Source organism: Micromonospora sp. C31 (assembly GCF_018070575.1).
Classification (GTDB): domain Bacteria; phylum Actinomycetota; class Actinomycetes; order Mycobacteriales; family Micromonosporaceae; genus Micromonospora.
The window spans coordinates 57,027-161,609 of the sequence record NZ_JAGPXN010000015.1 but is presented as its reverse complement, the minus strand read 5'-3'; the positions used below and the strand labels follow the sequence as shown (position 1 = coordinate 161,609).

General features: G+C 71.7%; 81 protein-coding genes and 1 pseudogene (1 of these 82 cut by a window edge). 47 read left to right on the top strand and 35 right to left on the bottom strand.

Annotated elements, in window-relative coordinates; translation table 11 throughout:
- Both KBX06_RS20230 and KBX06_RS20225 read right to left on the bottom strand, forming a co-directional pair.
- Positions 1 to 355 (bottom strand): endo-1,4-beta-xylanase (locus KBX06_RS20230; RefSeq protein WP_210837429.1); only part of this gene is annotated, 355 nt, incomplete at its 3' end.
- Positions 356 to 802: 447 nt separating this feature from the next.
- Positions 803 to 1,918: a DUF4185 domain-containing protein gene (locus KBX06_RS20225; RefSeq protein ID WP_210837462.1), complete on the bottom strand. Its 1,116-nt coding sequence runs from the start codon at positions 1,916 to 1,918 to the stop codon at positions 803 to 805.
- A 301-nt stretch (positions 1,919 to 2,219) separates the two neighbouring features.
- Between KBX06_RS20225 and KBX06_RS20220 the strand changes: the two genes are divergently transcribed.
- The 3 genes from KBX06_RS20220 to KBX06_RS20210 all read left to right on the top strand — a co-directional run bounded on the left by KBX06_RS20220 (position 2,220) and on the right by KBX06_RS20210 (position 5,997).
- Positions 2,220 to 4,166, top strand: coding sequence for a SpoIIE family protein phosphatase (locus tag KBX06_RS20220; RefSeq protein ID WP_210837427.1), 1,947 nt, complete (start codon positions 2,220 to 2,222; stop codon positions 4,164 to 4,166).
- Between the two features lie 191 nt (positions 4,167 to 4,357).
- Positions 4,358 to 4,699, top strand: a complete 342-nt coding sequence (locus KBX06_RS20215; RefSeq protein ID WP_247686324.1) for a YciI family protein — start codon at positions 4,358 to 4,360, stop codon at positions 4,697 to 4,699.
- Positions 4,700 to 4,704: 5 nt separating this feature from the next.
- Positions 4,705 to 5,997 (top strand): sigma-70 family RNA polymerase sigma factor, encoded by a 1,293-nt coding sequence (locus tag KBX06_RS20210; protein ID WP_307854692.1) that lies wholly within the window; start codon positions 4,705 to 4,707, stop codon positions 5,995 to 5,997.
- 111 nt (positions 5,998 to 6,108) lie between these two features.
- On the opposite strand, the gene KBX06_RS20205 is transcribed toward KBX06_RS20210, so the two are convergent.
- Entirely contained in the window at positions 6,109 to 6,960 is an 852-nt protein-coding gene (locus tag KBX06_RS20205; RefSeq protein ID WP_210837423.1) for a MaoC/PaaZ C-terminal domain-containing protein, read from the bottom strand.
- Positions 6,961 to 7,356: 396 nt separating this feature from the next.
- Between KBX06_RS20205 and KBX06_RS20200 the strand changes: the two genes are divergently transcribed.
- Genes KBX06_RS20200 through KBX06_RS28520 form a run of 8 tightly spaced genes read left to right on the top strand, consistent with a single transcriptional unit; the run spans position 7,357 to position 17,371 of the window.
- On the top strand, positions 7,357 to 8,277 hold the full coding sequence (locus KBX06_RS20200) for an ABC transporter substrate-binding protein (RefSeq protein WP_307854691.1): 921 nt from the start codon (positions 7,357 to 7,359) through the stop codon (positions 8,275 to 8,277).
- Complete coding sequence (locus KBX06_RS20195; RefSeq protein WP_210837419.1) at positions 8,274 to 9,167, top strand: ABC transporter ATP-binding protein; 894 nt, start codon at positions 8,274 to 8,276, stop codon at positions 9,165 to 9,167. Before KBX06_RS20200 ends, KBX06_RS20195 begins: the two co-directional genes overlap by 4 nt.
- The gene (locus KBX06_RS20190; RefSeq protein ID WP_210837417.1) at positions 9,164 to 9,991 is read left to right on the top strand and encodes an ABC transporter permease; all 828 of its coding nucleotides are present in this window, start codon (positions 9,164 to 9,166) and stop codon (positions 9,989 to 9,991) included. Before KBX06_RS20195 ends, KBX06_RS20190 begins: the two co-directional genes overlap by 4 nt.
- Before the next feature lie 54 nt (positions 9,992 to 10,045).
- Positions 10,046 to 12,055, top strand: coding sequence for a hydantoinase/oxoprolinase family protein (locus KBX06_RS20185; RefSeq protein ID WP_210837416.1), 2,010 nt, complete (start codon positions 10,046 to 10,048; stop codon positions 12,053 to 12,055).
- A gap of 3 nt (positions 12,056 to 12,058) precedes the next feature.
- Positions 12,059 to 13,639 carry a class I adenylate-forming enzyme family protein gene (locus KBX06_RS20180; protein ID WP_210837414.1) on the top strand — a complete coding sequence of 527 codons (1,581 nt, stop codon included), beginning with the start codon at positions 12,059 to 12,061 and terminating at the stop codon, positions 13,637 to 13,639.
- Positions 13,639 to 14,997, top strand: a complete 1,359-nt coding sequence (purB, locus tag KBX06_RS20175) for an adenylosuccinate lyase (protein ID WP_210837412.1) — start codon at positions 13,639 to 13,641, stop codon at positions 14,995 to 14,997. The genes KBX06_RS20180 and purB overlap by 1 nt, the downstream gene beginning before the upstream one ends.
- Positions 14,994 to 15,755: an enoyl-CoA hydratase/isomerase family protein gene (locus tag KBX06_RS20170; RefSeq protein ID WP_247686285.1), complete on the top strand. Its 762-nt coding sequence runs from the start codon at positions 14,994 to 14,996 to the stop codon at positions 15,753 to 15,755. The genes purB and KBX06_RS20170 overlap by 4 nt, the downstream gene beginning before the upstream one ends.
- A complete protein-coding gene (locus KBX06_RS28520; protein WP_210837410.1) occupies positions 15,752 to 17,371 on the top strand; it encodes a thiamine pyrophosphate-binding protein in 1,620 nt (539 codons plus the stop codon). The genes KBX06_RS20170 and KBX06_RS28520 overlap by 4 nt, the downstream gene beginning before the upstream one ends.
- A gap of 85 nt (positions 17,372 to 17,456) precedes the next feature.
- Here the strand turns inward: KBX06_RS28520 and KBX06_RS20160 are convergent, their stop codons facing one another.
- Complete coding sequence (locus KBX06_RS20160; RefSeq protein ID WP_210837408.1) at positions 17,457 to 18,281, bottom strand: IclR family transcriptional regulator; 825 nt, start codon at positions 18,279 to 18,281, stop codon at positions 17,457 to 17,459.
- 151 nt (positions 18,282 to 18,432) lie between these two features.
- Here KBX06_RS20160 and KBX06_RS20155 point away from each other — a divergent pair, with 151 nt between their 5' ends.
- The 12 genes and pseudogenes from KBX06_RS20155 to KBX06_RS20100 all read left to right on the top strand — a co-directional run bounded on the left by KBX06_RS20155 (position 18,433) and on the right by KBX06_RS20100 (position 28,820).
- Entirely contained in the window at positions 18,433 to 20,451 is a 2,019-nt protein-coding gene (locus KBX06_RS20155; RefSeq protein ID WP_210837406.1) for a hydantoinase B/oxoprolinase family protein, read from the top strand.
- Positions 20,448 to 21,431, top strand: a complete 984-nt coding sequence (locus tag KBX06_RS20150; RefSeq protein WP_210837404.1) for a tRNA U-34 5-methylaminomethyl-2-thiouridine biosynthesis protein — start codon at positions 20,448 to 20,450, stop codon at positions 21,429 to 21,431. Before KBX06_RS20155 ends, KBX06_RS20150 begins: the two co-directional genes overlap by 4 nt.
- On the top strand, positions 21,424 to 22,263 hold the full coding sequence (locus tag KBX06_RS20145) for a 2-amino-5-chlorophenol 1,6-dioxygenase subunit alpha (RefSeq protein ID WP_210837402.1): 840 nt from the start codon (positions 21,424 to 21,426) through the stop codon (positions 22,261 to 22,263). Before KBX06_RS20150 ends, KBX06_RS20145 begins: the two co-directional genes overlap by 8 nt.
- Before the next feature lie 35 nt (positions 22,264 to 22,298).
- Positions 22,299 to 22,589: a BMC domain-containing protein gene (locus KBX06_RS20140; protein WP_210837400.1), complete on the top strand. Its 291-nt coding sequence runs from the start codon at positions 22,299 to 22,301 to the stop codon at positions 22,587 to 22,589.
- Positions 22,590 to 22,612: 23 nt separating this feature from the next.
- Positions 22,613 to 22,951: a BMC domain-containing protein gene (locus KBX06_RS20135; RefSeq protein WP_210837398.1), complete on the top strand. Its 339-nt coding sequence runs from the start codon at positions 22,613 to 22,615 to the stop codon at positions 22,949 to 22,951.
- Entirely contained in the window at positions 22,938 to 23,201 is a 264-nt protein-coding gene (locus KBX06_RS20130; RefSeq protein ID WP_210837396.1) for a EutN/CcmL family microcompartment protein, read from the top strand. The genes KBX06_RS20135 and KBX06_RS20130 overlap by 14 nt, the downstream gene beginning before the upstream one ends.
- A gap of 20 nt (positions 23,202 to 23,221) precedes the next feature.
- Positions 23,222 to 24,733: a 2-hydroxymuconic semialdehyde dehydrogenase gene (locus KBX06_RS20125; RefSeq protein WP_210837394.1), complete on the top strand. Its 1,512-nt coding sequence runs from the start codon at positions 23,222 to 23,224 to the stop codon at positions 24,731 to 24,733.
- The gene (locus KBX06_RS20120) at positions 24,730 to 25,521 is read left to right on the top strand and encodes a 2-keto-4-pentenoate hydratase (protein ID WP_210837391.1); all 792 of its coding nucleotides are present in this window, start codon (positions 24,730 to 24,732) and stop codon (positions 25,519 to 25,521) included. Before KBX06_RS20125 ends, KBX06_RS20120 begins: the two co-directional genes overlap by 4 nt.
- Positions 25,518 to 26,432: pseudogene (locus tag KBX06_RS20115) on the top strand (acetaldehyde dehydrogenase (acetylating)); the annotation flags it as partial. The gene KBX06_RS20120 and the pseudogene KBX06_RS20115, both read left to right, overlap by 4 nt.
- 80 nt (positions 26,433 to 26,512) lie before the next feature.
- Complete coding sequence (gene dmpG, locus KBX06_RS20110; RefSeq protein WP_210837382.1) at positions 26,513 to 27,568, top strand: 4-hydroxy-2-oxovalerate aldolase; 1,056 nt, start codon at positions 26,513 to 26,515, stop codon at positions 27,566 to 27,568.
- Entirely contained in the window at positions 27,565 to 28,338 is a 774-nt protein-coding gene (locus KBX06_RS20105) for a 2-keto-4-pentenoate hydratase (protein ID WP_210837375.1), read from the top strand. The genes dmpG and KBX06_RS20105 overlap by 4 nt, the downstream gene beginning before the upstream one ends.
- Positions 28,335 to 28,820 carry a RidA family protein gene (locus KBX06_RS20100; protein WP_210837373.1) on the top strand — a complete coding sequence of 162 codons (486 nt, stop codon included), beginning with the start codon at positions 28,335 to 28,337 and terminating at the stop codon, positions 28,818 to 28,820. Before KBX06_RS20105 ends, KBX06_RS20100 begins: the two co-directional genes overlap by 4 nt.
- Before the next feature lie 12 nt (positions 28,821 to 28,832).
- Here KBX06_RS20100 and KBX06_RS20095 read toward each other — a convergent pair whose 3' ends face one another.
- From KBX06_RS20095 to KBX06_RS20085, 3 genes are all read right to left on the bottom strand, one after another.
- Positions 28,833 to 29,237 (bottom strand): hypothetical protein, encoded by a 405-nt coding sequence (locus tag KBX06_RS20095; protein WP_210837372.1) that lies wholly within the window; start codon positions 29,235 to 29,237, stop codon positions 28,833 to 28,835.
- Complete coding sequence (locus KBX06_RS20090) at positions 29,234 to 31,717, bottom strand: AAA family ATPase (protein ID WP_210837371.1); 2,484 nt, start codon at positions 31,715 to 31,717, stop codon at positions 29,234 to 29,236. Before KBX06_RS20090 ends, KBX06_RS20095 begins: the two co-directional genes overlap by 4 nt.
- Positions 31,718 to 31,842: 125 nt before the next feature.
- On the bottom strand, positions 31,843 to 31,989 hold the full coding sequence (locus tag KBX06_RS20085; RefSeq protein WP_210837370.1) for a hypothetical protein: 147 nt from the start codon (positions 31,987 to 31,989) through the stop codon (positions 31,843 to 31,845).
- Between the two features lie 101 nt (positions 31,990 to 32,090).
- Between KBX06_RS20085 and KBX06_RS20080 the strand changes: the two genes are divergently transcribed.
- The 4 genes from KBX06_RS20080 to KBX06_RS20065 all read left to right on the top strand — a co-directional run bounded on the left by KBX06_RS20080 (position 32,091) and on the right by KBX06_RS20065 (position 42,951).
- Positions 32,091 to 34,025 carry an N-6 DNA methylase gene (locus tag KBX06_RS20080; protein WP_210837368.1) on the top strand — a complete coding sequence of 645 codons (1,935 nt, stop codon included), beginning with the start codon at positions 32,091 to 32,093 and terminating at the stop codon, positions 34,023 to 34,025.
- A 119-nt stretch (positions 34,026 to 34,144) separates the two neighbouring features.
- Positions 34,145 to 35,224 (top strand): serine/threonine-protein kinase, encoded by a 1,080-nt coding sequence (locus KBX06_RS20075; protein WP_307854690.1) that lies wholly within the window; start codon positions 34,145 to 34,147, stop codon positions 35,222 to 35,224.
- 15 nt (positions 35,225 to 35,239) lie between these two features.
- A complete protein-coding gene (locus KBX06_RS20070) occupies positions 35,240 to 38,041 on the top strand; it encodes an SNF2-related protein (RefSeq protein ID WP_210837366.1) in 2,802 nt (933 codons plus the stop codon).
- The gene (locus tag KBX06_RS20065; RefSeq protein WP_210837364.1) at positions 38,038 to 42,951 is read left to right on the top strand and encodes a class I SAM-dependent DNA methyltransferase; all 4,914 of its coding nucleotides are present in this window, start codon (positions 38,038 to 38,040) and stop codon (positions 42,949 to 42,951) included. The genes KBX06_RS20070 and KBX06_RS20065 overlap by 4 nt, the downstream gene beginning before the upstream one ends.
- A 488-nt stretch (positions 42,952 to 43,439) precedes the next feature.
- Here KBX06_RS20065 and KBX06_RS20060 read toward each other — a convergent pair whose 3' ends face one another.
- Entirely contained in the window at positions 43,440 to 43,634 is a 195-nt protein-coding gene (locus KBX06_RS20060) for a DUF397 domain-containing protein (RefSeq protein WP_210837362.1), read from the bottom strand.
- On the bottom strand, positions 43,627 to 44,508 hold the full coding sequence (locus KBX06_RS20055) for a helix-turn-helix transcriptional regulator (RefSeq protein WP_210837360.1): 882 nt from the start codon (positions 44,506 to 44,508) through the stop codon (positions 43,627 to 43,629). Before KBX06_RS20055 ends, KBX06_RS20060 begins: the two co-directional genes overlap by 8 nt.
- Before the next feature lie 290 nt (positions 44,509 to 44,798).
- On the opposite strand from KBX06_RS20055, the gene KBX06_RS20050 reads away from it, so the two are divergent.
- Positions 44,799 to 45,128, top strand: a complete 330-nt coding sequence (locus KBX06_RS20050) for a hypothetical protein (protein ID WP_210837358.1) — start codon at positions 44,799 to 44,801, stop codon at positions 45,126 to 45,128.
- 55 nt (positions 45,129 to 45,183) lie between these two features.
- On the opposite strand, the gene KBX06_RS20045 is transcribed toward KBX06_RS20050, so the two are convergent.
- The 5 genes from KBX06_RS20045 to KBX06_RS20025 all read right to left on the bottom strand — a co-directional run bounded on the left by KBX06_RS20045 (position 45,184) and on the right by KBX06_RS20025 (position 50,105).
- Complete coding sequence (locus KBX06_RS20045) at positions 45,184 to 46,596, bottom strand: hypothetical protein (RefSeq protein ID WP_210837356.1); 1,413 nt, start codon at positions 46,594 to 46,596, stop codon at positions 45,184 to 45,186.
- Positions 46,597 to 46,875: 279 nt separating this feature from the next.
- Positions 46,876 to 47,862, bottom strand: a complete 987-nt coding sequence (locus KBX06_RS20040) for a hypothetical protein (RefSeq protein WP_210837354.1) — start codon at positions 47,860 to 47,862, stop codon at positions 46,876 to 46,878.
- Between the two features lie 277 nt (positions 47,863 to 48,139).
- Positions 48,140 to 48,649: a hypothetical protein gene (locus tag KBX06_RS20035; RefSeq protein ID WP_210837352.1), complete on the bottom strand. Its 510-nt coding sequence runs from the start codon at positions 48,647 to 48,649 to the stop codon at positions 48,140 to 48,142.
- Positions 48,650 to 48,703: 54 nt separating this feature from the next.
- The gene (locus KBX06_RS20030; protein WP_210837350.1) at positions 48,704 to 49,297 is read right to left on the bottom strand and encodes a DUF3558 family protein; all 594 of its coding nucleotides are present in this window, start codon (positions 49,295 to 49,297) and stop codon (positions 48,704 to 48,706) included.
- Between the two features lie 85 nt (positions 49,298 to 49,382).
- Positions 49,383 to 50,105: a DUF1986 domain-containing protein gene (locus tag KBX06_RS20025; RefSeq protein ID WP_210837348.1), complete on the bottom strand. Its 723-nt coding sequence runs from the start codon at positions 50,103 to 50,105 to the stop codon at positions 49,383 to 49,385.
- Positions 50,106 to 50,382: 277 nt separating this feature from the next.
- Between KBX06_RS20025 and KBX06_RS20020 the strand changes: the two genes are divergently transcribed.
- Together KBX06_RS20020 and KBX06_RS27945 are read left to right on the top strand one after the other, a co-directional pair.
- Positions 50,383 to 50,529, top strand: a complete 147-nt coding sequence (locus KBX06_RS20020) for a hypothetical protein (RefSeq protein ID WP_210837346.1) — start codon at positions 50,383 to 50,385, stop codon at positions 50,527 to 50,529.
- Between the two features lie 333 nt (positions 50,530 to 50,862).
- A complete protein-coding gene (locus tag KBX06_RS27945; protein WP_247686284.1) occupies positions 50,863 to 51,237 on the top strand; it encodes a hypothetical protein in 375 nt (124 codons plus the stop codon).
- A 188-nt stretch (positions 51,238 to 51,425) separates the two neighbouring features.
- Here KBX06_RS27945 and KBX06_RS20010 read toward each other — a convergent pair whose 3' ends face one another.
- The 3 genes from KBX06_RS20010 to KBX06_RS20000 all read right to left on the bottom strand — a co-directional run bounded on the left by KBX06_RS20010 (position 51,426) and on the right by KBX06_RS20000 (position 54,505).
- Positions 51,426 to 52,139, bottom strand: a complete 714-nt coding sequence (locus KBX06_RS20010; RefSeq protein ID WP_210837344.1) for a hypothetical protein — start codon at positions 52,137 to 52,139, stop codon at positions 51,426 to 51,428.
- Positions 52,140 to 52,387: 248 nt separating this feature from the next.
- A complete protein-coding gene (locus KBX06_RS20005; RefSeq protein ID WP_210837342.1) occupies positions 52,388 to 53,797 on the bottom strand; it encodes a CBS domain-containing protein in 1,410 nt (469 codons plus the stop codon).
- A gap of 51 nt (positions 53,798 to 53,848) precedes the next feature.
- A complete protein-coding gene (locus tag KBX06_RS20000; RefSeq protein ID WP_210837341.1) occupies positions 53,849 to 54,505 on the bottom strand; it encodes a hypothetical protein in 657 nt (218 codons plus the stop codon).
- 334 nt (positions 54,506 to 54,839) lie between these two features.
- Here KBX06_RS20000 and KBX06_RS19995 point away from each other — a divergent pair, with 334 nt between their 5' ends.
- The 5 genes from KBX06_RS19995 (at position 54,840) to KBX06_RS19975 (ending at position 65,239) form a co-directional block, all read left to right on the top strand.
- Positions 54,840 to 61,265 (top strand): DEAD/DEAH box helicase, encoded by a 6,426-nt coding sequence (locus KBX06_RS19995; RefSeq protein ID WP_210837339.1) that lies wholly within the window; start codon positions 54,840 to 54,842, stop codon positions 61,263 to 61,265.
- Entirely contained in the window at positions 61,262 to 63,445 is a 2,184-nt protein-coding gene (locus tag KBX06_RS19990) for a UvrD-helicase domain-containing protein (protein ID WP_210837331.1), read from the top strand. The genes KBX06_RS19995 and KBX06_RS19990 overlap by 4 nt, the downstream gene beginning before the upstream one ends.
- A 52-nt stretch (positions 63,446 to 63,497) precedes the next feature.
- Positions 63,498 to 64,358 (top strand): serine/threonine-protein kinase, encoded by an 861-nt coding sequence (locus KBX06_RS19985; RefSeq protein WP_307854689.1) that lies wholly within the window; start codon positions 63,498 to 63,500, stop codon positions 64,356 to 64,358.
- Between the two features lie 330 nt (positions 64,359 to 64,688).
- Positions 64,689 to 64,991, top strand: a complete 303-nt coding sequence (locus tag KBX06_RS19980) for a DivIVA domain-containing protein (RefSeq protein WP_210837329.1) — start codon at positions 64,689 to 64,691, stop codon at positions 64,989 to 64,991.
- Positions 64,988 to 65,239 (top strand): hypothetical protein, encoded by a 252-nt coding sequence (locus KBX06_RS19975; protein WP_210837327.1) that lies wholly within the window; start codon positions 64,988 to 64,990, stop codon positions 65,237 to 65,239. Before KBX06_RS19980 ends, KBX06_RS19975 begins: the two co-directional genes overlap by 4 nt.
- Positions 65,240 to 65,275: 36 nt before the next feature.
- Here KBX06_RS19975 and KBX06_RS19970 read toward each other — a convergent pair whose 3' ends face one another.
- The 6 genes from KBX06_RS19970 to KBX06_RS19945 form a co-directional block, all read right to left on the bottom strand.
- A complete protein-coding gene (locus tag KBX06_RS19970; protein WP_210837325.1) occupies positions 65,276 to 65,581 on the bottom strand; it encodes a hypothetical protein in 306 nt (101 codons plus the stop codon).
- A 16-nt stretch (positions 65,582 to 65,597) separates the two neighbouring features.
- Positions 65,598 to 66,743 carry a WXG100 family type VII secretion target gene (locus KBX06_RS19965; protein ID WP_247686283.1) on the bottom strand — a complete coding sequence of 382 codons (1,146 nt, stop codon included), beginning with the start codon at positions 66,741 to 66,743 and terminating at the stop codon, positions 65,598 to 65,600.
- Complete coding sequence (locus tag KBX06_RS19960; protein ID WP_210837323.1) at positions 66,740 to 67,060, bottom strand: type VII secretion target; 321 nt, start codon at positions 67,058 to 67,060, stop codon at positions 66,740 to 66,742. The genes KBX06_RS19965 and KBX06_RS19960 overlap by 4 nt, the downstream gene beginning before the upstream one ends.
- A complete protein-coding gene (locus KBX06_RS19955) occupies positions 67,047 to 67,448 on the bottom strand; it encodes a YbaB/EbfC family DNA-binding protein (protein ID WP_210837321.1) in 402 nt (133 codons plus the stop codon). Before KBX06_RS19955 ends, KBX06_RS19960 begins: the two co-directional genes overlap by 14 nt.
- A 515-nt stretch (positions 67,449 to 67,963) precedes the next feature.
- On the bottom strand, positions 67,964 to 69,205 hold the full coding sequence (locus KBX06_RS19950; protein ID WP_210837319.1) for a hypothetical protein: 1,242 nt from the start codon (positions 69,203 to 69,205) through the stop codon (positions 67,964 to 67,966).
- A gap of 361 nt (positions 69,206 to 69,566) precedes the next feature.
- Positions 69,567 to 70,319: an SUMF1/EgtB/PvdO family nonheme iron enzyme gene (locus KBX06_RS19945; protein ID WP_210837312.1), complete on the bottom strand. Its 753-nt coding sequence runs from the start codon at positions 70,317 to 70,319 to the stop codon at positions 69,567 to 69,569.
- Positions 70,320 to 70,753: 434 nt separating this feature from the next.
- Here KBX06_RS19945 and KBX06_RS19940 point away from each other — a divergent pair, with 434 nt between their 5' ends.
- The 4 genes from KBX06_RS19940 to KBX06_RS19925 all read left to right on the top strand — a co-directional run bounded on the left by KBX06_RS19940 (position 70,754) and on the right by KBX06_RS19925 (position 75,518).
- Positions 70,754 to 71,548 (top strand): SCO2525 family SAM-dependent methyltransferase, encoded by a 795-nt coding sequence (locus tag KBX06_RS19940; RefSeq protein WP_210837305.1) that lies wholly within the window; start codon positions 70,754 to 70,756, stop codon positions 71,546 to 71,548.
- Positions 71,549 to 71,785: 237 nt separating this feature from the next.
- Positions 71,786 to 73,627, top strand: a complete 1,842-nt coding sequence (locus KBX06_RS19935; RefSeq protein WP_210837303.1) for an SCO2524 family protein — start codon at positions 71,786 to 71,788, stop codon at positions 73,625 to 73,627.
- The gene (locus KBX06_RS19930) at positions 73,627 to 74,556 is read left to right on the top strand and encodes an SCO2523 family variant P-loop protein (protein ID WP_210837301.1); all 930 of its coding nucleotides are present in this window, start codon (positions 73,627 to 73,629) and stop codon (positions 74,554 to 74,556) included. The genes KBX06_RS19935 and KBX06_RS19930 overlap by 1 nt, the downstream gene beginning before the upstream one ends.
- A complete protein-coding gene (locus KBX06_RS19925; RefSeq protein ID WP_247686281.1) occupies positions 74,541 to 75,518 on the top strand; it encodes an SCO2522 family protein in 978 nt (325 codons plus the stop codon). The genes KBX06_RS19930 and KBX06_RS19925 overlap by 16 nt, the downstream gene beginning before the upstream one ends.
- Positions 75,519 to 75,524: 6 nt before the next feature.
- Here KBX06_RS19925 and KBX06_RS19920 read toward each other — a convergent pair whose 3' ends face one another.
- Positions 75,525 to 76,484 (bottom strand): SCO2521 family protein, encoded by a 960-nt coding sequence (locus tag KBX06_RS19920; protein WP_210837299.1) that lies wholly within the window; start codon positions 76,482 to 76,484, stop codon positions 75,525 to 75,527.
- 300 nt (positions 76,485 to 76,784) lie between these two features.
- Between KBX06_RS19920 and KBX06_RS19915 the strand changes: the two genes are divergently transcribed.
- From KBX06_RS19915 to KBX06_RS19905, 3 genes are all read left to right on the top strand, one after another.
- Positions 76,785 to 80,996 carry a HEAT repeat domain-containing protein gene (locus KBX06_RS19915; protein ID WP_210837297.1) on the top strand — a complete coding sequence of 1,404 codons (4,212 nt, stop codon included), beginning with the start codon at positions 76,785 to 76,787 and terminating at the stop codon, positions 80,994 to 80,996.
- 198 nt (positions 80,997 to 81,194) lie between these two features.
- A complete protein-coding gene (locus KBX06_RS19910) occupies positions 81,195 to 83,000 on the top strand; it encodes a RyR domain-containing protein (RefSeq protein ID WP_210837295.1) in 1,806 nt (601 codons plus the stop codon).
- Complete coding sequence (locus tag KBX06_RS19905) at positions 82,990 to 83,508, top strand: hypothetical protein (RefSeq protein WP_210837293.1); 519 nt, start codon at positions 82,990 to 82,992, stop codon at positions 83,506 to 83,508. Before KBX06_RS19910 ends, KBX06_RS19905 begins: the two co-directional genes overlap by 11 nt.
- A gap of 144 nt (positions 83,509 to 83,652) precedes the next feature.
- Here KBX06_RS19905 and KBX06_RS19900 read toward each other — a convergent pair whose 3' ends face one another.
- The gene (locus tag KBX06_RS19900; RefSeq protein WP_210837291.1) at positions 83,653 to 89,112 is read right to left on the bottom strand and encodes a carboxyl transferase domain-containing protein; all 5,460 of its coding nucleotides are present in this window, start codon (positions 89,110 to 89,112) and stop codon (positions 83,653 to 83,655) included.
- A 483-nt stretch (positions 89,113 to 89,595) separates the two neighbouring features.
- On the opposite strand from KBX06_RS19900, the gene KBX06_RS19895 reads away from it, so the two are divergent.
- Positions 89,596 to 90,819, top strand: a complete 1,224-nt coding sequence (locus KBX06_RS19895; protein ID WP_210837450.1) for a multidrug effflux MFS transporter — start codon at positions 89,596 to 89,598, stop codon at positions 90,817 to 90,819.
- Positions 90,820 to 90,966: 147 nt separating this feature from the next.
- Here the strand turns inward: KBX06_RS19895 and KBX06_RS19890 are convergent, their stop codons facing one another.
- Positions 90,967 to 91,497 (bottom strand): SRPBCC family protein, encoded by a 531-nt coding sequence (locus KBX06_RS19890; protein WP_210837289.1) that lies wholly within the window; start codon positions 91,495 to 91,497, stop codon positions 90,967 to 90,969.
- 426 nt (positions 91,498 to 91,923) lie between these two features.
- On the opposite strand from KBX06_RS19890, the gene KBX06_RS19885 reads away from it, so the two are divergent.
- Positions 91,924 to 93,300, top strand: coding sequence for an FAD-dependent oxidoreductase (locus tag KBX06_RS19885; protein ID WP_210837287.1), 1,377 nt, complete (start codon positions 91,924 to 91,926; stop codon positions 93,298 to 93,300).
- Between the two features lie 30 nt (positions 93,301 to 93,330).
- Here KBX06_RS19885 and KBX06_RS19880 read toward each other — a convergent pair whose 3' ends face one another.
- From KBX06_RS19880 to KBX06_RS19860, 5 genes are all read right to left on the bottom strand, one after another.
- A complete protein-coding gene (locus KBX06_RS19880) occupies positions 93,331 to 94,605 on the bottom strand; it encodes a glycoside hydrolase domain-containing protein (protein WP_210837285.1) in 1,275 nt (424 codons plus the stop codon).
- Positions 94,606 to 94,711: 106 nt separating this feature from the next.
- The gene (locus KBX06_RS19875) at positions 94,712 to 96,172 is read right to left on the bottom strand and encodes an SDR family NAD(P)-dependent oxidoreductase (protein ID WP_210837277.1); all 1,461 of its coding nucleotides are present in this window, start codon (positions 96,170 to 96,172) and stop codon (positions 94,712 to 94,714) included.
- 228 nt (positions 96,173 to 96,400) lie between these two features.
- Complete coding sequence (locus KBX06_RS19870; RefSeq protein WP_210837275.1) at positions 96,401 to 97,471, bottom strand: acyl-CoA desaturase; 1,071 nt, start codon at positions 97,469 to 97,471, stop codon at positions 96,401 to 96,403.
- Positions 97,468 to 97,719: a DUF3618 domain-containing protein gene (locus KBX06_RS19865; protein WP_210837273.1), complete on the bottom strand. Its 252-nt coding sequence runs from the start codon at positions 97,717 to 97,719 to the stop codon at positions 97,468 to 97,470. The genes KBX06_RS19870 and KBX06_RS19865 overlap by 4 nt, the downstream gene beginning before the upstream one ends.
- A complete protein-coding gene (locus KBX06_RS19860) occupies positions 97,716 to 98,156 on the bottom strand; it encodes a phage holin family protein (protein WP_210837272.1) in 441 nt (146 codons plus the stop codon). Before KBX06_RS19860 ends, KBX06_RS19865 begins: the two co-directional genes overlap by 4 nt.
- An 806-nt stretch (positions 98,157 to 98,962) precedes the next feature.
- Here KBX06_RS19860 and KBX06_RS19855 point away from each other — a divergent pair.
- The gene (locus KBX06_RS19855; protein ID WP_307854688.1) at positions 98,963 to 99,976 is read left to right on the top strand and encodes an ice-binding family protein; all 1,014 of its coding nucleotides are present in this window, start codon (positions 98,963 to 98,965) and stop codon (positions 99,974 to 99,976) included.
- 147 nt (positions 99,977 to 100,123) lie between these two features.
- Here KBX06_RS19855 and KBX06_RS19850 read toward each other — a convergent pair whose 3' ends face one another.
- Together KBX06_RS19850 and KBX06_RS19845 are read right to left on the bottom strand one after the other, a co-directional pair.
- The gene (locus KBX06_RS19850) at positions 100,124 to 100,297 is read right to left on the bottom strand and encodes a hypothetical protein (RefSeq protein WP_210837269.1); all 174 of its coding nucleotides are present in this window, start codon (positions 100,295 to 100,297) and stop codon (positions 100,124 to 100,126) included.
- A 558-nt stretch (positions 100,298 to 100,855) separates the two neighbouring features.
- Positions 100,856 to 101,872: a methyltransferase gene (locus KBX06_RS19845; RefSeq protein ID WP_210837267.1), complete on the bottom strand. Its 1,017-nt coding sequence runs from the start codon at positions 101,870 to 101,872 to the stop codon at positions 100,856 to 100,858.
- An 18-nt stretch (positions 101,873 to 101,890) separates the two neighbouring features.
- Between KBX06_RS19845 and KBX06_RS19840 the strand changes: the two genes are divergently transcribed.
- Positions 101,891 to 102,751 (top strand): neutral zinc metallopeptidase, encoded by an 861-nt coding sequence (locus tag KBX06_RS19840; protein WP_307854694.1) that lies wholly within the window; start codon positions 101,891 to 101,893, stop codon positions 102,749 to 102,751.
- Between the two features lie 15 nt (positions 102,752 to 102,766).
- On the opposite strand, the gene KBX06_RS19835 is transcribed toward KBX06_RS19840, so the two are convergent.
- Positions 102,767 to 103,315: a hypothetical protein gene (locus KBX06_RS19835; RefSeq protein ID WP_210837265.1), complete on the bottom strand. Its 549-nt coding sequence runs from the start codon at positions 103,313 to 103,315 to the stop codon at positions 102,767 to 102,769.
- Positions 103,316 to 103,501: 186 nt separating this feature from the next.
- Between KBX06_RS19835 and KBX06_RS19830 the strand changes: the two genes are divergently transcribed.
- Positions 103,502 to 104,155, top strand: a complete 654-nt coding sequence (locus KBX06_RS19830) for an HAD family phosphatase (protein ID WP_210837263.1) — start codon at positions 103,502 to 103,504, stop codon at positions 104,153 to 104,155.
- A 48-nt stretch (positions 104,156 to 104,203) separates the two neighbouring features.
- On the opposite strand, the gene KBX06_RS19825 is transcribed toward KBX06_RS19830, so the two are convergent.
- Positions 104,204 to 104,583 carry the 3' portion of an ABC transporter permease gene (locus KBX06_RS19825; RefSeq protein ID WP_210837261.1) on the bottom strand. It continues 2,173 nt past the right edge of the window, so only the last 380 of its 2,553 coding nucleotides appear in the window; its start codon lies off the right edge, out of view; the stop codon is at positions 104,204 to 104,206.

The following is a 104,583-nucleotide window of genomic DNA, read 5'->3' as shown; positions in this document are numbered from 1 at the left end:
TCATCCCCCGGCCGAGGGCGTGGTTGACGATCCGGTCGGCGTTGCCGAAGGTGAACTGGTTCTGCTGCGGCTCGGTCGCGTCGATCTTCATCTCGTTCTCGGGAGTCACACTGTTGAACTCCCGGTTGAGGATCGTGACGTAGGTGCTGTCGCTGAGCTTGTTGGCGGCGACGGCGGCGCCGAAGTAGCGGCCGCGTTCCGCCGCCGACGCGCCCAGGGTGGTCCCGGCGCTCGCCGCGCCGGGCAGGACCATGGCGCCGGTCGCCGCGAGCAGTCCCACGGCGGCGACGGCGATGGCCGCGCGTGCGCGCGAGCGTGATCTCGGTCGGGTGTCCCGGTGGCACCTCTCGGTCATTGCTGCTCCTTCCGGGGGCCGGTCCGCACCGTCGGTGGCGGGCCGGTGTGGTGGGGGTGTGCCGGATCGGGGCCGCCCGGCGGGCCGCACCGCAGGGGCTGCGGCCACCATCATCGACCCTGATGGATGTGGAGTATGGCAGCGCGATACATTTACCCGCAACAATTTCCGGAAAACTAACGATAGCTAAGGAGCGTCCCGGCTCGACAGGTGCGCATCGTATGGCAGGTCAACGAAGAGGCGAGCAAGAAGACGGACACCCGCACCGATCTTCGCGCGATCGGTGTGAGTGTCCGTCGACCGGATTTTTCGGCGTGCTTCCGTAACACGTCGGGGCGTTGTCGGATGGGCGCCGCCCCCGGCCTCCGGTGCCGGCGGCCGTGAACCGCGAGTTCCTGGCCGCCCGGGAGCCCGTCGGTGCGCGAGCGGGTGGTGCGGGAGGCCGGTCTACGCCGATCCGACGAACTGGCTGACGTGGTAGGCGGTGCTGCGGTTGTCGGGCGTCCTGGTCCACTTCGAGACCATCAGGTGCAGGTCGTTGGCCCGCCGGCTCGACCACGGGTGGACGAAGCCGCCGTAGAGGCCGGGTTCCTGCCAGGAGGTGACCTGGATCCGTTCGGCCGTCCAGATCCGGTCCGGCCCGTCCGCCGTACGGGTGACGATGCAGCCGGTGGCGCAGTTGAGGTACGACATCACCCAGGTGCCGTCGGCGAGGCGTCGCACCGAGGGCTCGCCGAAGCGGCCGGTGAGGATGGGCGTGCACGGGCGCCCCCAGCCCCAGTTGCTGCCGTTGAAGCCCCAGCCCTCGTACGACTCGGGGAAGAACAGCCGGTCCCAGCGGACCCGGCGCAGCATCATCGGCCCGTGCTGGCGGCCGGCGCGTACGGAGAAGACGTACACCCAGTCCCCGTCGCGCTGCATCGTCCACATCTGGAACGGATCGGTGTTGGCGGCGTCGTTCCACCACTTCAGTGGCGTACGGACGAAGTCGTTGCCGTTGTCGCTGTAGGCGAGCCCGGCGTAGCGCGACCGCCAGTCCGGCCCGGCCGGGCCGGCGGAGTGCCAGTTCTCGATGCTCATGTACGACACGAGCTGGCGGCCGGTCTCGGGGAAGGCGATACCGTCGTTGGGGATGACGGTCACCTCCCACAGGCCGTCGATGCCCACCCCGTGGTGGCCGTTGTGCATCAGCTCCGGAGCCCGGCCGTTGCCCGCGACGCGGGCGGCGCTGTCGAAGACGATGCCGCCGGCGGCGCCGGGGTGCACGGCGGAGCGCAGCATGACCGGCGAGCGCCAGTCGTTGGGCACCGGCGGGCCCTCGGGCCACGGGGTGTCGAACGTGTCGCCGAACAGATAGCCGATCGAGCCGTTCTCCAGCACGTACGGGATGCCGAGGTCGGTGCCCGCGACCCGCCACCGGTGGTTGGTGTCGAGGTCGGCGCCCGTGAGTCGCTTCTTCCAGGACGCGGCGCGGGCCGGGCCGGGGGCGAGGGCCGGCGCGACGGCCGTGGCCACGCCGGCCGCGGCCACCGTGCCGAGCAGGGAGCGGCGGGTGATCATGATGACCGTCCTTGTCGCGAGGGTTCGGAGGGTCACCGACGTGGGGGATCGGATGCGGCCGCATCCAATTACCGGTGTCGATGCGTGGCTGGAACCTACGGCCATCCGCCCGGCATGGTCAATAACTGCCCGCCCCGACCCGTCACCCGGTCCGGTCCGCCCGGCCCGTCGAGCGCGAAGTCGCCCCCGGCGGATTGGACGGGCGGGTTGCGGGCATGACAGGGTGCTGCTGGTGCGCACGGGTGAGGGGTAAGCGTCTGTGGCCGATCCGCATACACGCTGGTCTTCCGGTGATCCGCAGGCGGTGCTCGACGGATTCGAGCAACTGCCCGGATTCGTGTGGATCTTCGAGGGCCCCGAGCTGCGCGTGGTGGCCGCGAACCCGGCCGTACGCGCCGCCGTCGGCAACCGCAGCGACCTGCTCGGCGAGCCCTTCCGGCGGGCGGTGCCCGAACTCGCCGGCCAGCACATCTTCGAACTGCTCGACCAGGCCCTGCGCGGCGTCCGTTCGCACGGCTACGAGCAGCGCGTCCTGACCGACCGCGACGGCGACGGCAGGCTGACGGAGGCCTTCTACACGTTCGACATGGCGCCCTGGCGCAACCCCGACGGCTCGGTACGCGGGGTGATCGTGCAGGCCGTCGACGCCACCGGTGTGGTGGCCGCCCGGCAGGCCGCCGAGGTCGCCGCCGCCACCTCCGAACGCCGCTACCGGCAGGCCGCCGGCCTGGTCCTGGAACTGCAACGCAGCCTCCTGCCCGACATGCTGCCCGTCCTGGCGCGCGTCCAGGTCGCCGCGCACTACCTCGTGGCGAGCAGCGACCTCGTCGCCGGCGGGGACTGGTTCGACGCGGTTCCCCTGCCGGACGGGCGGCTCGCGCTGACCGTCGGCGACGTCGTCGGGCACGGCGCCGCGGCCGCGGCGGCCATGGGCCAGCTCCGTACGGTCGCCCGGCAGGCGTTGCAGTCGGGCGGCGGCCTGCCGCAGGTGCTGGCCGCCCTGGACGACTTCGCGGCCCGCACCCCCGCGACCCGGGCGGCCACCACCTGCCTCGCGATCCTCGATCCGGGCACCGGGACGCTCGAGGCGGCCAGCCACGCACACCCCGCGCCGCTGGTCCTCGGCGCCACCGGCGACGGCCGCTACCTGCCGCTGACGCCCGCGGGGCCCCTGGGCACCGGAGCCCGCCCCGCCCCGGTCCACACCTGCCGGCTACGGGCCGACGACATCCTGCTGCTCTACACCGACGGGCTGATCGAACGACCCCGGCAGAGCCTGCACGACGGCAACCGCATCCTGGCCGCCGCCGCGGCGTCAGCTCGGCGGGCGACACTGCACGAGGCCACGACCGTCCCGCAGCGGCTGCCCGATCGGGTCTGCACCCTGGTCACGGAGCGTCTCGCCCTGGCCGGCGGTGGCTTCGGCGACGACACCACGCTCCTCGCCGCCCACCTCCTGGCCGAGCCCGTCGCACCCCTGCACGTGACCCTGCCCGCCGAGACGACGGCGCTGCGCCCGATGCGCCGACACCTCGACGACTGGCTCACCCGGATCGGGGCCAGCGGCTCCGACGCGAGCGACCTCGTCCACGCCGCCGGGGAGGCCGTCACCAACGCCATCGACCACGCCTATCCCGGCGGTCCGCCAGGGACGTTCACGCTGCACGGCACGCTGGACGATCAGGGCGTCGTGCACCTCACCTGCGCCGACCAGGGGCGGTGGCGCCCACCGGTCGCCGATCCGGGCGGTCGCGGCCGTGGACTGACGATGATCCGCGGACTCGTCGACCACGCGGAGGTCCGGCACACCCGGGCCGGCACCACCGTCAGCCTGCACCACCGCATCGGCCAGGCCACCAACGTCACCACCGTGGCCGCCGCCCAGGCTGCCGGCCCCCACAAGCAGGCCACCGTCGTCGAGGAGTTCACGGTCACCGTCACCGAGACACCGGCGGGCCGCCGGCTGCGGGTGCGGGGGCCGGTGGACCTGCTCACCGGCCCCGCGCTACGTGCCGCGATCATGCAGGCCAGCCGCGGCGGCAGCCTGCCGCTGACCATCGACCTCACCCCGGTCACCCACCTGAGCAGCACCGGCGTACGGATCCTGCACGAGGTCGCACGGATCATCGCCGGCCTGCGCGTCACCGCCACCCCGCAGAGCCCGGCCCACGCCGTACTGGAACTGACCGGGCTGCGTCACCTCCTGCCGGCGGACTCCGCGAACGGAAACCACGACCGGCCGCGCCAGTAGATTGGGCGGGAGCGGTCGCCACCGCCGGGGGCCCCGGCGCGGTCACCGGAGCCGGGTCCGCGTCGGATCCGTCGCGGAGAAGAAACCCGGGCGGGTGTCCAATCGGCCGTACCCCGTCCGTAGTGATGTCGTACGGCGTCGCCCGGCACGGCAGGGTGACGCGACACGGAGGGGAGTTCATCGTGAAGTACATGTTGCTCATCAACGCCGGGGCGGTCGACGCGGACGGCGGCGCCGACGGCTGCGACGTCGGTGACTGGATGGCGTACGACAAGCAGGTGCGCGAGGCGGGGATCCTGGTCTCCGGCGAGTCGCTGGCGGACCTGGTCACCGCCACCACGGTCCGGGTCGCCCCGGACGGCCGGCGGACCGTCACGGACGGGCCGTTCGCGGAGACCCGCGAGATCCTCGGCGGTTTCTACGTGATCGACGTGCCGGACCTCGACGTCGCGCTCGACTGGGCGGCGCGCTGCCCCGGCGCACGCGGGGGCGGCTCCGTCGTGGTCCGGCCGGTCGCCGAGTTCGCGGGCTGAGCGCGGTGGGCGAGACGCCCACCGGCAACGGGGGGACGGACGAGGCGCCGTCGGCGGTCGTGGAGGCGGTGTTCCGCGAGGAACACGGCCGGCTGCTGGCGGCCCTCGTCCGCCGCTTCGGCGACCTCGACCTGGCCGAGGAGGTCACCTCCGAAGCCGTCGAGGCGGCGCTGACGCGATGGCCGGTCGACGGCGTCCCGCCCCGCCCGGGCGCCTGGCTGATGACCACGGCGCGGCGCCGGGCCGTCGACCGGCTGCGCCGGGACCAGACCCTCGCCGCGCGGCTGGCCGTCCTCCAGGCGGAGGCGGACCGGGCCGAGGCCGCCCCCGCCGCCGGGGCGGGTGGTGAGCTGCCGGACGAGCGGCTCCAGCTCTTCTTCACCTGTGCGCATCCCGCGCTCGCGGCCGAGGACCGCGGGGCGTTGACCCTGCGCTATCTGGCCGGCCTCACCACGCCCGAGGTGGCCCGCGCCTTCCTGGTGCCGACGGAGACGATGGCCAAGCGGATCACCCGGGCGAAGAAGAAGATCCACGGGGCCCGGATCCCGTTCCGGGTGCCGGACGCGGGCGAGCTGCCGGAGCGGCTGCCGGGAGTGCTCCAGGCGGTGTACTCGATCTTCACCGAGGGCTACGCGGCCAGCGGGGGCCCGCGCCTGCAACGGCTCGACCTCGCCGAGGAGGCCATCCGGCTGGCCCGGATCCTGCGCCGGCTGCTGCCCGCCCAGCGGGAGGTCGCCGGGCTGCTCGCGCTCATGCTGCTCGTGCACGCCCGCCGCGCCGCCCGCACCGGTTCCGACGACGAGCTGCTGCTGCTCGACGAGCAGGACCGTGGCCGCTGGGACCGTCCGATGATCGCCGAGGGCCTCGACCTGGTGCCCGTGGCGCTGACCGGCGGCCCGCCCGGCCCGTACGGCGTGCAGGCCGCGATCGCCGCCCTGCACGTCGAGGCGGCGGACCTCGCCACCACCGACTGGCCGCAGATCGTCGCGCTCTACGACGTGCTGCTCGCCCTCGCACCGTCCCCGGTCGTCGCGCTCAACCGGGCCGCCGCCGTGGCGATGCGCGACGGCCCGGAGGCGGGCCTGGCCCTGCTGGACGAGCTCGCCGACGAGCCGCTGCTGCGGGGCCACCACCCGTACCCGGCCGCCCGGGGCGACCTGCTGAACCGCCTCGGCCGGCACGCCGAGGCCGCCGAGGCGTACCGGAAGGCGCTCGCCCTGGCCGGCACCGGGCCCGAGCGGGCCCTGCTGCGCCGCAGGCTGGACACCACCGGGCAGCCCGGCGCGTCGGGGACGTGACGGCATCCGGCCACGGTGTCGGCGGCCCGCCGGACGTCGCAGCGTCCGCCGACCGGGTGGTCGCGCGGCGTCGGTGGACCCGCGCGCCGTCCGGCCGGACCGGCAGGGCGGTCACCGGGCGGCGGCGACCGCCAGCACGCCCCGGTCCAGGACGATCCGTCCGGTCCCTTCGCTGACGCGGAAGACCACGCCGTACGGGCGCCGCCAGGCGTGCACGGTCAGGGTGTCGCCGGGGTGCAGCGGGGCGTTGAAGCGGGCCCGGACGTGCCGCACGCGCGCCGGGTCGTCGCCGACCAGGGGCAGCAGGAGCCGGCCGGCGAAGCCGAAGGTGCACAGGCCGTGCAGGATCGGGCGGGGCAGCCCGGCCCGGCCGGCGACGGCCGGATCGGAGTGCAGCGGGTTGCGGTCGCCGCTGAGCCGGTAGAGCAGCGCCTGGTCCGGGCGGACGGTGGCGACGATCCGGTGCCCGGGCGGGCCGGCCGGCGCGCGCCAGGGAGCGGACCGGGCGCGGCGGCCACCGAAGCCGCCGGCGCCGATGACGAACATGGCCCGGCGTACGACGGCCACCGTGGTTCCGGCCGGGTCGCGCAGCCGGGAGACCTGCTGGACCAGGGCGCCGCTGCCCTGGTCGTGCAGGGCGGTCACGGCTGCGGTGGTGTGCACCCGCCCGGCCGGGGGCAGCGGACGGAACAGGGTGACCGCCTCCTCCGCGTGCCGGATCACGGTGAGGTCGCCCAGGGGCGGCGGGTCGGCGGCGAGCACGCTGGCGAAGGTCGGCAGCACCCGCTGCGGGTGGCCGGTGGAGTTCTCGGTGGTGAAGCGCAGCTCCGCGGCCGGGTCGTGCTGTCCCGCGCCGACCCCGAGGGCGTAGAGGATCGCCTCGGTCGGGCTCCACGCCCGGTGCAGCGACGTACGCAACCCGACGAGTGCCCGCAGCGGGTGCCCGTGCCTCGCCGCGCTCATCGCGGCGGTGTCGCGCGTGCCTCGCGCGTCGTCGCCGGGTGAGGACGCCGCGTCCCGTCGTCGACGAGCCGACCGCCGTTGTCGCTCACGCGACTACGGAATGTAGTCAGTTTCGTCGTTCGTCCGGTACCTGGCGGGTTGGGCCGGGCCGCATCGGGCCCTTTGTCCAGCGTTTTCATCGGACTCCCGATTTGTGGTCGCCTTTTCGATCCGTCGACTGGCGATGACCGACGGCTACTGTCTGTTGCAGGAAGGTGAGACCGAATCTCTTGACTGAGCCCTCCGTCCGGCAGTAGCGTCCCATATTAAGCAACGGTAACCATAATATGAGCCGCTAGGTGATCTGGGGTAGCCATGAGAATGCGAGCATTGCGAGCTGCGGTAGCAGCCCTGCTGGTGACTTCCGCCGTTGCGGCATGCGCGGAGAACCAGAGCCCGACCGAGTCCGGTGGCGACGACGCGACCCCTTCGGTCGCGATCAACTTCGGCGTGGGCGTCGACCCGGCGTACTCCCCGATCTACCTCGCCAACCAGGAGAAGCTGTTCCAGGCCAACGGCCTGAACGTCACCGTCACCCAGTACCAGGAGGGCACCGGCGGCCTCGACGCGATCCTGGCCAAGCAGGGCCAGGTCACCGCGAGCACCGAGTCGAGCCTGCTCAACCGGGCCACCCGGGGGGACGTCAAGGGCTTGGCCGTCTTCTCGCAGTCGCCCAGCTTCATCAAGCTCGTGGCGCGCTCCGGCGTCGACGACGTGGCCGGCATCAAGAAGTACGGCGTCGTCCCCGGCACGGTCAACGAGTACGCCACCAACAAGGTCCTCGCCGCGCGCGGCATCAGCCGGGAGTCCGTCGAGTTCGTCAACGCCTCTCCCGCCGAGATGCCGGCCCTGCTGCAACGCGGCGACGTGGACGGCTACATCATGTGGGAGCCGTGGCCCTCGCGCGGCGTCGCCAACGGCGGCAAGGTGCTGCTGACCAGTGGCGACATCGGCTACGTCTACAACCTGGTGATCGGCGTCGACGGCGCCTGGTACGAGGCCAACAAGGACGCCGCGAAGAAGGTCGTCCAGACCATCGGCGAGGCGTGCGAGCAGATCACCGAGGACCCGGCCAAGGCGGGCACGGCCACCGAGAAGGCCATCAAGGTGCCGGCGGCCGAGGCGCAGAAGCTGCTGGAGGGCGTCCAGTGCCAGGTCCGCGACTTCACCGACGACGACCTCAAGCGCTACGGCGAGATCGCCCAGTTCCAGCAGGACAGCAAGATCGTCACCCAGAAGGCCGACCCGGCGACCGTCATGGTCAAGGGGGTGGCGTGACAGTCGACGACACCGCCCCCGTCCCCACCCGCGCCGGCCCGCCCGCCAGCCGGGCCGGCGCCCCGATCCGCATCCGCGACGTCGACATCAGCTTCGGCGAGTTCGTCGCCGTCCGCGGCGCGAGCCTCGACATCGCCGCCGGCGAGCTGGTCTGCCTGCTCGGCCCGAGCGGCTGCGGCAAGTCCACGCTGCTCAACGCGGTCGCCGGGTTCGTCCGCCCGGCGGCCGGCGAGGTGACCTGCGGCGACGAGCAGGTGACCGGGCCGGACGTGGCGCGGGGCGTGGTCTTCCAGAGCGCCGAGGCGCTGTTCCCCTGGCTGACCGTACGGCAGAACGTCGCCTTCGGGCCGCAGATGCGCGGCGTGCCGAAGGCACAGCGCGACGCGGTCGTCGAGCGGTACCTGGCGATGGTCGGCCTCGCGCACAGCGCCGAGCGGTTCCCCGACCAGCTCTCCGGCGGCATGCGCCAGCGGGCCCAGCTGGCCCGGGTCCTGGCCAACGACCCCTCGGTCGTGCTGATGGACGAGCCGTTCGGCGCGCTGGACGCTCAGACCCGGCTGGTGATGCAGGTCGAACTCGACCGGATCTGGCGCGAGACCGGCGCCACCATCGTCTTCGTCACCCACGACATCGGCGAGGCGATCCTGCTCGGCGACCGGATCGTCACGATGACCGCGGGCCCGTCGGCGGCGATCAAGAAGGACTACCGCTGCGACCTGCCCCGGCCCCGGGACCTGACCGACCCGGCCTGCGCGGCGCTCTTCCGCGAGCTGCGTGAGGACATCGGCGCCGAGGTGGCCCGGACGCTGCGCGCCCAGGGCCTGGACGACGGTCACGACGGCCGGCCCGGCACCGGCCACCCGGGCGGCGAACGGACGGAGGCGCGATGACCGTCGAGGCACCCACCGTCCCCGACCGCACCCGGGCGTCGGCGCCGAGCGCACCCCGCCGCAACCGCTGGGCCCGGCTGACCCGGATCGGGCTGTCGGTCCTGTCGGTGCTGCTCGGCGTGCTGATCTGGGACCTGGTCAGCCGCAACTACACCGCCTTCTTCCTGCCCTCGCCGCGGCTCACCCTCGAAGGCGCGGTCGAACTCGTCCGCGACGGCACCCTGTGGGACTCGGTCAGCGCGTCCTCGACCCGCATCCTCACCGGCTGGCTGCTCGGGGTGCTCGTCGGCGTGCCGATGGGCCTGCTGATGGGCTGCATCCCCTGGCTGCGGCTGATGCTCGACCCGTACATCCAGTTCTTCCGCTTCGTGCCGCCGATCGCCTTCGTCACCCTGGCCATCATCTGGCTCGGGCCGGGGGAGGCGTCGAAGGTGGCGCTGATCTTCTACACCACCGTCTTCATCGTCGCCCTCAACACCCTGGCCGGGGTGCTGTCGGTCAACGAGATCCGGATGCGGGCGGCCCGCGCGCTCGGCGCCGGCCCGGTACGCAGCCTGGTCTCGGTCGTGCTGCCGTCGACGGTGCCGCACGTGGTCACCGGCGCGCGCCTGGCGATGGGCAACTCGTTCCTGACGATCGTCTCCGCCGAGATCGTCGCCGCCCAGAGCGGCCTGGGATCGCTGATCTGGACGGCCCGCAACTACGCCAAGACGGAATGGGTCTTCGTGGGCATCATCGCCCTGGGCCTGCTCGGCTACCTCTTCGACTGGATCCTGCGGCTGGTCACGGGCCGGACCCTGCGCCGCTACGGCGTGACGTTCTAGCGATCCGCTCCCGCCCGTCGCCGACGCCATCCACCCCTACCCGAAAGGCTCGCCATGCTCTGCATCGGCGTCGACATCGGTGGCACCTTCACCGACGTCATCGTCTACGAGCCGGCAACCGCCCGGCTCGCCGAGGCCAAGACCCTCTCCACCCCGCACGACCCCGCGGCGGCGATCTTCGAGGGCCTGGCCAAGCTCGGCGTCAGCCTGGGCACGGTCGACCGGTTCGTGCACGGCACCACCCGGGTGACCAACGCGCTGCTCGAAGGCTCCGGCGAGCCGGTGGCCGTACTGGCCACCGAGGGCTTCCGGGACGTGCTGGAGATGGGCCTCGGACACCGGCCCCGCCTCTACAGCGTCAAGGAGAGCGCCCGGCCGCCGCTCGTCGCGCGCCGGCACCGGCACGTGCTGCGCGAGCGCATCGCCGCCGACGGCAGCGTCGTACGGCCGCTGGACGCCGACGAGTTGGACGAGGCACTCGACCGGGTGGCCGCCGCCGGACCCCGGGCGGTGGCGGTCTGCCTGCTGCACTCGTACCGCAATCCCGCCCACGAGCGGGCCGCGGCGCGGCGGCTGGCGGAGCGGCACCCCGACCTGGTCTGCACCGTCTCCTCGGACGTGGTGCCGGAGCAGGGCGAGTACGAGCGCTTCGCCACCACCGTGCTCAACGCCAGCGTTCGGGCGACCGTCGCCGACTACCTGCGCGGCCTCGGCGACGCCCTCGCCGACGGCGGGTACGCCCACCCCTTGTCGATCATGACGAGCAGCGGCGGTGTCGTCTCCACCGACGAGGCCGGGCGGCTGCCGATCAACCTGGCGCTCTCCGGGCCCGCCGGCGGGGTCGCCGCCACCGTGCACCTGGCCTCGCTCGCCGGCTATCCGAACGTCATCACCTGCGACATCGGCGGCACCAGCACGGACGTCTGCCTGGTCAAGAACGGCAGCCCGTTGATGACCAACGACGGGAAGATCGCCGGCTACCCGAACCGGACCTTCCAGGTCGAGATCAACACCATCGGCGCCGGCGGCGGCTCGATCGCCTGGCGCGACCGGGGCGGGGAACTGCGGGTCGGACCGCGCAGCGCCGGCTCGACGCCCGGCCCGGCCGCCTACGGCCGCGGCGGCACCGAGCCGACCACCACCGACGCGCACCTGCTCGTCGGCCACCTCGACCCGAGCGAGAGCCTGGGCGGGGAGGTGCCGCTCGACCTCGACGCCGCCCGCACCGCCCTGGCCGGGCTGGCCGGCACGTTCGGCCTCGACGAGCTGGAGCTGGCGCGCGGCATCCTCACCCTCGCCACGGTCAAGATGACCAGCGCGATCAAGGAGATCTCCGTGGCGTGCGGCCACGACCCGCGCGACTTCGTGCTGATGCCCTTCGGCGGCGCCGGCCCGATGCACGCCACCGACCTCGCCGACGAACTCGGCATCCGCCGGGTCCTGGTCCCACCGGTGCCGGGCAACTTCTCCGCGCTCGGCTTCGTCACCGCCCAGGCCCGACACGACTACGTGCGTACCGTGCTGGTGCCCGCCGACGACGACGGCCTGGCGGCCGCCCGGGCGGCCCTGGCCGACCTGCGCGACGCCGCCCTGGCCCAGCTCAAGGCCGAGGACGGCGTCGAGCCCGACCAGGTCAGCTTCGGCCTGTCGGTCGGCATGCGGTTCCGGGGGCAGAGCTTCGACCTCGCCGTCGCCCTGCCCGAGTTGCCGGACAGCGCCGACGAGCTGGTGGCGGCCTTCCACGCCGCCTACGCCGAGCGGTACGCCTACACCCGCTCCGACCATCCCGCCGAGATCGTCAACTGCCGGCTCACCGCGTTCGGGCCCCGCCCGGCCGTACGTTTCGCCGCTCCGGCCGGCGGCCCGGCGGAGCCCGGCCGGACCCGCCTCTACCGCACGGGCGGCTGGGTCGAGGCGACCGTGTGGCGCCGCGCCGACCTGGGGCCGGACTGCGCCGTCGCCGGTCCCGCCGTCGTGCGGGAGAACGGCAGCACCACCGTCGTCGGCGGCGGGTGGACCGCCACGGTCGACGACCACGGAAACCTGCTGCTGACCAAGGAGTGATCCGTGACCCCGCCAGCTCTCGACCGCACCGTGCTGGAGCGCGCCGCCCGGCAGCCCGACCGCGCCCTGTACGTCTTCGACGACCCGGACCGGCCGGTGACCACGGGTGAGTTCGCCGACCTCGCCGGCCGGGCGGCGGCCGTCCTGGCGGCCCAGGGCGTCGGCCGCGGCGACCGGATCGCCGTCTGGGCCGAGAACGGGCTCGCCTGGCTGGTGCTGCTGGCCGCCGCGGCCTGGCGGGGCGCCGCCCTGACCACCCTGCACCCCGGCCTCACCGGGCCGGAGCTGACCTCGGCGCTGGTCCGCAGCCGGCCGCGGCGGCTGTACGCCGCCGAGCGGATCCGCGACCGGCCCGGCCCGCCCACCGTCACCGAGGCCCTGGCGGCGCTGCCGCCCGGCGAGCGTCCGGACGGCTGGCACGTCCTCGGCGCGGACCTGTCAGCGGCGGCGCTGGCGGGGCTGCCCGGCTGGGACGACCCGGTCCCGCCGCCCGTCGGTGACCCGGACGCCGCCTGCAACATCCAGTTCACCTCCGGCTCCACCGGCCCGGCCAAGATGGTGTCGCTCAGCGCCGGCAACCTGCTGGCCAACGCGGCCTGGACGGCCGAGGCGGCCCGGCTGCGCGCCGACGACCGGATCGCCTCGCCGCTGCCGCTGGCCCACGCGGCGGGGCTCGGCAGCGGGGCGATGCTGGCACTGGTGACCGGCGCGCTGTGGGTGTCGACCCGCAGGTTCCGCACCGAGCCGGTGCTCGACCAGATCGAGCGGCACGCGTGCACGGTGGTGCAGGCCGTACCCACCATGGCGTCGATGCTCGCCGACCGCGTCGAGGGGGACCCGGGCCGCTGGGACCTGTCGTCGTTGCGGGTCGGCTTCCTCGGCGGCGCCACCTGCACCCCGGCCCTGCTCACCCGCACCCGCCGGGTGCTCGGCCTGGACCGGGTGGCGGTCGTCTACGGCCAGACCGAGGCCGGCCCGACGATCAGCCTGGACCCCGGCGACGGAACCTGCGGGGCACCCGGGCACACCGTCGGACGCGTCCTGCCGGCCCTTCAGGCCACCGTCGTCGACCCCGCCACCGGTGCCCCGGTGCCCGCCGGGCAGGTCGGTGAGCTGCTGGTACGCGGAGACTCGGTCACCCGCGGCTACGCCGACGACCCGACCACCACCGCCGCCGCGATCACCAGCGACGGCTGGCTGCGCACCGGCGACCTGGGCGCGCTGACCGGCGACCGGATCCTCACCCTGGCCGGCCGGATCAAGGAACTGATCATCCGCGGCGGCGAGAACGTGCACCCCGCCGAGGTCGAGGCCGTGCTCGCCGACGACCCGGCCGTGGCCCGGGTGTGCGTGCTCGGCGTGCCGTCGCCGCGCTGGGGGGAGGAGGTCGCGGCCCTGGTCGTGACCGTCCCCGGCGGGCGCTGCGACGCCGACCGGCTCACCCGCACCGCCACGCGACGGCTGGCCCGGCACAAGGTGCCGACCCTGATCCGTACGGTCGCCGACCTGCCGCTGCTGCCGTCGGGGAAGGTCGACCGGCGGGCCGCGCGGGACCTGCTCGTCGACTCGGGGGAGGAACGCTGATGCAGCTCGGCTCGTGTTTCCTGGACTCGCTCACCGTCACCAGCTTCTTCGGAAACGCCGAGATGCGCGGGGTCTTCAACGACCGGCAGCTCATGCAGTCCTGGCTCGACGTCGAGGCCGCCCTCGCCCGGGGCCAGGCGAAACTGGGCATCATCCCGTCCGCCGCCGCGCAGGCGATCACCGAGGCGGCCCACGTCGAGCGGCTCGACACGGCGGTGCTCGCCGCCGACGCCGCCGACACCGTGCACCCCCTGGTGCCGCTGGTGCGGGCGCTCACCGCCGCCTGCCCCGGCGACGCCGGCCGCTACGTCCACCTCGGCGCCACCACCCAGGACGTGATGGACACCGGCTTCGTCCTGCGCGCCCGCGACGGCCTGGACGTCGTGCAACGGCAGGTCGACGAGCTGGTCCGCACACTGCGTCGGCTGGCGCTGCGCCACCGCGCCACCCCGATGGCCGCCCGCACCCACGGGCAGCAGGCGCTGCCGACCACGTTCGGCCTGCGTTGCGCGGTGTGGCAGGACGAGCTGCAACGCCACCGCGTCCGGCTGCGGCAACTGCGGCAGCGGCTGCTGGTGACGAGCATGGGCGGCGCGGCCGGCACGATGGCCGGCTACGGCGCGCAGGCGTTCGCGCTGGAGCAGGCGGTCGCCGCCGACCTGGGGCTCGGCGTCGCCGCCACCCCCTGGCACGCCACCCAGGACCGCTTCGCCGAGTGCCTGATGGTCTTCGGCCTCGTCGCGGCCAGCGCCGAGAAGCTGGCCCGGGAGGTCTACTTCCTCGGCCGCACCGAGGTCGGCGAGGCGTACGAGTCGCAACGGGCCACCCAGGTCGGCAGCAGCACCATGCCCCACAAGCGCAACCCGATCCGCTGCGAGGCGGTGATCGCCGCCGCCGGCACCCTGCGGGCCCAGGTGCCCCTGGCGTTGCAGACCATGGTCGCCCAGGACGACCGGGACATGGGCGTCGGGATGACGCTGTGGAAGCTGCTGCCCGAGTGCTTCATCCTGCTGGGCGGCGCGTTGCAGCGACTCGTCGACGTCTTCGGCGACCTCGGGGTCAACCCCGAGCGGATGCGCGCCAACCTCGACCTCACCGGCGGGCTCGTGCTCTCCGAGGCGGTGATGCTGCGCCTGGCCGGCCCGCTCGGCCGGGAACAGGCCCACCACCTGGTCATGCGCATCGTGCGCGACAGCCTCGATCAGGGCCGCCCGTTCGCCGAGGCGCTGCGCGCCGACCCCGAGGTGGCCGCCGCCCTGCCCCCGGTGGAACTCGCCGGCCTGCTGGACCCGCTGTCGTACGTCGGCCACGCCGCCGCGCTGGTCGACCGCGCCCTACTGAATTCGGAGTCCCCATGACCGACGCACACCGCGCCGAGGAGTCCGTGCTGCTGCACCGCGACGGCCGACTGGCCCGGGTGACGCTGAACCGGCCCGCCCGGCGCAACAGCTTCGACCTGTCGATGCTCGCCCGCTTCGAGGACGTGCTGCACGAGCTGTCCCGCGACGACCGCACCGAGGTCGTCGTGCTCACGGGCGCGGGCAGCGCGTTCTGCGCCGGCACCGACCTGCACGAGCTGGCCACCCTCGACGCCCGGGCCACGATGTCGGTGCAGCGCCGCACCGCCGAGCTGGTCGAACGCTGGTACCGGCTGGAGCAGAGCACCGTCGCGGCGTTCAACGGCCCGGCCATCGGCTCCGGGGCGGTGCTCGGCCTGGCCAGCGACCTGCGGGTGGCCGCCGACACCTGCTTCGCGACCTTCCCGGAGGTGGGCTTCGGCATCCCGCTGACCTGGAGCGGCATGGCGATCCTCGCCGACCTCGTCGGCGCCGACCTGGCCAAGCGCTGGCTGCTGCTCGGCGAGCGGATCCCCGCCGACGAGCTGCTCGGGCTGAGACTGGTGACCGAGGTGGTGGACCCGGGGCGGCTCGCCGACGCCGCGACCGGCCTCGCCGAGCGGCTGCTGGCCACCTCCGCTGTCGGGCGGTCGATGACCAAGCGGGCCGCCCGCCTGGCCGGGCCCCGGTTCGAGGCCGCCGCCAACGACTCCTACCTCGGCGCGCTCAGCGTGGCGCTGCGCCCCGCCGGCGACTACCTGACCCGGGACGACCGGTGAGGGCCGGCGAGGCGATCGCCGACGCCGTCGTGGCGCACGGGGTCGACACCATCTTCGGGCTGCTCGGCGACGCGAACATGTTCCTGGTCGCGGACCTGGTCCAGCGCCACGGCGTCCGGTTCGTGGCGGCCCGCAACGAGAACGCCGCGGTGATGATGGCCGACGGCTGGGCCCGCGCCACCGGCCGGTGCGGCGTCGTCACCGTGACCCAGGGCCCGGGTCTGGCGGTCGCCGGGTCCGCGCTGACCATCGCCCGGCAGGCCGGCACGCCGCTGGTCCTGATCGCCGGCGACACCCCGCCCGGCGACCCGCTGCACGTGCAGAGCTTCCCGCAGCAGCCGTTCGCGCTGGCCACCGCCGGGGCGTTCGTGCCCGTGACGGCCCCGGCCACCGCCGCCCGCGACGTCGCCCTGGCGTTCCGGGCCGCCTGGGAGGGGCCCGGCCCGGTGGTCCTCGACGTCCCCATCGACCTCCAGGACGAGCCGGTGCCGGCCGGCGCCGTGCCCCCGCCGGCCGTCGTCGCGTACCGGTCCGCGTCGCCGGCGCCGACCGACGCGGCGGTCGTCGAGCTCGTCGGCCTGCTGGCCGCCGCCCGCCGCCCGGTGCTGCTGGCCGGGCGGGGCGCCGAGGCGGCGGTCGAGGACGTACGCCGGCTGGCCGACTGGTGCGGCGCGGTGCTCGCCACCACCGTGCTGGCCGCCGGGCTCTTCGCTGGCCACCCGTACCACCTGGGGGTCGCCGGGGGACTGGCCCGCCCGCTGACCCGGCGGGTGCTGGCCGAGGCGGACCTGGTGGTCACCTTCGGCGCCGGACTCAACCGGTGGACGGCCGACCACGGCGCGCTGTTTCCCGGGGCGCGGGTGGTCGCGGTCGACGTCGACGCGCGGGCACTGGGCGCGCGGTGGCCGGTCGACCTGGGGATCGTCGGGGACGCGGCGGTCACCGCGCGAGCCGTGACGGCCCGGCTCGTCCCGCTCGAGCGCCCGGAGTGGCGCAGCCCGGCCCTGGCCGCGGAGATCGCCGCGGCCGACCCGTTCGACGGCATCGAGTTCGTCGAGGGGGCGGCGGGGATCGACCCCCGGGCGTTCATGCGGGTCTGCGCCCGGCGGCTGCCCGCCCGGCGCACCACCGTGGTCGGCGTGGGGCAGTTCGGCGGCTGGCCGAACCTGCTGCTCGACTCGTCGGCCGTGGACCGCGCGTTCATCGCCCCCTGGGAGTTCGGCAGCATCGGGGTCGGCCTGCCGTACGCCGTCGGGGCCGGCGTGGGCCGACCGGACCGGCCGGTGGTGGCCTTCGAGGGCGACGGCAGCCTGCTCACCGGCCTGGGTGAGCTGGACACGCTCGCCCGGGTCGGGGTGCCCGTGCTGCTGGTGGTCCTCGACGACGGCGGCTACGGCGCGGAGGTGCGCAAGTTCGCCCCGCGCGGGGTCGACCCGGCGCTGGCCCGGTTCCCGGCGCGGGACCTGGCGGCGGTGGCCCGGTCCCTGGGCGTGCCGGCGTGGACGGTCACCGACGAGGCGAGCGCCGAGGCGGCCTTCGACGCGGTGCTGCCGGTGACCGGGCCGGCGGTGCTGCACGTGCGGGTCCTGCCCGAGGTCATCCAGGAGCGGTTCTGACGGCGTACGTCCCGCCTCGCCGGCACCGGACGCGGTGCCGGCGCGGTGGCGGGGGCCCGCGGTGACCGGTCCGTGGGCGGCGCGGTCAGTCGCCCCACCGGTCGCCGAAGCCGTGGCCGAGCTGCCGGGACAGTTCGGCGGCGGTGCGGCAGGCGGCGTCGGCGAGCTCGCGGGTGCGGGTGTCGTCCAGCCGGAAGATCGGCCCGGAGATGCTGATCGCGGCGGTCACCCGGTCGTGCCGGTCGCGCACCGGGGCGGCCACCACCCGCAGCCCGTGTTCGCTCTCCTGGTCGTTGAGCGCCCAGCCCTGCCGCCGCACGGTGGCCATGTGCGCCACGAAGGTGTCCGGGTCGGTGATGGTGTTGCTGGTCAGCGCCGTGAACGGCACGGTGGCGAGCAGGGCGCGCAGGGCGTCGTCGTCGTGGTCGACGAGCAGGGCCTTGCCGGCCGCGCTGCACCACAGGGGGATGCGCCGGCCGAGCCGGGAGACGAGCTGCACGTTGCGGGTGCCCTGCACGACGTAGAGCGAGATGGCGTCGGAGCCCTCCAGGACGGCGAGGTTGACGCTCTCGCCCTCCCGCTCGGCGAGCTGGTGCAGCAGCGGACGGGCCAGCGCGTGCAGGTCGATGCCGGCGAGGAAGCGGGCGCCCAGCTCGAAGACCGCGACGCCGAGGCGGTAGGTGCCGTTCTCCTCGTTGCGGTGCAGGAAGCCGGCGTCGGCCAGGGCGCGGAACAGCCGGCTGGCCGTGGACTTGTGCAGGCCCAGCTCGCGGCTGACGTCGCTGACCTTGCGCTCGACGGCGTCACCCCGGAAGGCCAGCAGCACGCCCAGGGCGCGGTCCAGCGCCTGGGTGCCCGACTCGCGGGGGGCGACGACCTCGTCGGGCGTCGGGTCAGTGGCGTGCGACATCTTGCTTCCCTGCCTTTCCGGCTGCTAGGTTTCACAATATAACTCTAGGACCACATGATGGTCCAACGTACGGTGGTCCACTCGCCCCGACCAGCCCAGGTCCCTCCGGCGGCAGACCCGGACCGACACCGGAAATCAGTGAGGCATCCGCATGACTGTGAATCCGATCGACCTGGAAGTCGTCACCGAGAGTCTCATCTCCATCGTCCGCGAGATGCGACAGACGATCTTCCGTACGGCGCACTCGCCGGTGATCGCCGACGCCCAGGACTTCTCCTGCGCACTGTTCGACCCCGCCGGGCAGATGGTCGCCCAGGGCCGCGACATGCCGGGACACGTCATCGCCATGCCCGCCTCGGTGGCCGAGATCTTCGCCGACTTCGCCGCCGAGATGCGCCCCGGCGACCTCTACATCGTCAACGACCCGTACCGGGGCGGCAGCCACCTCAACGACGTCACCCTGATCAGCCCGGTCTTCGTCGACGGGCAGATGTTCCTCTTCCCCTGCGTCCGGATGCACTGGGCCGACATCGGCGGCATGACCCCCGGCAGCGTGTCCGGCCAGGCCACCGAGATCCTCCAGGAGGGGCTGCGGATCCCGCCGATCAGGCTGATCGAGGAGGGCCGACCCAACCGGGCCGCCTTCGACATCCTCTTCGCCAACGTCCGGATGGCCGAGGAACGCCGCGGCGACCTCGAATCCAGCATCGCCGCCTGCCACACCGCGCAGCGCCGGCTGCGGGAACTCGTCGACCGCTGGGGCACCGGGCTGATCCTCGACTGCGTCGCGGCCAACATGGACCGTACCGAGCAGCGGCTGCGCGACATGATCCGGTCGCTGCCCGACGGCACCTACCGCTACGAGGACTACCTCGACCTCTACACCGACGGCGACTACGACGCCGCGATCGTACGCTGCCGGCTGACCGTCGACGGCGACGAGATCGAAGCCGACTTCCGGGGCTCCTCCACCCAGGTCGCCGCCGTGGTCAACTCGTCGCGGGCGATGACCGTCGCCGGGGTGTTCATCGCGGTCAAGTCCGCCCTCGACCCCGGTGGGCTGGTCAACCACGGCGCTTTCCGGCCGCTGCGGGTGCTCACCGAGCCCGGCACGGTGGTGCACGTCAGCTACCCGGCCCCGGCCAACGCCCACAGCGAGGTCCGCAAGCGGGTCATCTCCGCGGTGATGGCCGCGCTGAGCCAGGTCGCCCCCGACCTCATCGCCGCCGACCAGTTCGGCACCACCTTCCAGAACCTCATCGGCGGCGTGGACGAGCACACCGGTCAGCCCTACCTCTACTACGACTACCCGGCCGGCGGCAACGGCGGGTTCCTCGAATCCGACGGACCCAGCGCGATGAACCCGGTCGACCTCGGCGACATCTCCACCATCCAGTCGGTCGAGCGGCTGGAGACCGAGATCCCGATCCTGGTCGAGGCCTGCGAGCTGCGCGCCGCCTCCTGCGGCGACGGTACGCACCGGGGCGGCCTGGGCAGCCGGCGGGAGACCCGGCTGCTGGCCAGCGGCGGGTCGTACTCGGTGCAGACCGACCGCACCACCGTGCCCCCGTACGGGCTGCGCCACGGCGGCCCCGGCGCCCCGACGGTCACCCACCTGCGCCGCGCCGACGGCCGACGGGTCGACTTCGACACCCCCGGCAAGATCGCCGGTTTCCCCATGCGCTCCGGTGACGTGCTGGTCATGGAGTCCGCCGGGGGCGGCGGCTGGGGCGACCCGCTGGACCGCGCGCCCGAAGCCGTCGCCGAGGACGTCCGCCAGGACTACCTGACCGGCGACGAGGCCCGCCAGCGCTACGGCGTGGTCCTCGACGCCGCCGGCGAGGCCGACCGCGCCGCCACCGCCGAGCAGCGCCAGCGGCTGCGCGCCGAGCGGAACTGGCTGCGCCTGGCCACCATCGACCGACCCGCCTACACCGGGCGACGCGGCCAGCGCCGGCTGGCCTACGTCGCGCCCGGCAGCGGCCTGGCCGAGGAGAGCCTCGTCGAGCTGCACGGCGTACACCCGGCGCCACTGCGGGCCTGGCTGCGGCACGACGCCGCCCTCGCCGCCGACGAGATAGCCCTCGACGACGACGGGATGCGGATCCTCGGCGCCACCGCCGAGCACCGCGCGTACGTGCGCGTCCTCACCGGGCAGGGGCGGTCATGAGCCGGGTCTTCCGGGTGCCGGTGGCGACCACCCGGCCCCGCACCGGTGGCGGCGCCGGCACCGCCCCGGCCCCGCAGCCCACCCCGGGCCGGGCCGGCATCGTCGCCGGCTGCCTCAGCCCGCACCCGCCCCACCTGATCTACGCGGAGAACCCGCCGCAGAACGAGCCCCGCTCCACCGGCGGCTGGGAGACCCTGCGCTGGGCCTACGAGCGGCTGCGCCGGCGCATCCAGGAGGTGCACCGCCCCGACGTGCTGATCGTGCACGCCCCGCACTGGATCACAATGGTCGGCCACCACGTCAACTGCGTGCCGAACCCGCGCGGCATCTCCGTCGAGCCGATCTTCCCGCACCTGTTCCGCTACCGGTACGACTTCCGTACCGACGTCGAACTCGGCGAGGCCATCGCCGACGAGGCCAGCGGCCTCGGCCTGGTCACCCGCACCCTGCGCGACCCCCGGGTACGCGTCGACTACGCCACCATCGGCGCGCTGCACCTGGTCAACCCCGCCTGGGACATCCCCGTGGTGTCCCTGTCGGCGAACAACAACCCGTACTTCTACTCCGACGCGTCCCTGGAGGAGATGGAGGTGCTCGGCGAGGCCACCCGCCGCGCCGTCGAGGCCACCGGCCGCCGCGCCGTGCTACTCGCCTCCAACTCCCTGTCGCACCTGCACTGGCACGAGGAGCCGGAGCTGCCGGAGGACATGGAACGCGAACACCCGTACAACAACCACCAGTACCGGTGGGACATGAAGCTGCTCGAAGCCATCCGCCGGGGGCCGACCGCCCCGCTGCGGGAACTCATCACCGAACACATCGAGGCGACCGCGTCGGAGACGAAGGCCGGCAGCCTCACCTGGCTGCTCGCCGCGATGGGCTGGCCCAAGGTCGCCGGAGACGTGCTCGGCTACGGCACGATCATCGGCACCGGCAACGCCGTCGTCGAGTGGCTGCCCGAGGGGAGCCCTCATGGCTGACCGGACCGGAATCGTCGCCGGGGCGCTCCTGCCCGGCATGCCCCACCTGCTGGCGAAGGACCCCGCACCGAGCTGGGCGGCGCTGGCCACGGCGGCGCGCGACGTGGGCGAGCGGCTGCGCCGGCTGGAGCCGGACGTCGTCCTGCTGCTGTCCACCCAGTGGTTCACCGTCCTCGGCCACCAGTTCCAGTGCGACCCGAACCCGCGCGGCGAACACGTCGACGAGAACTGGTACGCCTACGACTACGGCCTGCTCCGCTATGACCTGCGCTTCGACGTGGAGTTCAGCGAACGGTGGGCCGACCGGGTGCGGGCCGACGGCAAACAGGCCCGCCGCACCCGCTACGAGGGATTCCCGATCGACGCCGGCACCATCGTCACCTCGGCGCTGCTCGACCCGGAGCACAAGCTGCGCTGGGCGCAGGTCTCCTGCAACCTGTACGCGGACGCCGACACCGTCGCCGACGTCGGCCGGGCCGGTGCCGCCGCCGCCCGCGACGCCGGGGTCCGCGCCGCCGTGGTCGTGGTGAGCGGCCTGTCCTCCGGACTCATCCAACAGTGGATCGAGCCCGGGCAGGACCACATCGCCACCCCCGCGCACGAGCAGTGGAACACACGCGTACTCGACCTGCTCACCGCCGGCAAGGTCGACGAGGCGCTCGCCGTCCGCGAGGACTACGCCCGGCAGGCGCAGGCCGACAGCCAGTTCCGGGCCCTCGCCTTCGCCGCCGGCACCGGCGCCGCGAGCGGCCCGGCGCAACTGCACGCGTACGGCCCGATCTGGGGCACCGGCGCGGCCGTCCTGTCCTGGAACCTGCCCGAGCGTCCCTGACCGAAGCCGACCCGCAACCAGAGCAAGGAGCAGACATGCGAAACGTGGCCGTGGGCTTCGTCGAAGCCGAGGGTTACACCCCCATCTTCGACGCCGTCGACGCGATGGTGAAGGCCACCGAGGTCGAGGTGACGAAGGTCGTACGCCTCGGCGGAGGCATCGTCGCGGTCGCCGTGCGCGGCGACCTCGCCACCGTCGAGGAGGCCGTGGACATCGGCGAGGAGACCGCCCGGACGCGCAGCCGCTCGGTGCGCTCGATCGTCTTCGCCAGCCCCTGCGACGCGGTGAGCGCGCTCGCCGCCGAGCCTGACCTCGTCGGCAACTGACAACCGGGTAAGGAGAATCGGACATGTCCTCCGACAACGCGATCGGAATCGTCGAGACACGCGGCCTGGTGGCGCTCTCGGCGGGAATCGAAGCCATGATCAAGACCGCCGACGTCCGGTGCGTGGCCGTGGAACGGGTCACCAGCGGCTACCTCGCCGTCGCCGTCCGGGGCACCCTCGCCGCCGTACGCCAGGCCGTCTCCGCCGGGGAGGCCGCCATCCGCGCCCACGGCGAGCTGCGCAGCTCCCAGGTCTACCCGAAGCCGCACCCGACCACGGCGGCCCTGCTGGACGCGCCCGAACCGGCCCGCATCCGCGAGGTCATCGCCGGCCTGCGGGGAGAAACCGATGGTGCTCGGTGACGTCGTCGGCAAGGTGTGGGCCGACCGCATCCTGCCGGCGTTGCAGGGCAGGCGGCTCGTCCTGGTCCGGCCCCGCGGCGACGGGCCCGACCTCGTCGCCGTCGACCCCCTGAACGTCGGCGTCGGCACCACCGTCCTGGTCGTCACCGACGAGGCCGCGGCGGCGGTGACCGGCCAGCCCACCGTGGACGCCGCCGTGGTCGCGCTCGTCGCCGACCCCGGCAGCGAGCGGACCGAAACCAGCACCTGAACCCGAAGGGACACCTGAGCATGCCCGAGTCATCCTGGCCGGTGAGCCTGCGCGACGGCCACCCGAGCGCCGCCCCACCGATCCTGCGCAACTTCGTCGGTGGTGAGTTCGTCGGGGGTGGGCGGCGGTTCGTCAAGCGCAGTCCGGTGACGGGTGAGGCGGTGTTCGAGGTCGTCGAGGCGGATCGGGGGTGTGTGGACGATGCGGTGGCGGCGGCGCGGGCGGCGTTGGGTGGGCCGTGGGGTGGGATGGGGGAGCGGGAGCGCGCCGAGGTGTTGCGTCGGGTGGCCGTCGAGTTGGAGCGTCGTTTCGACGATCTGGTGACCGCTGAGGTGGCGGATACGGGTAAGTCGATTTCGCAGGCGCGGACGTTGGATGTTCCGCGTGGTGCGGCGAATTTCCGTGCGTTCGCGGAGATCGTGGCGACGGCGTCGACGGAGTCGTTCACGACGGTCACGCCGTCGGGTGGGCGGGCGTTGAACTACGCGGTGCGTAAGCCGGTGGGTGTGGTGGCGGTGGTCGTGCCGTGGAATCTGCCGTTGTTGTTGTTGACGTGGAAGGTCGCTCCGGCGTTGGCGTGCGGTAACGCGGTGGTGGTGAAGCCGAGTGAGGAGACGCCGGCGTCGGCGACGTTGTTGGCGGAGGTGATGGCTGCCGCGGGGGTGCCCGAGGGGGTGTTCAACCTGGTGCACGGCTTCGGGCCGGACTCGGCGGGGGAGTTTTTGACCCGTCATCCGGGGGTGGACGCGATCACCTTTACCGGTGAATCGTCCACGGGGGGTGCGATCATGCGGGCCGCCGCCGATGGGGTGAAGGCGGTGTCGTTCGAGTTGGGTGGGAAGAACGCCGGGCTGGTGTTCGCCGACGCTGATTTGGAGGCGGCGGTGGCGGGGTCGGTGCGGTCGAGTTTCACCAATGGTGGTCAGGTGTGTCTGTGCACGGAGCGGATCTATGTGCAGCGGCCGGTGTTCGAGGAGTTCACCGCCCGGCTCGCGGAGCGGGCCGCTGAGCTGCCGTTCGGGTGGCCTGCGGACGAGGCGACGGTGAACATGCCGTTGATCTCGCGTCAGCATCGGGACAAGGTGCTCGGCTACTACGACCTGGCCCGGCGTGAGGGTGCGCAGGTGTTGGCCGGGGGTGGGGTGCCGGCGTTTGGTGATGGGCGTGATGGTGGGGCGTTTGTGCAGCCGACGGTGTTGACCGGGTTGGGTGCGGGTGCGCGGACGAACACTGAGGAGATCTTCGGGCCGGTGGTGCATGTGGCGCCGTTCGATGATGAGGATGAGGCGTTCGCGTTGGCGAATGGTACGGAGTACGGGTTGGCGGCGGCGGTGTGGACGCGGGATGTGGGGCGGGCGCATCGGGCGGGGGCGCGGTTGGATGCGGGGATCGTGTGGGTGAACACGTGGTTCCTGCGGGATCTGCGTACGCCGTTCGGTGGGGTGAAGGCGTCGGGTATCGGGCGTGAGGGTGGCGTGCACTCCCTCGGTTTCTATTCCGAACTCACCAACGTCTGCGTGGACCTGACATGAGCGCCATCGAGTTGGCGGCCGGCGAGCTGCTTCAGGCACGGGAGTCCGGCACGCCCTGCCCGCCGCTGCGCGGGCGGCTGCTGCCGGAGGGTGACGTCGAGACGGCGTACCAGGTGCAGCAGCTCCAGGTCCGGCGGTGGCTGGACGCCGGTCACCGGCGGGTGGGCGCGAAGGTCGGGTTGACCTCGCGGGCGGTGCAGGAGAGCTTCGGGGTGTTCCAGCCGGACTTCGGGGTGCTGCTGGATGACATGGCGGTGCCCGACGGGGCCGAGGTTGCGATGGGCCGGCTGTTGCAGCCCCGGGTGGAGGCGGAGGTCGCGTTCGTGCTGGGCGCGGATCTGCCCGACGAGCGGATCACCGGCGCGGACGTGATCCGGGCGGTGGATCACGTGTTGCCGGCGATCGAGATCGTGGATTCGCGGGTGGCGGGGTGGGACATCTCGATCGTGGACACGGTGGCGGACAACGCCTCCAGCGGCCTGTTCGTGCTGGGCACGACGCCGCGTCGGCTGGCGGATGTGGATCTGCGGTTGTGCGGGATGGTGCTTGAGCAGGGCGGTGAGCCGGTGTCGGTGGGGGCGGGCGCGGCGTGCCTGGGTAATCCGTTGCACGCGGTGCAGTGGCTGGCGCAGACGATGGCCCGCTCCGGCGATCCGCTGCGCGCGGGCGACGTGGTGCTCTCCGGGGCGCTCGGTCCGATGGTGCCGGTGACGGCAAGCGCGGCGTACGAGGCGCGGATCTCCGGTCTGGGCTCTGTCCGCACGTGCTTCTCCAAGGAGGCGTCGTGACCACCGGCGTGGCGGTGATCGGGTCGGGCAACATCGGCACCGATCTGATGATCAAGGTGCTGCGGCTGTCGGAGTCGTTGCGGATGGTGGCGATGGTGGGCATCGACCCGGAGTCCGACGGTTTGGCGCGGGCGCGGCGGTTGGGTGTGGCGACCACGGCCGAGGGTGTCGACGGCTTGGTGGCGATGCCGGAGTTCGCGGATGTGGAGTTGGTGTTCGATGCCACGTCGGCGGGTGCGCACCGGCGCAACGATGCGGTGTTGGCGGCGCACGGTCGGCTGGTGGTGGATTTGACGCCGGCGGCGATCGGTCCGTATGTGGTGCCGCCGGTGAACCTGGACGAGCACCTAAGCGAGCGCAACGTGAACATGGTGACGTGTGGTGGGCAGGCGACGGTGCCGATCGTGGCGGCGGTGGGTCGGGTGGCGCCGGTGGCGTACGGGGAGATCGTGGCGTCGATCGCGTCGAGGTCGGCGGGTCCGGGCACGCGGGCGAACATCGACGAGTTCACCGAGACCACGGCGCGGGCGATCGAGGTCGTCGGCGGTGCGCAGCGCGGTAAGGCGATCATCGTGTTGAACCCGGCGGATCCGCCGTTGTTGATGCGCGACACCGTCTACTGCCTGTGCGAGGACGCCGATGCGGATCGGGCGGCGATCGCGGCCTCCGTAGGGGAGATGGTGGCGTCGGTGCAGGAGTACGTGCCCGGCTACCGGTTGAAGCAGGACGTGCAGTTCGACCGGGTGGATGCGTATGTGCCGTCGTTGGGTCGACGGTTGAGCGGGTTGCAGGTGTCGGTGTTCCTGGAGGTCTCCGGCGCGGGCCATTATCTGCCGGCGTACGCGGGCAACCTGGACATCATGACCTCAGCCGCGCTGCGCACCGCGGAGCGCCTGGTCGGACTGCGATCGCCAGCGACGCGCCAGGACGGCGCTGGTGGCGACGGCGCGGGCGGGGACGGTGCAGGTCGGGACGTCGTGGAGGTGACCGGGTGACTGATCTGTACATTCAGGACGTGACGTTGCGCGACGGCATGCACGCCGTTGCCCACCGGTACACCGTCGGACAGGTCCGCACGATCGCCGCCGCGTTGGATGCGGCCGGGGTGGCCGCGATCGAGGTCGCGCACGGCGACGGTCTGGCCGGTTCGAGTGTGAACTACGGTCATGGTGCGGCCAGTGACGCCGAGTGGATCGCGGCGGCGGCCGAGGTGATGACGTCGGCGAAGCTGACGACGTTGCTGTTGCCGGGGATCGGCACGATCGCGGATCTGAAGGCGGCGAAGGCGCTCGGGGTGACGAGTGTGCGCATCGCCACCCACTGCACGGAGGCGGATATTTCGGCGCAGCACATCGCGTGGGCGCGGGAGAACGGCATGGACGTGGCCGGGTTCCTGATGATGTCGCACATGAACGACCCGGCCGGGTTGGCCGCCCAGGCGAAGTTGATGGAGTCGTACGGGGCGCACTGTGTCTACGTCACCGACTCTGGTGGCCGACTGCTCATGTCGGATGTGGCCGAACGCGTGGACGCGTACCGGCAGGTGTTGGCGCCGGACACGCAGATCGGTATCCACGCGCATCACAACCTGTCCCTCGGTGTCGCCAACAGCGTGGTGGCGGTTGAGCACGGCCGCATCGCCGGCGACGGCCCGCTGGGCTCGGCGCACGGGCGCACGGTGCGGGTGGATGCCTCCCTGGCGGGGCAGGGCGCCGGGGCGGGCAACGCGCCGTTGGAGGTGTTCGTGGCCGTCGCGGAGTTGCACGGCTGGCAGCACGGTTGCGACGTGTTCGCCCTGATGGATGCCGCGGACGACATTGTGCGGCCGTTGCAGGACCGGCCCGTGCAGGTCGACCGGGAAACCCTGTCGCTCGGCTACGCGGGGGTGTATTCGAGTTTCCTCCGGCATGCGGAGCGGGCCTCGGACAAGTACGGGGTGGACGTGCGCTCGATCCTGGTCGAGTTGGGTCGCCGCCGGATGGTCGGCGGCCAGGAGGACATGATCGTGGACGTGGCACTGGACCTCGCCGGCAAGGAGAAATCATGATCGGGCCGGATACCCCGGGCATCGCCGAGCGCCTCGGCGTGGCGGCCGACACCGCCACCGCAATCCCGCAGTTGGCCGCCGAGACCGGCTTGGACGTGGACGCCGCGTACGCGGTGCAGACCGCGCTGATCCAGCGCCGCCTGGACCGCGGTGAGCGCCTGGTCGGGTTGAAGATGGGCCTGACCAGCAAGGCGAAGATGGCCCAGGTCGGCGTGGACGAGGTCATCTGGGGTCGCCTCACCGACACCATGCGCGTCCCCGACGGCGGCACCCTCGACGTCAGTGCCTTCATCCACCCCCGCGTGGAGCCGGAGGTGGCGTTCCTGCTCGACCGCCTGCCCGAACCCGGCGAACCCGTCGGGGACTTCACCGACGCCGTCCGCGCGGTCGCCCCCGCGATCGAGGTCATCGACTCCCGGTACGCGAACTTCACCTTCTCGCTGCCGGATGTGATCGCCGACAACACCTCCGCCGCCGCCTTCACCATCGGCCCCTGGTCGCCGGTGCCCGACGGCCTCGACAACCTGGGTGTGCTGCTGGAGATCGACGGACGCGTCACGCAGGTCGGCTCCACCGCCGCCATCCTCGGCGACCCCCGCCGCGCATTGGACGAAGGCATCCGCCTCGCCGGCCGCCACGGCGTACGGCTGCGCGAAGGCTGGGTCTTCCTCGCCGGCGCCGCCACCGCCGCCGTCCCGCTGCGTCCCGGCGCCCACGTCCGCGCCGTCGTCGAACACCTCGGCACCGCCTCCCTGCGAGCATCGGCATGACCACAAGCCACGACACGACCGCAAGCCAGGGCACGACCGCGAGCCAGGGCACGACCGCCGGCCGCGGCGGGAGCGCGCAGGCGCACGTCGTCGCCGGCAAGGCCGTACCCCGCGGCGCGTTCCCCCACGTCAAGGTCGCCGGCGGCTTCGTCTTCGTCTCAGGCACCTCGTCACGCCGACCCGACAACACCTTCGCCGGCGTGCAGGTCGACGAGTTCGGCACCACGAACCTCGACATCCGCACGCAGACCCGCGCCGTCATCGACAACATCGCCGACCTGCTACGGACAGTCGGCGCCGACCTGACCGACCTCGTGCAGGTCACCACCTACCTGGTCAACATGAACGACTTCGGCGGCTACAACCAGGTCTGGGCCGAGTACTTCGACGCCACCGGCCCCACCCGCACCACCGTCGCCGTGCACCAACTACCCCACCCGCACCTGCTCATCGAAATCCAGGCCGTGGCCGCACTACCCTGACCTGGCGGCACGTCATCCGCCAGGTCGCGCCTCTCCGTCGAGCCGGACGAGCAGGGCACCCACCTCGGTGTGCAGGCGACGCAGCTCTGCGGCCGTCGGCGCCAGCTCGTAGCAGTGGTGGTGGGCGGCGGCCGACAGGGTCGCCCAGGCGAACGCGACGCGGCGGGCGACGACGACGCCGGGACCGAGCCGGCCACGCAGCATCAGCTGCTTCGCCCGGCCCTGCCGGCACCCGGCCACCGCCGGTCTGGTCCGTCGCCAATAGGCGTCGATGCCACCCTCGAGGGCGAGCCGGATCAGGCAGGCGCACGCCCGGGGCCACCAGCCATCGGCGACGGCGGCCCCGCCGAACGTGCCGGCACCGCGCAGCAACTCCTCGGCCGCCGCCAGGCAGCGCTGTGGCGTCGGCGCGGTCACCGCAGCGCCTCCGTCAGCAGGCGGGCGTCCGCGACCAGGCCCGGCAGGTCCGTCACGTACGACCCGTGCACGCCCTCCCGGCACGCCTTGTACGCGGCCACCGCCCGTGCCCCGTGCCGGCGACTGAGGCAGCCGAGCACGTCCCCACCCCGGTCGGCGTCGTCGAACAGGGCCAACGCGAGCGTGGTGGTCAGCCGTCGGGAGGCGTCCACGATGGCCGCCTCGATGTCGTCGTGCGGCACCCCGCGTGCCACGCGCTGCCGCCACACCGTCCGGTGGCAGGCCGCCTCCACTGCCGAGCGGCACAGCTCCGCCACCACCGGCCCGCGCACCTCGGCGGCGATCTCCTCGTTGCGCGCCAGCGCGTACGCGTCGTCGAGGTAGCGCGTCACCGGGTCGGAGGCGGGCCGCAGGGTCACGACCGAACGTTCCGCGCGGGTCACCTCGACGATCCGGGCCCGGCCCACCTCCAGCCGGCGCACCGCGTCCGGCAGCCGGGTGTCGTGGGTGAAGACCACCACCTGCCGCTGCTCGGCCAGCGCGGCGAGCACCCGGGCCAGGCCGTCGACCTTGGCCGGGTCCATGCTCTGCACCGGGTCGTCAACGACGATGAACCTGAACGGGCTCTCCGGCGCGCACCCGCGCGGCAGGAACGTGGCCAACCCGAGGGCGTGCATCTCACCCTGGCTCATCACGCCGAGCGCGGTGCCGTTGTCGGCGCCGTCCACGCTGACCGGGAACGCCACCCGCCGCCGCGTGTTCGTCCCCTCCAGGGTCATCGCGCCCAGCTCGACGTTGCTCTCCTGCCGCAACTGAGCCCAGATCCGCTGCGAGTGTTCCGCGAACGGCGCCACCCGCTCGTTGCGCAGCCGCGCGGCCGTGGACTTCAGCCAGGCCCGCGCCGCCTTCACCCGCGCCAGCGTCGCCTCCCGCTCGGGCAGCCGGGCCGCGGCGTCGCCCCAGCCGCGCAGCTCGGCCGCCGCCCGCCGCCACCCGGTGTCCCGCTGCCGCAGGAACCCTTCGGCGTACGCGCGGGCCGCCTCCGCCGCGGCCACGACGGCCGGATACCGCGCGTCCAGGTGCGCCGCCAGTTCCGCCGGTTCCGCGGGTACGCGCCGCAGCGCCGCCACCGCCTCCCGCAGCCCTTCCAGCGGCACTTCCCCCGTGTCGCCCTCCGGCACGGTGAGGTTGTCGATCAGGTGGTGCGCCTGCCGCAGCAGAGCGGTCAGTCGCGTCGCGGCCGACCGGGCGGCGAGACTGTGGTCCCGCAGCCGCTCCAGCGACTCCCCGGCGGCGTTGCGCCAGTCCCCGTCGAGGCTGCCCGTGGCGCAGACCGGGCACGGGCCGTCGCCGGCGTCCTCGTGGTGCTCGATGGCGAGACGGAGCAGTTCCGCGCTGCGCAGCGCCGCCCGGTTCCGCCCGCCGTCGTGCCGCTGCGCCTCGGCGGACGCCTCGCGCAACTGTTCCGCCAGCCGCGTCACCTCCGCCATCGCCGGCACGCGCAGCTCGACCAGTCGCCGGCACAGCAGCAGCGGCCCGTCGGCGGCGACCTCCGCCGGTTCGTCGAGGATCGCGCCCAGCGCCGCCAGGTCGACGGTGCCACGTCCCTTGAGCAGTACGGCCACCCGGCGGGCCCGGTCGTCGGTGACGCCGGTCAGCTCCTCGGCGAGCGCGGCGCGTCGGGCGCGTACCTCCCTGATGGCCGCGTCGACGGGCCGGGCGGCGGCCATCAGCCGCTGGTCGGCGTCGGTGATCGCCTCCAGGCCGAGGATCGCGGAGATCGCGTCGAAGAGCTGGCTCTGCGTGCCGGCGGTGAGCCGGCCCAGCTCGGCGGCGGTGAGGAACGGCCGGTACAGCTCCAGCGGGCGGGCCAGCCCCAGCTCCGCCAGGCCCGCGTGCCGTCCGTGCCCGCTGGTGACGGTGACCTCCGCGTCGGCCAGCGCCGCGCCGAGCGGCCACGACCGGGTCACCGTCACCGGCCTCGCCTCCCCGTCGACGTGCAGCTGCGCCACGATCCAGCACGGGTCGGGGGAGTGCAGGTTGCGCCACCCCGTACGCCAGACGCTGTTGCGCTCCGCCCAGCGGGCGCTGTCGCCGGTGAGCGCCAGCTCGACGGCCTCGGCGAAGCTCGACTTGCCGGAGCCGTTGCGCCCTACCACCAGGGTGAGGCCCGGTCCGGGGTCGATCTGGAGGGTGCGTTCCGGTCCGACGCCGCGGAACCCGGCGACGGTGACCGAGGAGAGCCAGATCCGCCCCGCCGGCGCCTCGTCGGTCGGGACGGCCAGGTCCAGCCTGGTCGTCCGGCCGTCGAGCGCGGCGGCCAGGTCGTCCTGGCCGCTGAGCGCGGCGAGCACCAGCTCGGCGGTGTGGTCGGGCACGTCGTCGGCGGTGAGCCGCTCGAAGATCAGCTCGACCAGCGGTTCGGTGCGGCGGGCGGGCAGGGCCGGCGTCGTGGGGGAGGGCTGGCGGGGGATGGGCATGGTCGTCTCCAGGCGTGCCCCTGCGGGCCGGCGGAGGTGCCGGCCCGCAGGGGGAGAGCGGGAAGGTGGTTCCGGATGGTGCGCAGCCGGTGCCGGGGTCACCGGCGTGCCGGTCTGCGGATGGGTCAGCCGGGGCCGACCCAGAACTGGACGGCGGTGTTCGGGGCGGTTTTCGGGGCGGCGGAGATCGAGGAGATGGAGCTGGCGCCGGTGACGGAGCCGAGCGCGATGACAGCGGCGGCGATGAGGGCGAGGGTCGTGGTCTTGCGCATCGATACCTCCAGTGGTCGTTGTGGCGGGGTCAATAAGAGCATCGTCTGACAACGGTGTCAACAGTCATTGTGAACCTTGACGGGCGTGCGAGACTTCAGGCGTGAAGACACCGACCGTCACCGCTGCGGAGATCGCCCGGCTCGCCGGGGTCGGTCGCGCCGCCGTCAGCAACTGGCGCAAGCGGCATCCCGACTTTCCGGCCCCGGCGGGCGGCACCACCGCCAGCCCGGAGTTCGACCTCACCCAGGTCGAACAGTGGCTACGCGGTCAGGGCAAGCTCCCCGAGCTGTCCCGCGCCGACCGGCTCTGGCGACACCTGGCCGCGCCGACGCAGACGCCGGCGTCCGCCCTCGCGAGCGTCGGCGCCCTGCTACTCGCCCGCCACCGCGGCGAACGCCCCACCCTCGGCGGGGCCGACGACGAACTCTCAGCCCTGCTGCCCGACGTCGACGCCCTCGCCGACGAGCTCGGCCCGCAGGCCGCCTTCGACGAGTTGTGGCAGCGCTTCTCCGCCCCCGGCCCGGGCCGCCTCTTCGCCACCCCCGACGAGCTCGCCGACCTGATGGTGGCCCTCGCCGACGTCGGCGAAGGCTCCGTCCTGGACCCCGCCGCCGGTTCCGGCGCCACCCTGCGCGCCGCCGCCCGCGCCGGCTGCACCACGGCGTACGGGCAGGAACTCGACCCCGACCTCGCCGCGCTCGCCGGGCTCTGGCTCGCCCTGCGCGACGTGCCGGGGGAGGTCCGCGCCGGCGACTCGCTGCGCGCCGACACCTTCGGGGGCCGCACGGTCGACGCGGTGGTCTGCCACCCGCCGTTCGGCGTCACCAACTGGGGCAACGAGGAACTCGGCTACGACCCGCGCTGGGAGTACGGCGTCCCACCCCGTACCGAACCGGAGCTGGCCTGGGTGCAGCACGCGCTGGCCCACCTGCGCCCCGGCGCGCATGCCGTGCTGCTCATGCCGCCTGCGGCAGCCGGTCGCCGGGCCGGCCGGCGCATCCGTGCCGAGCTGCTGCGGCGCGGCGCGCTGCGTGCCGTCGTCGCGCTGCCCAGCGGGGTGGCCGCACCGCACGGCGTACCGCTGCACCTGTGGGTGCTGCGGCGCCCCGCGCCCGACGTGCCCGCCCCGGCGCGGGCGCTGCTCGTCGACGCGGCCGAGGGTGACGTCGCCGAGCTGTCCGCCCGGATCCTCGCGGCCTGGCGGGCCTTCACCACCGCACCCGACGCCGACGTCGAGCAGGCCGGCTTCGCGCGCGCCGTGCCCGTCATCGAACTGCTCGACGAGGAGGTCGACCTCACCCCCGCGCGCCGCCAACCTGCCGCCGGGGTCGAGCAGACCGGCGAGCAACTGGTGAGCACCAGGGACCGACTGGCCGCGATCGTCGGTGACCTGCCCGCGCTGATGCCCCGGACGAGCCACCCGACGGAGGTGGCCCCGCCCCCGACCACCTCGGTCGCGGACCTGATCCGCGGCGGCGCGCTGCAACTGCTCGGGCCGGTACGTGCCGCCGCCGCAGCCGGCCAGCCGCCCGTCGACGTGCCGCCCGCAGCGGGAGGCCCACCCGTGCTGACCGTGCCCGACGTGCTGGCCGGCGTCGACGCCTCCGGCCAGGTCGACGAGCGGCTCGGTCAGGAGATCCCGCTGGCGGTCGGCGACGTGGTGGTGCCCATGGTCGCCAGTACGCTCACCGCCCGGGTGGTCACCGCCGAGGGGACGCTGCTCGGCCGCAACCTCTACCTGCTGCGCCCCAACCCGGCGGCGCTCGACCCGTGGTTCCTCGCCGGTCAGCTGGGCACCTCCGCCAACGAGAAGCAGGCGTCGAGCCTGTCGGGGACCCTGCGCTTCGACATCCGCCGGGCGCAGGTGCGCCGGCTGCCGCTGGGCGAGCAACGGGCGCACGGGGAGGCGTTCCGGCGGCTCGCACATTTTGAGTCGGCAATCAGACAGGCCGCGGAACTGGGGGCGGAACTGGTGCGGCTCACCGCGGATGGCCTGGCCCAGGGCAGCCTGCGCCCGGAAGGCGGCGGCCGGTAGACCTGCACGGCGCCCGGGAAGCACCATCCGGCTGCTGACACCACAATCGTCCACGTTGTACGGTCATGCGTCCGCCGGGCGTGGGGCCGGTGCGGGGTGTGCGGGGTGGGTGTCATCGCGTGGGGGGTCTGGTGGCGCTGGACAAGGTCGGTGGATACCAGGTGCTCCGGCCGCTGGGCTCGGGCGGCATGGGAGTCGTGTACTTCGCGGTCTCGCCCACCGCCGAGCGGGTCGCGCTGAAGGTGATCAAGCAGGAGCTGCTCGAGACGCCGACGATGCGGGAGCGCTTCGCCGCCGAGGTGGAGAGCCTCAAGCTGGTCTTCGGGTCGCGGGTGGCGCGGCTGGAGGACGCCGACACCACGGGTGACCCGGCCTGGCTGGCCGTCGAGTACGTGCCGGGGGCCACGCTGCGCCAGCACGTCGACGCCAGGGGCCCGCTCGCCCTGCCGGTGGCCGCGATGGTGGGGGCCATGCTCGCCGACGGCCTGACCAAGGTGCACCAGGTCGGGCTGCTGCACCGGGACCTCAAACCACAGAACATCATCCTCGGCCCGGACGGCCCGAAGCTCATCGACTTCGGGCTGGCGGTGCTGATCGACCGCGAGCAGTACGTGACCGAGGCGGGCGCCCTGGTCGGCACGCCCGCCTACATGTCGCCGGAGCAGGTCCGGGGCGAGCGCGAGCTGACCGCCGCCGTCGACATCTACGGCCTCGGCGCGCTGCTGGTCTTCGCGCTCACCGGGCACGGCCTCTATCCGCCGACGAACTCCTGGAACCTGCTGCTGCGCATCACGGAGCCGGGCGACCTGCCGGACCTCTCCGGTGTGCCGACCGAGCTGGCGCCGTTGATCGGCGCCATGTTGGCCCACGACCCGACCGCCCGCCCGGGGCTGGACGCCGTCCGTACGCGGTTGCTGGCGGTCGCCTCCGCCAGCGCCGGCAGGAGCGTGCTCGACCTGCGGCGGGAGGTCTGCGCCCTCACCTACGACGACAACACGGAGCTGCTGGTCCCGCCGGATCTCCAGGATCCGGAACAGGATCCGGAGGACCCGCCCGACGGCGGCGAGGAGAGCACCGCCGAGGTGCCCGCGACGACGCCGACGAAGGTCGACTCTGATCAGCCGGCGAACCCGCCCCCCGACGTGAACTGGCTGGTCGACAAGCTGCGCCGCCAGTACGCCCGCCGCTCGACCCTGTAGGAAGGCCCTCTTTCGATGACATCCACCCAGGAGGCGACGTTCGCCCCGGGCTCCCGCATCGTGGTCCGCGACGAGGAGTGGCTGGTACGCAGCGTGAAGACCGGCACCGCCGACGGCACCATGATCAAGGCGGTCGGGGTCTCCGAGTTCGTGCAGGACGTCGAGGCGACCTTCTTCACCGCCCTGGACGCCATCCAGGCGATGCGCCCGGAGGAGACCGTCCTCGTGCGCGACACGTCGTCGAGGTTCCGGCAGAGCCGGCTCTTCCTGGAGGCCGTCTTCCGGCGTACGCCCCTGCCGCGCACCGAGCGGGGTCTGGCGCTGGCCGACCGCTTCCTGCTCGACCCGCTGACCTACCAGCAACGCCCGGTGGAGTTGGCCCTGTCGGGGTTGCGCCCGCGCGTGCTGCTCGCCGACGTGGTGGGCCTGGGCAAGACCCTGGAGATCGGGCTGATCCTCGCCGAGCTGATCCGCCGCGGCCGGGGCGACCGCATCCTGGTGGTCTCCCCGCAGCAGGTGCTGGAGCAGTTCCAGCGGGAGCTGTGGACCCGCTTCGCGATCCCCCTGGTGCGCCTCGACTCGATCGGCATCCAGCGCATCCAGCAGGAGATCCCCGCCGGGCGCAACCCGTTCACCTACTTCAAGCGGGCCATCATCTCGGTCGACACGCTCAAGGACGCCGGTCAGTTCGGCCACCATCTCGACGCGACCGTCTGGGACGCCGTCGTCATCGACGAGTCGCACAACCTGATCAACAAGGGGACCCAGCGCAACGAGCTGGCCCGTCGTCTCGCCGCGCAGACCGACGCGCTGATGCTGGCCAGCGCCACCCCGCACAACGGCGACAAGGAGTCCTTCGCCCAGTTGATCTCGCTGCTCGACCCGGCCGCGATCGCCAACCCGAAGGACTACCGGGCCGAGGACATCGCCCACCTCTACCTGCGTCGTACGAAGATCAGCCCCGAGGTACGCGACCAGATGGGCGACCGCTGGGCCGACCGGGGCCCCTCCCAGGCGGTGCACTGCCCGGCGACGCCGATCGAGGAGCAGATCTTCGACGAGCTGACCGACGTGTGGCTGGCCGGCAGGTGGAGCGACGAGACGATCACCGGGCAGCACCGGCTCTTCCCGTACACCTTGTTGAAGTCCTTCCTGTCGTCGCACCGCGCCCTGCACGAGACGGTGACCAACCGGCGGAAGAAGGCCACCGGCACCGAACGCGCGGCCCTGGACCGGCTCGCGGAGCTGACCTCGGCGATGACCGAGGCGGACTCCAGCAAGCTGACGCACCTGGTGGCGGAGCTGAGGAAGATCGGCGTCGGCCGGGGCAGCGACGTCCGTGCCGTGGTCTTCTCCGAGCGGGTGCCCACCATCAAGTGGCTCGCCGAGGTGGTGCCCGGCCTGCTCGGTCTGAGGCCCGCCGCCGTGCGGGTGCTGCACGGCGGCGTCGCCGACACCGACGAGCAGCGCATCCTCCAGGAGTTCGAGCTGGCCGGCAGCGAGGTGCGGCTGCTCTTCACCGGCGACGTCGCCTCGGAGGGCGTCAACCTGCACCAGCAGTGCCACCACCTGATCCACTACGACATCCCGTGGAGCCTGATCCGCATCGAGCAGCGCAACGGCCGCATCGACCGCTACGGGCAGCGCCACCGCCCGCAGTTCCGGGCGCTCGTGCTCACCTCCGGCCGGGAGGACGCCAAGGACGACCGCACCGTCGCCGAGAAGCTGCTCGGCCGGGAGGAGAACGCCCACCGCAGCCTCGGCAGCGTCGAGGCCGCCACCGGCCAGTTCGACGCGAAGGCCGAGGAGGACCGGCTGGTACGCGACCTGCTCGCCGGCCGCACCGTCGAGGAGTCCTACGACGCCGCGCACGCCGGGATCGACGTGATGGCCGACCTGTTCGGCGAGGTCGGCACCGCCCCCGTCGCGGCGGAGGTGTCGCGGGCCCGGGTGCCGAAGCTCTTCGACTCGACCCGCGACTTCGTCGACGCCGCCCTGCACGAGGTCTACGACGACCGGCCCGAGGACCACGTCGACCTGCGCCGCGAGGACGAGCTGATGACGTTCCTGGCCCCCGGCGACCTGGTGCACCGCCTCACCGACCTGCCCCGCTCCTATCTGCGCGCGCACCGCGAGGGCGAGGCGCTGCGGCTGAAGGTCACCTTCGACCGGGCCCTCGCCCAACGCAAGCTCGACCAGGCCCGGCAGAGCAGGACGCCGACGTGGCCGGAGATCGCGTTCCTCAGCGACGTGCACCCGATGGTCGACTGGCTGGTCGACAAGGTGCTGATCCGGCTGGGCCGCCAGCAGGCGCCGGTGCTCACCGCCGACGTCACCGGGCCCGTCTTCCTCGTGCAGGGCGCCTACGCCAACCGTCTCGGCCAGCCCACGGTCGTGCAGTGGATGGCCGTGACCGGCCTGCCCGACCGGCCGGTCATCCGACCGATGGACGAGGCGCTGCGCGCCGCCAACGTCGGCCCCGACATGGTCAACCGCGCCGAGGCCGTCGACACCGAGCCGCTGACCCGGCTGCTGCCGCAGGCCGTCGCCGCCGCCCGCGAGCACCTGGCCGGCAAGCGCGCCGAGTTCGACGCCGCCAACGCCGGGCCGCTGCGCCGCCACCGCGACCGGCTGGCGACGTTCCAGCAGGCCAGCATCCTCGACGCGCTGCCCGGCCCACAGCGCGAGAAGCACCGCCAGCGGGTGCACACGACCGTCGCCGAGCAGCACGACCTGCTCGACCGCCTGGAAACCGACGGCGAGCCGCTGCTGCGCGTCCTCGCCGTCCTCGTCGCGTCCCCGGAGCGTGCCGCATGAGCTTCGAGTCCTTGACCAACCGCGGCGAATATCTTTCCGCGCACTACCTGGCCGAGATCCTGCCCACCACCCTCAAGGGTGGCCTGGTCAAGCTGTGGGCCGAGCGGGAGAAGAGCGGCGGGCAGACGCCGCGCACCGGCCTGCGCGGCCTGCGCCGCCCCTACTTCGACGCGAAGACCGAGCTGGCCGACGACGAGTTCTTCGACCCGGAGCGGCTGCGCAAGCTGCACCAGGACGTGCTGCGGGCGCTCGGCTTCGAGCCGCAGCCGCAGCCCGTCACCGTCGAGCGCAACGGCCACGAGCAGGAGATCCATCTCGCCCACGCCGAGCTGGGCACCGGCCACGGCGTCGTCGCGCTCGACTGCGGCTGGGCCGTCGACACGGAGGCCGCCCAGGATCCGGACGGCGCCGGCCGGCTGCTCGACCCGGTCATGCTGCCCGGCAACGAGACCATCGCCACCGGCGCGAAGCTCGCCTCGCACCTGCTGGCCGCCGACAACCCGAAGCCCCGCTACGTGCTGATCCTCAGCGGCGGCGTGCTCACCCTCGCCGACCGGGCCGCCTGGGGCGAGGGCCGCTACCTGGCCGTCAGCCTCGACACCCTCTACGCCCGCAACGACGACAAGGAGTACGACGTCGTCGCCGCCCTGTTCGGCGCCGACTCGCTGCGCCCGCCGGCCGAGGGCGGCACGGAACCCCTCGCCGACCTGGTCGCCGGCTCCCGCCAGCACGCCGTCGGCGTCTCCAGCGAACTCCGCGAGGGACTCAAGGTCTCCGTGGAGCTGATCGCCAACGAGGTCCTCGACCGCATCCGCCAGGCCGGCCACCAGCCACAGCACGTCATGGACCTCGACGAGCTGGCCAAGGAACTGGGCCGCGAGGCGCTGCGCTACCTCTACCGGATCCTGTTCCTGCTCTATGCCGAGGCCCGCCCCGAGCTGGGCGTGCTGCCCGTCAACGACCCCCAGTACGTCGAGGGCTACAGCCTGGCCCGCATCGGCGACCTGGTCTCCCGCCGTCTCCCGCCGTCCGCCGAGGACGGCACCCACCTCTACGAGTCGCTGGACCTGCTGTTCCGCATGGTCAACGAGGGCCACCGCCCACGCGGCGGCACGCAGGTCGAGCAGCGGGCCAGCGAGGGCGAGGGCCTGCGCTTCGAGCCGATGCGCTCGGACCTGTTCCTGCCGGAGAAGACGAAGCTCATCGGCCGACTCATCGCCGAGCCCGGCAGCGACCCCGACGACCCGGGCGGCCCGAAGATCGACACCCGGCTGCGCAACAAGGTCCTCTACGAGGTGCTGCGCCGCCTCATGCTCACCAGGGGCGGCAGGAGGCGCCGCGGCGGCTTCATCTCGTACGCCCAGCTCGGCATCAACCAGCTCGGCGCCGTCTACGAGGGCCTGATGTCGTACACCGGTTTCGTCGCCACCGAGCAGCTCTACGAGGTCGCCAAGAACGGCGACCCGAAGGACGGCTCGTGGATGATCCCGGCGTCCAAGACCGACGACTACGACGACAACGTGTTCGTGGAGAAGGAGGACCCCTACACGGGCGTGCGCAGCCGGGTCAGCTACCAGCCGGGCCAGTTCGTCTACCGGCTCGCCGGCCGCGACCGGCAGACCAGCGCCTCCTACTACACCCCGCAGTCGCTGACCGAGGTCACCGTCCAGCTCGCCCTCAAGTACCGCCTCGACCAGGACGGCACCACCACGCCGGCCCGCGAACTGCTGGACTGGACGATCTGCGAGCCGGCGCTCGGCTCCGGCGCGTTCCTCAACGAGGCCATCAACCAGGTCGCCGCCGAATACCTGCGCCGCCGGCAGACCGAACTCGACGTCACCCTCGACCCGGAGGCCTACCACCTCGAACTCCAGCGGGTGAAGGCCTACATCGCGCTGCACAACTGCTACGGCGTCGACCTCAACCGCACGGCCGTCGAGCTGGCCGAGGTCTCCCTCTGGCTCAATGTCATGCACACCGGCCTCCAGGCCCCCTGGTTCGGCCTGCACCTGCAACGCGGCAACTCCCTCATCGGCTGCGGGCGCAAGACCTACGACCCGAAGCAGCTCGCCGACAAGTCGTGGCTGACCACCGCCCCGGCCGAGAAGCCGTTCCGGGACGGGCCGATCGACGAGGGCACCATCCACCACTTCCTGCTCCCCGCCGACGGCTGGGGTGCGGTCGCGGGGGAGAAGGAGGCCCGCGAGCTGGCGCCGGCCGAGACCGCCAAACTCAAGGCATGGCGTACGGCGATGAAGCGCGTGCCGTCGTGCAAGGGGAAGAACTCGCAGGTCAAGCGGTTGCAGGCGCTCGCCGGGCGGGTCGAGTTCCTGTGGGGGCTGGTGCAGCAACGCCTCGCCATCTCCGAGCGGGAGATCCGCCGCGACATCAAGGTCTGGGGGGCGGACGGCCTGCCGCCGGTGAGCGGGGCGGTGGCCCGGGAGAAGATCCTGGAGGACCTGACCGCGCCCGGCACGCCCTACTGGCGACTGAAGACGCTGATGGACGTGTGGTGCGCGCTGTGGTTCTGGCCGCTCGACAAGGTCGGCCTGCTCGACGGCTCCGACCCCGCGTACCCGACCGCGCCCGTCCAGGTCTCGCACGTCAAGGACGTGCCGGCGTACGAGGAGCCGGTCTACGAGACGCAGGACATCTTCGGCAATGTGCAGGCGCAGCAGATGAAGCTGCCGACGAAGGCGACCGGCGGCACGCGGCGGATGACCGTGGCGGAACAACTCCGTCAGCAGGTGCCCCTGACCAACCTGGATGACTGGCTCACCTTCGCGGAAGCCCTCATCGGCCGCACCGCCGCGGACGAGAACACCGCACGGTTCTACGGCCGCGAGCTGACGAGCCTGGACGAGATGAGCGACTTCGAGCAGAAGCTCGATGGCGTTATCGGCGTCGACTCGCCGTGGACGCTATCCGACCGGTTTCCCTGGCTCCTCGCCGCCGATCAGATCGCTGAGCGGCAGGGCTTCTTCCACTGGGAACTCACTTTCACTCAAGCGTTCGTCGTGGGCGGGTTCGACCTCCAGGTCGGCAACCCTCCATGGGTGCGCCTTGATTGGAAGGAAGACGTCATTCTAGCCGAAAGTGAACCTTGGTTTCGGCTTGCCGATAAGCCTTCCATTGAAGTGTGGCAAGCTCGTAAATCTGCTTTGCTGTCGAAGGCATCTACCCAACAAGCCTTCGTTTTGGAGATGGCAGGAAATGTCGCCCAGGTCGAGTTCTTGGGAGGTGCAACCACGTTTCCATTGCTTGTTGGCACGCGCCCCGACCTTTACCGAGCGTTCATGTGCAGGGTGTGGGGTCAGCTCGGCATCAGCGGTTGCGGCGGATTAGTGCACCCCGATACCCATTTCGGTGGGACTAAGGACGGCTTGTTGCGGGCGTCTGCATACAAGCATTTGCGGATTCATGGTGGATTTATTAATGGCGCAAATTGGGCCTTTGCGGATGCTAGCCGCGACCTTGAGTTCGGGGTTCATATCTATGGCGCTAAAACAGAGATCAACTTTTTGCATCTAAGTCAGTTGTATGCCGCACATGCGTTGAGCGAATCTTTGGTGCATGACGGAACCGGCTCCACTCCTGGTCAAAAATTCCAGGGATCGTGGGATCGGCGGCCGCATCGTGCGAGAGTTGTGCGCGTAGATGGACGGACTTTGGAAATCTGGCGCAACCTTCGAGGCGAGGCTGATGGTGTGGTAGGCCGGACGCCTTTGTTGCAACCCATCTCCATCGATGAAGAGCGAGCAATCGCGGCGCTAGCTTCCTACGGTCAGCGGCTTTCGAGTTTTCAGCCTCGAATCAGCTTTGGTCATGACGAGGCGAAGTCGAAGAAGCAGGGCATACTCGTTTGGGATCAGGTCATCCCAACCTCGTACCGCGACGTGATTCTCCAAGGCCCTCACATCGGAATAGCTAATCCGCTGAACAAGGAGCCAAGGGTCCCATGTCGAAGTCAAGGAGATTGGGACTTCGTAGACGTCTCTTCGATAAAGGAAGCGTTCGTGCCGCGTACCAACTATGTTCGTGGCGCGGGCGTGGCCGCTCTTGATGCTGAGGATAGGTGGGATGAGGCGAGCTGCACCGATTTCTACCGCCTTGTCTGGCGGGCGATGATTAATCCTAAGAGCTCTGAACGATCGCTGTTCGCTGCTCTTCTCCCTCCCGGTCCAGCTCATGTCCATGCGGTGCACAGCATGGCACTCAGATCGAACTCTGAAACCGCTCTAATTGCCGGTTTTTGGGCTGCGCTTCCGCTCGACTACATGCTACGAATTTCTGGCCGAACCAATCATGGCGCTACTGAAGCCAAAAGTATGCCGGCAGGAGCGGTCTCCCACCCCTTGGCATCCGGGCTCCTGTTGCGAGCCCTGCGTTTGAACTGTCTAACCTCGGAATATGCGGCCTTGTGGAGCCAGTTGTACGATTCTTGCTGGGAGCGGGAGAGTTGGGCGGTAGACTGGGCCGACATGCCAGCGCTTGGTTCGGTACGTTCGACATGGGAATGGGTAACTCCGTTGCGATCCGAACGCGAACGCCGAGCGGCACTGGTGGAAATCGACGCTCTGGTGTCAGTGTGGCTCGGGCTGGATGTCGATGAGCTAATCGCAATCCTGCGTTCTCGGTATCCGATCCTCACCGGAAGAGAGGAGCAGATGTGGTTTGATGCAGAAGGGCAAAAGGTCGCAGCCGACCCGTACGCCTTCGGTTTCAGGCAGGCCAAGGAACACTATGGGCAGTTGATGGCGTACATCGACGATCCCGTGCGGAATTCGATGCCGGAAGGTTACACGGCGCCGTTCTACAAGGCGGATCGAGAGAACGAATATCGGCAGGCGCACGCCGTCTTCAGTGCGCGACTCCAAGACGCGATTGACAAAGGCTGGCAGTCGTCATAGCTCGCCCGGATGCCCTCGTTCCTCGACATGGGGGAACGAGTGAGCTTCGGCAAACGTCCAGAAATGTAACGTGCCGCCCCGCCGAATAGCGGCAATTCTGCCTCGCTATTCGGCAACCTGCATCATACGTGGCGTGTCATAAGATCAACGGCAGGAACCGCCGTGTTAATGGCGGGTTGGTGCGTGGATGATGGCGGACGCCTCCAAAGCGACTACTGCCCACTGGCAGGACGACTTGGTGGATTGGACCAGCCGTTACTGGGATACCTGCGCGTGCCCGGCGACAAACGGCTGGTGGGGATCTGCCGCCCTCAAGGCGAACCGGCACGCAACGATCGAGCCGGCGAATGTGAACGCGTGCGGAACCGGGCGGTCGCTGTTCGGCCGAGCGGACGAAGCCGACGGTGGCGATTCGATTGCCTCACGGGAGTGCGATGGCAGCGCATCTGGCGGCCTCACCAGATGCGCTGTCGCTTGTGGGTGCGTTATCAATGCGCGGCTTTGGTTGACTGGACGAATCTGTTCCAGGCGGTGGGGGAGAAGTTGAGGACGGGTCCGGCCGGGTCCTTGCTGTCGCGTACGGCGACGAGGCCGGGCAGGTTATCGGCAACCTCGATGCAGTCCCCGCCGTTGCTTCCGCTGTGGGCGCTCTTGCGCCACTGCGCGCCAGCCAAATCAGCCACGGTGGACCTCCCCAATGATCTTGTTCATGAGCTGCCTTGATTGTGCCTCATCGAGCGTCAAGTCATCGAGACTCGCCCACACCTGCTCGTAGGCTGCGTACTCCTCCGGCCGATCGAGATAGAGGGCTCCGGTCCACGACTCGCAGTAGACGACCGAGGGCTCGGGAGTGGTCCGCTTGCCGGGTGGGAAGTCGAGGATCACGAAGGTGCCCGCCTCCGCGCCCCGGTGTATCCCGGCGGTCAGCGGTAGCACTCGAACGGAGACATTGGGTAGCTCTCCGACCTCCAGCAGGTGACGGAGCTGGTCGGCCATGGTGGTGGCGTCGCCGACCGTGCGGAGCAGCGCTGCCTCGGCCAGGATCACTTCGAGCTTGGGTGCCCGAGGCAGCCTCCGATGAAGGAGCGCCTGCCGTTGGAGCCGTACTTCGACCAGCCGCTCACGCTCCTCATCAGTCACCTCGTGCCGGTGCTGGTAGACAGCCAGAGCGTAGGCGCGCGATTGAAGTATTCCGGGTATCAGTGCCTCGTCGAAGCGACGGATGAAGGACGCTGCGGATTCGAGGCCGACGTAGAGTTCGAACCAGTCGGGGATGGCGTCGCCGTACGAGTGCCACCAGCCCTTGGCCTTGGTCTCGGCGGCCAGCGCGGTGAGTGCGCCGGCCAGCTCGGGCGTCGCGCCGTACAGCTCGCACATGGCCTTGACGTCGAGGGCGCGGACCGGGCCGAGGCCGGTCTCGATGCGCCACATCTTCTGCCGGCTACAGTGCATCGCCTCGGCCGCGCCGTCGAGCGTCATGCGCGCCTCGGTGCGCAGCTCGCGCAGCGCCCGCCCGAGCTGCCGCCGGGGGACTGTCGATCCCATGTCGTCGGCCATCCGCTCCCGCCCCTCTCCATGTTGCATGGTGTTACATCGGTCGTGGTGCTGGTGCAACGCAGAAACGTTGCCCTTCTTCGTTTCGGGAATTGGGCTGGATTGCAATCCTGCTGCCCGGTCCTGACCATACCGTGCGGCTCCGACAAGCGTCATTTCCGCGCAATTCCCACGCGCAAGGACTGGCGGGCGCGACGCCTGAATGCGACCGCCAGCAGGATCGGAGCGGGTGGCGTTCCACTATGGACGTGTGGCTGAGGCCTCGGGTGTGGAGGATCGATAGGTTGGCGGGCATGTCTTACCGCAGCTACACCGCCGACGACAGTTACTGGACGGTACGCAAGCACGGCTCGACCTACTGGGTCGTGCGCATCAGGAAGGAAAACGGGATCTACCGGCGGCTCGAATGGTGGGGCGGCTACCGGCAGGCCGGTCACGCGGCGGGCGCGGCTGCCCAGTTGGCCTACCGGCAGGCCAAGGAGGACGTGGTCAAGGAGTTGCGTGGCAGCCTGCACGACGCGTTGGAGCGCGTCGGTCTCGGTGCCCTGCCCAAGCCCGCCCCGCTCCGCCCGGACCCGTCGGTGCTGCCGTCCGACGAGGAACCGGCCGACACCGAGGAGTGACGGACGGCTGCCTGCGCGGGCTCGCGTACATCCCGGGGTGTTGCCGGCGGCGTGTTCAGCGCCGCCGGTCGGCGGCGCGGACGACGAGGATGGTGCCGTCGCGGCCCAGCGAGAAGACCTCGCCCTGCCGGCGCAACGCCGACCACCTGTCGAAGACGCGCGGTGCCGCCCGCAGGTACGCACCGATCCGGCCCTCCGCGAGGTGCCGGTACAGCCCGCTCTCCACGCCCCGGAACACCTCCAGCGTCTGGCCGCCGGGCAGCGGAGCGAGGTAGCGGGTGCCCTCGGCGCGCAGGCCGCCGCGCAACGGCAGCGTCTGGGCGGTGCTCGACGTCCACGGCAGATCCGGCTCGAACAGGGCATCCTGCGCGGGCGCCGCCGGCTCCCCGCGTTGCCGGGGTGTGGCATAGCCGCGGGCCGTCGCGTTGTCGCCCGCGAAGAGCAGCGTGGTCGCCGCCACCGCCCGGGTCAGGATCTGGGTGAACCAGCCGCGCTGCCCGGCGGGGATGTCGAACACCTCGGGCGCTCCGGGCGGCGGCTCCCCGGCGGGCGGCACCCGCGTGCCGGCCGGCGGGGGAGCGCCGTCGGTGGGAACCTCCCCGGCGAGGGCGTCGTCGGGAACCGCGGTCCTGGCCCGCCAGTCCTGGTCGTCGGGGGCCGCGTGCAGCAGCTCGTCCAGGTCGTCGTCCGCGCCCGACCACAGCTCGCCGTCACCCGGCGGATCGAGGACGTACGAGGTGATCCGGCTCTCGCTCAGGTGCGACGCCACCATCAGCGACGGCTGGCGGCGCCCGGCCACCCGCAGCGCGTCGACCTGCACGACCGCCCGCGCCAACTGCTCGTACGCGAAGGTCGCCGACTTGTGGGTGCCCTTGCACTCCAGGATCACGATCTTCACGCCGCTGCGCCGGCCGGAGCTGTGGTGCCCGAGCAGGATGTAGTCCGGCCGCTTCTTGGTCTTCGACGCGGTGTCGACGTCGCCGACGCCGTCGAGGAAGCCGGCCTTCAACGCCACCTCCGCGTCGACGGCGTGGAAGTCCCAGTGCGGGTGCTGTCGCCGCAGCACCGTCTTCGCGACCATCAGCGCCAGCCCGATGCCCAACTGCTCGGACTGCGCCACCTTGTGGTGGTAGACCACGTTGCCAGCGTGCGGGGACAGGGCGAGGCAGCCGCTGCGTGCGGTCAGCGTCGCGCAGTAGCGCACGTGCGCCCAGTGCCGGGCCACCTGCGCCAGGGGCGAGGCGGTCAGGAACGTCGTGGCCACGCCCAGCTCGTGCAGCACCTGCGCCGGGCTGGTCCGCACCCCCGGGCCGATCGGCACCGGCGACAGCGCCTTGGCATACCGGTAGGCCTCGCGGTCCTCGGCCTTCTCGGCCTGCCGGCGTACCGCCGCGACGAGTTCCTCCGAGGACTGCACCGCGAGCGTCGACTCGCGCCCGAGCGATCGTACGAGCGAGTCGAGCTTCACCCGGCCACCCCCGATGCCGATCACCCCGCACGGGCTCGAACACACAGGGTCATCAAGGAATGCCAGAGTGTCAATGCCTTCTGGTGACTGACGTTCATGCGACAGCAGGCGTCGTCAGTTGTGCAACCCGCCGTACACGTCGCGGGCCTGCACGGTCCGGCCCGAGCACCCGGGTCAGGCCGCCGGCGCCCCCACGAGCGGCACCTGAGCCGACGCGCTGATCGTGCCGCGCAGCAACGGGCCCAAGGTGGCCGTCTGCGGCATCCACGGGGTCACCGGCTACCGCTTGAGCAGTTCGATGAGCGTGTCGTCGGCCTGGGCCAGGATCGGTGGGCCGTGCAGCGGCGTGGCCAGCACCCGCCGGCAGTGGTCGAGTTCGACGTAGATCACGTCGCCGGTGCTGGTGGCGTTCTCCAGCACTGCGAACCGGGTTGCGGCACCCGAGCACTTCGCGGCCGGGCGCAGCGCCCCCAGTCTGCGTTCGACGGCCGCGTGGCGCTGCTCGGGCAGGAGCAACCCGTAGTCGAAGGTCCCTGTGCCCTGCTGCTGCGCCGGCACCCGGAACACGCACAGCCGCAGCGGCGCGGTGGACGGGATCGACACCCGGCCTGGTCGGGGGAGGGACGACGGATCCCCGGTCCCGGCGGCCACCACGTTCGACGATGTCTGGGTGCACCCGGAGGCCGCCGCCCCGGCTGACAGGACTTCCCGTACGACCGTCTCCGACACCGTGGTCAGCCGCAGACCTCGCACCGCCTCCGGCACCTCGGGACGTGGCTTGCCGCAAATGTCCATCGGCAGTCGCGGCCGGATCCATCGGCCCTGCGCGTCGAACAGCAGCAGGTTCGGCTCCCAGGGCATCTCCAGGGTGCAGGCCTCGACGTTGGTCCTGTCGTCGGGCAGGTGCAGCGCGGCGAGAAGGGCTGTCACATCGGTGGCGCGGCCCTCGGTCAGGACGAGGTCTTCACCGCCGTCAGCGCGTCGCGTCGGTTCGAGCTGGCAGTGGACTGCGTACGCGACCGCGAAGGTGGTGTCCAGGCGCGGCAGGGTGTGGGCACTGGGCGGGCGCCCGTCCTCCCCGACCGGTGCGTCGACCGCGCAGGAGGTCCACCCTGACCGGGCGGTTGGCGTGCCGGAGGCCGCAGCGGATGGCTGCGCCTCCCGCCCGTCGGCCGAAGCACCGGCCACCGTGGGCCCGCCCTGACCACACGCGGCCAGCCCGGCCAGGGTCATCATCGCGACGAATCCCTTGACGATCGCTCGCATATCGTTTCTTGACGGCAGAAGACCACAAAACGTGCATCTATGGGACGATGTTAGCCCCAGTGCACGTGAACGCCGGCCTGCCGACGAGTTCTCGATCGCGCTGTCGCCCGTGCGTCCTGTTCGCACAGACCGATTACTGGGTCTGACCTCACAAGACGCCCCTGGCGGCGGTCATCTCCGCGCAATTCCCGTGCGCGGCTATTGGCATTCTGGGGAATGCACACGAGCGCATCCCCGGCTGCCGCCCATGGTCACGGGGGCGAGGCAGTCGGACGCGTCAGCGGGTGTTGGGGACCGGGTGTCCGCAGATCTTCTCGACGCTCTTCTGTGCGGCCTTCCACTTTCGATGCCCCGGCCCGAATTCGAGGACGAGGCCGGGCCGAGGCTTGTGGTCGGCAACGAACTGCGCCACCTCGGTGCTCGCGAGCGCCCATTGCGTCAAGGCCACCTGCAAGTCTGGAGGTGCTTGCAGTGCGGCTCGGGTCAACTGCCCGGCCAACCGCTTGTAGGTCTGGGCGACACTGGCTCGCATCGCGGGACCTTCCTCGCCCACGACGGCAAAGGCCGCACTGACGGACTGGTCCTTCGCCGCGACGTCCACCAACCTGCAAACGCCGGACCTGCTGTCGACGTTGGATGGCGTGGTCGTCGCTGCGGCGGGACCGGAGGCGGGTGGGCTGACCGGCGGTGGCGAGGCAGCCCGCCCGCCGTCCTCGTCGGGTTGCTCGGAGCAGCCTGCCACCACGAACACCAACGCGAGGGCCAGACAGGCAGATCTTTGTCTCATCACGGAACTCTCGATCCTTGTCGATGACGTGCTGCCTGCCTCTGCGCTCTCACGTCATCTGCCTCCCGAAGCGGCCAACCGTTCGAACTTGCCGAGCACAACGTCGGTGAAGGCGGTGGCGATCCCGCACGTGTCCATCGGGGCATCGGACGCCTGGCGGACGACCAGGGTGCTGAATGTGACAGGACCGAGGCTGGCGTTGGTCGAGCGAAGGTCGACGTTCTGGTAGCAGGACTTCTCGTCGGTCGACTGGACCACGGGGTAGCCGCGGATCTCGCGTCGTTGCGCCGTCGGCTCCTCCGCCTTGCTCTTCCGCGCCTTCGCCGACGGGTAGGGGATGAAGCCCATCTGCACGCCGGTCGAGGTGACCCAGTAGCACGATCTGGCAGGGCCCTCGGAGAGATGGATCTGACGTCCAGGCCGGGTGATCCCGTAGGCGGCGAGTTCCTGCTCGGCGAGCAGAGCGCACGGCGCCCCCGCGTACCGGGACAGGGCGGCGACGACGGCGCCTGGATCGGGAGTCGGGCTCGCTGGCGACGGTGCAGACGGCTCGGGTTCCGTGGCAGAGCAGCCGCCGAGCGCCACCACCATTGCGATGAGAATCGTTCTTGACGTCATGTGTCGTGCCCGACGGGAGTTGGCAGACATACACGTCATCCTATAGGCCCAGCTCGTGGTTGAGCCCCGCAAACGGAGAGCCGGCACCCGCCTGATCGACGGCGTGGATGCGAGTTCAGGGCTGGGCCAACTCCAGGAGGATCCACATACGGGTCACCGTGTCAGTCAGGGAGACCCAGACGGAGCGATTCGGCTGACCCTCCACGGTGCCCGAAAGGATGCCCCAGGTGTAGCCGCCCTGCGTCAGCGGCCCGCCCGAATCCCCGGACCGCGTGAAGGCACCGCCCGTCGGCTCACCCATGATGTGGGTGACGCCGTCGTCGTCGTAGGTGCCCAGCAGCTTTACCGAGCAGACCTGCAGACTGTCCGGCAGTTGGTATCCCGTCTGGGCCCAGTTGCCCCAACCTGACGCCGACATCAACACACCAGGAGCAGGGATGGGTTGATTGATCGGTGGCAGGGTGGTGGTCGCCACCGAACTGGGGAAGGGGCTCCAGACCTTGATCAACGCAAGATCGGCACGGCCGAACTCCTCAACGCGCTGCACCACCTTGCCGTAACCGTGGCCGCGCCGCCGATCGCCCGCGTACACGTGGAAGCGCGCTGCGGTGATGCCCTCGGTGCAGTGCTCGGCGGTCAGCAGCCACGAGCTGTTGAGCACCACCGCGGTGCACCGGTACTGACCGTCGACATAGACCTGGGCCGCCTCCCGCAGGTGCCCTGCGGTGACGCCTCCGTAGATGGCGTGGGCCGGCGTCACGACAGCCGGCCCGCCCACCGCGCCCATCAGCGCGGCCACGAGCACGGCCAGCTTCCTGCTCACCTTGCGTGATCTCATGTGCCCTCTTCCAGCTAATCGACCACGCGGTCGCGCAGTCTGGAGTTTCGGCAGTTCATCAGCATGATCCGCGACGGAAAGCGCCAGTCAGGTAACTGTCGACGTCGATGCTATCTGCTGTGCGAGTGATCCCGGTTGGTCCATGTCGGATGGCGCGGGTGTCGGTGGCGACGACAGGAGTGGAAGACCAGGTGTCCGGGCGGGAACGGGTTTCGTGATCGGGTCGGCGGGGGTAGGGATCGCACCGCCCGTCAGCCAACCACCTGAGGAGAGTGCCATGTCGGCGCAGGCGTTTCTCTACATCGTCGCGGTCATCCTGCTCGTGCTCGCCGCGCTGCCCCTGCCCACCAGGGGTGTCTCGCTCGCCCTGCTCGGGGCGGCGTGCGCCCTGCTGGCCTATGCCTGGCCGGTCATCACCGGCTAGTTGAACGGGGGCCGGTGGGCTGGTCCATGATGCTCTACCCAGCCCACTGCCCGTCAGCTCGAACTCAGCCTCTCTCGTCGTTGTCGCGGATGCGAACGCTGAATCGCCCGCGAGGTATTCGGCCTGCGACGAGCTATGGTGACCTGACGTCGACCAGCCTGGACGAGGACGGAGACGGTGACAGAGTCACAACACCTCCCCGACCCACTGGAATGGACTGTGCGTGGTCTGCGCTTGCCCGAGGCGCTTGCATCGCTTCTGCAGACAGGTAGGTGGCTGCACCCAGGCCGCCAGGCTCTCCATGAACTAATGCCCTGGTTCGAAGAACCTCTGATGTTCATGCCGAACCTCTACTCCATATGGTTCGAGAACGCGGCCCTGGACCACATCGCCGACGACAGCTCGATCTGCGAGCTGTTCCGCATGACTCGTGGCAGTCGCTCGGAACATCCGCCCGACATGCCGTGGCTCGACGTCGACCAGGCCGTCCTCATCGCGGTCAACGAGTACGCTGGTGACGACGTGGCCTTAGCCTTGGACTACCGCACAGACGCGGCCGATCCACGGGTCGTGGCGTCCGACATCTGGACGGACTCCCCCCAGATCTCCTGGCGGGCCGTGACGCCCACTTTCACTGACCTCCTCACGGCCCTGCAGGATGCCTCGTCCACCCTCTCGGAACTCGACATCCCACAGGAGTGGCGCTGACGGTGTCCTGTGGTGACGGCTGCTGCACAACGGCGGTTACCATCGCGGATCCTCGCCCGCTGCGACATCGAGGGCCCGTGCGGTACTCGGCGGTGACGTCGAGCAGCAATGTCACCGCGTCGTCCTCGGCCAGCATGTGCAGGGTCAACCGCCGGCCGCCGTCGCGGACGGTGGCCGGCGGATGTCTGTCAGCCATGCCAGGACGCCGGGGGTGGGCCGAATGCGCGACGAGCGGCCCGCACAGCCAGAGTGGCGAGGGCGGCGTTGGCGCCGCCACCAATTACCGCGCCGATGCCGAACGGTGCCACCCGACCGAGAACGATTATCCCTTGCTTGGCCCCGTACTTCGTGACGAAGTGTTTCCCCAGGATCTTGTTGATCTGACGCAACGTCTCAGCTGGAACCTTGGCGACGACCTGACGTCCCCAGTGCTGCCCTGTCCGCTCGGCAACCTTGGTGATGGTGGCGGAGCCAGACCCACCGAGCATGATTCCCATCACGATCGTTCGACGGCGCTCGACCTCGTCGATGGGGACTCCGTGGATGTCGGCGACAGAGAGCGCGAAGAGGGCGCTCAGCTCAAGGGAGGAGAGAGCCTCGCCGGCCGAGAGTGCGAGTGCGACCCCGGTGCCGACGCCGGGAGCGGCTGCAGCTCCTCCCACGGCAGCACCCGTCCCGGTCAAAGCGCTGACGTACATCCGCTCCAAATTGCGGATCACCTGTGTAGGAGTGACATCCGGATTCCGCTGGCGTGCCCGCGCGATGTTTTTGCGTACCAGAGGGCTCTGAGCGGCGATTGCCTTGTCCACCAAGTCGAGAATCCGCTGTCCAGGTACGGCTGCTTCCGAAACCGGCCCGCCGGGGCCACCTGTTGCCATGCCTTGGTCTCCTTGGATCGTCACGTTGAAACTCCCTCTCCCACTCGACCAGCCGAGTGGGACTCCCGGCCAGATCGTTGAACGGCGGCTGCCGTTAGCCCAGCAGCAGGTATATGGAAGTCGGTAGATTTTGGCTCGGGTGACCCTGGACGCTCGGCTGCCGTCGGTCTGGGTCTTTCCTGGCTGGCCTTTGACTCAATTAGTGCGACGCCGACGTTCAGGTCCGCGATGCGTCGAATCGACCGTCGCGACCGCGATTCTGCGCTGACATGTCATGAACCGATGTAGAGGCGAATCAGACTGAGGAAGTTGCGCAATTTCGCGACCTCCGCAGGCCTGACCGGATCAGGGTTGAAGTGCATGACGTTGTTGCGAACCTTGCGCAGTTCGTTCAGTCGCTCGATGAACCGTCCTCGGTTCAAGGGCCAACCAAGCTGTCCCCAGCACGCCGCGTTGTCGAGGACGGCTTGGTACTGGCCGATGGACATGGTGTCCAGGGACTTGAAGGTAAGTTTCGCATCTACACACGCCTTCCTGACCGTCTCCTCGTCGAAGGTGTTCACGATCAGCTGCCGCAACTCCTGGTCGATCTCACCGATGAGGAAGAAGGGCGTGGCGGTCTCGTCGTACTTGCGTACCACGTCGGCGGCCGTGACGATCCCGCTAATCTTCCGCTGGTCGTCACGGACGAAGATGAAGCCGTGCTGTTGCAACGTGCCCAGCACGTCCAGCAGTCGGGTGTCGTAGTCGAACACACGGTCGCGGGCTTCTCGAACTATGGCGTCGCTGAAGCTGGCATTCGGATTCCGGTGCTTCGCGGCGGCAATCGACTCCCAGGAGACCGAGCCGTAGAGTTGATGAGAGTTCGCCAGCACAGCGACCTGCGAGTAGTCGTTGATCTGCATTACGGTGATCGCCTCTTCGAAGCTAGCCGAAGGAGGCACCGATACCAGCGACATTCGATGTGGAAAGAGGTTCTCCAGCGTCAAACCGATGTTGACGCCCTCTTCGCTGAGCTCGTCGGCAGTCGCCTCGACGACGGTACTGCCGGAATCGTTAACCTCATCTTCGCTCTCCTCCTGCTCGGGGAGCATCACGACCCGGATGATCCGGTCCAGGCTGACGGCTCGGAAGTCAGGGCTGGTCGTCAGGCCATGATTGGCCAGGTCCGCCTCGACCTGGGTAGTCGCCATCCGGTCCCGGTCCTCCAGTCCCCACAGGCCGATGAACTCACGAACCGTGAACGACCGGGGCTGCCCCGACTCGGCTGCCGCCCGTGCTGCCTCCAGTGTCGCGAAGCGGTGGCGGACCGCCTCGGCCTCTTCCTCGGAGGTGTCCTGGTCTGCGCTGACCTCCTTGGCGACGTCCTGAAGCAGCTCCAACCGAAGCCGATGCAGGGTGGGGCCGGCTTGTCCCACCTGCCAGGCCGACCACCCCGCGACCGCCCGTCGTCCCGCCACGGTGGCGCCGGCCCGGGAGGGAGTTGTGAATTCCCGACCGTCCTGGAGTCGCAGCCTGGCTCGGTCAGTGACCGAAGCCTGATGCGGTTCGTCCCCGATGCGCTGCTGGAAGAAGAGCTCGTCGCCGGGCTTCAGTAGACCGGCGTCAAGCAGATCGGAAATGCGGACCCGCCGGCCGTTAAGCAGGTGCTTTCGTCGTGGGCGAAAAGAATTGTTCGACATTGCTGCTGTTGCTCCAGGTGGTGGCTGAGGTGGGAGTAAGGGTAGGTGTGCCTATTCGTTATCCTCGCCCGCGTTGTCGACCTGACCGTCGCGGGTGACAAGGACAGGTTCGACACCAAGGGCCGCGCTTGCCGCAGTAAGCGCCTGAACTTCAGCTTCAGATTTGGTGATCTCTCGGGCGGAGCACTTCCAGCCGATGATTGACAGCTCATTGGCGCCCCGACCGAGGGCCGTGTCGGCGTAGTCGTCCACCAGGCGGACGGCGACAGAGTCGGTGTGCTCGTGCACTTTTCGAGCAGCAAGGACAAGCTTGCGCTCGTACCCGGACTTGCCTGGGGTCATGTCGTATCCCGGTGGCATTGCCGAATGATCGCCGCTGCGCCAAGCCTCGACCATGTTTGCGATTTGGGGATAATCAGTTAGCAAAGTGATGCGATACAGTGGCACCAGCTTCCGGATCGCCCAGAAGAGCGCTCGTGCCTCCGCTGCCAGCTCGCCAGGCCCATCGAAGCATATCTGGGTCGTGGTTGCGCCGAATCCGTAGTGACCGTTGCTGGCCAAATAACCCCAACCACGCGGGTGGGCGCGGGCGGTCAAGTGCTTTTGGTAGCAGCCCACGGTGGCGACCTCGATCGCACTTCCATGGTCAACCACGAGGTTTCGTAGCTGCTCTTCCCGCATGATTTTGTCGCGCTTGAACAAGGGCATGGACCCGGACTGCATTTCCCGCGGCTTTGCGGGCCGCAGTGGCGCCGGGTGCGCGCACACCTGCCGGGCCTTGAGCGTGGCCCAGGGCTCCGGATGAACCCAGGCTCCGTCCTTCAGCCTGCAGATTACCCGGCACTGCTTGCAGATGTAATTCTCGGTGCTATCGATATCCGGCAAAGTGATGCGCCTATCGCTCGGCCTCAAGTCGTCGCAGCGTAGGCGATGATCGACAGCAAGTGGTGTCACAAATCCGACTTGCTCCCGTAAACCTTCTTCAGGGCAGGTCGAACCACCACAGTGGATGCTGACGTAGCATGCCCCGGGTGATCCGCTCATGAGGCCGACCATCGCCGCCGACACCCTGCGTCGGAACCTCACCCAATACCTGACCACCACCTTCGGCCTGACCGAGGAGGGCGTACGCCAGGGTCTGGAGGGCTTCCTCTCCCACCCGGAGCAGGGCATCTTCCGCGGGCCGTACCTGCGCATCCGCACCCCCTTCCGCACGGCGGCGGACGACTGGCGGGCGGGCCTGGACTGGGCGCCGGCCGACTTCACCCCCTGGTCGCACCAGGCGCGCGCGTTCGCCCGGCTGTCGACCAGGGGCAGGGCGGCCGAGCCGACACTGATCACCACCGGCACCGGCTCCGGCAAGACCGAGTCGTTCCTGATCCCGGTGCTGGACCACTGCCGCCGGCAGCGGCAGCAGGGCCGGGCCGGGATCAAGGCGATCCTGCTCTACCCGATGAACGCCCTGGCCACCGACCAGACGCAGCGCCTCAACGAGATGCTCGCCGATCCGGCGCTCGCCGGCGTCACGGCCGGCCTCTACATCGGGGATGTCGCGAAGATCGAGTACCGGCACGTGTTCACGAAGCGCTCCGAGATGCGGCGCACCCCGCCGGACATCCTGATCACCAACTACAAGATGCTGGACCTGCTGCTCCAGCGCGCCGACGACCTGCCGCTGTGGGAGGGCGCCGCACCGGCGTACGTGGTGCTCGACGAGTTCCACACCTACGACGGCGCGCAGGGCACCGACGTGGCGATGCTGCTGCGCCGCCTCGCCGCCGCGCTCGGGCTCGACGAGCCGGGCCGCCCGCTCGGGCCGATCTGCCCGGTGGCCACCTCCGCGACCCTCGGCGAGGGCGGTGGCCTGGACGGCCGGGTCGCGATCCGCGAGGTCGCCGAGCAGGTCTTCGGTGTCGCCTTCGACGCCGCGTCCCTGGTCGGGGAGGACCGCTACGCCTCCGGCGAGTTCATCAGCCACCAGGACTTCAGCCTGCCGCTGCCCACCCCCGAGCAGATCGTCGCCGTCGACGGCCGCGACCCGCGGCGGATGATGGCCGAGGTGGCCGAGCTGGTGCTCGGCGAGCCGTGCCTGCACGACCCGGCCCGCCTCGGCGAACTGCTGCGGCGCCATCCCCTGACCAAGGCGGTGCTCGACTCGCTCGGCTCGGCGCCGCGCACCCTCGACGAGGTCATCGAGGTGCTGCCCCGCAAGAACGCCACCGGGTGGGGCAGTGCCATGAAGACCCGCCCCGAGATCACCGCGCGGGCCCTCGCCCGCTTCGTCGGCCTGCTGTCGGTGGCCCGCAACCCGGACGACCCCGACCGACCGCTGCTCAACATCGAGACGCACCTGTGGGTCCGGGCCGTCTCCCGGCTGCTGCGCGGCACCTCCCACCAGGCGACCTTCGGCTGGTTCGGCGAGGCGCCCCGCGAGCTGGACCCGTACGCCGCCGAAGCCGACCTCGTGGTGGCCGACACCCGCCACCCGCGGCTGCCGGCCGTGTACTGCCGGCACTGCGGCCGCTCCGGCTGGACGGCGCTGTCGCCGGAGAAGGACCCGCAGGAACTGGAGACCGACCCCGACAAGATCTACCGGGCCAGCGTGGGCCGCGACAAGCGCCGCGTCCGCGCGCTGATCGCCGCGACCGACGACGAGGTACGGCAGCGCCCGGCCGGCCTGCTGGTGCTGGAGTACGGCCGCCGCGTGCGCCCCTTCGACCCGCAGAAGGACCGGGAGCGCAACGACGACGCGATCGTGGTGCTCGGCGACCTCACCGCCATCGACGCGGCGGAGAAGGACCGCTGCCCGTCCTGCGAACTGGACCACGGCATCCGCTTCCTCGGCGCCGGCCTCGCCACCCTCGCCTCGGTGGCGATCACCCAGCTCTTCACCGGCGGCGAACTCGACGAGGCAGAGAAGAAGACCCTGCTGTTCAACGACTCGGTCCAGGACGCCGCGCACCGCGCCGGCTTCGTCGCCAACCGGTCGTACGCCTTCAGCCTGCGGTCCCTGCTCGCCGACCAGCTCGACCCGGGGGAGACGATCGGGCTGGACGACCTCGTCGTCCGGATGGTCGAGGCGGCGGCCGAGCCGGCCGTCCTCTCCACCGTGGTGCCGCCCGACCTGCACGACCAGCCGGGCGTCGACAGCCTGCTCGCCGGCGAACACAACGGCAGCCGGGAGACCTGGACGCTGATCGCCGAACGCCTCGTCTTCGCCACCGTGATGGAGACCGGCCTGCGCTCCCGCCAGGGCCGCACCCTGGAGCTGACCCGTGGCGTGGCCGTCCAGGTCGCCCTCGACGACCCGGCCGCCGCCGCCGCGATCTGCCGGGACGTGCACCTCACGGGTGCCGGTCAGCTCGGGGCCACACCGCCCGACGCCGCCCGCTACCTCGCGTTCGTGCGGGGCCTGCTGGAGCGGTTGCGGGCCCGGGGGGCCGTCTACCACGAGTGGCTGGTGCCGTACCTGCGGCGCGGCGGCACCCGGTGGCAGGTCTGGGGCGGCCGGCCCGCCGGCATGCCGGCGTTCCCGAAGGGGCTGTCCGCGCCCGCGTTCCTGCTGGCGACGCCGAAGACCCGCTCGGAGTTCGACGCGGTCACCGCGCGCGGCAACTGGTACCAGGACTGGACGGCGCGCTGCCTCGGCCTCGACCCCGGCGACACCGCCGGCTACCTTTCCCGGCTGCTGCCGGCCCTGGCCGCCGCCGGGATCGTCGCCGCCGCCGACACCGACGACGGCAACACGGTGTACGGGGTGCTCCCCGGCCACCTGCGGGTCACCCGGCTCACCGACGACGACGCCGTACGCGCCGGTGTCGGCTGCGACACCTGCCACTGGCAGCAGACCGAGCACCCCGACCGGGTCGCCGACTGGACCGGTCAGCCGTGCCGGCAGTACCGCTGCCGCGGTCGGCTGCGCGCCGCCCACGACGACACCGCGCCGGACGACTACTACCGGCGCCTCTACCTGGAGAGCCGCGTCTTCCGGGTGGTGACCGGCGAACACACCGGCATGCTCACCCGCGCCCAGCGGGAGACCGTGGAGAAGCAGTTCCGCGAGGGGCAGCGCTACACCGACCCGAACGTCCTGTCGTGCACGCCCACCCTGGAGATGGGCATCGACATCGGGGCGCTCTCCGCGGTGGTGCTGGCATCGCTGCCCCACGGCCCGGCCAACTACGTGCAGCGGGCCGGCCGCGCCGGCCGCCGCAGCGGCAACGCCCTCGTGCTCACCCTGGTCGGCCGCTCCGATCGCGACCGCTACTACCTGACCGAGCCGAGAGACATGATCGCCGGGCAGATCGTTCCGCCCGGCTGCTTCCTGTCCGCCGTGGAGATCCTGCGCCGCCAGTACCTCGCCCACCTGATCGACGTGGCCGCCCGGGGCCGGCTCGCCGGGGTGCTGCCGATGCCCCGTCGGGCGCACGTCCTGTTCGGCCCGACCGGCTGGCTGACCGCCCTCGCCGAGGCCGGCCAGCGCGACGGCACCCGCCTGGTGGCGCACTTCCTGGCGCTCTTCGGCGACAGCGTCCTGCCGGAGGCCGCCGAGCAGCTGCGGCAGTTCGCGGCCGACGGGGTCGTGCACCGGGCCAAGGAGACCGGCGAGGCATGGGAGGCCCGCCTGTCCGACCTGCGGCGCCGGCTACAGGAGATCGCGACGGCGCGCGGCACCCTGGTGGCCAGCGACCCGGACCACGCTCGCGAGATCAGGATGCTCAAGGCGGAGGAGGGTGCCGTCCGCCGGCGGCTGCGGGACATCGGTGGGGCCGCCGCGCACAGCACCCTGGTCGAATTCGGCCTGCTGCCCAACTACGCGCTCATCGACACCCGCACCGACCTGGAAGCCACCCTCACCTGGGAGGAGCAGCGCGACGGGGACCGCCGCTTCCACAGCGAGCTGCGGGAATACGCCCGCCCCGCCCGGCAGGCCCTGACCGAGATCGCCCCCGGCAACAGCTACTACGTCCGCGGCTACCAGCACGAGATCTCCGGGCTCGACGTCGGCCCGGTCGACCGGCCCGCGTACGAGCAGTGGCGGGTCTGCGCCCAGTGCGGTTACGTCCGTACCCACCTCGCCAAGGAGGACACCAGCGCCTGCCCGCGCTGCGAGGATCGGGGCATCGCCGACCACGGCCGGCTGTTCCAGGTGCTCCAGCCGACCCGCGTGTACAGCCGCGACAAGCGCGACGACGCGCGGATCCGCGACGACAGCGACGACCGGACCCGCCGCTTCTACGCCACCACCACCGCGGTCGACATCGACCCGGCCAAGGTCGAGTCGTCCTGGCGGCACGCCCGCGACACCTTCGGCGTGGACTACAGCCGGCACGCCATGATCCGCCACTTCAACCTCGGCGCGCAGCGCTACGACCGGGCCGCCGACCTGTTCGCCGGCGAAGAGGTGCGGATCAACCGGTTCCACACCTGCACCTCGTGCGGCGGCACCACCGTCGACGGTCTGCCGACGGACAGCCAGCAACTCGCCGCCCAGGCCTCCGGCGCGACCGTCGGGCCGGGTGCCGAGCACCACCGGCCCTGGTGTGCGTACCGGCGCTCGGCGGCCACGCCGGACACCCATGTGGAGCTGATCCTGGCCCACGAGTTGGAGACCGAGGCGCTGCGCATCCTGATCCCCGCCGCGACCGCCCTGGTGCAGGAGCGGCTACAGTCCTTCGCCGCCGCCATCCGGCTCGGCATCGCCGCGAAGTACGGCGGCGAGCCCGCCCACCTCCAGACCGTCGCCGCCACCATGCCGGACGGGCAGAGCGACGGCACCCGCAACTTCGTGGTCGTCTACGACACCCAGCCGCAGGGCACGGGATACCTCCACCGTCTTGCCAGGTCGGACGAGTTCCGTACCGTCCTGGAACTGGCCCGGCAGCGCATCGCCGACTGCGACTGCCGGCACGAGGCGAAGCCGGTGTGTCACCGGTGCCTCCTGCGCCATGCCCGCAACGAACACTTCGCCCTGATGAGCCGCGACGAGGCACTGGGCATGCTGGACAGGCTCCTCGACACCTGGGACGTCCAGGAAGGCACCCGTACCGACGAGATCTCGCTGATCCACCAGGTGGAGAGCGAGCTGGAGTTGCAGTTCCTGACCAAGCTGCTGGCCCTCGGTGAGATCCCGGGATCCGGGCTGCGCATCGAACGGCGTCGGGATCACGACGGTGCCCGGATCGCCGACCTGCGCTTCATCAGCGACGGCGGGCAGAAACTCACCCACTGGCAGATGAAGCTCCAGAACACCGTCCGGGGTACGCGGCCCGACGTGCACTTCACCCGCCTCGACGCACCGTCGCCCGAGGTGGCGGTCTACCTGGACGGGTTCAAGTACCACGCGACCCCCCGGCACAACCGGCTCGCCGACGACGCCGAGAAGCGGGCCCGGCTGCGCGCGCACGGCTACCTGGTCTTCGCCGCCACCTGGGACGACGTCAAGACCTGGGGGAACGCGGAGGAAAGTGGCCGGTGGATGCCCTATGGCGGCGTCTGCAGGCAGGCGGCCCGGGAGAACTACCGCAGGTTCCTGCCCGGTGCGGACCCGGACGAACTCGAGGACACGGTCTGGGCCAACCCCGTCGACCAGCTGATGCGCTTTCTCGCCGACCCGGACCTGACCCGCTGGCAACGGCGGGCCGAAGCGACCGTCTGGGGCATGCTCAAGCAGGCCGAAGCGAACAGCGGCACCGACTCCGGTGGTGTGTCGCAGCGGCTGCTGGCCGCGTTGCGGGCAGAGCCGATGCCGGCGACCACGGCACGCCACATCATGGTCGCCCGGTCCCGGGACAACGCGGACTGCCCGCTGACCGTCGTCGTCGACGGGCGCAGCAGGCCGTTGCCGACCTTCTCGGCGCTCACCGTCATCGACGACCTGCCCGCCGCCGTCGCCGGCGAGGCGCACCGGAAGCGCTGGGCCGCGTGGCTGACCTGGGGCAACGTGATCCAGTTCCTCACCAACGGCGGCGGCGACGCCGGCCAGCTCGCGCTCTCCGCCCTGGACGCCTTCGACCCGGCCTCCATGGCGGTCACCGAAGGCACCGGACTGGCGCTGACGCGGCGTGCCCTGCCGCTGGACGAGGAGACCGCCACCTGGCTCGGCGTCGCGTCCCAGCCGGCAGCGACCCGACCCGACCCGGTCGACGACGAGTCGCCCTGGCGCGAGGTCGTGCAGTACCTGGACCGCGACGAGAGCACGCTGGAACTCCTCGTGCGGCAGCTCGCGCAGCAGAACCTTCCCGCGCCGATCGTCGGCTACGAACTGGGGGACCAGGCGTGGCCCGCCGAGCTCGCCTGGCCCGACCGGCGGATCGCCGTCGTGCTCACCGGCCCGCCCGGCGACCCGGAGGCGGCAGACCGGGACCGGGCGTACGCCGAGGCGGGCTGGCACGCACGGACCGCGCGGGAGTGGTCGGTCGAGGAGTTGGCGGCGCAGCTTGCCGCGAACGGGGGAGAGAGCCGATGAACACCGGAGCCACGCTGAGGATACTGGCCCGCGCCGACAAGGAGGTCATGAAGCTCACCCGCGCCGACATCGGCGCGGTCTACGAGTTCATGCACAAGTTCCGGCACAACCCGGAGAACCCCGGCCTCAGCCTCAAGGCGCTCAACGGCGACTCCCGGCTGATGTCCGCCCGCGTCAACAGGGACTACCGCGCGCTGCTCCTGCACATCGCCGACCGCGACTACCTGCTCGTCGCGGTCAAGCACCGGAGCGAGGTGTACGACGACCTGTCGCGCTACGCGTACCGGATCAACCGGGTCACCGGCGGCATCGAGGTCGTCGACCTGGCGCCGGTCGGCGACAGCATCGTCGGCCGGGTCGTGCCCCCCGAGACCGAGCCGGAGCCCACTCGGAAGCCGCTCTTCGACACCTACACCGACGCGCAGCTACTGGAGTTGGGCGTCTCCGAGCCGCTGCTGCCGCAGATCCGCGAACTTACCGGCGAGACCGAGCTGCTGGAGCTGCTCGACCGGGCACCCCAGCTCACCACCGACGTGCTCTTCGCCCTCTTCGACGGCACGCCCCACGACGAGGTGCTCAGGCAGGTCACCGACCCGGTACGCGCCGACGACCCGGTCGACCCGGACGACTTCGAGGCGGCGGTGCAACGCCCTGCCACGCAGGTCACCTCGGACGACGAGGCGTTGCAGGCGATCATCGGCGAGGCCTTCGAGCGGTGGCAGATCTTCCTGCATCCCACGCAGCGCAAGCTGGTGGAGAAGCAGTACAAGGGCCCGGCCCGCGTCGGTGGCGGGCCCGGCACCGGCAAGACCATCGTCGCGCTGCACCGGGTGGCGCACCTCGCCCGGCAGTTGCCGCCCGGTACGGACCGGCCGGTCCTGCTCACCACCTTCAACCGCAACCTCGCCGCCGACCTGCGCACCCGACTGCTCGCCCTCGGCGGGCAGGAGCTGGTGGCCCGGGTCGACATCGTCAACATCGACCGGCTGGCCAGCCGGGTGGTGGCCGAGGCGAAGGCGGGTGGCAGCCGGCGGGTCGTCGACGACAACCGGGTCGCCGACCTGTGGAGCGAGTTCCTGATCGAGACCGGAGCGTCCGGCTGGGACGCGGAGTTCCTTGCCGCCGAGTGGACCCAGGTGATTCTCGGCCAGGTGCTCAACTCGCGCACCGACTACTTCAAGGCCCGCCGCCCCAACCGCGGTCGCAGCCTCACCCGGGTCGAACGCGACCAGATCTGGCAGCTGACCGAGCGCTTCACCACCTGGCTCGAGGGACAGGGGGTCTGGACCTGGCACCAGGTGGCCCAGCGGGCGGCCCGCCTCGAGATGGACCGGGCCGCGTCCGGCGACAGCGCCCCCGGCGGCGAATCCTCCGGCGGATTCCACCGGCCGCGATACCGGCACGTCGTCGTCGACGAGGCGCAGGACCTCGGTGCCGCGCACTGGAAGATGCTGCGCGCCATGGTCGCGCCCGGCCCGGACGACATGTTCCTCACCGGCGACACCCACCAGCGGATCTACGACAACCACGTCACGCTGAGCAGCCTGGGCGTCAACATCCGCGGCCGCTCGTCCCGGCTGACCCTGAGCTACCGCACCACCCGGCAGATCCTGGCCGACGCCCTTCAGATCATGACGGGCGAGGTGTACGACGACCTGGACGGCGGGGAGGAGGACCTGGCCGGCTACCGGTCGCTGCTGCGCGGAGCACCTCCGGTCTTCCGGGGCGCACCGACCTGGTCGCAGGAACGGGACCTCATCGCCGAGCAACTGCGCGACTGGGGTGGCCCGACCGACGGCTCCGTGGCGATCTGCGTGCCGACGAGGGAATTCGCTGCGGACGTCATCAGCCGGCTGGAGGCGGACGGGGTGCTTGCGGTGGAGATCGGCCCCGACGGCCCGAAGCGGAGCGACGGCGTCCACGTCGGCACCATGCACCGGTTCAAGGGGCTCGAATACCAGCGGATGATCATTGCCGGTGTCAGTGACGGCCTCGTGCCCCGGCAGATGATCAGCCGGTACCGGGACACCGACCCGAAGCGGTACCAGCGTGAGCGCCAGCGGGACCGTTCGCTGCTCTTCGTCGCCGCCACCCGTCCTCGCGACGAACTGGCGGTGTTCTGGCACGGTACGCCCAGCCCGTTCCTCACCAGCCGGCTGGTACAGCGACGACTGACGTGACCGTCGGCGCTGCGGGACGGGGGACGGACCAGATGTCTGCGGGGAGGCGTTCGTGCAGGTGGGGGAGCACATCGGGGGCCGCTACGTGCTGACCTGCCCGATCGGGCGCGGCGGGATGGGTGAGGTCTGGGCCGGTCTCGACGAGCGGCTCGACCGGCCGGTGGCCGTCAAGTTCCTCCGGAAGCTGGAGGTGCCGCAGGACGAGCGGGAGATTGCCGTCAAGCGGTTCCGGCGCGAGGCGAGAGCGACGGCCCGCCTCGAACATCCCGGCGTGCCCGCCGTGCACGACCTCGGTGAGCACGGCGAGGATCTCTACCTCGTCATGCAGCTGATCCGTGGGATCGTCCTCGCCGACCACATCGCCGAACAGGGGCACCTGCCCGTGGCCGAGGCGGCGTCGATCGCCGCGCAGATCTGTTCCGTGCTCTCGGCCGCCCACACCGCGTCCCTCGTGCACCGCGACCTGAAACCCCAGAACGTCATGATCGCGCCGTCAGGCGTGGTGAAGGTCCTGGACTTCGGCGTGGCCGCGCTACTCGGCACGGCCGAGACCTCCCGCCTCACCGCCACCGGCCGCACCCTCGGCACGCCCGCCTACCTCGCCCCTGAGCAGGCCGCGGGCGATCCCGTCGGACCGCCCGCCGACCTCTACGCACTGGGCTGCACCCTCTTCGAGATGCTTGCCGGGAGACCGCCGTACCAGGCCACGAATGCTCCCGACATGCTGCGCCGACACCTGCACTCGCCGATCCCGATCGTCACCGAGCACCGGACGGACGTGCCGGACGACCTGGCCCATCTCCTGTTCTGTCTCCTCGCCAAGGAGCCCACGGAACGGCCGGCGTCGGCCGTCGAGGTCGAGCAGCTCCTGGCGCCCTTCGTGATCGCCGGAGAGAAGCGGCTCGGAGAGTGACTCACGAAACCAGTCGCCGCCACGTCGGATTCCATTCCGCAACACGGTGCGACCCGTTCCTGTAACTGCTCAGCGGTCCACAGGAGAAATTCGGTTCGACTCGGCGCAATCGCGTCGCCAGACGTTGCGCACGCGCTGCCGGGCGTCACAGGATGACGACAGCACGGCGGCCGGGACATTCCCCCGAACCGGCCGCCGTGCTTCCGGCCACACCCTCGCTGAGCAGCCCGGATGCCGTACCGCTGAAGGAAGCTGCGGTGTTCGGGCGGGGTGGGTCCGCTCGTGCGGGGAGGACGGGTGGGCCCACCCCTTCCACGGACAGGAAGGCAGATGGAGTTGAGCATTCGCAATCAGAGGCCGTTTCCGGAGAGCGGCGGCACGACCTACCGCTCTCGCGCGTACCTCAGCCTGTTGCCGTGGCAGGTGCGCGAGCGCCGCTTTCCGCTGACCCGGGTCGGACGCCGCGGCCTGGATCCCGACGACGTCTACGCCTTCCTCGACCGGGTCGCCATCGACATGGCCGAGCTGAACGACGCCCTGGCCACGAGTCGCAGGGAGACCGCGCGGATCAAGCTGGCGCTGCGTACCTGGCAGTCCGACCAGGCCGGCACCGAGCGGGACCGGGTCCGATGACCCGACGGTACGTGATCCACCTGCCGGTCGTCGCCGCCGACCTGCCCGCCGCGCAGCGCTTGGCCCGGGTCGTCGGCCGTTGGATGTCTGTGCTGCCGAGGACCGATCCGGGGGAGATCACCGTCTCCGAGGAGGACCGGCAGTTCCTCCGGTATCGGGTCTTCTGCGATGTGCGGCTGCCCGGCGGCCGGCGCTGCGTGCTCCGCGACGGCCACGACGGCGAGTGCTCCCGCCGCCTGCGTCGGTGAGGGCGGACGAGCGCTGGCTGCGACTGCTCGTCCGCCCTACATGCCAGCGGAAACCAGGCGGCCGGTCCGCCCGTCGAAGTACTCGACGGGGCACCTACCTGAGAGTTCGGCGGCGAGACGCCGGGCCAGCTCGTGCCCGGCGGCGTAGAAGTCCGCCTCCTGGCCTGCGTCCGGGAATCCGGACGAGGCTGGATCATCCCGATCCAACGTGCCGTCGTATGTCTGTGCCCATTGCAACAGCGCCGACGCCAGTCCATCCGAGATCGACAGCTCGGCGGGATCGACGTTGTCGACGCCGGCGGATCCAGTCAGCCACGTCGGGTAACACTCGTAATCCGCCATCACACGCACGGTCGAACTAGCGTCCAACTGGGTTCGCCCCCACGATGAATCCGTTGTTGCCGACAGAGACGGCGACCTTGTGCACCATACCTTCGAACATCACCTCGTAGATCGGGCGCGTCCGTTGCATCCCGACCACTTTCCCCTCGGTGACAGCGGCGAACACGAGATTCGGCACCTTCTCCTCCGGTACGCCGGCTTTCGCGAAATCGTCGGCGTGGTGCAGGATGTGGGTAAGGCCAGCACGCCCGTTTCCCGTCTCCAGGAAGACGATCCGCCCGTTCGGATCTCGGCCGATGGCGACTATCTCCTCCGGATTGTGCTTCACGCCCTGCTGGCTCAGTTCGGCCAGCAGCTCCTGCCTCTGGTTGCGGCCACCTCGGGGACCTGGCGGACCATTGCCTGTGCTCAACCGCCCCAGCGCCTGCTTCAGCTTCTCGATCAGGTCGCCGAGCCGCCTGATCTCCGGCATCAGCCGCCGCAGGCTCGCCAGCAGCCCTCGTAGCAGCCGCGCGATCCGCGCCGCCCACGACGCCACCAACGTCGTCACCTGCTCCACCACCAGCGGCGCGGCGAGGCCGCCGGTGACGACCAGTTCGCCGGCGTACACGATGAGCCGGGAGACGCAGGTGGCGATGGCGTCGCGGACCAGCAGCCGGACGGCGGCGACCAGGCCGGCGGCTCCCTCGGTGATGGCGGCGAGGGTGTCGGCGCCCTGGGCCAGCCCACCGATGGCCTGCTGCTGCTCGGCGGCCCAGGACCGGTAGGCGGGGCCGGCGCCGCCACCCCAGCCTGCGACGTCGGTGCGGACGGCGGCGGCCAGGTCGGCGGCCTCCCTGCGCAGCGACGCGGCGACGTTGCGCCAGGTCTGGGCGTGGGCGGTGATCTGCGCCGGGTCGCCCGCGAGCCAGTCCAGTGCCTCGCTGAGCGGCTTGACGTGCTCGATCAGCCAGGCGATGCCGTACTGGAGCAGCGCGCCGACCGGGTCGGAGACGAAGGCGAGGGCGTCCAGGCCGGCGCTGACCACGCCGAGGGTGCCGTCGATCCAGCTGCCGTTGCGGACGCCCTGGGCGATGAGCTCGATGTCCTCGCAGATCCAGATGCCGGCCCAGGCGCTGGGCGGGGTCTCGGCGGCCGTGGCGACGAGCGGGTTGCTGGTCACCGGTCGTCCCGTATCCGTTGCAGCGACTGCTCGGCGCGGGCGTCGGAGGCACGGTAGCGGTCGGCGCCGGTCCGCAGTCTGTCGGCCGTGTCGCGCACCGAGATGGCCGCGGTGTCGATGCCCTGGACCAGGGTCTGCTGGAGGCCGTCGAGCAGCATCGGCATGACCGCGCAGAGCTGCCCGTAGGCCTCGGTGCCCAACCGGACGTGCTGGCCGGCCTGTCGGGCGGTGTCGAGACCCTCGGCGCGGCGGTCGAGGCGTGCGGCGTGGCGGGTCAGGTCGTCGGGGTCGACCTGGATGCCGTCATCGCCGGGCATCCGGTGTGTCCCGGTCGGGATCCAGCCGGCGGCGGTACGACTCGACCAGCGCCGCCGCTGTCGGATCCTCGGCGCCGAGGATGCCCGTGGTCGCCTCGGTGATCCGGCTCAGGAGGTCGGCGTGCGCGGCCCGGGTGGTCGCCAGGATCTGCCGGGCGGTGTGCGCCGCGGAGTGTTGTCGGGTGCGTTCGTCCAGCCGCAGGTCGACCAGCAGGCCCGACGAGTCGACGGTGACCTCGGTCGTCCGATCGGGGCTGGACGCCGTGCCCCGCAGCGCCTGCACCTGCGAGGCCAGCTCCCTGGCGCGGGCGGCCCGGTTCGCGACAGACGCTTCCCAGCCGTCGAGCCGGCGGGTCGCCTCGTCCAGCGCGGCTTCGTCCGCCCACATGCCTGACCCTCCCCAGGGCATCGACGCCGACCGGTCGGTGTCGCCGCCACGTTATCAACCGGTGGCGCTGCGTGGTGTGCGGCTGGTGCTGCCCCACTGCGGCTCCTGTTTCGGTACGCGACGGTCCTGCCACGGTCGGGGTGCTTATCCACTGTGGACGCACGGCTGAGGTCTGAGGTGTGGAGGATCGATGGTTTGGTGGGCATGGGCATCCGGGAGCTACACCGCCGACGGCGGTTGCAGTGGTGGGGCGGCTACCCCGCTGCGCCCGGATGCGTCGGTGCTGCCGCCCGACGAGGAATCGTCCGACGCCGAGGACTGACGGCCGGCTGCGTGCGCGGGCTCGCGTACGTCTCGGGGTGCTGCCGGCGGCGTGCTCAGCGCCGCCGGTCGGCGGCGTGGACGACGAGGACGGTGCCGTCGCTGCCGAACGACGAGGTTCTCGACGTCAGCCACCGCTCGCTGCCGTCACCCGGTGGCGGCTGGACCTGACCCCGCAGGGCGGTCCCTGGCGTTCACTCGGCCTTCTCGTCGTTTCCGCGCTGGCGGAGCGTGCGCTCGGCGATTCCGCTGGAGAGCTTGCCCATCACCGACCTGGTCCGGCCGAAGGTCTCCATGCCGAGGTGCCTGGCGGCATCGACGCCTTCTGTTCCCGTCACGACCACCTTGTCCCGCACCTCCACGGCCGCGTCCAACCATCGTCTCGCGTCCAGCGACTGTCGATCGCGCGCGATGCCGAGCCGTCCGTGGAAGTCGACGACGACGGTCGCGACGTGGTTCCTCGACTGCACCGTGGCCCGGGACGTGGTGGGGTTCAGCAGCACCTTCGTGTTGGCCGTGCCGGCAGCCGCGTCCAGGCGGGCCATCAGCCGCTCGGTGCTGCGTGAGATGAGTTCCAGCCGGTTCTGCCGTGCCGCCCGGAGCGCGAGCAGATGCTCGTCCATCTCCTCCGGAGAAGCGTCCAGCACCCGGTCGAGTTCGAGCACGGCGATCGCGTCCTGAAGTTGGAAGCAGCGGGCCAGCACGGCGAGCCACTCCTGAACCCTCAACTCGGCTTCCCTGCAGGTCTTGGCGAGGTCGCCGATCTTGGTCTTCTGCTCCATCTTCTCCGCGAGGGCGTCGAGCTGACGCAGCGCGTACGCCTGGGTGCGGGCGATCGTCACCGGCGTGGCCTGCACCTTCGACCAGGTGACCTCGGAGACCCGGCCCACCCGATCCCGGATGATCATGGCCTCCCCGATCACGAGGTCCACCCCGATCATGTCCGCCAGCACGGCGTCCTTCTGCGCGCGGAGCACGTCGTCGACCTTCTCGTCGATCGTGGCGAGATAGTCGGTGATCTCCTCCATGCTCTGTTTCATCGCGAGCTGCGCCATGAGCCCCGCCGCACCGGTCAGCAGCGCCGGGTTGGTCAGCAGCCCCCCGGGAGTCGTGACGATCTCCAGGAGCCCCTTGATCTTGCCGTGCTCGGTCAGCACGGCGCGGCTGACATCCGACTCCGAACCCTTCATGAGGGGGAACTGCTTCATCGCCCGCGCGGACTCCTCGGTCAGCTTCACCCAGCGGCCCGAGTTGGCGGAGATCTCGGCACCCGCCTTTGCGACGCTCGACCCGGCACCGAGGGCAGACCGGAGCCGCTTCAGCCCGAGGTCCTTCGACGGCAGGCGCTCAGAGGTGAGGAACCGGTCGACCGCCGCCGGACTCCCGATGACCGCGAAGCCATCACCGTCACTGATCAGCTGGATCTCGTCATCCATCGTCGGCTCCTGAAATGTGGGCGGGGAAAGCGGCTCAGGACGTCCCGCGTCGAGTGGTCCGCGGCGCACCGTTCATCGGGCGGCGGCGGTCAGCGTAATGGGCAGTTGGGAGGCCGTGCGTCGGTCATCGCGGCTTTCGTCCTGTCGCGAATGCGACTCACCATTCGATTCGAACGGCATTCGTCAAGCGACAGTGGACGCCGAGCGGCGCAGGACGACCGGCGGGCGCGCCGGACCGGGTCGCCGGCCGCCGTCGGCATGGCTCGTGCCGACCGACACCCTCGCCAAGGGGCGCAGGGAGCGGTCGACGGGCGTACGGCCGTGGCTTCTCCGCCAGTCCGTCGACCGGCCGGGACGCGGCCTACCGTGGCAGTGGGGCGGCCGGGCGGACCGCGGTGAACTGCGAGTGCTCGTACCGGGTGGCGGAGAGCAGCAGCAGCCACTCGTCGCAGCCCTGCCACGGGTAGAGGTCGGCGGCGCCGCCGCGTACGGTGCGGGGCCCGGCGCCGGTGCGTGGCCGGGCGTCCCTCGGTGCGTCAGCGAAGCCGGGGATCCACACGTCGGCGCAGATCTCGCCAGCCGAGCCCATCGCCGCCAGGCCGAAGGCGTTCTCGCCGGCGGCCGTGCGCTCCTCGTCGCCGAAGTCGTCGAGGAGCTGGTCCTCGTCGGGCCTGTCGTCACCGCGGAACGTCAGCGTGGTGGTGCCGGCGCGGGCCGCGTACTCCCACTCGGCCTCGCTGGGCAGCCGGAACGGCAGGTCGTCGAGCAGGTCGTCGAGGTCGTCCTCGAGGCGGGCCGTGGTGGTGTCCTCGTCGGCGTAGTCGTCCTCGTAGTCGGGCAGCCAGTGCCGGACCTGCGTGACCGTCAGCGGGTGCCGGGCGATCAGGAACGGTTCGACCCGCACCTCCCGCACGGGCTGGGCGTCCTTGGCGGCGGCGAAGAAGGGCTCCAGGGTGTCCTCGACTTCGCCGCTGCGCTCGATGGCGCGTACGGCCTCCAGCTCCGCGTCGGACAGACCCATGCGGAACGTGCCGCCGGGCACCTCCCGGAACACCACACCCGACGCCGTGTGGCGCCAGGCCGGACGCCCGGCCACGATCTCCTCGGTCCACATGGCGGCGAACGCTAGCATCAGCAGCCGCGTCGAGGACGGGGCGTCTGCCGGCATCGACGGTGCCGGACGGCGGGCGTTCCGCCGTCGCAGCGTCGGCTACGTGGCCACGCCCGCAGCGTGGACCACCCCAGCCGGTGGCCGTAGGGGCCTCCTGGCCAGAACGCGGAGAGGAAACCGCTGCCTCTCGGCACCGAGCACGACGGCGCGGCTCCCGCGTATTCCCCGATATCGGATTTCCGTCAGCCGGCGCGGACCCACGCATCGACGGGGGTGAACTGGGCAGGGGGGGAGTGGAGGCCGTCAGGTTCTCATTCCCCGGAGTTGGGTAAGTGCGCTGCTTGCGCGTCGACACCATCTCCGATGCGCAATGGGCAGCGAGAGGGAGCGTGCCGGCACCACCAATGTGATTCGCCGACATCGATGGAGGCCCGTCCATGGCGTTGACCCCGGCGGCTGGCGGCGGTTGCGGCGAGTCGTCGATGTCACCCCCGCCGATCCGGTCCCGGCGGCCGGTGAATTCCGACGTCGAGTGGGACAGCTTCGACCCCCAGGCGTACGTCCGGCACAACTACGCGGTTCTGCGTGCCGACGACCGGGAGATCCTCTGCCGTACCAGGGACTTCCTCGCCACCGCGAGGCTCTCCGACGCGGACTGTGTCGACGTGGGCTCGGGGGCGAACCTCTACCCGGCGCTGTCGCTCCTGCCGTTCGCGCGCAGGGTCGACCTGTGTGACTGGTCGGCGTCCAACGTGAGCTGGCTGCGTACGCAGGTGCACAGCTACGACGAGCTCTGGGACCCGTACTGGCGGGTGTGCGCGGAGCACCCGGCGTACTCGGCGCTGACCGATCCGCGGGGCCGCCTGGCGCGGGTCGGCCGGGTGCTGAGGACCAGTGTCTTCGACGTGCCGAGGCACGCCTGGGGCGCCGGCACGATGTTCTTCGTGGCCTGCTCCATCTCGGCCGACCGCGCGGAGGCCGAACACGCGATCGGTCGGTTCCTCGACGCGTTGCGGCCCCGCTCGCCCTTCGCCGTGGCGGTCATGCTCGGCTCCCGCGGCTACCGGGTGGGCCAGCGCCTGTTCCCGGCCGTGGCGCTGCAACGCGCGGAGGTGACGGCCAGCATCGCGGCCGGCGCGTACGACCTGGACGTCCACGAGGTGCGGCTCACGCCGCCGCTGCGGGACGGCTACCACAGCATGCTGCTGGCCACCGGCCGTACCCGCGGTTGACGCCGACGTCCGGCGACGGCAGGCGCCGGCCGCGCGATCGGCCCGTCCGCCGGTACGACATTCACCTCCTGCCCCGATCGGTCGGCATGGCGACACGCGGCCGTCGAAGCCGGACGAGTGGCACTCGACTGGACCGCTACGATGTTGTTGCACGTCATTGTGGAGCATTGTGGATCATCGCGTGAGCGGCAATACCAGCAGTTTCGGGTCGACGACTACAGCAGACGGCGGTGGATCGTGCGGATACAGCCACGCCAGGAGATCCTCGACATCTGGCGGGCCACGGTGCGCAGTTGCTGGCAGAACGGTGAATGGCGCTGGGGCGGCCGAAGTGGCAGCAACTCGATCAGCGACGCGGAGCAACTGCTGACCCTCCTGCTTCCGGCGGCCAAGGTCCCCGTGTTGTCGCTCGACGACCCGGATCGCGCCGACGAAGAGGTCATCGAGGCGCTCAGCCCGCTCGGCGGCGCGATCGAGATTCCCCGCCGGCTGGTCAGCGTGATCACCGACTACTTCACGCGGTACACCGACGACACCGGCACCCCGATCTTCAGCGGCGGAAGCTACCTCACCCCGCTGGAGGGCGGCGCGGAGCTCACCGACGAGCAACGCTCACTGGACATCGTCGACTCGTTCGCGGTGTCCGTCACGCTGACCCTGGCGACGATCGGTTTCGTCAAGGTCTACCGTGGCACCACCAAGCGACGCGATCTGCTGGCGCAGCTGGACGCCCTGGACGCGATGGCCAGCGCGCGACTCACCGCCGCCATGGTCGGCCTGCTCCGCAGTTTCAGCACCTTCGTCTTCACCGCCACCGACGAGTACGGCCTGCGGCTCTGCGACATGATCAACCAGGACGAGTTGCCGCGCCGCGAACTCGTGGCCGCGCTGCGCGAGCAGTTGCGGGAGACCATGGCGAGCCTGCGCAGCGTCGTCCTCGGGTCGGGCCGGGTGACCGAGGACCTGGACAACAGCGAGATGCTGTTCGAGTGCGGCTGGTCGTGGGGGGTCATCGCCGGGGCCGAGGACGTCCCGACCACGGAGCCGATCGGTCTGCAACGCGACGGCTCGGCGGAGAACGCCCCCTACCTCTACTTCACGGTCATCGCGATGGACGCCATCGAGGACCTCAACTCGGAACGCACCCGCCTGCTCGGGTTGCTCAACGAGGAGCAGCAGCGGCTGTCCCGGGCGTTGCAGCTGCGCTGGGAGCTGACCCGGACCTACTGGGCGACGGTGGCGACCTTCGGCAACCGGCGGCGGTGGCCCATCGAGGACATTCCCTGGCGGACGACCGACGGCGACCGGACCGACTACTACACCCTCCAGGCCACGTCGCTGGCGGTCAAGGGCCTGGTCGCCGGCGGGCGCGGCGCCGACGAGGAGTTCGGCCGGATCGCCGCGGTGCTGGTGGAGCTGGCGCAGCGGGCGCGGATCACGCGGCGTGCCTCGCCGGACGAGCCGGCGCTGCTCGTGCACGCGCCAGGCAAGCGGGTGACCCTGAACGACGACACGTCGAAGCCGATCATGACGTGGAACGTGAACGAATACTCCACTGTGCTGCTGCGGCGGGCGACCACCGTCGCCGGTCTGCTGAGCAACGCCCGGCGGCGCAGCGAGCTGCTCGAACTGGCGGACGAGGTGTGGGACCACCTGCTGCTGCGGCGTATCCCTGACGGGCAGCACCGGGGCCTGTGGGACCACGCCGGGGGTGCTTTCCCCGGGCTGGCGCCGAAGCCGGACGCACCCTCCTGGTACCTGACCGAGCGGGTGGTGGAGGCGCTGGTCAGCGCGGGTCAGCTGCTCTGGGAACGGCCGTTCCCACGGGCCGGCCGGCTCGCCTCGTACGCGCAGGATCTCATCGACGAGGCCGAATACCTTTTCGACCGGGAGCTGATGCGCGGCACGTTCGCCGGTGAGGCGATGCAGCGCAGCATGCGCAGCATCCGGGCCAGCCTGCGCCGGGCGCAGTCGCTGGTGGACGAGCGCCCCGGCACGGCCGCCGCCCTGGCGAACTCCCTGCTGCTGCTGCTCAACGACGTCGCCACCGGGCAGCAGAAAGCCAGCGAGGGGATCTGATGCTGGTCTTCGTCACGTCGCACAAGGGCGGCACCGGGCGCTCGGTGACCGCGGCGAACATCGCCTACCGCAGCGCGCTGTCCGGCCGCCCCACCTGCTATCTCGACTACGACTTCGGTTCGCCGACGGCCGGCATCACGTTCCAGATCCCGCAGGCCGTCAACGGGGTGGAGGGCGCCGGGCCCAACGGCGGCGGCCTGCACCGCTATCTGCGCGGCGAGATCCCGTCTCCGGAGCAGCTGGACGTGTGGGGCACCTCGGAGCGGGCCAGCCTGCGCCAGCGGCCGATCGGGTCCGGGCCGCTGGTGCTCCTGCCCGGGCAACGCAACGGCAGCGAGTTCGGGTTCACCAACGACATCGCCAAGCGCTGCGCCGAGATCTTCCTCCGGTTGGAGGAGGAGTTCGACCTGACCCTGGTGGACCTCAGCGCCGGCCGGTCGTACGCCAGCCAGATCGCCCTGGCGGCCACGGCCATCGCGACCCTGCGCAAGGTCACCGTGCGCTGGCTGGTCTTCCACCGGTGGACTCCCCAGCACGTCACCGCGGCCGCGGATCTGGCCTTCGAGGCGGGCGGGATCGTGGCCATGGGCAAGGAGTACGGCCACGAGCCGGACCGGCTGCGGGAGTCGCTGCGCTTCGTCCGGACGGCGGTGATCGACTCACGCGGCCCCGAGGTCGGCCACCTCGACCTCGCGCAGCAGGCGTTCCTGCGCAAGTGCGACGCCGAGCTGTCGGAACTGGCCCGACGGCGGGGCGTCGGGCGCACCACGCTCTTCGGCGCGGTGCCGCTGGATCCTCTGCTGCAGTGGCGGGAGCAGCTCATCTCGGACAACGACGTGCAGAGCAAGATCGCGAATGTCAGGACCGTGGACGCCTTCGTGGATCTGACCGAGAAGCTCTTCGACGAGACGGCATGGGAGACCGTGTGATTGGCGTGGATGTCAGGTTCCAGGAGGCGGCTGCGGTGCGACGTACAGAGAGCGTGGCGTACTCGCACCTGTCGGTGGAGTTGGGGCACTTCTACGCGAAGGACTTCGGCGACGGGTGTGCGGAGCTGCGACGCAGGTTCGAGCGGATCGCGGACTTCTCGGCCGCGATCCCGACCCTGGCCCGACGAGGGCTGCCGCCGAACCGGCAACCGCGGATCAGCACCTGCTTCCTGGTCGACGACTACTTCCACCGTTTCGGCACCCCCCGTGAGGTGATTCCGCAGGTGCAGAGCGCCGCGGCGGAACACGGCCTGACGCTGGACTACGTGGCGAGGGAGTCCAGCTTCGCGCGGCACGACGGTGTCGAACTTGCCCAGCTGGTGGTCGACACACTGGTGGTGGAGCCGCCCCGCAACACCACCGGGAGCCGCCCACCGCTGAGCGAGTCGGGTTGGCTGTCCAACGGCAGACGCTCGCCCGGGCACGTCGACGCTCCCGCGATGACCCTGCCCCGGCCGTGGTCCCCGCCGGTGCAGTCCGGCGACCCCCAGCACTCCATCTTCGTCGACGTCGAGCTGTGGTCCGACGAGCCGAAGACCCGGGTGTGGGCCTGCGCGCTGCTCGCCTCGGTCTGGCAGCTGACCCGCCTCGGCGTGCTACGGCACCGTGGCGAGACGGTCAGGCAGCCGTGCCAGCTCACCGGCGAGCTGCCCACCGACTGGGACGAGCTGCCGGCGATCGTCCAGCTGAATCCGGTCGCCGCGCCGTTCTGCGCGTACCGCACGCTGACCCTCATGAACACCCACTACCTGCCGGTGGAGCTGGCCGTACGGACCATCCTCGGTCAGGTGGCGGTGCCGTCCGCAGTGGCGCAGCAGGTCGCCAGGCGGGCCAGCGGCGAGGGTCTGCACCTGCCCAGCGAGCTGGTCGACCGGTTGAGTTACGTGTTCATCGGCGGGTGAGGGTGCTCAGCGCCCGCACGGCTGCTGGACCGCCACCCGGTGGGCCAGCTCCCGCAGCAGGGCCATGTTGTTGACGCTGATCTGATCCCGGATCCAGTTGACCGACGACTTCCACTGCCGGCTGAAGCCGGGTACCTGCTCCAGGCGGTCCCAGACCGGCCGCAGCCGTGGGTGGACCCGGGCGCCGGGCAGCCACAGGTGCAGCAGGTGCTCCAGCACCGGCCGTAGCCGCTCGATGTGCTCCTGCCCGCCGGAGGCCGGTCGGGTGACCGCGGCCTCCACCAGGGAGGACAGCATGGTCAGCAGCCAGTCGTGCAGCGCGAGATCCTCGCAGAGGCCGGCCACCGCGGCCGGTACGTCCTGCGGGCCGACCACGAGCTCGACCGTGCGCAGCGTGGGGGAGTCCACGGTGACCACCGCCGAGACGTCCCGCCCCGGCTGCTGGTCGACCTGCGCGGTCCAGCGCAGCCGGGTGCGCGCCGCGCGCAGCGGCGGGTGCCGGTCCAGCAGGCCGGACATCTGCACGCCGTCGAGCACCCGGCCGGTGATCGCCTCCAGGTTCAGCACGTCCGCGTCGTTGCCGTGCAGGAAACCCGCGGTCAGGTCCGCGGCGTCGAGCTTGCCGACCGTCTCGAGGACGCCGGGGTTGGCCAGGTAGTGCGACCACGGCTGGCGGCGCTCGCCGGCGACGACCTGGATGACCGAGGAAGCCTGCACGATCCGGCCGCCGGTGATGATGGCCCGGGTGACCACCGCGCCCACCCCGCGCAGCTGGCGGTTCCTGGCGCTGGGCAGCCAGCAGTCCACACCGGTGCGCACGTCGGGCGACACCGCGTAGAGCGAAGGGCGTCGGGAGGTCAGCACGACCTCGCCCTCGACCAGGCCGAGCACCTCCGAGCTCTGCTCCTGGGCCAGCGCCGTGCTGTGCTGCAGCAGGTTGGTATGCACCTCACCCACCGTGAGCATGGCTTCCTCCGCATCGCAGGCACCGGTCCGCGGTCGCCCCGCGGAACGCGGTCCATGGTGATTGACGTACGCCGCCGTGACCTGCACCGACACGGATCCGGGTGGGATTACCGAACTCCTCGTGAGAGCCGGAATGCGGCTTGCCGGATCCGTTTCCGTCCTGCGGTCATCATAGGCCGACCGTTGACGGGATTCCCATTCGTGGGCGGAGGTTGCGATGTTCGCGGGTCGGATGGGCGTGCCGGCAACTGATATTTTCATTGATGCGGTCGCCAGCCCACCCCCTGGAGTTTGCCGTTGATGAAGGTCTACATTTCGGCCACCCAAAAGGATCTGCTGGAATATCGCGCTGCCGTGCACGTCGTGGCGCGTCGCCTGGAGATCGAGGACGTGGCCATGGAGGCGTACGGGGCCGACGTCCGGCCGCCGTTGGAACGTTGCCTGGACGACGTGCGCCGGTGCGACCTCTACGTGGGCCTGTTCGCCTGGCGCTACGGGTTCCGGCCGCCCGGCCAGGAGTCGTCCATCACGGAACTGGAGTACCGGGAGGCGCTCGCGGCCGGAAAGCCCTGCCTGATATTCCTGCTCGCCGAGGAGACACCCTGGCCGGTCGACATGATCGACCGGGACGCCGACTGGCAGCAGATCGTCGCGTTGCGCCGGGAGCTCAAGGAGCGCCACCTCTGTGCCTTCTTCTCTGGGGTGGACGACCTCTCCGCCAAGGTGACCATGGCACTGGCCGAGGTACGCAGCGGCCGATCGCCGGCGCGTGAGCTCGCCGACCCGGACACCCCCCTGCCGGAGTCCGTGCGCAGCCAGTACCACAAGCAGTTGGCCCTGAGGTACCAGGCCGTCGCGCTGGACGCGGTCTCCCCGCGCCCCACCATCGGATATCTGACGCTCGGGTTACCGAAGATGTTCGTGGAGCCCCGCGTGCACGAGGACACCCGCCCGGAGATGCCGCTGGCCTGGTGGCGCTGGGCCAGCTCCACGGCCGACGACGACGGCGGGCTGCCCGGGGTGGTCGACCCGGAGGAGGTGGAACGGCTCTGGGAAGAGTACGCGGCCAAGGACGCGCTGGCCCTGTTCGACGTGGTGAGCGATCCGGGCCGGCGAGCGATCGTGCTGCTGGGCGACCCCGGCTCCGGCAAGTCGGCGGCCGCGCAGTACCTGGCGCTGGCGCTGGCCGGGGTGTGTGCCGAGCCTCGGCTGGCGGCGCTGGACCGCCACCTCCCCGTCCTGATCGAGCTGCGCTCCTACGCGGCACACTGCGGCGACGGGCGGTGCGACGGCCTGCTGGACTACGTGGGCCACCGCCACCAGCAGGGACTGGCCGGAATCGAGCAGAACCTGCTGGAGGCGTATCTGCGTCAGGGCGGCCAGGCGCTCTTCCTGTTCGACGGCCTGGACGAGATGTTCGACCCCGCACAGCGGGAGGAGGTGGCCGCACAGATCGCCACCTTCGCCGGCGAGTACCCGGGGGTGCGGACGCTGGTCACCTCGCGGGCGGCCGGATACCTGCGGCACACCTTCGCCAACGCCGGCTTCGACCACTTCACGCTGGAGGATCTCGACGACGAGCGGATCGCCCGCTTCCTCGGCAACTGGTACCGCTACGTCATGCCCGCACCGGCGGCGGAAGCGGACCGGCAGCGTCGACAGATTCTCGACGTGGTGCGCAGGTCACGGGCAATGCACGAGATCGCCGGCAACCCCCTGCTGCTGATGCTCATGGCGATCGTCGTGCGGGGCCACCCGCTGCCCCGCAACCGGCACCGGCTCTACGCGCACGTCACCGACGTGCTGATCTCCGAGTGGGACGTCACCAAGCAGTTGCGGGAGAGCCACGGCGACGTGCCGCTGCTGGACCTGCAGGCGAAGCGCCGGTTGGTGCGCCACCTGGCGTACTGGATGCAGTTCCGGGAGTCCGGCCCGGCCGGAAACTACATCGAACCCGACGAACTGGCGCGCATCTTCCGGGACCACCTCGTCGCGTTCTACGGTTTCGAGAACGAGCGGGCACTCGCCATGGCCTACTCGATGATCGACAAATTGCGCCAGCGAAGCTTCATCCTGGAACGGTACGGACTGCGACTGTTCGGGTTCGTGCACCGCACGTTCCTGGAGTTCTTCTGCGCCGAGGAGATCGTGGACAGGTTCAAGCACGATCCGGACGCCTGGGGTCTCGACCGACTGCGCGCGCTGTTCCGCGAGCACTGGGCCGACCCGTCCTGGCGTGAGGTGCTCCGGCTGGTCGCCAGCGCCCTACCCGCCCAGACCGCCAACGACCTGGTCGTCCTGCTCGCCACCGGGGTCGACCAGCCCTGGCCGCCGCTGAACCTGACCGGCCCGCCGTGGAACCTGGTGCTGGCCGCGCAGTGCGTGGCGGAGGCACCGCAGCCAACCGAACTGGCCGGTGCGGGCGACGCGGTGCTGTGCCAGGTCGTGCGGCTGGTCGAACACGGCATCTCCGCCGACGACCCCAACCTCGTGGAGCTCACCGAGCAGGAGCTGCTGCCCTCGATCCGGGCGCTCGGGTCGAGCTGGCCCGGCCGGCAGGCCTTCCTGCACTGGTACCGCCGCCGCGGGGTGCGCACCAGTTGGCGCTCCGGCTCCGCGTTCGCCACCCGGGTCGCCGCGGTGCTCTCCACCGCCGAGGAACGGCTGGAGGAACTGCTGGTCCAGGAACTCGGGCAGGGCCGCGAGCGGCAGGCCCACCTCACGCTGGTGGCGGGGCTGGCCGAGACCGCCGGCCGGCTGGACACCACCAGCCCCAGCCGCCGCCGGTGCCGGGACCTCCTGCTCGCCGAGGCGCAGGCCGAGGTCTCCACCACGGTCCGGCAGGCGGCCGTACGGGCTCTGGTCGCGCACTTCGGCACCGATCGCGACCACGTCGACGTGCTGCGCGACCTGGCCCGCTCACCCGATCCCGCGGTGCGCGCGCTGGCCGTGCAGTCCCTCGGCGGCCGCGGCGAGCTGTCCGGGGACGTCCGCCAGGTGCTGGCGAGGGCCACCGAGGATTCCGCCACCGCGGTGCGGCGGGCCGCCACCGCAGTGCTCACCACGCGCTGCGCCGACCTGCCGGACGCCCCCGGGACACTGCAGCGTCTGCTGGCCAACGACACCGACCCCGGCGTGGTGCAGCGCGCACTACAGGGGCTGCTGGCGCTGCCGGAGCACGCCGGGACCGCCCGCACCCGGGCGCTGCAGCGACTGACCGGGGACTCCCCGGACGAGGTGCGGCGCTGCGTGGTGACCGAACTGCTGCCGGGGCGGCCGAGCCCGGACAGCACCGAACTGCTGCTGAAACTGGCCCGCTCGGACCCGTCCGCCCGGCTCCGCGCGGTCGCCGTGCAGCGGCTGGCGCTCGCGCCTGACCCGCAGGGGCGCTGCCGGGCCCGGCTGGTCGACCAGATCGAGCAGGACGAGGAAGCCTCCGTGCGTGCCGCCGCGGTGACCGCCCTGATCGACCGGGACCGTGCCGACGACACCGGGTGGACGGTGGTGGCGAACGCGGCCCGCGCCGACGAGGACGCGACGGTGCGCCTCGCCGCGGTACGCGCGCTGGCCGAGGCGTTCCCGGACCACCGCACCGGGGAACTGCTGCTGGAGAAGGCACACCGCGACGCGACCGCGAGCGTCCGGCTCGCCGCGGTCGACCTGCTCACCGGCCGGCCGCTGCTCGACCAGGCGACTCGCGATCTGCTCATCAGCCGCGCCGCCCAGGAGCGGGACGCGATCGTCCGATTACGGGTCACCCTCCGCCTGACCCGCCTCGCCGACCAGCCGGACCCCGAGGTGCTCAAGTGCCTGGCCGAGCAGGTCAGCCGGGATCCCGACCCGAACGTGCTGCGCGCGGCCGCCCAGGCGCTCGCCCGGCACGGGGAGTCCGACGCCCTGATGGAGACGCTGTGCCGGCGGGCCCGCCGAGACAGCTACGTCGGCATCCGGCTGGCCGCCGTGCAGGCCCTCTGCGCGTACGGGACGCCCGACGTGGTGACCGACGTGCTGCTGGAGTGTGTCGAGTCGGACACCGACCCCGCCGTGTTCGACGCGGCGGTGTGCTGCCTGGCCGAGCAGGGCTCGGCGTCCATGGCGGTGACACTGCGGCTCCTGCGCCGCCTGGCCGACCAGGACCCGGCGATCCGCGCCCGCATCGCCGCCGCGCTCGGCGCGCACTTCGGAGCCGACCCGGAGGTCCGGGTGCTGCTGGTGGGCCTGGTCCGCGACGACCCGGACCTCGAGGTCCGGCGCCGGGCCGTGGAACAACTGGGAGCCACGCTGGCCGACCGGGCGGGGGTGCGGGAGCTGCTGCTGCGGCTGGCCGACGACGACGACTGGGAGATCCGCCGCACCGCGCTGCTCGGGTTGACCCGGCACTACTCCCGGGACACCCGGACCCGGGCCGTGCTCGTGCGGCTCGCCCGCCAGGAGGACGACGGCAGCGTACGGCGGCTGGCCGGGCAACTGCTGGCGGCCCTGCCCGACACCAGGCCCGACGACTTCCCGTGACCCGGGCCCGACGACTGACCCGGGCTCGACGACTTCCCGTGACCGGGCCCGACCGGCTGCCCGGACCGGCGGTGCCGTCGCCGCCGCGCGCACCGAGCCGGACGGGGCACCGACCGCCGGTCCACCCGAGCCGGTGACGCGCGGGCGGGCGTGCGCCGAGCCCCGTTCCGATCGACCTGGTCAAATACGATGACCGTCATGACAGACCCGGTCGCCACCTCGCGCCACCTGGTCGTATGGTGGCTTCGAGCCGTGTTCGCAGTCATCGGGCTGGCCGCCTTCATCCTCGGCTACATCGGTTTCGACCGCCTGCTCCAGGCCCGGCCGGACACCGCGCACGACCCGTACGACGTGCTCTACTACGACCTGCAACTCTTCGTCTTCGGCGCCGAACCCTTCCAGAACGCCGGACCCTACCCGTGGCAGTTGCAGGTCGCCCGGTTCGCCGCCCCGCTGTTCACCCTCCTCGCCGTGGCCGAGGCCAGCCGGCTGCTGCTGGCCGCCGAGAGCCGCCGCCTCCGGGCCCGGCGAGCCCGTGGTCACGTCCTGGTCTGCGGCGACTCCCCGTTCGCACACATGCTCGCCGACCGGCTCTTCGCCGACGGCGAACGCGTGGTCGTGGTGCGCTCCGAACCATTCGGGCCGCTGGAATACCGCCTACGCCGGTACCTCGGCGTCATCGGGGACCCGGCCAGCCCTCAGGTGTTGCGCGGCGCCGGCCTGTCCCGCGCCCACACCATCTACGCCTGCAGCGAGGACGACGACCGCAACCACGCGATCGCCAACACCGCGAGCCGGCTCGTGCAGGACAAGCGGCGACCACCCCGGGTCTACGTGCTGGTCCACGACTCCGAGATGTGCCTGTCGCTGCAGGCCCGACGACTCGGCGCCGCCGGATCCAGCCGGCTGCGGCTGGACTACTTCCACGTCGACGACATCGCCGCCCGCGCGCTGCAGCGGCACCACCCGTTGCCGCCCGCCACCGGCCGCCCCACCAGGGTCCTCATCGCCGGCACCGGCACCTTCCGCCGAGCCCTCCTGGTGGAGACCGCTCGGCACTGGCGGGCCCGTCGGGCCGACTCCCCACCCGGTGACGTCGTGCCACCCCTGCGGGTGGACCTCGTGGCCCCGGACGCCGGCACCGAACTGGCCGTCGCGGCGTCCCGCTACCCGTTCCTGACCACGGCCTGCCAGCTCACCGCGTACGACCTGGACCTCGACGGCCTCGTCGGGCTCGACCACCTCGACGGCGACCGCTACGACCGCATCTACGTCTGCGCACCGGACGAGACCCGCGGCCTGCGGTACGTGCTGGACACACCGGCCCTCTGGCAGTGCGCCGAGAGTTCCGTCTTCGTACCGGTCTACCAGCAGGCGGCGCTGGCCGCCGCCTTCCACGGCGACTCCCGTCACGACCTGCTCGACGAGGTGCACGGCAAGCTGCGCCTCTACCCGGTGCTGACCCGCGCCTGCGATGCCCGGCTGATCGCCGAGGACCTCACCGAGCGGCTGGCCCGGCTGATCCACGAGCGGTACCTGCTGGCCCAGCAGCGCGCCGGGGTGGGCCCCGGCGACGCGCCGGCGATGGTGGACTGGTCGCGACTGCCCGAGTCGCTGCGGCGGGCCAACCGGGCCCACGTCCAGGACATCGCCGCGAAGCTGTTGAACCTCGGCTGCGTCGTGGCGCCCCGGCGCGGCGGCGCCAGCGACGCCGCCGCCGGGCAGGTCATCGACGACCGGATCGAGGAACTGGCCCGCCTCGAACACGAACGGTGGTGCCGGGAACGGCGCGGGGAGGGCTGGACGCACGGCGAGCCCCGCGACGACGGCCGGCGGCGGCATCCCGCCTTGCGGCCCTGGGACGACCTGCCCCTCGACGTGCAGGAGCAGAACCGCGCGGAGATCCGGGCGCTGCCGGACGTGCTGTCCGACAGCGGGTTCGAACTGATCCGGCTGGCACCCGCGGTGCCCGTGCAGCGGGGAGGACCGGGGGATGCCGGCTGATCCCGCACCGGTGCGCGTCGGCGTGACCGGGCACATCAACCTGACCCGCGACACCGAGTTGCTCGTCGCCGACGCGCTGCACGTCGAGTTGCGCCGGATCAGCGACCGACCGGTGCGCGGCGTCACCTGCCTGGCGGCCGGTGCGGACCAGCTCTTCGTGCGCGCGATCCTTGAGCTGGGCGGCACGTACGAGGTGATCCTCCCGGCCCTCGACTACCGGACCGCCGTGATCTGCCCGGAGAACCGGGCGACCTTCGACGGGTTGCTCGCCCGGGCGGCGACGGTCGTGCACACCGGCCACGAGCGTTCGAACACCGCCGCCTACGTGGCCGCCAACCGGGAACTGGTGCGACGGGTGCAACGGCTCGTGGCGGTGTGGGACGGGGAACCTGGCTGCCACGCGGCGTCGACGGACCGGACCGTCGACGCCGCGCGGCGCCTCGGCATCCCGACCACGGTCCTCTGGCCCGCCGGCGCCCGCCGGACGCCCCCGGGCTCTGACTCTTGAATCTGTAGATCTTTCGATTCGGCGTGGAACCAGTACTTCTGGCCGCTGATCCTGATGCTGCGCTGTCGCTCGCCGGCCCGCACCCGCCGGTGCGGGCGGACCGCACGCGCCACGGCGAGAAGCTCGCCGTGGCGCGTGAACCCGTCAGCGCAGGCGGGCCTCGATGGCCTCGATGACGCGCGGGCGCAGTTCCGCCGCGCGGATGACGGCGTCGACGGAGCCGACCTCGACGGCGCGCTGGATGTTGTGCACCCGGTCGAACTCGGCGGCCACCTCGCCCAGCTTCTCCACGCGCACCGTCGAGCGCAGCTCGTCGAGCTCCGCCGTCAGCGCCGCGCGGTCGGTGCCGGAGGCGGCCGCGACGCGGGCCTCCAGCTCCCGCACGCGCGGGTCGGCGGCGGTACGGGCGTTGACGTCGCCGGAGAACACCACCGCGGCGGCGGGGGCACCGCCGAGCACCGAGGCGAACGAGCCTTCCAGCGCGAGCACGCTCATGTTCGGGTTCAGCGCCTTGGAGAACACCACGAACGCGCCCCCGTGGTAGCGCGAGATCACGCAGAACACGATGGGCCCGCGGAAGTTCACGATCGCCCGGCCGATCTCGGCGCCGTACTCCAGTTGCAGGTTCCGCATCGACTCCGGTGAGCCGTCGAAGCCCGACAGGTTCGCCAGCACCACCAGCGGCCGGTTGCCGCTGGCCGCGTTGATCGCCCGCGCGGCCTTCTTCGACGACCGCGGGAACAGGGTGCCGGCGGTGTAGGTGTCCGGGCCGTCGGTGGGCGGGATGCCCCGACGCGGCACCGCCCGCGACTCGATGCCGATGAGGCACACCGGCATGCCGCCGAGATGTACGTCCTGCACCGCCACGGTCTCCGCGTCGGCCATGCCCGCCCACCGTTCCAGCACCGGGCGGTCCTGGTCGGAGAGCGCCCGCATCACGGTCCGGATGTCGAACGGCTTCTTGCGGTCCGGGTTGGCCTCGACGGAGAAGATCTCACCGACGGTGGTGAAGTCGCTGCCCGCCACGACGTGCGGGAAGTCGGAGATGTCGCGGTCGACGGGGTCGGACGTCCGTACCCGTCGTGGCCGCTGCTCACCGGGCGCGACGTACGTGTGCTCGTAGTGCGCCATCAGCACGTCCCGCGCGGCGGCCAGGTTCGGCGTCCAGTACTGCGCCTGCCCGTTCGGGCCCATCACCCGGTCGTAGCCGCCGATGCCGAAGTTGTCCTCGGCCGACACCCCGCCGGAGAAGTCGAGCGACTGCTTGCCGGTGAGCACCATCGCCGAGTCCGGCGTCATCACCAGGATGCCCCTGGTGTGCATGAGCATCGTCGCCTCGGCGTTCCAGTACGGCTGCGCGCCGACGGTGATGCCCGCGACCACGATGTTGATCTCGCCGCCGTCCTGGGTGAACTCGACGATCCGTTTGAGCGCCGCGGCCACCCAGTCCATGTTCTCCGTGCCCGACTCCATCGAGATCCGGGCGCCCGCGGACAGCGCGTACCACTCCAGCGGCACGCTCATCCGCTCGGCCAGGTCCAGTGCCGCGATCACCCGGCGGCACTCCGCCTCCGACAGCGCGCCGAGCGCCTTCGTCGGGTCGCCGAGCAGCACGACCCGGGTGACGCCCTGCGGGTGTCGGCGGGTCGGCGTGGTCACCACGCCGGCGACGATCGCCGCGCTGTTGCGCCCCTTCGGCCGGTCCACCGGCACCAGCGCGTGATCGTCGTCGAGGTCGTGCTCGACGAAGGTGCCGAGCAGGTCGGTCAGCTCGTACGGGTACACCGCGTTGCGGCTGCTCGCGCGCAGCACCTTCTGCCGGTAGTCGTCGAGCGGCTCGACCGGCTCCTCCGACGGCTCGCCGACGGTCAGCCTCGTGCCGCCGGCGGCGTCGAACGAGACGCGTACGGCGATCTTGGTCAGCTCGCCGGTCCGCTGGTCGCGCTGCCGCGCGATGAACAGGATCTCCTCCAGCCCCGCGCCGGCGGTCGTCGGCAGCACACGCCGGGCGATCATGTTCAGTTCCGCGCGGGTGAGGTCGCTCGGCGGCCAGACGTAGACGACGATCCGGTTGGTGCTGAAGCGCTTGCGCGACGGCCGCCGTGACTGCGCTCGGCGGATCGAGTCCAGACAGGTGGCGAGGACGTCCTCGGCGGTCGGCAGCGCCACCAGCCGGCCGTCGTGCTCGCGCAGCTCGGTCAGGTCGCGCACCTGGGCGAACGCGACGAGGCGGTCGTCCGACGGGTTGTCCCGCGCGACGCACTGGTAGAGGTAGACCTCCTCGTCCGACGACGGCAGCCGGGTCAGGTCGAACCTGCTCAGCCGCTCCATCTGCATCCGCTGCGCGATGTACGGGTGCAGGCCGCGGATCAGCCGCTCCTCGCTCATCCCCATGGTCGACGGGCGGAAGGTGAAGTGGTGGTGCATCACCGCGCCGCTGCGGCCCGCGACGGTGGTGGTGAGCCTGCGGACCTGGTGGGGCAGCGGGTGCGCGTTGACGACCTCGTGCAGGGCCGCGGCCATCGCGTCGAAGTCCTCCGGCTGCCCCTCCCAGGCCAGGTAGATGTCGACGTCGATGGCGTCGTGGCCGCTCGCCAGCTCCGCGAGGCCGCGCAGCGCGCTGCCCAGCGCCTCGAAGCGCACGGCCGAGGAGACCACGCACGAGTCGGCCCGCTCGGCGACCACGAACGTGCAGCCCTCGACCTTGCTGGTGCGTACGCCGGTGAGGCCCTTGTTGCCGTAGTAGCGCCGGGTCAGCACCTCCAGCATGACCGCGTTGTCCAGATGGTCGCGGACGAGCCGCTGGCCGAGCAGCCGCACCAGCGGCTCGGTGGAGCGCACCATCTCGGCGATGCGCTCGGCGCGGTCCGGCGCGTCGGGGTGCGCGTCCAGGTGGCGCAGGTGCCGGCGGACGTCGGCGTAGACGCGGGCGCGGTTGCGGCGCAGCAGCGGCTGGGCGAACCAGGAGAACACCACGCCGCGCGCGAGGTCGCAGACCACCGGGAAGCGGACCTGCGTCGCGGCCACCAGCCGCTCCAGCGCGAGACCGGCGGGCTCGCGCAGCGACTCGACCGGCGGCGGCTCGCGCAGCCAGGCGCGCAGCAGCGCCGCGACGACCGTGGCGTCGGCGGACGCGCGTTGCAGGGCGAGGAAGATCCGGAACACGGCGGCCTCGAGCTCGGGGGAGCGCTCCAGCTCGGTGACGCCGTAGTGCCCGAGCGCCTTGGCGAGCTTGGCCTGGAAGGCCTCCGGCAGGCCGGCCCGCTCGACGTCCAGGTATCGCAGGTAGCCGTGGAAGTACTCGCGGGCGCTGGGCACGTGGCCGGTGCCGCCGTCCTCGCCCGTCGGCCGGTTGCGGCTCAGCTCGGTGAGGTCGGCGAACACCTCGATGAGGTCGAGTTCCCCGGCCAGCGGCCGGTGACCGTCCTCGGTGGCGCCCCGGCGCGCGGCGAGGTAGTCGTCGAGCAGCCGGCGCTCGTCGTGCGGGTCGACGTCGAAGCCCAGCAGCAGGCTGCGCAGGTCCTCCTGGCCGCGCCCGGCGCGCTCGCGTGCCGGGATCCTGTCGGGCGCGGCGGGCAGGTCCAGCTCGACGGCCTCGCCGGCCGAGGTCTCGCCGGCCTCGGCGTCGTCGCCGAGCGGCTCCAACCGCAGCAGCGGTGCGCCGGCCTCGACCTGGGTGCCCACGGACACGACGCATTCCTTCAGCCGCGCCCGGAACGGCGCGCGCAGCACCGTCTCCATCTTCATGCTCTCCAGCACCAGCACGGGCGCGCCCGCCTCGACCTCGGCGCCGACCCGCAACGGCGTGGCGACGACCAGGGCGGGCGAGGGCGAGCGCAGGACGCCGCCCTCGTCGCGGCTGACCCGGTGCGTCACGCCGTTCACCTCGACCAGGTGGATCGGCCCGTGCGTGCCGATGAGCAGGCGGTAGCGGGTGCCGTTGACGACGATCTGCCCGCAGTGCCGGTCGAAGCGCTCCAGCTCGACGTCGGCGGTGCGCACGGCGCCACCGGCTTCGATGCCGACGCGGAAGCGGTGCGCGCCGACCCGCGCGACGCGTACGCGGTAGCCGACACCGCGGAGCTTGAGGTCCAGCGGCCGGCCGCTCTCGTGCTGCACCTGCGGGCGCCCGCCGAACGCCGTCGACAGCAGCCGCTGCCGCTCGACGCGTTCCTCCTCCTCGTACGCCTCGATGGCGGCGGCCGCCAGCGCGACGGCGGAGTGCCGGTGCGAGACGAGCCTGCCCTCGCCCCGGACGCGGTCGATCCAGCCCGTGTCCGCGCTGGCGTCGATCACCTCCGGCTGGTCGAGCAGGTCGAGCACGAAGCTCTTGTTCGTCGCGCCACCCTCGATGATCACCGTGGTCTGCGCCATGGCGCGGCGCAACCGGCCGAGCGCCTCGTCGCGGTCGCGGCCGTACGCGATGATCTTCGCGATCATCGAGTCGAAGTCGGCCGGGATGGTGTCGCCCTCGCTGACGCCGGTGTCCACGCGGATGCCCGGACCGGCGGGCAGGTCGAGGCGCGCGATGCGGCCGGGGGAGGGCGCGAAGTCGCGGTCGGGATCCTCGGCGTTCAGCCGGGCCTCGATGGCGTGCCCGCGCTCCGGCGGCGGCTCGCCCTCGAGCCGCCCGCCCGAGGCCACGTGCAGCTGTGCCTTGACCAGGTCGTATCCGGTGGTGGACTCGGTGATCGGATGCTCGACCTGCAGCCGGGTGTTCACCTCCAGGAACGCGAACAGCCGGTCGCCGGGGTGGTAGAGGAACTCCACGGTCGCCGCGCCGCGGTAGGCGACCGCGACGGCCAGCCGCTCGGCCGACGCCTTGAGCTCGGCCGTCTGTTCAGGGCCGAGGACCGGCGACGCCGACTCCTCGATGACCTTCTGGTTGCGTCGCTGCACCGAGCAGTCGCGCACGCCGAGCGCCCACGCGGTGCCCTGGCCGTCCGCGATCACCTGGACCTCGACGTGGCGGGCGCCGGTGACCAGGCGCTCCAGGAACACGACGCCGCTGCCGAACGCCCGAGCGGCCTCCTGGCTGGTGCGCTCGTAGGCGTCGGCGAGCTCGGCCTCGTTGGTGATGACACGGATGCCGCGCCCGCCGCCGCCCGCGGTCGCCTTGAGCATCAGCGGGTAGCCGATCTCGGCCGCCGCCGCGAGGGCGGCGTCGAGGGTCTCGACCGCGCCGCGGCTCCACGGCGCGACCGGCACGCCGACCTCCTCGGCGATCAGCTTCGCGCCGATCTTGTCGCCGAGCTTGCGCATGGCCTCCGGGCTCGGCCCGACGAAGGTGATCCCGACCTTCTCGCACAGCTCCGCGAACGCCGGGTCCTCGGCGACGAAGCCCCAGCCGACCCACGCGGCGTCGGCCCCGGTCTCCACCAGCGCGCGCTCCAGCACCTTCAGGTCGAGGTACGGGCGCGCGGACGCGGGACCGAGGTCGTAGGACAGGTCCGCCTCGCGGACGAAGGTGGCCGTGCGGTCGACGTCGGTGTGCAGGGCTACGGTCTCGATCCGTGTCCCGGTCTCCGCGGCGATGTCCCGTACGGCGTGGATGAGCCGCATGGCGGCCTCACCGCGGTTGACGATGGCGACACGACTGAACACTCGACCAGGCCCTCCTGTAGAAACCAATGATGCGCGACGCCACGACGCCGCGGCACCTTCGGCAGTGTCCACCCTTGCATCCAGGGATCAGAACCCCAGGGGTCCGTGTCCCTCCGCGCGCGTCGCGACATAGGGGTCCTGAGCAGCGAATACGCTTGCTCCGATCGAGGCGTGTTCCTGAGGCGTGGCAGGATCTTCCACTTGCTGGGACGTCGCACGTCCGGACGCGTCCGCAACCCCTAGTGCCGCGCGGAACGGGCGATCCGCTGGGGTCGGCCGGCCGCCGCCCCGCCGCCGTCGGCTGTGAACTCCGTTACCTCGCCGCCGACCGGGAATGAGATCATCGGATCCGGATTTGCAGCCAGGTGTGACTCCTACACCGCTTTCGGGCCGGCCGCGCGACGACCGGCCGGAGACGACCCGATGACCGCCGCCGTCGACGCCCCCGGGGCCCCGGCGGCCAGGACGACGCCGGGTGACCTGATGAGCCCCCGGCAACGCCTGCGGCTCGTCCTCGTCCTCGGGTCGCTGACCGCGGTGGGCCCGCTGACCATCGACATGTACCTGCCCGCGTTTCCGGCGATCGTCGCCGACTTCCGGACCACGTCGGCGGCGGTCCAACTGACCCTCACCGGCACGCTGGTCGGCCTCGCCCTCGGCCAGCTGCTGATCGGCCCGCTGTCCGACGCCGTCGGTCGGCGCGCGCCGCTGATCGCCGGCGTCGCGCTGTACGTCGTGGCGTCACTGCTCTGTGTCGTCGCGCCGAGCATCGCGGTGCTCGGCGGGCTGCGGGTGGTGCAGGGCCTCGGCGTCGCCGCCGCCTCGGTGGTCGCGATGGCCGTGGTCCGTGACCTGTTCGACGGCGCGGCCTTCGCCAAGCTGCTCTCCAGGCTGCTGCTGGTCATGGGGGCGGCGCCGATCCTCGCCCCGACCCTCGGCAGCGGCCTGCTGCGCTGGACGGACTGGCGCGGGGTGTTCCTGGCGCTGGCCGCCTTCGGCGTGCTGCTCGTCGGGGTCGCCGCGCTGGGCCTGCGCGAGACGCTGCCGGCCGACCGCCGTCGGCGCGGCGGGGCGGTCGCGACGGTGGCCCTGTACGGCGCGCTGCTGCGTGACCGTACGTTCGTGGGCCTGGTCCTGGTCGCCGGACTGGCCATGGCGGCGTTGTTCGCGTACGTGGCCGGGTCGTCGTTCGTCCTGCAACAGCAGTACGGCCTGGACGAGCAGCAGTTCGGGCTGGCCTTCGGCGCGGGCGCCGTCGGACTGATCGCGGCGACCCAGTTCAACGTACGGCTGCTGCGCCGCCACTCGCCGCAGCGGATCCTCGTCGTGGCCCTGGGCATGGGCAGCGTGGCCGGACTGGCGCTGCTGGCATTCGCGGCGACCGGGTTCGGCGGGCTGCCCGGCCTGCTGGTGTCGCTGTGGGTGGTGCTCGCGGCGGCGGGCCTCGCGATGCCGAACGCGCCGGCCCTGGCCCTGTCCCGTCACGGGGAGGCGGCCGGCACGGCCTCCGCCCTGCTCGGCGCGGTGCAGTTCGGCGTCGGTGCGCTGGCCGCGCCCCTGGTGGGCGTGCTGGGCACCGGCGCGGTCGCCATGGCCGTCGTCGTGGCGGGCGGCATGCTGGCGGCGACGGCGGTCCTGCTCGTCGTGGTGCGCCCGGCCCGGCTCGCCGGTCTCGAACCGGAGGCGGCGGCCCTGACGGCGCACTGAGCGGGCGGCAGCCCCGTCCACGCCGCGTTCGTGGCGCGTTTCGGAAGCTGCGCGGCCGCGGCCGGCGGGTGACGGCCGTCGCGGCCGAGCGGTCCGGCCCGCCGCCGCGACGAGCACCGGCCGGTGGCCGCGCAGCGACACGGGCCGTCAGCGCGGCTTCTCGGCGAGGTCCCTGATGCCCTGCAACGTGGTGGTCATGGCGTCGCGCAGGGCTGCCAGCCGGCGTTCGATGATCTGCTCCTCGTTCTCCGGAGCCTGGTCGATGACCAGGCTGAGCCCGGTACGGCCGGGGCCGATCCGCACGGCGTGCGACAGTCGGCAACCGTCGTCCTCGGCGGTGAGGCGGTACTGCCAGGTGGCGCCCGGGTGCGCGGGGTCGGCGACGCCGCCGCCGAAGCGGTCGTCCGGGTCGGTGACCACCCAGCCGAAGACCCGTGGCTCGTCGAACTGCACGACGTGCGAGATGGTGCGCCACTCGCCGATGGCGGGATGCTGGTTGTGCCCCTCGAACCGGGCGCCGAGGGCCGGGCCGCCGGTGTCGTCCAACCAGCGCACCCGGCGCAGCTCCGAACTGAACCGCGCGGGCAGTTCGATGTCCGTGACCAACTCCCACACCCGGGCGGGAGCGGCTGCCAGGTAGAGGTCGCACTCGACCGCCGGGCCGTCGACGTAGCGCACGGCATCCTCCTTCGTGTCCTTCACGCTTCTCCGGTCAGCGGCTGCCGCCCACACAGGACGGACGGCAGCCGCACCGACAAGGATGGCCCCTCCGGGCCGACCGCGCAGCCCCGCCGGGCCCACGCGCCGGGTTCGTCGAACGACGTCCAGCGCCCGCGCCGGGTTCGGCGGGGCGACGTTCAGCGGCGATCCGGCGTCAGGGTCGTGGCGCCGCCGGGTGGGAGCCGAGGGCGTCGTGGTCGGCGTACGGCCAGGGGCCGCCGCGCGACTGACCCGGCCGCCACCTCGCGTACCTGCCCGGGAACGCCCGACGGCCGTGCAACGATCGTCGGGCGTCGTGCCGACCGGTCCGTCCCGCCGGTCGTCCCGCGCACCGGTCTTTGGCAGGCAGGCGGGCAGGCCACCTCGTACCCCTTGGAGCGCATCATGCCGTTGTCCCCGGCCCGGGTCCTCGCCGCCCTGAACGCGGTGCGGCCACCGGAGCAGGCGTCCCCGGTCGTCGGCAGGGCCGTCGTGGTCGGCGGCAGCGTCGCCGGGTTGCTGGCGGCCCGCGTGTTGTCCGACTACGCGGAGAGCGTGGTCGTCGTCGACCGCGACGATCCACAGGCCACCGGCGGGCGGCCGGGCGTGCCACAGGGTACGCAGCTGCACGCGCTGCTGCCCGGCGGCTTCCTCCAGCTCGAACGCCTCTTCCCCGGATTCCGCGGACAGGCCCTGGCCCAGGGGGCGGTCGAGGCGCCACCCGGGGCCCGGCGCAGCTATCTCGACGGCCGGCTGAAGGTCGTCGTACCCGACGACGCCGACAGCCTGGCGGGCAGCCGACCCCTGCTGGAAGGGCTGATCCGCCAGCAGGTGCTGCGGCTGCCCAACGTCAAGACGGTCACCGCCCGCGCCACCGGCCTCGTGTGCGAGGGCGGCGTGGCCACCGGGGTCCGCTGCGAGGCCGGTGGGGCGACCGGCGTCGAGTCGGGTGCCCTCGTGGTCGACGCCATGGGGCGATCGAGCCGGCTGTCCGACTGGCTGGAGCAGGCCGGTTGGGAGCGGCCCGCCCTGCGGCGGATGACCGTGAACCTCAACTATGCGACCGCCCTGTTCCGGCGCCGGGAGACGCACCCGCAGGCCACGGTCGTCCTGGCACTGAACACTCCGGGATCGTCGTCGGACGTGGCCGGCGCCGCGTTCTTCGCCGTCGAGGACGGCCGCTGGATGGCCATGATGGCCGGGTACGGCGACAACCGTCCGGGGCGCACCGCGGAGGACTTCGTGCGCCGGTTGCGGGAACAGTTCCCGCCGGAGTTCGGCGAGGTCGCCGGGAGCGAGCTGCTCGGTGCGGTCCAGACCTACCGGCACGCCGACAGCCGGCGGCGGGACTTCCACGGCCTGCGGCGGCTCCCGGCCGGGCTCGTCAGCGTCGGTGACGCGGTCGCCTCGTTCAACCCGGTGTACGGGCAGGGCATGACGGCTGCGTCCCTGCACGCGGCCTGCCTGTCGACGTACCTGCGGTCGGGCCCCGACCCGGGCATGCCCGCGCGCCGGTTCTTCGCCCTCCAGAAGGTCGTGGTCGACGTGGCCTGGTCGATGTCGACCTCCGCCGATCTGGCGCTGCCGCACGTCGACGGGCCCTACCCGCGCGGCTACCGGTTCTCCAGTTGGGTCAGCAGGCAGATCGTCGCGGCGACCGTCACGGACGTGCCGACCGCCCGGCGCTTCAACGAGGTCGTCTCCCTGCGTGCGCACCCGAGGTCGCTGGCCACACCCGGCGTGCTCCTGGGCGCGCTGCGCGCCAACCGGCGGGCCCGCTGAACCGGCGTTGACCCGGTCGTCCCGCCGGGCTCAGGCCCGGGTGATCCGTACGGCGTCGGCGACCACGTAGCCACTGCCGCCGGTCCAGCGGCTCACCCCTACCTTGTTGCCGTCGCCGGCCGCGAGCGTGAACACGCCGATCGACACCCACCGCCCGCCGTTGACGCGTTGGTCGACCGTTACCGACCGGTTGCCCGAGGCGGTGGCGACGATGTAGGGCGTCTGGCCGTTGTAACCGGGATCGGCGGGGTACCAGACCGAGATCTCGTAGGCCCCCGTCGCCGGGATGTCCGCCCGGTACCAGGCGACGTCGCTGGCCGACGTCGGGCTCGCGTAGCGGTAGTTCGTGCCGAACCGGCTGCCGGAGTACGACGACGTGCTCCAGTTGCTGCTCGCCGTGAACCGGCCGGACGTGGTGTTGTCGACGGTGGTGCTCCACTGCTGCGGGGGCGGCTGCTGGGACGTGCTCACGTCCAGGTAGTTGCGGTCGATCTTCATCGTCACGCCGCCCCAGGTCTCCGTCACGTCCCCGGCGTACTGGTGCAGCCGCTGGTGGTTGGCGTAGTACGCGTCGGAGCAGTAGTTGCCGGCGTCGGTGTCGGCCACGCCGTTCCACCAGGCGATCCAGATCTGGTCCAGCCTGGTGTAGCTCGGGTTGTGGTATTCCAGGCAGACGTCCCTGATGCCGGAGGATCCGCTGGAGTACATGCCGGCCAGGTAGCCGTGGGTGTGCAGTCGCTCGACCCAGCCGGACAGGAACGACAGCACGGCGGCGCGGCAGGCCGTGGTCGTCGGGTAGTGCTCGATGTCGTTGTAGATGGTGCTGCCGGCGCCGATGCCCAGCGCCCGTGCGGCGTTGGCGGCGCTGTCGGCGGCGGTGCGGCCCTGCGAGCGCGCGGTGCCGGGATCGGCCGACATCTTCGGCGCCCGGGTGCCGCAGGGCGCCTGGTAGCCGAGTTCGATGGGGATGAGCCGCCAACCGTTGGCGGTCTGGTTGCTGACCCAGGTCGCCGTCAGGTTGGGCTGCGCACACGTGCGGCTGGCACCGCTGATGTAGATGCCCACCGCGCGGTACGGCGAACTGGCACGCCACGCGTTCATCGCCGACTGCGACGGGGCGGCGCAGGTGTCGAAGCCCTTACCGACGAAGGTGCCGGGCTGCGGACCGACGGCCGACACCGCCACGGACTGCGGCTGCGCCTGTGGGGCGGGCGCCGCCGCCGCCGAAGCTGCCGCCGATGCGAGCGTGGTGCTGAGCGCCGCTGCGGTGGCGATGCTCGTCAGCCATGCGGTGGTCCTTCTCATCCCGGTCTCCCTCGAAGGATTCTTTACACGAGGTTGAAGTCAGTGAAGAACTTTTACACAGCGCATCGAAAGTTGGCAATAGTGTCGGGGTGGTGGACGCGCCGGGTCACCAGGCGCAGGGCGCGTAGTCCTTCAGGAAGCAGCCGTACAGGTCCTCGCCCTGTTCGCCGCGGACGATCGGGTCGTACACCCGGGCTGCGCCGTCGACCAGGTCCAGCGGGGCGTGGAAGCCGGCGTCCGCCAGCCGCATCTTCGTCGGGTGGGGGCGCTCGTCGGTGATCCAGCCGGTGTCGACGCTGGTCATCAGGATGCCGTCGGTCAGCATCTCCTGGGCGCTGGTGCGGGTCAGCATGTTCAACGCGGCCTTGGCCATGTTGGTGTGCGGGTGCCCCGGCCCCTTGTAGCCGCGGCCGAACTGGCCCTCCATGGCCGAGACGTTGACCACGTACTTGCGGCGGGCCGCCGCCGCGGCCATCGCCGGTCGCAGCCTACTGACCAGGACGAACGGCGCCGTCACGTTGCACAGCTGCACCTCCAGCAGCTCCACCGGGTCGACCTCGTGCACCCGCTGCACCCAGCTGTTGACCGGGTCGAGGTCCGGCACCAGGCCGCCCGCGTCGATGGCGGTGGCCGCCGCGATACGTTCCGGCGAGGCGGAGCCACTGGTCAGCGCGAGCGCGGTCAGCGCGTGCGGGGTGAGCGGGGTCGACTGCGGCGAGGCGGCCAGGCCGCCCGCCGGGTCGCCCCGGCCGGCCGGCTTGGCGAACGTGACGATCTCCGGCAGGGGGCCTGCCGGCAGCTCCGCCGCCTCCGCGGCGACGAGCTGCGCGTACGCCCCGGGGCTGCGCCGCACGGTCTGCGCCGCGTTGTTGATCAGGATGTCGAGCGGGCCCTGGCTGCTGACCGAGTCGGCGAGCGCGATCACCTGGGCCGGGTCGCGCAGGTCGATCCCGACGACCCGCAGCCGGTGCAGCCACTCCGCGCTGTCGGGCATCGCCGCGAACCGGCGTACCGCGTCGTGCGGGAACCGCGTGGTGACCGTGGTGTGCGCGCCGTCGCGCAGCAGCCGCAGCGCGATGTACATGCCGATCTTCGCCCGGCCGCCGGTGAGCAGCGCCCGCCGGCCCGTCAGGTCCGTACGGGCGTCGCGGCGTTCCCGGTTCAGTGCCGCGCAGGGCGGGCAGAGCTGGTGGTAGAAGGCGTCCACCTCGCGGTAGCGCTGCTTGCAGACGTAGCAGCCGCGCGGGTTGTGCAGGAAGCCGGCCGTGCTGCCCTCGGTGGGGGAGGCGAGCGGGATCCCCTGGGTCTCGTCGTCGATCCGGCCCGGTGCGCCGGTCGCGGTGGCGGCCGTCACCGCGCGGTCCGCCGCCGCGACGGCGTCCCGCCGCTCCTCGCGCCGTCGCTGCTTGACCACCTTGTAGAGCCGCGCCGTGGCCCGCTGCACGCGCACCACGTCGGGGTGGTCGGGAGGCAGGTCCTCCAGCGCCTCGAAGACGCTGAGACAGGCCTCCAGCTGGCTCCGGTCGATGCCGTCGTGGCCGGTTTCGGTAACTTTGTCCGCCGTCATGCCGTCGCTGTCTCGTCCCGTTTCCCGCCGGAGCTTCCCGGCCCACGCCAAGTCCGACCCGGAACTGTACGCACCACGTGGGCGCCGGCGCATCCCGCGCCCGTCGCGAGCGCGGCGCACGGAGTGCAGGGTGGCTCCCACGCGATCGGTGACGCGGCGATCGCCCGCAGCCGACCTCGGGAACACCGCCCGGTGGGCGGGCCCGACGGACCCGTGACCGAGCGCCGATCAGCGTCCGGCGACCCCGCCGGCCGGGGCGTCGTCGCCGGCGGCGTCGGTCGGCCGGCCCGACCCGACCGCGTGCAGGTGCCGCAACACCTGGGCCCATGAACCCGTCAGGCTGGTCTCGTGGTAGGGGATGGCGTGTTCGGCGCAGAACTGGCGGACCAGCGGCCGGGCGCGCCGCAGGTTGGGTCGCGGCATGCTGGGGAAGAGGTGGTGCTCGATCTGATAGTTCAGGCCACCGAGCAGGGCGTCGACGAACCAGCCGCCGCGCACGTTGCGGGAGGTGAGGACCTGGCGTCGAAGATAGTCGAGGCGGTCGTCGGCGGCGAGGATCGGCATGCCCTTGTGGTTGGGGGCGAAGGAGCTGCCGAGGTAGAGGCCGAGCAGGCCCTGGTTGACGAGGACGAACGCGACGGCCTGCGCCGGGCTCAGCACGAGGACCACGGCTCCGAGGTAGCCGACGGCGTGCAGCACCAGCAGCGTGGCCTCCACGGGGCGCCGCCTGAGCCGACCCCGGCCGAAGACGGCCCGGACGCTGTTGACATGCAGGTGCAGGCCCTCCAGCAGCAGCAGCGGAAAGAACAGGTACGCCTGGTACCGGACCACCAGCGCGCCCGGCCCGCGCTGCTCCCGCGCCTGCTCCCGGGTGAACGACAACGGTGGGACGACGATGTCCGGGTCGTGGCCCTCCGTGTTGGGGTGCGCGTGATGGCGGTTGTGCTTGTCGACCCACCAGGCGTAACTGAGACCGATCAGCAGATTGCCGTGCACCAGGCCGACCAGGTCGTTGGCGCGGCGGGTACGGAAGATCTGGCGGTGACCGGCGTCGTGACCGATGAATCCGGCCTGCGCGAACACCACCGCGAGGACGGCCGCGACGCCCAGCTGCCACCACGACTCGCCGAGCCGGCCGAACAGCGTCCACGCGCCGACATGGCACCCGCCGAGGGCGGCGATGCGCAGCGCGTAGTAACGGCGCCGCCGGTCGAGCAGGCCCGCGCGCCGGATCAGGCGCGACAGCTCCGCGTACTGACTGCCACCCTGGCGTCGGGTGTCGAGGGTCGCGTCGCTCATGGCCGACACCCGCGCCGACGCGTCGTCACGACGAGGCCCACGACGGTGGCGGCGACGACGACCAGGACGGCGTGCCGGCGGGCGACCGACCCGATCCCGCCCAGCCGGTCGCCGAGGGCCCGGTCCCGGCTGCGGTCCTTCACGTTGGTCCTGGCCGGCAGCGCCTGCACGGTGGCACCGAGTTCGGCTCGGGTCGCCTCGATGTCCGCACGGGTGCGCTCCGGGGCACTGCTCGCATTCGGGGTCATCGCCCTCGTCCCTTCCTGGCCGCCTGCCGCACCGACTCCGCGTCCGCGCGCACGCTGTGCAGCGTCGACTCCGGCTTGACGGGCGTCGTCTGCTTCACCTGCCTGCGTCCGACCAGCGCGAGCAGCCCGGCCACCGCGAAGAGGACCACCGCGACGACCAGCGCGGCCACCCATGCCGGCAGGAACCCGGCGAGGACCAGGACGAGCGCGGCCACGAGCGCTCCCGTCCCGAACAGCGCCATCCCTCCCGCGCCGCCGACCATCGCGGCGCCGGAGCCGGCACGTATGCCGTCGGTGGTCAGTTCCGCCCGGGCCAGCGCCAGCTCGTCCCGTACCAGTCGGGTGATCTGGTCTGTCGCACGCTGCACGAGTGCGGCGACCGTGGCTTCCTCCCGTGGCCCGTCGGCCGCCCGGACGCCGCTGGGCGGTTCACTCATCGGCCGGCACCTCCAGAGACACGTCGGCACGTCGCGCCAGGACCATCCGTCGAGGGCGCCGCCCGGTCACGCCGGGCCGGCGCGAAACCTGCCCGGTCGCGGGGCGGCGCTCCCCGTCCTCACCGCGCTGCGGCTGCCGATGACGCCGGCTGCCTGTCCCTGCCGGCCGCGTCGCCGGGGACCGCCATCCCGCCGGTGCCCGCGTCGGCGAACGCGCTGTCCCGCAGGGCAGCAGGAAGATCGCCGGCCATCGCGCCACCCACGGCGCGACGGCGCCGAGCCCGTACGACGGCCGCCGCCGTCACCACTGCCGCCAGGGACATCGCTGCCGCCTGCATCAGCGGCACCCTCCTGCTACGTCGACGCCTCATGTCCGCTACCCCTCTCGGTTTCCGAATCCGACCTTGCTCTCATCGTGGGGACAGCGCAGGGGCAGTGGGTGGCGATTCTGCGCATTAAACACGGTTGGGGCATTCAGAACAGCTCGGCATACCGCGGCCGGGAGTCGAACCAGGGACTTCGTCAGTGGCCGCGATGCCGGAGGTGAGGCGGCGGTGGAAGCGGCCGGGTCCCGGGAAGGGGTGTCCGGCGCGCGTCCGGTCGACGTGAGCGTTGTTCCGAAGCGTTCCGCCCAGGGGGTTGGCCCGCAGCGCCGCAGATCAGGTGAGTTTGACGATTTAGCAAGATGTGAGGTACCTGGGAGCATAGGTGTGCAAAAGTCCGGTATACCCGTATTTGCACTTGTGTGCCTCCGGTCCGCTGTCGCGAGAGCGCCGGCCGGGGACGCACCATGAGAGGGCCCCAACGTGACAGTCACCCGAATCCGTCATCTCCGCCGCGCGGCAGTGCCGGCGCTCGCGGCCGTCGTCGCCGCCAGCGCGACCGTCGCCCTGCTGATCGTCAGTGGCACCGGCGCCAGCGCCCAGCCGGCGCCGGTCGGTCTGGGGACAGCGGCGAACTTCTCCGTACTGGCCGGCTCCACCGTCACCAACACCGGACCGACCTTCCTGGCGCAGAGCCTGGGCGTTCACCCCGGCAACACCGCACCAGGCTTCCCGCCGGGCATCGTCGCCGGCGAGATCCACCTCGGCGACGCCGAGGCCCTGCAGGCCAAGGACGACCTGACCACCGCGTACAACGACGCCGCCGGTCGGACTCCCTTCACCAACCTGCCGGCGGAACTCGGCGGCGCCACGCTGACCCCCGGGGTGTACCGGCTCGACGCCGCGCAGCTGACCGGCCAGTTGACGCTCGACAGCCAGAGCGACCCGGCGGCGGTGTTCATCTTCCAGATCGCCTCCACCCTCACCACCGCCTCCAACAGCAGCGTCGTGTTCATCAACGGTGCCTCACCCTGCAACGTCTACTGGCAGGTGGGCAGCTCGGCCACGATCGGCACCGGCACCCGGTTCGTGGGCAACATCCTGGCCCAGACCTCCATCACCATGAACACGGGCGCGACCCTGCAAGGCCGCGCCCTGGCCCGGACCGGCGCCGTCACCCTCGACACCAACACCATCAACGCCCCCGTCTGCCTACAGCCGACAGGAAGCCCGACCGCCACCCCCACGGGCACTCCGACCGGTCAACCGACGGGCACGCCGACCGGTACGCCGACGGGTACGCCGACCGGTCAACCGACGGGCACGCCGACGGGCACCCCGACCGGGTTCCCGACCCCGAGCCGCACGCAGCTACCGGTGACCGGGGGCAGCGGCGGTGGCGCGCTGGTGCCCGTTCTGACGGGCCTCGGCAGCCTCGCCGTGGCCACCGGCGTCAGCCTGCTCTTCCTCTACCGCCGCAGGACCTCCGAGTCCTGACGGGGCGGGCCCCGGCGGCCGGACGACCGGACGCCGGGGCCCGCACGGCTCAGGCATGTGCCCGCACCACCTGCCAGCTTGCCGTCGCGTGCGGCGAGACGCGGCACCGGCGCGACCTTCAGACCGCCGGAACCGGCAGGACCAGCCTCACCGTGCCGTCGACCCGTCCAGTTCGGCGAGGTCGAGACGCAGGGTCGCGAGGAGACCGGAGTGCCGGGTGGTGTCGACCTGCGGCGGCAGTTCCCGCTCGACCCAGTCGGCCCGGGTGTGCTGGCCGCGGCGACGCAGCGCGGTCACGATCGTGTGTCGGGCTACCGTCATGGTCTGCTCCTTGATGGTGATGGTCGTGGGTTCCCTGGTGCGCCACTGTCCGGGGGCGCTGGTGGTGCGACCGGTCCGGTGTCGGCCGGGTGGGACGCGTGGCGTCGACGGGGGAGCGAGGGCGTCGGTCGGTGGCGCGGTCACCGTGCTGTCGATCGCGACCGCTCCGCCGGGACGCGGACGCCGGTCCGGCTCGCGCCGACGCGGGTCGACGGCCTACCCCGGGCCGCTGGGAGGTGGCAGGCAGGACCCGGACGGTGGCCGTGCCGCCGCGCATCGGGTGCGGTCGGGCGCGAACCTCGCGTGCCCTCGGGCGGAGCCGGCGTGGCGGGCACCCCAGGAGTGGAGTGTCGTCGTTTCCGGGATGGCCCCAGCCTACGCCTGTCCGGCCCGGTCCGCGCGGTGCCGCCGCTGGGGTCGTCGAAACCCGCCGAGCGGCCCGGGTGCTCCCTGTCGAGCCGGCCGGCCGCGTCCGGCGACCAGCACGCCGGTCGCCGGACGCGGTTGCGGAATCCGGCCCCTGAGGTCGCCGCCGGCGGGAGCGGGCGTGCCGGGGGGTCAGGCCCGGCGGGCGACCACCGCCCCGTTGGCGCCCGGGGCGTCGAACGGCACGGTGCGGACGTCGACGAAGCCGGCGTCGGTGAGCCAGGCCGCGTACTCGGCACCGGAGTAGTTCTTGCCGCCCTCGGTCTCCACCAGCATGTTCATGCCCATCAGAGCCGCCTCGGGTGGACCGGTGCGCTCGTCGTTGAGCAGCAGTTCGCAGATGACGACCGCCCCGCCGGGCGGCAGCGCCGCGTGGCACTTGGCCAGCAGCGCCCGGTTCGTCGGCTCGTCCCAGTCGTGCAGGATCATGCTCAGCAGAATGACGTCGTGCCCGTCCGGCAGCGCCGGATCGGCCAGAAAATCGCCGCCGACCGTGCCGATCCGCCCGCTCATGCCTTCCGCCGCGATTCGCTCCTCGGCGCGGACACACACGTGCGGCAGGTCGAGGACGGTCGCCCGCAGCCCGGGCAGCCGGCGGCAGAACTCGATCGGGAACGCCCCGGCCCCACCACCGACGTCGAGCAGCCGGGCGTGCGCGCCGAAGTCGTACGCGTCGGCCAGCGCCCGGGCGGTGAAGCTGGAGGTGGAGTACATGGCGTCCCAGAACTGCGCCAGCATCTCCGGGTCGGTGGTGTCGAACATCGACTGCTGGGCCTGCGGATCCCAGGTGAGGGGCCGGTCGGTGCGCAGGGCTTCGCCGATGCGGTGCCAGGGCAGGTAGGTGCGCTGGTCGGAGTAGCGGACCTGCGCACCGAAGTAGTAGGGGCGGCCTTCGACCAGGAACTGTTCGGCGAGTTCGGAGTTCCGGTAGCCGTCGCCGACCTTCTCCAGCAGACCCAGGGACGCCGTCGCGGCCAACAGCAGGTCTGCGGGGCGTTCGGCCAGCCCGAACTCGGCGGCGGCCTCGTCGACGGTGAGGGTCCGCCCGTTCGCGAGGCGGGTGAAGAGGCCGAGTTCGACGCCGGCCGCGAGGGTCTTGAAGCCCCAGACGCCGGCCACCAGACGCATGAGAGGGGAGGGATTGATCATGGCACCATTTGATCACAGATATCCATCCACAGTGGACCACGTCGGCGCACCGGCCGCACCGGCTACCCGGCATACCGGACCCACCGCCGGGGTACTGCACGTCGCGACGCCGACGCCGGGGAGGGCACTGTGACGACGCGCGTGCGACGCCGACCGCGAAGTGCGCTGGCCGGCCTGCTGGTGGCCCTCGTCGCGGCGGCCGGGTGCGTGGTCGGCGGGGTGTCCGAATCCGAGGGACAGGAGCCCGCGCCGCGCCGGCCGGGCAGCGCGTCCTCGCCCGGCGCCGAGCAGACCCGGGCCGACGGCACCACCAGCGTCGCGGAGTTCCGGCAGGACGTCGCCGACGCGCAGAGCATCGCCGAGCGGTACTGGGCAGCCCAGTTCCGGGCCTCCGGGCAGCGCTTCCGCCCGATCCGCCGGATCATCCCGTACCAGCGGGCCGGAGAGGTCTTCTGCGGCCGGCAGCCGCTGCCGCGCAACAACGCCGTCTACTGCTCCGCCGGCGACTTCATCGCCTACGACGTGAACTGGTCGGTGAACGCGTTCCGCCAGGTCGGCGACGCCTTCGTGTTCTACCTGCTCGGCCACGAGTACGCCCACGGCATCCAGGCGCGGCTCGGCATCCGCTACTCCTACACCATCCAGCAGGAGTTGCAGGCCGACTGCATGGCCGGGGCGTATCTCGGCGACTCGGTGCGCGCAAAGGCGCTGCGGCTCGCCGACGGCGACCTGGCGGAGTTCCGCGAGGGGCTGCTGGCCGTCGGCGACGCCCCCGACCAACCCTGGTTCGCCGAGGGCGCGCACGGCACCGCCGAACAGCGCACCGAGTCGTTCTTCCGCGGCTACGAGAAGTCCCTGGCCGCCTGCGACCTCAACTGAGACCGCCGGGCGCAGTCAGTTCCACCACTGCCGCACCCACACCGACGCCCCGCCGCCGTTGTCGCCGAGGTTCGGGTCGTTGAAGGAGAAGACGAGCCGCGACGGCGCACCGCCGTTGGAGTAGAGCATGCAGCCGCTGCCGGCGCCGACCGGGAACCACCGGTCCGTGGTGTAGGTCAGCCCGTTGCTCAGCACCAGCATGGATCCCGAGGTCACCTTCGCGATCAGCGCGTACCGGGGGGCGTCCGGCGCGGGCCAGCCGCTACCGGCCAGCGGCAGCTCGCCGGCGATGGACTTGCGGGTGCCCCAGTGGTCGATGCGGATCGTGCCCAGGGCCGACACCCGGAACACGTCCCGGTCGACCATGCCCACCGGGGAGGGCCACGTCGTGTGCACGTTGCCCGGCGCGAACCAGGTTCGCTCATCCTCGTGCTGGGGGGTCTCCAGGTCGTAGCAGCGATCCAGGGGCAGGCTCGCCGCGGCGGCCGGCCCCGCCGGCCAGATCGCTACGGCGGCGGCGAGCAGGACCACGGTGCATCGGGAGACCAGGGATCGGACGCGCATGGCGACCTCCGGGCGAGGGGGCCGCCGTGCCGGCGGCCGGTTGTCCCCGAGTCTCGCGTGCGGGCGCAACCCGTCGGCCAGGTCACCCCGCCGCACCGGGGCGCGCGCCGGCGCCGTGCCGGCTGAGAGGATCCCGGGGGTACGCACCCGAGGGAGGACCCGCTGAACAGCCACCACCTGGCCGCCGTGCTCTTCGACATGGACGGCACCCTGGTCGACAGTGAGAAGCTGTGGGACGTCGCGCTGCACGAGCTGGCGGCCGAGTACGGCGGCACCCTCTCCGACCCCGCCCGCAAGGCGATGATCGGCAGCAGCATGGCCGCGTCGATGCGCATCCTGCACGACGACCTGGACCAGCCCGGGCGCGATCCCGAGGCCAGCGCGGCGTGGATCAACGCCCGCATCCTGGAGCTGTTCCGCACCGGGCTGCGCTGGCGCCCCGGCGCGCTGAACCTGCTGCGGGCCGTCCGGGCGGCGGGCATCCCGACGGCGCTGGTGACCTCCAGCGGCCGGCCGCTGGTCGAGGTGGCGCTGGACACGCTGGGGCGGGACAGCTTCGACGCGGTCGTCTGCGGCGACGAGGTCGACGCGGCCAAGCCGCACCCGGAGCCGTACCTGACCGCCGCCCGGCTGCTCGGCGTGCCGATCGCCCGTTGCGTGGCGATCGAGGACTCGCCGACGGGGGTGGCCAGCGCGCTCGCCGCCGGCGCGGCGGTGCTGGCCGTACCGGCGGAGGTGCCGATCGGGCCGCTGGACGGCGTACACCAGCTGGAGAGCCTGACCGGCGCGGACCTGGAGCTGCTGGCGGCCCTGCTCGGCGCGCCGCCGCCCGGCGACTGAGACGACGAGGGCCCCGCCGACCGGCGGGGCCCTCGTGGTGCGTCGGGATCAGTCGTGGGCGATGGCGCCCAGCACGTTGATCCGGGCGGCCCGCACCGCCGGCAACGCCGCCGCGACCACCCCCACGATCGCGGCGAGGCCCAGGAAGATCCCCATCTGGGTCCAGGGCAGCACCAGGTCGGTGATCCCCTCGTCCCGCAGGGCCTCGACCACGGCCGCACCGAGGCCGGCACCGACGACCACCCCCAGCAGGGCGCCGAACACCGAGATCACCACCGCCTCCACGGTGATCATCCGCATGGTCTGCGCCCGCCGCAGGCCGATGGCCCGCAGCAGCCCCAGCTCCCGGGTGCGCTCCAGCACCGACAGCGCCAGGGTGTTGACGATGCCGAGCACGGCGATCACGATGGCCAGCGCCAGCAGGATCT

Coding starts and splice junctions, on each gene's coding strand:
- KBX06_RS20215 (WP_247686324.1), top strand. CDS start 4,358: ATGTTGCTCATCAACGCCGGGGCGGTCGACGCGGACGGCGGCGCCGAC.
- KBX06_RS20205 (WP_210837423.1), bottom strand. CDS start 6,960: ATGAGCGCGGCGAGGCACGGGCACCCGCTGCGGGCACTCGTCGGGTTG.
- KBX06_RS20190 (WP_210837417.1), top strand. CDS start 9,164: ATGACCGTCGAGGCACCCACCGTCCCCGACCGCACCCGGGCGTCGGCG.
- KBX06_RS20185 (WP_210837416.1), top strand. CDS start 10,046: ATGCTCTGCATCGGCGTCGACATCGGTGGCACCTTCACCGACGTCATC.
- purB (WP_210837412.1), top strand. CDS start 13,639: ATGCAGCTCGGCTCGTGTTTCCTGGACTCGCTCACCGTCACCAGCTTC.
- KBX06_RS20170 (WP_247686285.1), top strand. CDS start 14,994: ATGACCGACGCACACCGCGCCGAGGAGTCCGTGCTGCTGCACCGCGAC.
- KBX06_RS20160 (WP_210837408.1), bottom strand. CDS start 18,281: ATGTCGCACGCCACTGACCCGACGCCCGACGAGGTCGTCGCCCCCCGC.
- KBX06_RS20155 (WP_210837406.1), top strand. CDS start 18,433: ATGACTGTGAATCCGATCGACCTGGAAGTCGTCACCGAGAGTCTCATC.
- KBX06_RS20150 (WP_210837404.1), top strand. CDS start 20,448: ATGAGCCGGGTCTTCCGGGTGCCGGTGGCGACCACCCGGCCCCGCACC.
- KBX06_RS20145 (WP_210837402.1), top strand. CDS start 21,424: ATGGCTGACCGGACCGGAATCGTCGCCGGGGCGCTCCTGCCCGGCATG.
- KBX06_RS20140 (WP_210837400.1), top strand. CDS start 22,299: ATGCGAAACGTGGCCGTGGGCTTCGTCGAAGCCGAGGGTTACACCCCC.
- KBX06_RS20135 (WP_210837398.1), top strand. CDS start 22,613: ATGTCCTCCGACAACGCGATCGGAATCGTCGAGACACGCGGCCTGGTG.
- KBX06_RS20130 (WP_210837396.1), top strand. CDS start 22,938: ATGGTGCTCGGTGACGTCGTCGGCAAGGTGTGGGCCGACCGCATCCTG.
- KBX06_RS20125 (WP_210837394.1), top strand. CDS start 23,222: ATGCCCGAGTCATCCTGGCCGGTGAGCCTGCGCGACGGCCACCCGAGC.
- KBX06_RS20120 (WP_210837391.1), top strand. CDS start 24,730: ATGAGCGCCATCGAGTTGGCGGCCGGCGAGCTGCTTCAGGCACGGGAG.
- KBX06_RS20105 (WP_210837375.1), top strand. CDS start 27,565: ATGATCGGGCCGGATACCCCGGGCATCGCCGAGCGCCTCGGCGTGGCG.
- KBX06_RS20100 (WP_210837373.1), top strand. CDS start 28,335: ATGACCACAAGCCACGACACGACCGCAAGCCAGGGCACGACCGCGAGC.
- KBX06_RS20090 (WP_210837371.1), bottom strand. CDS start 31,717: ATGCCCATCCCCCGCCAGCCCTCCCCCACGACGCCGGCCCTGCCCGCC.
- KBX06_RS20085 (WP_210837370.1), bottom strand. CDS start 31,989: ATGCGCAAGACCACGACCCTCGCCCTCATCGCCGCCGCTGTCATCGCG.
- KBX06_RS20070 (WP_210837366.1), top strand. CDS start 35,240: ATGACATCCACCCAGGAGGCGACGTTCGCCCCGGGCTCCCGCATCGTG.
- KBX06_RS20065 (WP_210837364.1), top strand. CDS start 38,038: ATGAGCTTCGAGTCCTTGACCAACCGCGGCGAATATCTTTCCGCGCAC.
- KBX06_RS20055 (WP_210837360.1), bottom strand. CDS start 44,508: ATGGCCGACGACATGGGATCGACAGTCCCCCGGCGGCAGCTCGGGCGG.
- KBX06_RS20050 (WP_210837358.1), top strand. CDS start 44,799: ATGTCTTACCGCAGCTACACCGCCGACGACAGTTACTGGACGGTACGC.
- KBX06_RS20040 (WP_210837354.1), bottom strand. CDS start 47,862: ATGCGAGCGATCGTCAAGGGATTCGTCGCGATGATGACCCTGGCCGGG.
- KBX06_RS20035 (WP_210837352.1), bottom strand. CDS start 48,649: ATGAGACAAAGATCTGCCTGTCTGGCCCTCGCGTTGGTGTTCGTGGTG.
- KBX06_RS20030 (WP_210837350.1), bottom strand. CDS start 49,297: ATGTCTGCCAACTCCCGTCGGGCACGACACATGACGTCAAGAACGATT.
- KBX06_RS20025 (WP_210837348.1), bottom strand. CDS start 50,105: ATGAGATCACGCAAGGTGAGCAGGAAGCTGGCCGTGCTCGTGGCCGCG.
- KBX06_RS20020 (WP_210837346.1), top strand. CDS start 50,383: ATGTCGGCGCAGGCGTTTCTCTACATCGTCGCGGTCATCCTGCTCGTG.
- KBX06_RS27945 (WP_247686284.1), top strand. CDS start 50,863: ATGTTCATGCCGAACCTCTACTCCATATGGTTCGAGAACGCGGCCCTG.
- KBX06_RS20005 (WP_210837342.1), bottom strand. CDS start 53,797: ATGTCGAACAATTCTTTTCGCCCACGACGAAAGCACCTGCTTAACGGC.
- KBX06_RS20000 (WP_210837341.1), bottom strand. CDS start 54,505: ATGCCCTTGTTCAAGCGCGACAAAATCATGCGGGAAGAGCAGCTACGA.
- KBX06_RS19995 (WP_210837339.1), top strand. CDS start 54,840: ATGAGGCCGACCATCGCCGCCGACACCCTGCGTCGGAACCTCACCCAA.
- KBX06_RS19990 (WP_210837331.1), top strand. CDS start 61,262: ATGAACACCGGAGCCACGCTGAGGATACTGGCCCGCGCCGACAAGGAG.
- KBX06_RS19980 (WP_210837329.1), top strand. CDS start 64,689: ATGGAGTTGAGCATTCGCAATCAGAGGCCGTTTCCGGAGAGCGGCGGC.
- KBX06_RS19975 (WP_210837327.1), top strand. CDS start 64,988: ATGACCCGACGGTACGTGATCCACCTGCCGGTCGTCGCCGCCGACCTG.
- KBX06_RS19970 (WP_210837325.1), bottom strand. CDS start 65,581: ATGGCGGATTACGAGTGTTACCCGACGTGGCTGACTGGATCCGCCGGC.
- KBX06_RS19960 (WP_210837323.1), bottom strand. CDS start 67,060: ATGCCCGGCGATGACGGCATCCAGGTCGACCCCGACGACCTGACCCGC.
- KBX06_RS19955 (WP_210837321.1), bottom strand. CDS start 67,448: ATGTGGGCGGACGAAGCCGCGCTGGACGAGGCGACCCGCCGGCTCGAC.
- KBX06_RS19950 (WP_210837319.1), bottom strand. CDS start 69,205: ATGGATGACGAGATCCAGCTGATCAGTGACGGTGATGGCTTCGCGGTC.
- KBX06_RS19945 (WP_210837312.1), bottom strand. CDS start 70,319: ATGTGGACCGAGGAGATCGTGGCCGGGCGTCCGGCCTGGCGCCACACG.
- KBX06_RS19940 (WP_210837305.1), top strand. CDS start 70,754: ATGGCGTTGACCCCGGCGGCTGGCGGCGGTTGCGGCGAGTCGTCGATG.
- KBX06_RS19930 (WP_210837301.1), top strand. CDS start 73,627: ATGCTGGTCTTCGTCACGTCGCACAAGGGCGGCACCGGGCGCTCGGTG.
- KBX06_RS19925 (WP_247686281.1), top strand. CDS start 74,541: ATGGGAGACCGTGTGATTGGCGTGGATGTCAGGTTCCAGGAGGCGGCT.
- KBX06_RS19920 (WP_210837299.1), bottom strand. CDS start 76,484: ATGCTCACGGTGGGTGAGGTGCATACCAACCTGCTGCAGCACAGCACG.
- KBX06_RS19915 (WP_210837297.1), top strand. CDS start 76,785: ATGAAGGTCTACATTTCGGCCACCCAAAAGGATCTGCTGGAATATCGC.
- KBX06_RS19910 (WP_210837295.1), top strand. CDS start 81,195: ATGACAGACCCGGTCGCCACCTCGCGCCACCTGGTCGTATGGTGGCTT.
- KBX06_RS19905 (WP_210837293.1), top strand. CDS start 82,990: ATGCCGGCTGATCCCGCACCGGTGCGCGTCGGCGTGACCGGGCACATC.
- KBX06_RS19895 (WP_210837450.1), top strand. CDS start 89,596: ATGAGCCCCCGGCAACGCCTGCGGCTCGTCCTCGTCCTCGGGTCGCTG.
- KBX06_RS19885 (WP_210837287.1), top strand. CDS start 91,924: ATGCCGTTGTCCCCGGCCCGGGTCCTCGCCGCCCTGAACGCGGTGCGG.
- KBX06_RS19880 (WP_210837285.1), bottom strand. CDS start 94,605: ATGAGAAGGACCACCGCATGGCTGACGAGCATCGCCACCGCAGCGGCG.
- KBX06_RS19875 (WP_210837277.1), bottom strand. CDS start 96,172: ATGACGGCGGACAAAGTTACCGAAACCGGCCACGACGGCATCGACCGG.
- KBX06_RS19870 (WP_210837275.1), bottom strand. CDS start 97,471: ATGAGCGACGCGACCCTCGACACCCGACGCCAGGGTGGCAGTCAGTAC.
- KBX06_RS19865 (WP_210837273.1), bottom strand. CDS start 97,719: ATGACCCCGAATGCGAGCAGTGCCCCGGAGCGCACCCGTGCGGACATC.
- KBX06_RS19860 (WP_210837272.1), bottom strand. CDS start 98,156: ATGAGTGAACCGCCCAGCGGCGTCCGGGCGGCCGACGGGCCACGGGAG.
- KBX06_RS19850 (WP_210837269.1), bottom strand. CDS start 100,297: ATGACGGTAGCCCGACACACGATCGTGACCGCGCTGCGTCGCCGCGGC.
- KBX06_RS19845 (WP_210837267.1), bottom strand. CDS start 101,872: ATGATCAATCCCTCCCCTCTCATGCGTCTGGTGGCCGGCGTCTGGGGC.
- KBX06_RS19835 (WP_210837265.1), bottom strand. CDS start 103,315: ATGCGCGTCCGATCCCTGGTCTCCCGATGCACCGTGGTCCTGCTCGCC.